Origin of the sequence: Streptomyces sp. NPDC052042, from assembly GCF_044548345.1 — a bacterium.
GTDB lineage: Bacteria > Actinomycetota > Actinomycetes > Streptomycetales > Streptomycetaceae > Streptomyces.
This window is the reverse complement of sequence record NZ_JBIUBU010000001.1, coordinates 55,796-171,138: the sequence shown is the minus strand read 5'-3', so window position 1 is coordinate 171,138 and position 115,343 is coordinate 55,796. Positions and strand designations below refer to the sequence as shown.

The window sequence follows — 115,343 nt, the reverse complement described above, 5'->3', positions numbered from 1 at the left end:
CAGCCCGCCGCGTTGCAGCTGCGGCTGTTGCAGACAGTGGTGGCTGTCGCGGCCGAGAAGAACTCCACCCTGGTGCTTCCGTTCCCGGTGGAGCTGCTCCGCTTCCTGGAGCGGGCGCAGCAGGCCGCACCGCAGGAGCCCGTGTCGCAGGTGGCGGCGCCCGTACCGCAGGAGGAGTCCGTGTCGCAGGTGACGGCGCCCGCACCGCAGCCGGCCGTCCCGCCTTCGCCGCCCCCCGCGCAGGCGCCGCGTCCCACGCCGCCGCAGCGCCCCGGCCCCGCCCATGCACAAGCGCAGGCTCAGCGCACCGCGCAGCCGCAGCCGAAGCCGAAGCCCCAGCCTAAGCCGCGTCCGCCGCAGCGGTCGCCCGCTCAGCCCGTACCACCCGCGCCCGGGTCGACGCCGACGCCCGCGGCCTCGTCCTCCGGATCCGCACGGTCGCCGCGTTCCAAGCCGCTCACCCCGCACTGAACGGGGGCCCGGCGAAGCGGGCCTCACCGGAGCGTGCCTCTCCGAGTCCGCGCTCATCGGGCCGGGACTCGTTGAGTTGACCGGGCCTGGACTTGTTGACCGGGCCTGGACTCGTTGAAGCGGGTGTCCGGCGTGTTCCCCGCGGCTGCTTTGTCGTGCCGTCCGCCGCTTGCTCGGCGGATCGGTCATACGGCATTGACCTGGGAGAACGCCACCGCGAGAACGACTGTCAGACCCCCCGCCTAGACTCGCGGGAGTCATGAGGACCGAGGTGATCGGGACGACCGGAGAGGCAGGGGGAGGGGCCGATGAGCACGACACGGCAGCAGCCGGACACCGATGTGTCCGCCGTTCGCCTCTTCGGCTGCGCGGCCGTCTTCCTGCCCGCGTCCCTGCCTCGGGACGGGCGTGTCGCCTTCTGGGATCCCGACGGCGGCCCGCTGCCGGATCCGGCTCGCGCCCGTCGTCCGGACACGTACCGCGCCGCTGATCACAGGGCGGAGCCGTACGACACCGCCCGCGAGCAGCGCCCGGACAACGGTCACGCGGGCTCGGCCGGCCAGGTGGCAGGCGTCGCGGCACCCGGCGCCGCCCCATATGGGGCAGCCGGTCAGATCACCGTCGTCCGCAGACACGGACAGCGCGGCGGAGCCCGTCGGAGCGCGGTGCCCGCCGTCCTGCTCCCCGTGTCCGAGGCGCTGCCGCTGCTGGTCCGGGCCCGGCACCACGGGGCGGCGCATCCGGCCACCCGGTGCTGGGGCGCCACCGCGCTCCAGGCGCTCAACCTGGCGGCGCGGGGCAGGCTGCTCCCCGGCCTGACGGGCGACGACCTCGATGCCTGGCGGGCCGGCCCGCGCGATGCCGAGGACATCGCCCATCTCCGGGCGATCGCCGCCGCCATGCCGCCGGAGGGATACGCGGTCCCCCTTCCGGACCGCACGCCGCTCCGGCTCCCGGACCCCGAATGGCTGCTCGGGGCATTCCTCGACGCCGTGGCCGACACCCTGCCCCGCACCCCCGCCGCCGCGTACGCGATGGGCGCGCCCTTCGCGGCCCGCGAAGCCCAGCACCTGCCCGGAGCCCGCGCCTGGGCCGTCGATGTCGCCGCCGGGGTCGACGCGGGCGTGCGGGTCTCGCTGCGCCTCGACCTGTCGGCCTACGAACTCTTCGACACGGCCGACATGGCCGACACGCGTGACACATGTGATACGCGTGACGCATGCGAGGCTCGGGGGGCCTCCGACACGGCGGGCACGCAGCACAGGTACGACGCGGGCGATGCCTACGACGCCGACGCCACATACGGCGGGGGCGGCACGCGCGACGCGGGCGGCACGCGCGACGCGGGCGCCCACCGCCGCACCCCGGACAGCCCCGCCCCTGGCGGCTCCTCCGGTGCGACGGCGGAAGCAGGCCCCGCACCCGCCCGGCCCGCCGCGCCCCAACCCGGTGCCGCGCGACGCGCCGCCGCGGCCATCGTCCAGGTCCACAGCCTGGCCGACCCCACCCATGTCGTCGACGCCGCCGCCCTGTGGCACGGCGGGGCGGGGGAGCCGTTCGGCCCGCGGGCCAGGATCGACGCCGTTCTCGCGCTGCGCCGGGCCGCGCGCGTCTGGCCGCCGCTGGAGCGGCTGCTGGAACAGCCGGTGCCCGATGCGCTGGCGCTCGACGAGGACGAGCTGTACGCACTGCTGGGCGACGCCGGGACCAGGCTGGCCGACGCCGGGTTCGCCGTCCACTGGCCCAGGGAACTCACCCGTGCGCTGACCGCCGACGCCGTCGTCCGGCCCGCCCCGGGCTCGGCCACCGACGGAACGGCGTTCTTCGACGCCGACCAGCTCTTCGCCTTCGACTGGCAGTTGGCCCTGGGCGGCGAACAGCTCACCGAACAGGAGATGGACGTCCTCGCGGAAGCCCGCCGCCCCGTGGTCCGCCTGCGCGACCGGTGGGTCGTCGTCGACCCCGCCCTCGTCCGCAAGGCGCGCAAGCGGGAACTGGGCCTGCTCGATCCGGTCGACGCCCTCGCCATCGCGCTCACCGGCAGTGCCGAGGTCGACGGCGAACAGGTCGAAGCGATGCCCGTCGGAGCCCTCGCCGCGCTCCGCACCCGCATCACCGCCGACACCACCGCCATCACCGCGCCCCCCGGCCTGGCCGCCACACTCCGCGACTACCAGCTCCACGGCCTCGCCTGGCTGGACCGGATGACCTCGCTGGGGCTCGGCGGCTGTCTCGCCGACGACATGGGCCTCGGCAAGACGATCACTCTCATCGCCCTCCATCTGCACCGCGCCCACCCCGCGCCCACCCTGGTCGTCTGCCCCGCCTCCCTCCTGGGCAACTGGCACCGGGAGATCAACCGCTTTGCCCCCGGTGTCCCTGTACGCCGCTTCCACGGAACCGGCCGCACACTCTCCGAACCCGACGGCGGCTTCGTCCTCACCACATACGGCACGATGCGTTCCAGTGCGGCCCAACTGGCCGACCACGGCTGGGGGATGATCGTCGCCGACGAGGCCCAGCACGTGAAGAACCCGCACTCCTCCACGGCGAAGGCGCTGCGCACCATCCCGGCCCCGGCCCGGGTGGCCCTCACCGGCACACCCGTCGAGAACAACCTCTCCGAGCTGTGGGCCCTGCTCGACTGGACCACTCCCGGGCTGCTGGGCCCCCTCAAGGCGTTCCGGGCCCGCCACGCCCGCACCGTCGAGAACACCGGGACGGCCGCCGGGCTCGCCGACGACCAAGCGGTCGAGCGGCTCTCCCGGCTGGTCCGGCCCTTCCTGCTGCGCCGCAGGAAGTCCGACCCGGGCATCGCGCCCGAGCTGCCGCCCAAGACGGAGACCGACCACCCCGTCTTCCTCACCCGGGAGCAGGCGACGCTCTACGAGGCCGCGGTCCGCGAGACGATGGGGGCCATCGAAGCCTCGGAGGGTATCGCCCGACGCGGCCTGATCATGAAGTTGCTGACCTCCCTCAAGCAGATCTGCAACCACCCCGCGCAGTACCTGCAGGAAGAGCCGACCCGCCTCGTCGGCCGGTCGGGAAAGCTCGCCCTGCTCGACGAACTCCTCGACACGATCCTCGCCGAGGACGGCTCCGTCCTCGTCTTCACCCAGTACGTGACGATGGCCCGGCTCCTCTCCGCCCACCTCACCGCGCGGGCGATACCCTCCCGGCTCCTGCACGGCGGCACGCCGGTGGCCGAGCGGGAACGGCTGGTGGACCACTTCCAGTCCGGCGAGGTCCCGGTCTTCCTGCTCTCCCTCAAAGCGGCGGGCACGGGGCTGAACCTCACCCGGGCCGCCCACGTCATCCACTACGACCGCTGGTGGAACCCCGCCGTCGAGGAACAGGCCACGGACCGGGCGTACCGCATCGGCCAGACACAACCGGTGCAGGTGCACCGGCTGATCGCCGAAGGCACGGTCGAGGACCGGATCGGTGAGCTGCTGAGCGCCAAGCGTGACCTGGCCGACGCCGTCCTCGGCAGCGGCGAGACCGCGCTGACCGAGCTCAGCGACCGCGACCTGGCCGACCTCGTCTCGCTCAGGAGGCCGACATGACTCCTCGCCCCGAGGCCCGCCGACCCGTCGCCGCCGATCTCCGTGCCGAGGCGCGCAGGCTCGTCGCCGCGGACACCCCTACGGAGGGCCGCCGGCCCACCGTCTCCGACCCCCGTGCCGAGGTCCGCCGGCTCGCCGCCGAGGGCCGTCGGTCCACCGGCCCCGACCCCCGCCCGGGAGCCCGCCGCCCGAGCGGCCCCGATGCCCGTACGGAGGGCCGTCGGCTCACCGTCTCCGAGCCGCGCGCCGAGGGCCGTCGGCCCAGCGGCCCCGGCACCCGCGCCGAGGTCCGCAGACCGACCGCTTCCGACACCCGGGCCGAAGCCCCCCGCGGTGCCGGTGACGTGGACCGTTCCGCCGTGCGTCCACGCCCAGGCCCGGACGATCTGCGCCGTACCTTCGAAGCGGTTCCCCCGCGCACCTCGCAGGGCGACGAACCCTTCGCGGACAGTTGGTGGGGGCGTGCCTGGGTGGACGCCCTGGAATCCCTGTCGATGGACGAGGGGCGACTGGCCCGCGGCCGTGCGTACGCCGACAGCGGCAAGGTCGCCGCCATCACCGTCACGCCCGGCCGGGTCGTCGCCTACGTCCACGGCAGCCGCCCCCGCCCCTACCGCACCGAACTGCGTCTGAGGGCGCTCACCGACCCCGACTGGGACACCTTCCTCGACGCGGTCGCCGCCCGCCCCGGCCACCTTGCCGCACTGCTCGACAAGGAGATGCCGCACTCACTGGTCGACGCGGCGGCCGAAGCCGGTGTCGTGCTGTTGCCCGCGGCCGACGACCTCGACCCCGGCTGCTCCTGCCCCGACCACGGCCGGCCCTGCAAGCACGTGTCCGCCCTCTGCTATCAGATGGCCCGGCTCCTGGACACCGACCCGTTCGTCCTCCTGCTGCTGCGTGGCCGGGGCGAACGCGAACTCCTCGAAGAGCTGGGCCATCGCAATGCCGCGCACGAGGCCCGCGAACGCCCCGCCGCGCCCACGACGCCCTCGGTGTCCGCCCGCGAAGCCCTCGCCGACCGCCCCCTCCCGACGCTTCCCGCCCCGCTCCCCGTCCCGTCGCATCCCGGACAGCCGCCCGCGTACCCGAGCCTGCCCGGCGCCCGCGACCCGCTCGCCCTCGACCACCTGGCCACGGACGCCGCCGTACGTGCGCACAAGCTCCTCGCCACCGGCGCCGACCCGCTCGCCGGACTCACCCCGTGGCAGGACGCGGTACGCCTGGCCGCGTCCCGCCCCACCGCCGGGCTCACGGCGACCACCCGCGCCCTCTACCGCGAACTGGCGTACGCCACCGGCCGTACCACCACCGACCTGGCCCGAGCCGTGGCGGCCTGGCGTCAGGGCGGGGCCGAGGGCCTGGCCGTCCTGGAAACGGCCTGGGACCCTCCGGCCGGCCCCTTCGACCGGGCCCGCCCCGCGCTCGCGGCGGCCGACTTCCCCCGCTTCCACCCCTGGCGCAACCGCCTCACGCACCCCGATGGAACACTCCAGCTCCGCTTCGGCCACGACGGCCGCTGGTACGGCTACGAGTCGGAGCCGGGAGAGGACGACTGGTGGCCCCGCGCCACGCCGGACACCGATCCGGTCGGCACGCTCCTGGCGCTCGGCGGAGGCTGACCCCCGCCACCAGGTCCGGGCTCGGTGGCGGCGTACCGGTACACCTGTGTGCATCGTCCGTGTGCGTCGTTCTCCGCCGCGTACCCGAGAACCGTCCTGGACGGGGCCGGAGCACACCGCGCACCGCCGCCCCGCCCGCCCGGCGGGGCGGCTCCGCCAGAAGGCGCCGCGGTACGCCGGGCCCGAGCCCCGCTCGCCTCCGGCGGAGCGGTTCCCCTCCCCGCGCTCAGGCGGGCAGCACGGCGTCGACGACGTCCCGGGCGAAGCCGGGCGGTGGCGGCTCGCGGCGCAGCAGTACCCGCGTCCACACCGCGCCCGCGACCAGATCCATCAGCAGCTTCGGGTCTGTGCGCTCCGGAAGCTCGCCGCGCGCGACGGCGCGGGCGAACACCGGCTGCTCGCGGGAGAAGCGGTCGGCGAAGAAGTCATGGGAGAGAGCGGCGAGTTCGCCGTCCGGCAGGCCGGTCCCGGACAGCATGGCGCGGGCGACCGCCTCGGTACGCACGTCGGTGAGCAGGGCGATGACCTGCTCGGTCAGGGCGATGAGGTCACCGCGGAGGCTGCCCGTGTCGGGAATGTCGATGTCGAGGGCCCGCGCATGGCTCAGAGCCGCCCGAAGCAGTGCCGGTTTCGACGGCCACCAGCGGTAGATCGTCGTCTTGTTGACCCCGGCGTCCTGGGCGACGGCCTCGATGGTGAGACGGGCGTAGCCGCGCTCCGCGAGCTGGCGCAAGGTGGTGTCGAAGATCGCCTCGGCGGCGCGAGGCCCCCTGCCCCGGCGGCGCGACGCGGTCGGATCAGGCATGAACACTCCCTGATAATGCAACGCAACGTTGTGTTGCATTATAGGGTGATGCCGTCATCGTGCTGCGATTCAGGTGGTTTGTCATGGCAGAGGCAGGGGTCTCGAAGGCGGTGACCTGGGGGCTGTTCGCCGCCTGGGCGGCCAATGATCTGGAGGAATTGGCCACCATGGCCGGATGGGCGCGCTCCGCCCGGCCCCGGCTCAAGGAGCGGTTCCCGAAGGTGCCCGAACGCGTCTGGGCGCGTATGGAGCTCTCGCAGCGGGAAGTGGGCGTCGCCATCGGCCTGGTGGGTGCGGTCGTGGCCGCGGCGTCGGCGGACGGTGCACGCACCGGAGGCCGGAGCCCGTTCTTCCGGGCCGCACTGGCCGGGTTCGGCCTGCACGGATTCCTCCACATGGTCCAGTCGTTGGCGTACCGGGGCTATACACCGGGTGTCGCCACGGCGCCGACCGTCGTCGTCCCGTACGCGCTCTGGGCGGCACGGAGGCTCAGGGCGGCCGGTATCGGAATGGGCGGTGCGTCCGTGTCCGCGGCGGCACCGGCGCTGCTCCCGGTGGTCGTCGCGGGCGCCCACGTCCTGGCCCGCAGGATCACACGGCCGCGCGGCTGAGGCGGCGCGTGTGCGAAGAGCCCGCCCGGCCCGCTGACGGGGTCTTGCCGACGACCTGGCCGGGCGGCCGGTACGGGGCGGCCGGCAGCGGACCGGTTGGTGGCGCCGCTCGACCGGCCGGACGCGGGCACGGCAGGCCGGGCAGTGGTAGTTCCGCGGCCCGGGTGCCGGCCGTGATGCCGGACGGGCTGTGGAAGTGGACGCCGGTGCCGTCGGCCGTGCGGGCGGTCAGCAGCACCAGATGACCGCCCTTTCTCGGAGGAGGCAGATCCGGCCGCCGGATGCCGTGGTGCACCGAGGCCAGGACGGTGCGGCCGCCGTCCAGCAGTCCGAGAATCTCCCGCGACGACAGATGGCGGTGGACCGTGGCGTCGAGGCCGTGCACCTCCCGTGCGTACTGCGCGAACGGCGCGTAGATCAGCCCCCGGATCACACCCTCCGCGTCCTGCGTGTACGCGCCGTACTCGATCGCCCCGTCGCGCAGCTCGAACAGGGACGGGGCGCCGGGGCCGAGTGCCCTGCGCAGGCAGGTCACACCGCACAGATGACCCGCCCAGCGCGCGTACTCGGCCCGCGACGAGGCCCCCGACTCCGCCCAGGCCGGGTCCGTCGCCGGATCCGCCCCGCCCTCGACGATCGGGCCGACGAGGTCCGGCGAGGCAGACGTTGCCGGGAGCGGCACTAGGTGAGGACGGGGACGGATCAGGCGGAGCAGGTCACGCGGGCATCCGATCACAGCCGTCGTCTCTCACTGGCGGTATCCGGCCAGGAAGCGGCCGATGCGGCTGATGGCCGCGTCGAGATCGTCGGCGTACGGCAGCGTGAGGATCCGGAAGTGGTCCGGCCGCGGCCAGTTGAAGCCCGTGCCTTGGACGACCTGGATCTTCTCCCGTAGCAGCAGGTCCAGGACGAACTTCTCGTCGTCGACGATCGGGTGCACCTTCGGATCGATGCGCGGGAACGCGTACAGCGCGCCCTTCGGCTTGACGCACGACACCCCGGGGATCTCGTTCAGCTTCTCCCAGGCCCGGTTGCGCTGCTCGTGCAGCCTGCTGCCGGGCGCGACCAGGTCCCGGATCGACTGTCGGCCGCCCAGTGCCGCCTGAATGGCGTACTGCGCGGGCGCGTTGGGGCACAGGCGCATGGAGGCGAGGGTGGTGAGCCCCTCCAGATAGCCGCGGGCGTGCTGCTGCGGGCCGGTGATCACCAGCCAGCCGGAGCGGAAGCCCGCCACGCGGTACGTCTTCGACAGGCCGCCGAACGTGAGGCAGAGCAGGTCGGGAGCGAGGGACGCCACGGTGTGGTGCTCGGCGTCGTCGTAGAGGATCTGGTCGTAGATCTCGTCGGCGAACACCATCAGGCCGTGCCTGCGTGCCAGATCGAGGATGCCTTCGAGGATCTCGGGCGGATAGACGGCGCCGGTCGGGTTGTTCGGGTTGATGATCACGACGGCCTTGGTGCGGTCGCTGATCTTCGACGCCAGGTCCTCCAGGTCCGGATTCCAGTCGGACGCCTCGTCACAGGTGTAGTGCACCGCCCTGCCGCCCGCGAGGGTCACGACCGCCGTCCACAACGGGTAGTCGGGGGACGGGATGAGCACCTCGTCGCCGTCCTCCAGCAGCGCCTGGACGGCCATGGAGATCAGCTCGGAGACCCCGTTGCCGAGAAAGACGTCGTCGACCCCGACGTCCGTCAGCCCCATCGCCTGGTAACGCTGCACCACCGCCCGCCGCGCGGACAGGATGCCGCGCGAGTCGGTGTAGCCGTGGGCCTGCGGAAGCATCCGGATCATGTCCTGGACGATCTCCTCCGGTGCTTCGAAGCCGAAGAGCGCGGGGTTGCCGGTGTTGAGGCGGAGCACGCTGTGCCCCGCCTCCTCCAGGGCGTTGGCGTGCTCGATGACCGGGCCCCGGATCTCGTAGCACACCTCGTCGAGCTTGCTGGACTGCCGGAATTCCATGCGTGGCCTCCCCGACCTGATTGCGGTACTTGGTTTTACCAAGCTCGGGCTTGGAAAGTCCAACAACATGTCTAGACTGCGTCGTATGCCACGTCAGCAACAGCCCGCAACGCGCCCGTCCCGACGCCGGAGTTACGACCAGTTCTGCGCCACCGCGCGCTCCCTCGATTCCGTGGGCGACCGGTGGACGCTGCTGATCGTCCGTGAACTGCTGGCGGGCCCGCGCCGATACACGGACCTTCACGCGGACCTGCCGGGGGTCAGCACGGATGTCCTCGCTTCCCGGCTCAAGGACATGGAGCAGAACGGCCTGGTCACCCGCCGTCGGCTCCCGCCGCCCGCCGCGGCCTCGGTGTACGAGTTGACGGAGCGTGGTCGCGGGCTGCTGCCCGTGCTCGCCGCGCTCGCCGAATGGGGGGCGCCCGCACTCGACGAACGGCGCCCCACCGATGCCGTGCGGGCGCACTGGTTCGCGCTGCCGCTGTTGCGCGTGCTGGACGGGACGACACATGCCGGAGTCGTCGAAGTCCGCCTGGATGAGGGGGAGTTCCATGTGCGCCTCGTCGGCCGGGACGATGCGGGGTGTGGTACGGCCGACGATGCCGGCGCGGGCGGTCCGGCGGAGTCGCCGGCCGGGGCGGCGGTGTACGGGGACGGTCCGGCCGCCCGTGCCGATGCCCGTATCGCGCTCGATGCCGACGCGTGCCTCGCGCTCGGCCGGGGCGAGTTGACCCTGGCCGAGGCGGTCAGGGGCGGGCGCGCCGAGGTGGTCGGCGACGGGCCGCTCGCCGCCGAACTCCGCGGGGAGTGAGTGGCGGGCCGTGCACGGTGCGACCTGGTGCGGTGCGAGGGATGCCGGAAGGAGGGCGGGGCGGCGGGCGGTGGACGGCGATGCGGGGACGGCGGCCCGGAGCTCGGCGCACGAGGAGGATTCGACGCATCAACGCGTGGGTAGCGTGGGGGAGTTCGAAGAACCCAGGATGCCTCCGGATCGTCGACGCGTCCGGAGTGGTCGGTGCGCCCCGGCGCGCTGATGTGCCCGGTCCGCTGATGCGCGCGAAGCGTCGCGGCTTCCGGATGTCGATGCGAGGAGTCGTACGTGAGGATCGGCGGACAGCGGGGAACGGGCGAACGGCACGGGCGCGTGGGAGCGTGGACGGGTCGGGGGCGGCTCGCCCGCGTCCTGGCCCTGACCGGCTGCGCGGCGGTGCTCGGGTTCGCACCCTCGGCGGCCGTGGCCACGCCCGGCGGCGGCGTGAGCGGCACGGTGGTCGCAAAGGGCACATCGACCGGGAAGCTGAAGGTGCAGACCCCCAACGGCCGTACGGACGTGACCTTCCGGACCATCACGGTCGAGCCGGGTGGTTCCACCGGCTGGCACACCCATCAGGGCCAGTTGATCGCCGTCGTCAAGTCCGGGACGCTGACGCGCACCCTGGCCGACTGCTCGGTCGAGGTGACGCCCGCCGGTTCGTCCTTCATCGAGCCCTCCGGCGCCCGCCACCGCCACATCGGACGCAACCTGGGGTCGGAGCCCGTGGTGTTGTGGGCGACCTATCTGCTGCCCGAGGGCAGCGAGCTCTCCGACGACGCGGAGGCGGTGGACTGCGGTACGAAGTAGTGGCGCATGCCCGCGGTCCATCGGCGATGGTCCGCGAGCGCCCCCGCCAACGTGGTCGCCGCGGCCGAGGCGGTGCTGCGCGGCCGTCCGCGGACCGCCCGGGAGCCGCTGGAGCGCGGCTTCCGGCGTATCGGGGCGCCGGATGACGTCACCGGGTGGTGGGCGCTCGACGTCCACCGGCTCGCCGAAGCGGGTCTGCGTCCGCTCGCCGACCGGGTGGCGTGCCGGGCCCGCGGCCGACTGGCCGGGCGGTCGAGGAGGCGCCCCGTCCACCGTAGGGCCGGGACCGGTGGCGCAGGCCGGGGGCGATGATGGTCGCGTGCGATGCGAAGTGATGCGATGCGACCGGGAACGGCACGATCCGGCATGATGCGATTCCAAGCGATCACCTGGGAACGGCTGGCCGAGGCGTTCGCCGCCCGTACCGACGGTCTGGAGCCGCACGACGCCGGTCACTGGCCGAGGATCGCCGTCGACGGAGCTCCGGCGGCCCGTACGGGGGAATTGGCGGAGAGGGCCGCACAGGCGCTGCGGGTCCGGGGGCGTGCGGTGCTCGTCGTGTCGACCGAGGGGTTTCTGCGACCGGCGAGCCTCCGGTACGAGTACGGCAAGGAGGACCCCGAGGCGTACTACAGCGGCTGGTTCGACGCGGGCGCGCTGTGGCGTGAGGTCTTCGGACCGCTGGAGGCGGGCGGCAGCGGGCGTGTGCTGCCCGATCTGTGGGATCCCGTGACGGACCGGGCCACACGCAGTCCGTACCGGCTGCTCCCGGAGGGAGGCGTGCTGGTGGTACACGGTCCGCTGCTGCTGGGGCACTGGTTCCCGTTCGACCTGAGTATCCACCTGAGCCTGTCGCCGGGTGCGCTGCGACGGCGTACCGAGGAGAGCGAGCGCTGGACCCTGCCCGCGTTCGCGCGGTACGAGGAGGAGGTGGCGCCCGGCGAACGCGCGGACGCGATCGTACGCGCCGACGACCCACTGCGCCCCGCCTGGACCGGTTGGCGGCGGAACGAGTAGCGGGTCGAAACCACCCGGCGACGGTGGGTCGCGTACGGCCTGGCACCGAGGCGGCACGCACGGCCTGGCACCGACGGGACGCGCATACCGACGGACGCGCATACCGACGGACGCGCATACCGACGGGACGCGCGTACGGCCTGGCGGCGGGGGATTCGTACGGCGCCGTGGTGGCGACGGGGCATGCGTACGGCCCTGTGACGACGACGCGCGCGTCACGGGTCCGGCCGTGAGGGAACGCGTCGCACCCCGGCCGCTCGGCGGTCCGCTCGCCCCGTTCGGACCGCATACCCGTTCTGCTTGCCCTGCTCGCCCCGCTCGGACCGCTTGTTCGTCACTCTCGGGCTGTCCGGCCGGGCCGGGTCGGCTCGGCTCGGCCCGTTTCACGGCCCCGGGCGTCCACCCACCGTGGTGACCGCCTCGGCCCCCGACCGGCAGCCCGCCGCCACGGCCGAGGCATCGTCCGCACCCGACAGCAGGGCCGCGAGAAGACCGCCCGTGAACGCGTCGCCCGCCCCCGTCGAGTCCACCACCCCGCATACCGGAACGGCTGGAAAGCGCCCCGTCACCGTGCCCGACACGGCCAGCAGCGCGCCACCCCCGCCGAGCGTCACCACCACCCGGGGCACCCACAGGCTCAACTCGGCCGCGGCGTCCGCGGGTTCCGGGAGGCCGGTGAGCAGGTGGGCCTCGTCCGTACTGGGCAGCAGCAGGTCCACGCCCTCCACCGCGGCCAGGAAGCGGTCCGCGCCCAGCTCCGCGAGGAAACCGGCCGAGGCCGGGTCGACGCTCACCGTGATCCGCCGCCGTCGGGCCTCCCGCAGGGCGAGCAGTGCCGTCGCCCTGCTCGTCGCGGCGAAGAGGAGGTACCCGGAGAGATGGAGGTGGCCGATGCCGTCGAGCATCGACGGCGACCAGTCGCCGGCGGAGAGGCGCAGCACCGCCCCGCTGTCGGTGAGGAAGGTCCGCTCGGCCGCGGAGTCGACGAGGACGACGACGGTGGCGGTCGGTGCCTCCTCGTCCACGGCCAGCAGGCAGCGCACCCCCGCCCGGCGCAGGGCGTCCCGGTGCCAGTCGGCGCTGTCGGCGCCGACCCGGGCCAGCAGCCGTACCTCGGAGCAGCCCGAACGCGCCGCCCAGCAAGCGACGTTGGCGCCCGCACCGCCCGGCAGGGTGCGGATCCGCGCGGAGGTGTCCGTGCCGTGGGCCAGCTTCGTCATATGCCGGGCCACCACATCGGTGACCACATCGCCGATGACGAGGAGCCCGCCGCGGAGCGATGCGCGCGCGCCGGCGTCCGGTGCTGGTGCCACCCCGTCCCCCAAGCGTTCCGGCCCGGCGCCGGTCCTCGCGCGTCGAGAGCCGCGGACCGTCTTCGCGTCTTCGGGCATGCGGTCGGTTCTCGAACGCTTCGATGCGGTGTCGTTCGCCGCGCCTTCCCGTTCGATGCCGTTCAACGCGCACCGTCGCGCGGTGCCGTGTCACGGCCGTCGGGGTGTGCCCTCGTGCTCGGCGCGAGGGCCGTCCACGCCGCCGCGATCCGGGCGGCCAGCGCCACGTTTCCGCGTACGGCCGCCAGATTGGCCTCCAGCGAGGCACCCTCGGTCCGCCGCATCAGCCGGTCCAGCAGGAAGGGGGTGACGGCCTGGCCCACGATGCCGCGCTCCCGGCACAGGTCGAGGGCCTCGGCCAGCACCCGGTCGTGGAGACCGGGATCCAGCTGGTCCCGTACGGGTACGGGGTTGGCGACGATCAGCGCGGATGCGGGGCCGTCCAGCGCGTCCTGGGCCCGCATCACCTCCGCGACCTCTTCGGGCGTCCGCACCGTCCAGTCGACCGGTTCGCCCGAGCTGTGCAGGTAGAAGCCGGGGAAGTGCTCGGTGCCGTAGCCGAGCACCCCGACCCCGAGTGTCTCCAGGCGCTGCAGGGTGGCGGGGACGTCCAGGATCGACTTCACCCCCGCGCACACCACCGTGACGCCGGTCTCTGCCAGGAGCCGCAGGTCCGCCGACTCGTCCTGGGTCCGCGTCCACTCCCGGTGCACGCCGCCGAGCCCGCCGGTGGCGAAGACGCGCAGTCCGGCGCGGGCGGCGAGGAAGGCCGTCGCGGACACGGTCGTCGCACCGCTCGCACCCGTCGCCAGGGCCGGTGCGAGATCGCGGTGCCCCAGCTTCCGCATCGCCGGGTCGGTGGCGATCCGTTCCAGCAGCCCCCTGTCCAGTCCGACGCGGGCCCGTCCGTCGAGTACGGCGATCGTGGCCGGGACCGCGCCCGAGGCCCGCACCAGTCCTTCGAGCTCTCCGGCGACCCGGAGATTGCGCGGACGCGGCAGGCCGTGGGCGATGATCGTCGATTCCAGGGCCACGACGGGGCGGTGCGTGGCGAGGGCCGCCCGTACCTCGGCGGAGAGGACGGGGGCGTAGGCAGGCGCGCTGTCCGTGGCATTGAATGACATGTCCACATCCCTGTCGCGGGTGTACCGACCTCAAACGTACGGCCGCACCGCCCTCCCCGCGCGCACGCTCTTTTCGATCCTGGAGGCCGAGAAGTTATGAAAGGGCCGCTATGGTGACCGGCCATGACCACAAATGATCAGTCTCCGGCCTCGTTCGTCGTGCATATTCCGGACGCCGAACTTGAACCCGAACCGCTCGACCCCGCGCAGATCGTCTCGGGCGATCCCGCCGTGACGGGCAAGGTCCTGTGGGAGTCGCCCGACGGCAAGCAGGTGCGCGGCATCTGGCAGATCACGCCTGGCGTGGTGACCGACACCGAGGCCGACGAACTGTTCGTGGTCGTCAGCGGTCGGGCCACCGTGGCGGTCGAGGGCGGGTCGACGCTGGAGATCGGGCCGGGCGACGTCTGCGTGCTGCGCGAGGGCGACCGCACGACGTGGACCGTGCACGAGACGCTGCGCAAGGCGTACCACATCAGCCTCTGACGCGTCGGCGAGCGCCCCGGAGGCGTCAGCGGTCAGCCGAGAAGTGCCGCTGAACGTCTCCCACGCACCGGGGACCGCTCCCGGGGGCGTCGGCGGTCGTGTCCATGACCTCAGCGCTCGGTGGCGGGCGGCTCGGGGGCTGAGGGTGTCACGGGTGCCGGGGTGCAGGGGGCCGGAGCCCCGGGCGCGTCGGGTACGTCGTGTGCGGCGGACTGCGCGAGGGACCGGCGCAGCGCCAAGGCCGCCAGCGGGAGCAGCAGGCAGGCCGCCACCGCGTTCAGCCAGCCGTAGCCGGCCCGGGCGACGATCAGTCCGGCGACGACGCCGCCGATACCCGCCGCCGCGTTCATGGTCAGATCCGAAAGCCCCTGCACGGCGGCGCGGGCGGGCTGCGGCACGGAGTCGGTGAGGAGGGCCGAACCGGCGACCAGCCCGGCCGACCAGCCCAGACCCAGCAGGAACAGCCCCGCCGCGGTGCGGCCGTGGCTGGGGCCCGCGGTACCCGCCAGGAGCGCCGCACAGCAGAGCAGTCCGATCGCCAGACCGATCACGGTCAGCCGGCCGAACCGGTCGGACAACCAGCCCATCACCGGTGAGAACGCGTACATCCCCGCGATGTGGCCGCTGATGACGAGGCCGATCAGTTGCAGTCCGGCGCCGTGATGGCCCAGGTGAACGGGTGTCATCACCATGATCGACACCATCGCGGTATGCGAGACGGCCACCGTGACCAGGGCCAGCCGCGCCTTCGCCGACGCGCGGACCGCCGTGAATCCGGCACGCAGCGACCGGCCCGCGAGGGACGCCTCGCCCTGCGGGGCCAGGGCCCGGGCGGTCAGCAGCGGGTCCGGCCGCAGCAGCGCCCCGACCAGCACCGCGGCGAGCAGGAAGATCCCGGCCGCGAAGAAGAACGGGCCCGCCTGCTCGGATATCGCCGTACCGCGGAAGACCCGCCCCACCGGGGCCGCGATGTTCGGCCCGAGGACCGAGCCGATCGTCGTGGCCCAGATGACGGTGGAGATCGCCCGCCCCCGGCGGTCCGGCTCGACCAGATCCGCGGCCGCGAACCTCGCCTGCAGATTGGCCGAGGAGCCGGCACCGAACGCGGCCATCCCCAGCAACAGCAGCGGAAAGCTCTCCACGATGGTGGCCAGCACCACGAGCGCCGCGCCGAACGCGCCGATCAGATAGGCGAGCACGAGCCCGGGGCGTCGGCCGCGTGAGGTCATCAACGCCGCCAACGGCAGCGAAAGCAGTGCGGTACCGGCCACCGAAGCCGTCGGGGCCAGACCCGCCAACGCCTCGGAACCGCCCACCTCCGAGGCCAGGACCGGTGCCAGGGCGATACCGATGGGCACGCCGAGGCCGCCGAGTATCTGGCTGGCTATCAGCACGGCGGACGTTCTGCGCCGCAGCACGGGGAGGTCGGCCTCCGACACCCGCTCGGCGGGCCGGGCGGGTCGGACGGGCCGGGCGGATGTGTCAGGAGCATCGAGGGGCTTGGTCACCGACGCAGTGTGCCAGCTCGTACGCAGGTGCGAAATGCGACTGCGGGGATACGGGTACGGGGGAGGGCGCGGCTTCTCCGGGCGGAACCATGCGGGCGGATCGGCCACTGAGGCTGTTCCGAGGAAGCCCCGCGCGCACGTGCGCTCCTCGCGCCGGAGCCGCGGACGGGCGGAGGATGCCGACCGCACCCGTCGTGGAACAGGCGGAGGACGGCGACAGCACGAGCCCGCCGGGACCGGGTCACGGGCCGATCTCCTTGTCGATAAAATGCAGCTCTTCTGTTTGTTTGCCGGGCCTCGCGGCTTAGGGTCACCCCCGGACCCGGGCTTCCGCGAAGGGCGTACGAGCATGCAGGGCACGATCGACGGTTTCAGCTACGGGGCGGTAACGCCCGTCGCGGCCTTCCTGATGGCCTGTCTCGGCGCGGCCCTCGGACTGCGCTGCATGACCCGTTCGCTGCGCACCGAGCGATCCTTCAAGGCGGGCTGGCTGGCGCTCGGTGCGACCTCGATCGGCTCCGGCATCTGGACCATGCACTTCGTCGCGATGATGGGCTTCACCATCGACGGGGTGGCCATCGGCTACGACAAACCGATCACCTTCGCCAGCCTCGCGGTCGTCATCGGCATGGTCGCGGTCGGCATCTTCGTCGTCGGGTACCGGCGTGCCACCCGCATGGCGCTGGTGACCGGCGGCACCATCACCGGGCTCGGCATGGCCACGATGCACTACCTGGGCATGGCCGGGATACGACTGGATGGGCGTTTCGAGTACAACACGCTCACCGTGGTGCTCTCCGTCGTCATCGCCGTGGTCGCCGCCACCACCGCGCTCTGGGCGGCCGTATCCGTCCAGGGCTTCCTGGGCGGCCTCGGCGCCAGCGTCGTCATGGGCGTCGCCGTGAGCGGCATGCACTACACGGGCATGGCCGCGCTCAGCGTCCATCTGCACCCCAACGCCCTGACCGGCGCCACCACCGACGGCTCGACCGTCCCCCTCCTGCCCCTGCTGGTCGGCCCCGGCTGCTTCCTGCTCCTCGCCGCGGTCGTGGTGATGTTCGACCCCCTGATGGTGATGGGCACCCCGGACTGGAACGATGCCGGGACCGGCGCCGACTCCGCCGGGGCGGCCGGAGGCCCGGCGCGGCACGTCCCGAGTTTCGGCACGTACGCCGACCCGGCCTCGTTCCACTCCCGCCCGCGCGACCCCGCACCGCCCGGGGAATGGTGACCACGGCCCTGCCGGCGTCCGCCCCGGCCCGGCCGGCCGCTCGGCACCGGGTCCGGCCCGGTCCCCTCCCAGGGCCCGCCCCCCGCCGCCGCTCCGGCCCCCGCGCGGCGGCGACCCGGCCCGGTTGTCAGTGGGGAGTCGTACCGTGGTGTCATGCGGCCCGTTTCGAAGATCGAACGTTCGGTGGCGCCTTTCGAGGTCGTCAGTCCCTATCAGCCCAACGGTGACCAGCCCGCGGCCATCGTCGAGCTGGACCGGCGCATTCGCGCGGGAGAGAAGGACGTCGTCCTGCTCGGCGCGACCGGCACCGGAAAGTCGGCGACCACCGCGTGGATGATCGAGAAACTGCAGCGCCCCACCCTCGTGATGGCGCCGAACAAGACGCTTGCGGCCCAGTTGGCGAACGAGTTCCGTGAGCTCCTGCCCAATAACGCCGTCGAGTACTTCGTCTCGTACTACGACTACTACCAGCCCGAGGCGTACGTCCCCCAGTCGGACACATACATCGAGAAGGACTCCTCGATCAACGAGGAGGTCGAGCGGCTGCGCCACTCCGCGACGAACTCGCTGCTCACCCGGCGCGACGTCGTCGTGGTCGCCTCGGTCTCCTGCATCTACGGTCTCGGTACGCCCCAGGAGTACGTGGACCGGATGGTCCCCCTCGAGGTCGGCGACGAGATCGACCGAGACGAGCTGCTGCGCCGCTTCGTCGAGGTCCAGTACAGCCGCAACGACCTCGCGTTCACCCGGGGCACGTTCCGGGTCCGCGGCGACACCATCGAGATCTTCCCGGTCTACGAGGAGCTCGCGGTCCGCATCGAGATGTTCGGCGACGAGATCGAGGCCCTCTCCACCCTCCACCCGCTCACCGGCGAGGTGATCAGCGAGGACCAGGCCCTCTACATCTTCCCCGCCAGCCACTACGTCGCCGGCCCCGAACGCATGGAGAAGGCGGTCAACGGGATCGAGCGGGAGCTGGAGGAGCGGCTCGCCGAGCTGGAGAAGCAGGGCAAGATGCTGGAGGCCCAGCGCCTGCGGATGCGTACCACGTACGACATCGAGATGCTCCGGCAGATCGGCACCTGCTCCGGCGTCGAGAACTACTCGATGCACTTCGACGACCGCTCGCCCGGAACCGCCCCCAACACCCTCCTCGACTACTTCCCCGAGGACTTCCTCCTCGTCCTCGACGAGTCGCACGTCACCGTGCCGCAGATCGGCGCCATGTACGAGGGCGACGCCTCCCGGAAGCGCACCCTCGTCGACCACGGCTTCCGGCTGCCCTCCGCGCTCGACAACCGCCCGCTGAAGTGGGAGGAATTCCTGAGCCGGATCAACCAGACCGTCTACCTCTCGGCCACCCCCGGGACGTACGAGCTGTCCCGGAGCGACGGCTTCGTGGAGCAGATCATCCGCCCCACCGGCCTCGTCGACCCCGAGGTCGTCGTCAAGCCCACCGAGGGCCAGATCGACGACCTGGTGCACGAGATCCACAAGCGCACCGAGAAGGACGAACGGGTCCTGGTCACCACCCTCACCAAGAAGATGGCCGAGGACCTCACCGACTACTTCCTGGAACTCGGTATCCAGGTCCGCTACCTCCACAGCGACGTCGACACCCTGCGCCGCGTCGAGTTGCTGCGCGAGCTGCGATCCGGCGAGTTCGACGTGCTGGTCGGCATCAACCTGCTGCGCGAGGGCCTTGACCTTCCCGAGGTGTCGCTCGTCGCCATCCTCGACGCGGACAAGCAGGGCTTCCTCCGCTCGGGTACGTCCCTGATCCAGACCATCGGACGCGCCGCCCGCAATGTCTCGGGGCAGGTCCACATGTACGCGGACACGATCACCCCGGCGATGGCCCAGGCCATCGACGAGACCAACCGCCGCCGCGAGAAGCAGATCGCCTACAACACCGAGCACGGCATCGACCCCCAGCCGCTGCGCAAGAAGATCAACGACATCGTCGCGACGATGGCCCGCGAGGAGGTCGACACCGAGCAGCTGCTCGGCACCGGCTACCGCAAGGAGAAGGGCGCCAAGGCCCCCGTTCCGTCACTGGGCGGCACGGCGGCCGGATCCCGGAAGAAGGGGGCCGCCGTGGTCACCGACCGGCCCGCCGCCGAACTCGCCGGAATCATCGAGGAGATGACGGAGCGGATGCGCGCCGCCGCCGCGGATCTGCAGTTCGAGGTGGCGGCCCGGCTGCGCGACGAGATCGGCGAGTTGAAGAAGGAGCTGCGCCAGATGCGGGAGGCGGGCCTCGCTTGAGCGCCAAGCGGTCGATGTGTTGCAGGACCGACACAAAAACGCCTCAAGCGGTCTCGTTGTCAGTGCCACTGCGTAGGGTGCTGAGAAAACCGCGCACGGATGGTTGCGGGGCAAGCCGAGAGGGGACAGCGCGTGACGGTCAATCTGACCAAGGGGCAGGGCATCAGCCTGCAGAAGAGCGACGGGGGGACCCTGACCGCGGTGCGAATGGGGCTCGGCTGGCAGGCGGCACCGCGCCGCGGCCTGTTCGGTTCGCGCACCCGGGAGATCGACCTCGACGCGTCGGCGGTGCTGTTCGCCGACAAGCAGCCGGTCGACGTGGTCTTCTTCCGCCACCTCGTCAGTGACGACGGATCGGTCACGCACACCGGGGACAACCTGGTCGGTGGCGCCGGTTCGGGAGGCGACGACGAGGCGATCCTCGTCGACCTCCAGCGCGTGCCGGTCCACATCGACCAGATCGTCTTCACGGTGAACTCCTTCACCGGCCAGACGTTCCAGGAGGTGCAGAACGCCTTCTGCCGTCTCGTGGACGAGACCAACGGGCAGGAGCTCGCCCGTTACACGCTGGACGGCGGCGGGCAGTACACCGCCCAGATCATGGCGAAGGTGCACCGCTCGGGGAACGGATGGCGGATGACCGCCGTCGGTGCCCCGGCCAACGGCCGTACCTTCCAGGACCTGATGCCGGCGATCCTGCCGCATCTGTAAGCACGGCCGGACCGGCCGGCCGGCAGAGGCACGCGCAGCTCCCGGCGGCAACGGCCGCCGGGAGCTGCACCACGTGATGCCGCTCGGTACCACACCGCACAGCGCAGCAGCAAATCGTCGAGGGGACAGGGCAATGACGGCCGAGCTGGTCCGGGGGCAGAACCACATCCTGCCCCAGACCCGACTGGAGATCCGGGTGTCGGCCGGCACGCCCGTCGTGGCCGGTGCCACGCTCGGTGACGAGAACGGCGCCGTGCGCGGCACCGAGTGGGTCGCCCACCCGGGGGCGCCCCGACTGCCGGGGCTCGAAGTGCCCCGGCAGGCCGCCGCCGGGCACCGGCTCGCCGTGGACCTCGACGCGGTTCCCGCCCAGGCGCACCGCCTCACCGTGCTGCTGGCCCTGCCCACGGGCATCGGCGGCCCGGCCCGCTTCGGCGCGGTGGCCGCACCGTTCGTCGCCGTCACGGGGCTCGACGGCGACGAGATCGCCACCTTCACCCTCACCGGGCTCGACACCGAATCGGCGGTCTCGGCCCTGGAGCTCTACCGGCGCCAGGGTGTTTGGAAGGTCCGCGCCGTCGGCCAGGGCTACGCCGGCGGCCTCGCCGACTTGCTCGCCGACCAGGGCCTGGACCGGGCGGACGAACTCGCCCGCTCGATCCAGGACAACGTCTCCGACGCGATGGCCCGTACCCCCGCACCGCCCCCGCCCCGCTCCCCGGGCGGAGACCGCGTCGGCCACGGCACGCGCCCCGCACCGGCCCCGGACGGCACCCCGCCCCCTGCCGCACCACCCGCGGCCCCCCGGACCGAGCCGCTCACCCAACCCGCCCCGCCGCCGGGCGTCACCATCAACTACACGCACCCGCGCCGTCAGACCTCCGCACCCCCGCCGCCCCCTCCCACCGCCCCGCCCGCCGAGCCCGGCGGCCCGGCCCGGCCCGTCGCGGGGGACGCCACCGGCTGGTCCATGGACGAGCGGCTCTACAACCAGATCTGGGGCATGTTCGAGGACCTGGCCCGGACCACCGCCGCGTACCGCAGCGCCACCGAATTCGCCGAGTCCCGCATGGACCAGGAACTCGAACGGACCCTGTCCGACCCGCGCAACCGGATCGGTGGCGCCGGCGACCGGGCGCGCGAGCAGGCGCGCGCCAAGCGCGACGAACTCGTCTCCCGGGCCAGGGAGGCGTTCGACCGCGACGTCGCGCAGCTCACCGCGGAGTCCGCCGTGGTGGAACCCGCGCTCCCCGCCGCGTACGCGGGATGGGACAACCCCGTCTGGCACGCCCACCGCGTCCCGATGGAGATCCCTATGGCGCTGCGGATCGGCGACCTCCATCTGCCCGAGGCCACCGGACTGCGTGTCCCGCTGCTGGTCAGGCTCCCGCTGGAGCGCGGCATCTGGGTCGACAGCGGTCGTACGGCGTCCGGGGCCGCGGCTCTGACGGACGCCGCCCAACTGCGCCGCCTGGCCATGGAGAACGCGGTCGCGCACGCGGCCCGCCTGCTGGCCGTGTACCCGGCCGACGAGTTCTCCGTGCATGTGATCGACCCCGCGGGTTCCGCGGCCGGACCGCTCGCCCCGCTGATCCGTTCCGGTGTGCTCACCGAACCGCCCGCCGCGGGACACGAGGGAGTCACCGCCGTCCTCGGCAGACTCACCCGGCGCGTCGACCTGGTGCAGATGGCGGTCCGGGCGGGCGCCGCCGACTCGCTGCCGCCGGATGTGGACACCGGCCGGCATCTGCTGATCGTCAACGACTTCCCGCACGGCTTCGACGACCGGGCCGTCAACCAACTGCGCTACCTGGCCGACGAAGGGCCCTCGGTGGGCGTCCACCTGATGATGGTCGCGGACCGCGAGGACACCGCCGCCTACGGACCGGTCCTCGATCCGCTGTGGCGCGCGCTGCTGCGGATCAGCCCGGTGGCCGACGATCACCTGGCCGATCCCTGGGTGGGGCACGCCTGGACCTACGAGCCCCTGAGGGTGCCGCCCGGCAGCCGGGTGCTCGACGACGTACTGGCCAAGGTGGCCGCGGCTCGTCGTACCCGGAGCCGCTGAGCCGGGCCGTCCCGGACGGGTCCTCTTCAGGACTGCCGCACACCATCTCTCACCTGGCCTTTTGGTCAGTCTTTACCTTGCTCTTACCGTCTCTTGGTGGTTCCTGTACTGTTTCTTGGGCGGAGGGGAGTACTCCCACACGCGACGTTCCCGTCAGTACGGACCGTGACCGGTCCCGGGGCGTCGGTCCTGGTGCGCGGTGTGTGTGCCCGGGTGGAGGAGACCTCCGGCAGCGACGACGTCGAATCAGTAGCCGTAGTGAACTGCCGGAGGTGCAGTGGACGTTTCATGGACCCTCTGGGCGCTGACCGTTTTCGGTCTGTCCGCCCTCATCGCCGTCGACTTCTTCATCGGACGCAGGCCGCATGACGTGTCGACGAAGGAGGCCGGAATCTGGACGGTCGTCTGGATCGGGCTGGCCGTTCTCTTCGGACTGGGCCTGTTGGTCTTCGGTGACGGCCGGGCGGCGGGCGAGTTCTTCGCGGGCTTCATCACGGAGAAGTCGCTCAGTGTCGACAACCTGTTCGTCTTCGTTCTGATCATGGCGAAGTTCGCGGTCCCCTCCCACCTCCAGCAGCGGGTGCTGCTCGTCGGCGTGCTGATCGCGCTGGTGCTGCGTGCGATCTTCATCGCCGCGGGTGCCGCCGTCATCACCCACTTCTCGTGGGTGTTCTACATCTTCGGAGCGTTCCTGATCTACACCGCCTGGAAGCTCGTCCAGGAGGCGCGGGCCGACGAGGAAGGGGAGGAGTTCGAGGAGAACCGCCTGCTCAAATCGATCGAGCGTCGCTTCGGGGTCGCCGACCGGTACCACGGCACCAAGCTCTTCATCCGCGACAAGGGCAAGCGAGTCCTGACACCGCTGATGGTCGTCATGCTCGCCATCGGCACCACCGATGTGCTGTTCGCCCTGGACTCCATACCCGCGATCTTCGGTCTGACCCAGGACCCGTACATCGTGTTCACGGCCAACGCCTTCGCCCTGATGGGGCTGCGGCAGCTGTACTTCCTGATCGGCGGACTGCTGAAGAAGCTGGTCCACCTCAGCTACGGGCTCTCGGTCATCCTGGGCTTCATCGGCGTGAAGCTGGTGCTGCACGCGCTGCACGAATCCGGGGCGCACGTCCCCGAGATCTCCATACCGGTCTCGCTCGGCGTCATCTGCGGGATCCTGGTGATCACCACGATCACCAGCCTGATCGCCGAACGGAGGCGCAAGCGGGCCGAGGCGGCCGTAGAACCGGAGGGGGCCGCCGGTGTGGGAGCGGGCCACGGTTCCTGAGAAGGCCCGCCCTCGGCCGCTGTCCCGAGGGGAGTGTGTCGTCCGCCATCGAGGCCGGGCAACGTCGGAGTGCCCCACCCCGTGGGAGGGGCGGGGCACTTCGGAATCGTGCGGGTTCCCGCGCGGGGCCGGTGGGTCCGGCGCGGGCCGAGGGGTGGCCGGCCGGTCGGTGTCACCAGCCGCGGGCGCGCCACTCGGGCAGCCGAGGGCGCTCGACGCCGAGCATGGTGTCATGCCCGTGGCCCGGGTAGACCCAGGTCTCGTCGGGCAGCCGGTCGAAGAGCTTGGTCTCCACATCGTGCAGCAGACTCGCGAAAGCCTTCGGGTCCCGGTGGGTATTGCCGACGCCGCCGGGGAAGAGGCAGTCCCCGGTGAACACATGGGGGGCGCCGTGCGGGTCGTCGTAGACCAGCACGATGGACCCCGGGGTGTGACCGACGAGATGACGAGCCGTCAGTTCGACTCGGCCCACCCGGATGGTGTCGTTGTCGTCCACCAGGACATCGGTCGGGACCGGGATGCCCTCGGCGTCGTACCGGCCGGCGAACGTGCGGGCGCCGGTGGCGGCGACGACCTCGGCGAGCGCCTGCCAGTGGTCGGCATGCCGGTGGGTGGTGACGACGGAGGCGATGCCGTCGTCACCGATCAGCCGCAACAGCGTCCCGGCCTCGTTGGCCGCGTCGATGAGAAGCTGCTCGCCGGTGGCCCGGCAACGCAGCAGGTAGGCGTTGTTGTTCCCCGGGCCGACGGCAACCTTGGAGACCATCAGGTCTGTCAACTCGTGTACGTCCGCAGGACCGCCGACCTTGACCGCTCCGCTGTACGTCATGCGTCTCAGCCTATAGCGGGGGCAGCGCGGGGAGCGGGCCGCCGTCGACGGTCAGCGCTGATCCGTCGCGGCGTCCGCAGAGCCAGCCGAGCAGCTCGCCGGCGGACCCGCGGACCACGACGGGGGCGCCCTCGGCGCCGCCGCCCGTGGACCAGGACCGGCCGTCGTCGGCGACCACCTCGGTGGACACGACGTCGGAGTGCCCGGCGAACCGCTCGGTGAGGAAGTCGATCTCCCGGGTGACGAACTCGTCCGGAAGGTCCTCCAGCTCGTAGCCGATGCCCAGGTCGACGTGGTGCAGTTCGACCTCGACGCGGCGGCGGAAGGGGATCCGGGAGGCCGAGTCCGTCACGCCGTTGCGCAGCGTGACCGTGCGGGACCAGTCGGCCGGGGCCGAGGCGGTGTCCGCGAAACGGGCCGCGCTGTCGGCGAGGTCGGCCAGCTGCTCGGCCTTCGGCCGGGGGGCGCCGCGCTCGATGTCCCGCTCACGGGTTTCGCTGTCTGCGTACATCGGGCGGCCCTGGAGAACATTCACGAGCGCGTCGGCGTTACGTGAGAGGTGCGCGACTACATGGCCGCGGCTCCAGCCCGGCAGGCGCGACGGCCGGGCCAGGTCCTCGTCGTTCAGTTTCCGGGTGGCACTGAGCAGCCGATCGGTCGCTTCACGTACGGCGCGCAGGTCGTGCGCGTGATCAGTCATGGGGCCGAGCGTAGCCCGGCCACTCAATCGGGTGAAGGAGCGGACGGCCGTCCATAAATCGAATGTGCGTGCTATACGCTCGGAGTCGAAAAGCTTCGTACATCGCTGTGGCGCCCCCCATACCCTGGGACAGGGGCTCAGTTCCCCCACTTCTCTCCAAGAAAGGTGCGGACCGGCGTGGTCGACCGTCTCATCGTCCGTGGCGCTCGCGAGCACAATCTCAAGAACGTCTCTCTCGACCTTCCCCGCGACTCGCTCATCGTCTTCACCGGGCTTTCCGGGTCGGGCAAGTCGTCCCTCGCATTCGACACGATCTTCGCCGAGGGCCAGCGGCGCTACGTGGAGTCCCTCTCCTCGTACGCCCGGCAGTTCCTCGGCCAGATGGACAAGCCGGACGTCGATTTCATCGAGGGCCTCTCGCCCGCCGTCTCCATCGACCAGAAGTCGACCTCGCGCAACCCGCGCTCGACGGTCGGCACCATCACCGAGGTGTACGACTACCTCCGGCTGCTGTTCGCCAGGATCGGCAAGCCGCACTGTCCCGAGTGCGGCCGCCCCATCTCCCGGCAGTCGCCGCAGGCCATCGTGGACAAGGTGCTGGGCCTTCCCGAGGGCAGCCGCTTCCAGGTGCTCTCGCCGCTGGTGCGCGAGCGCAAGGGCGAGTTCGTCGATCTCTTCGCCGATCTCCAGACCAAGGGGTACAGCAGGGCCCGGGTCGACGGCGAGACCATCCACCTCGCCGAACCTCCGAAGCTGAAGAAGCAGGAGAAGCACACCATCGAGGTGGTCGTGGACCGCCTCACGGTGAAGGAGAGCGCCAAGCGCCGGCTGACCGACTCGGTCGAGACCGCGCTCGGGCTGTCCGGCGGCATGGTCGTGCTCGACTTCGTCGACCTCCCCGAGAACGACCCCGAGCGTGAGCGGATGTACTCCGAGCACCTCTACTGCCCGTACGACGACCTCTCCTTCGAGGAGCTGGAGCCGCGCTCCTTCTCCTTCAACTCGCCCTTCGGCGCCTGCCCCGACTGCACGGGCATCGGTACGCGGATGGAGGTCGACCCCGAGCTGGTCGTCCCCGACGAGGACAGGACGCTCGACGGGGGCGCGATCCATCCCTGGTCGCACGGCCACACCAAGGAGTACTTCGGCCGCCTGATCGGCGCTCTGGCCAAGGCTCTCGGCTTCCGCACGGACATCCCCTGGGCCGGGCTGCCGCAGCGAGCGAAGAAGGCCCTCCTCTACGGTCACAAGATCCAGACCGAGGTGCGCTACCGCAATCGCTACGGACGGGAGCGCGCGTACACCACGCCCGCGTTCGAGGGGGCGGTGCAGTTCGTCAAGCGGCGGCACTCCGAGGCCGAGAGCGACTCCAGCCGGGAGCGCTTCGAGGGGTACATGCGTGAGGTGCCCTGCCCGACCTGCGGGGGCACCCGCCTCAAGCCGATCGTCCTGGCGGTGACGGTGATGGACAAGTCCATCGCCGAGGTCTCCGCGATGTCGATCAGCGACTGCGCGGACTTCCTGGGCCGGCTGACGTTGAACACCCGGGACAAGAAGATCGCCGAGCGGGTGCTGAAGGAGGTCAACGAGCGACTGCGGTTCCTGGTCGACGTGGGCCTCGACTACCTCTCGCTGAACCGCGCGGCAGGCACCCTGTCCGGCGGCGAGGCCCAGCGCATCCGGCTGGCCACCCAGATCGGCTCCGGTCTGGTCGGCGTTCTGTACGTGCTGGACGAGCCGTCCATCGGCCTGCATCAGCGGGACAACCACCGGCTGATCGAGACCCTGGTCCGCCTCCGTGACATGGGCAACACGCTCATCGTCGTCGAGCACGACGAGGACACCATCAAGGTCGCCGACTGGGTCGTCGACATCGGCCCCGGCGCGGGTGAGCACGGCGGCAAGGTGGTCCACTCCGGATCGCTGAAGGAACTGCTGCGCAACGACGAGTCGATCACCGGCCAGTATCTGAACGGCACGAAGTCGATCTCGACGCCCACCGTCCGGCGCCCCGCCGAGCCGTCCCGCAGCCTCACGGTGCACGGAGCCCGGGAGAACAATCTCCAGGACATCGACGTCTCCTTCCCGCTCGGCGTGCTCACGGCGGTCACGGGCGTCTCCGGGTCGGGGAAGTCGACGCTGGTCAACGACATCCTCTACACGCACCTGGCGCGCGAGCTGAACGGTGCCAAGTCGGTGCCCGGGCGGCACACCCGGGTCGACGGCGACGACCAGGTCGACAAGGTGGTGCACGTCGACCAGTCGCCCATCGGCCGCACGCCCCGGTCCAACCCGGCCACGTACACCGGTGTCTTCGACCACGTCCGCAAGCTGTTCGCGGAGACGATGGAGGCGAAGGTGCGCGGCTATCTGCCGGGCCGCTTCTCCTTCAATGTCAAGGGCGGCCGCTGTGAGAACTGCTCCGGCGACGGCACGATCAAGATCGAGATGAACTTCCTGCCGGACGTGTACGTCCCGTGCGAGGTCTGCCACGGAGCGCGGTACAACCGCGAGACCCTGGAGGTCCACTACAAGGGCAAGTCCATCGCCGAGGTGCTGGACATGCCGATCGAGGAGGGTCTGGAGTTCTTCGAGGCCGTCCCGACCATCGCCCGGCACCTTCGCACGCTCAACGAGGTCGGTCTGGGGTACGTACGCCTCGGCCAGTCCGCACCGACGCTCTCCGGCGGTGAGGCGCAGCGGGTCAAGCTGGCGAGCGAACTGCAGAAGCGCTCCACAGGCCGCACGGTCTACGTCCTGGACGAGCCGACCACGGGTCTGCACTTCGAGGACATCAGCAAGCTCATCAAGGTGCTGTCCGGGCTGGTCGACAAGGGCAACTCGGTGATCGTGATCGAGCACAACCTCGATGTGATCAAGACCGCGGACTGGGTCGTCGACATGGGTCCCGAGGGCGGCAGCGGCGGTGGCCGGGTGGTCGCCGAGGGGACACCGGAGCAGGTCGCCGGAATCCCGGCCAGTCACACCGGCAAGTTCCTCCAGGCCGTCCTGGACCCGGACCGGGTGAGCGAGGCCGCGGTGCCCGCCGCCCGCAAGCCGGTGCGGAAGGTCGCCGCCAAGAAGGCGGTCGCCGCGAAGGCGGCCCCGGCCAGGAAGACGGCCACGGCCCGGACGGGGGCGGGACAGACAGCCAAGTCCACCACGGCCAGGTCCGCGAAGACGGCCGCGGCGAAGAAGCCCGCGGCGAAGAAGACGACCCGCGCACGAGAGGCCTGACGGACAGCTCAGCCGACGCTTACGACCTGCTCCCCAGACGACCGCGCGCAGACGACCCGCGCGCGAGGTCTGACGGCGCGGTCACGGCCGACGGCCCCCGGCGAAGGGGACCGTCGGCCTCGTCGTCGGCTTCGGCACGGCCGCCGAGCCTCCGCAGCGGGCGGTCCCGCCGCTTCCGCGTCGTCGTGGCCGTCGTTCCCGCGGTCGGGGCGGCATCCGTGCCGGCCCCCCGGTCCCCGGCCCTGACCAGGGGAAATCCCTCCGGGGAGGCCCGCGCGTCGGTCGCTGGGTCCTCGCCGGTATCGTCGGTTCTGTCACCGATGGCGCAGATGCCCGCGTACCTCCGGTACCCCCGTGTCCCCGTCGTCGCGACCTCCGCATGATTCCGCCCCTCCGACCAGTGGAGACCGCATGCCCGGCCAGCCCGCCGCCCGCCGTACCGTGCTGAAGGGCGCCGCTCTCGTCGGCGTCGCCGGGCTGGGAGCGGCCGCCTGCTCGACCGAATCGGTGCTCGGCCACGCGGGGCCGCCGACGCCCACCGCCCCCGTCGACCTCGGCGCACCGGAGGAGATCCCGGTCGGCGGATCCAAGCTCTACCGTGAGCAGCGGGTCGTGGTGAGCTGCCCGGCGAAGGGCCAGTACAAGGCGTTCAGCGCCCAGTGCACCCATGGTGGCTGCGTGCTGGACAAGGTCGAGGAGAACGTGGGCAGCTGCCCCTGCCACGGCAGCCACTTCGACACGACGACCGGCACGGCGACGAAGGGCCCGGCGACCGCGCCGCTGCCCGCGGTGCCGGTCAGGGTCGAGGGCGGCAAGCTCGTGGCGGGCCCCGAGGCCTGACCCCGGTCGCCCCCTGCCCGCGCCCGGGCGCCGGCGGCCACCCCCGTTCCCCCACTCCCCGGCCCGGTCGGACAGCGATCGGGCCGGGTCCCGTGCACCGGGCGGGTGCTTCCCGAAACGGCCCGCACCGGGCGAAAGGCCGCGCCCGTGCCGGCCGTACTGTCACTGCCCGCAAGTAGGGTGGGACACATGGCAGACCCCTCCAGCTACCGACCCAAGCCGGGACAGATCCCCGACTCCCCGGGGGTCTACAGGTTCCGCGACGAGCACCGCCGGGTGATCTACGTCGGCAAGGCCAAGAACCTGCGCCAGCGGCTGGCCAACTACTTCCAGGACCTGGCCGCCCTCCATCCGCGTACGCGCACGATGGTCACCACGGCCGCGTCGGTGGAATGGACCGTCGTCTCCACGGAGGTCGAGGCCCTCCAGCTGGAGTACTCCTGGATCAAGGAGTACGACCCGCGGTTCAACGTCAAGTACCGCGACGACAAGAGCTACCCGTACCTCGCGGTCACGCTCGACGAGGAGTTCCCGCGCGTCCAGGTCATGCGCGGGGCCAAGAAGAAGGGCGTGCGCTACTTCGGCCCCTACGGGCACGCCTGGGCGATCCGCGAGACGGTCGACCTGATGCTCCGGGTCTTCCCCGTGCGCACCTGCTCCGCCGGGGTCTTCAAGAACGCGGCCAGGACCGGCCGCCCGTGCCTCCTCGGCTACATCGGCAAGTGCTCGGCCCCCTGCGTCGGCCGGGTCACCCCCGAGGAGCACCGCGAACTCGCGGACGGTTTCTGCGACTTCATGGCGGGCCGGACCGGCACGTACATCCGCCGCTTGGAGAAGGACATGATGGCGGCGGCCGAGGAGATGGAGTACGAACGGGCGGCACGGCTCCGCGACGACGTCGAGGCACTGAAGCGCGCCATGGAGAAGAGCGCCGTCGTTCTCGCCGACGCCACCGACGCCGACCTGATCGCGGTCGCCGAGGACGAGCTCGAAGCCGCCGTCCAGATCTTCCATGTGCGCGGAGGCCGGGTGCGCGGGCAGCGCGGCTGGGTCACCGACAGGGTGGAGAACGTCGACATCTCGGGTCTGGTCGAGCACGCCCTGCAACAGCTGTACGGCGAGGAGACGGGCGACGCCGTCCCCAAGGAGGTCCTCGTCCCGGCCCTGCCCGAGGACCCGGACGCCGTCTCCCAGTGGCTCGCCGCCCGCCGCGGCTCCCAGGTCAGCCTGCGTATCCCGCAGCGCGGCGACAAGAAGGACCTGATGGCGACGGTCCAGCGCAACGCCCAGCAGGCCCTGGCCCTGCACAAGACCAAGCGCGCCTCCGATCTGACGACCCGCTCCCGCGCCCTGGAGGAGATCGCCGAGGCCCTCGGCCTCGACTCCGCCCCGCTGCGCATCGAGTGCTACGACGTCTCGCACCTCCAGGGCGACGACGTGGTCGCGTCCATGGTCGTCTTCGAGGACGGGCTGGCCCGCAAGAGCGAGTACCGTCGGTTCCAGATCAAGGGATTCGAGGGCCAGGACGACGTCCGGTCGATGCACGAGGTGGTCGGCCGCCGCTTCAAGCGGTACCTCCAGGAGAAGGAGCGGACGGGGGAGTGGGCGGAGGCATCCGCCCCGGCGGACCCCACCACGTCCCCGAGCGGCCTCGCCCCGGACGATCCCGCCCTGACCGATCCCGCTCCGACCGATCCCGTCCCGGACGGCCTTCCGGTGGCGGCCGGGACCGGTGGTCCCCTCCCGGACGGCGGGACCGACGCGGCCGGTGAGCTCCGCGAGGACGACGGCCGTCCCAAACGGTTCGCCTACCCGCCCCAGCTCGTCGTGGTCGACGGCGGCCGGCCCCAGGTCGCGGCGGCCAGACGGGCCCTCGACGAACTGGGCATCGACGACATCGCCGTATGCGGCCTCGCCAAGCGGCTCGAAGAGGTCTGGCTGCCGGACGACGACGACCCCGTCGTCCTGCCCCGGTCGAGCGAGGGCCTCTACCTCCTCCAACGGGTGCGCGACGAGGCCCACCGGTTCGCGATCACGTACCAGCGCGCCAAGCGGGCCAAACGCATCCGCTCCGGCCCACTGGACGCCGTGGTCGGCCTCGGGGAGACCAGGAAGCAGGCGCTGATCAAGCATTTCGGCTCAGTGAAGAAACTGAGGCAGGCGACAATCGACGAGATCTGCGCGGTCCCGGGGATAGGTCGCCGGACGGCGGAGTCGGTGGCCGTCGCCCTGGCCTCGACGGCCCCGGCCGCACCTGCCGTGAACACGGCGACCGGAGAGATCATCGAAGAGAACGACGGGGGCAGTACGACATGACCGAGCACGAACACACCACCGAATCCGAACGCCGGACCGAGCACGACGGCACCGACCGAACAGACGGAGCAGGACACGTGAGCACGGGCAGCACGAACGACAACGGCGACGGGAACGCGGCCATCCCCGAGCTGGTCATCATCTCCGGGATGTCGGGCGCCGGGCGCAGTACCGCGGCCAAGTGTCTGGAGGACCTCGGCTGGTTCGTCGTCGACAACCTGCCGCCCGCCCTGATCCCCACCATGGTCGAGCTGGGCGCCCGCTCCCAGGGCAACGTGGCGCGCATCGCCGTCGTCGTCGATGTGCGGGGCCGCCGGTTCTTCGACAACCTCCGCGATTCCCTCGCCGATCTGGACGCGCGGCACGTCACCCGCCGGATCGTCTTCCTGGAGTCCTCCGACGACGCACTGGTCCGCCGGTTCGAGTCGGTCCGCCGGCCGCACCCCCTCCAGGGCGACGGGCGGATCGTCGACGGCATCGCCGCCGAGCGCGATCTGCTGCGCGAGCTGCGCGGCGACGCCGACCTGGTGATCGACACCTCCAGCCTCAACGTGCACGAGCTGCGCGCCAAGATGGACGCCCAGTTCGCCGGCGAGGAGGAGCCGGAGCTGCGCGCCACGGTGATGTCGTTCGGCTACAAGTACGGCCTTCCGGTCGACGCCGACCTGGTGGTCGACTGCCGCTTCCTGCCCAACCCGCACTGGGTCCCCGAACTGCGCCCGTTCACCGGGCTCAACGAGGAGGTCTCCGCCTACGTCTTCGACCAGCCCGGCGCCAAGGAGTTCCTCAACCAGTACACGGAACTGCTCCATCTCGTCGCCGCCGGGTACCGCCGCGAGGGCAAGCGGTACGTGACGATCGCCGTCGGCTGCACGGGCGGGAAGCACCGCTCGGTCGCCATGTCCGAGAAGCTCGCGGCCAGGCTCGCGTCCGAAGGGGTCGAGACCGTTCTGGTGCACCGGGACATGGGGCGCGAGTGACCAGCCGCAACCAGCGCCTGCGCCGGCTGCGCAGAGCCACCTCCGCGCTGTCCGGCCGCAAACGCGGTACCCAGCCCAAGGTCGTCGCGCTCGGCGGCGGCCAGGGGCTGTCCGCTTCGCTGGCGGCACTCCGCCGGATCACCGGCGACCTCACGGCGGTGGTCACCGTCGCCGACGACGGCGGCTCCAGCGGTCGGCTCCGCGAGGAGCTCGGCGTACTGCCGCCCGGCGACCTGCGCAAGGCGCTGGCCGCCCTGTGCGGTGACGACGAATGGGGCCAGACCTGGGCCCGGGTCATCCAGCACCGCTTCCAGTCCAAGGGCGACCTGCACGAGCACGCGGTCGGCAATCTGCTGATCGTCGCCCTGTGGGAACAGCTCGGCGACCATGTCCAGGCCCTGGACCTGGTCGGCAAGCTGCTCGGGGCACATGGCCGGGTGCTGCCCATGTCCGCCGTCCCGCTGGAGCTCCAGGCGTTCGTACGGGGACACGACCCGGCCCGCCCGGACGACGTGGACACCGTGCGCGGTCAGGCCACGGTGGCGCTGACCCCGGGCGAGGTGCAGTCCGTCCACGTCGTCCCGCAGGACCCGCCGGCCGTCCCCGAGGCGGTCGCCGCCGTCCTGGACGCCGACTGGGTGGTGCTCGGTCCGGGGTCCTGGTTCTCCTCCGTGATCCCGCACCTGCTCGTCCCGGAACTGCTCGAAGCACTGGTCGAGACGAAGGCCCGCAAGGTCCTCTCGCTCAATCTCGCGCCGCAACCCGGCGAAACTGATGGCTTCTCTCCGCAGCGTCATTTGGAGGTTTTGGGACGACACGCCCCTAAACTCGCCATGGACGTGGTACTGGCCGACGAAGCTGCCGTGCCCGATCGCGAGTCCCTCGTCGATGCCGCCAAGCGGCTCGGCGCAGCGGTCGAGCTGGCGCCGGTGGCCTCACCCGACGGCGTTCCGATCCATGATCCGGAGCTGTTGGCCGCCGCGTACGACCGTATTTTTCGGATGCATGGAAGGATCGGCCCATGGCGATGACGCCGGCGGTGAAGGACGAAGTCTCCAGGCTTCCCGTGACCCGGACCTGCTGCAGGAAGGCGGAGGTCTCGTCGATTCTTCGGTTCGCGGGCGGGCTGCACCTGGTGAGCGGCCGGATTGTGATCGAGGCGGAGCTGGACACCGCGATGGCCGCGCGCCGGCTGAAGCGCGACATCCTCGAGATCTTCGGTCACAGCTCGGAGCTGATCGTGATGGCCCCCGGTGGGCTTCGCCGCGGCTCCCGCTACGTCGTGCGCGTCGTGGCGGGCGGCGATCAGCTGGCCCGCCAGACCGGTCTGGTGGACGGCCGCGGCCGTCCCATCCGCGGACTGCCCCCGCAGGTGGTCTCCGGGGCCACCTGCGACGCCGAGGCCGCCTGGCGCGGGGCCTTCCTGGCGCACGGTTCGCTCACCGAACCAGGCCGCTCCTCCTCCCTGGAGGTGACATGTCCGGGACCGGAGGCGGCGCTCGCCCTGGTCGGCGCGGCGCGCAGGCTCTCCATCGCGGCGAAGGCCCGCGAGGTGCGGGGGGTGGACCGGGTCGTCGTCCGCGACGGGGATGCGATCGGCGCCCTGCTCACCCGGCTCGGCGCCCATGAGTCGGTGCTGGCCTGGGAAGAGCGGAGGATGCGCCGCGAGGTCCGCGCCACCGCCAACCGGCTCGCCAACTTCGACGACGCCAACCTGCGCCGTTCCGCGCGGGCGGCGGTCGCCGCGGGCGCCCGGGTGGGGCGCGCGCTGGAGATCCTCGGGGAGGACGTTCCCGATCATCTCGCCGCGGCCGGCCGGCTGCGCATGGAGCACAAGCAGGCGTCCCTGGAGGAGCTGGGCGCGCTCGCCGACCCGCCGCTGACCAAGGACGCGGTCGCCGGCCGCATCCGCCGACTGCTGGCGATGGCCGACAAGCGGGCCCAGGAACTGGGCATCCCCGGTACGGAGTCCACTCTCAGTGACGAACTCGCCGACGGTCTCGTGGGATGACCTGACTATCGCTTCGTGAGGTGAGCCGAAAGGCAAGAAACCGGCTGAATGCGGAACGTGCGCTACACGTACGTGTGTTGACGCTCTGTGATCGCCCGCCCGGTGAGCGGCCATGTCTCCGGAGGCCCGTACTCCTACCGAGGAGTACGGGCCTCCGCGGCTCTGCCCGGGCCCGTTCGATGTCACTCCCCGCCCCTCGGAGAGGTAGGGTCGGAGGCGGTCGGGGACATCCATATACAACTCGCCGGTTCCTAGGAATTCGGCGTACCTGACGAGGAGATCGGTTCGTGACGATCCGCGTAGGCATCAACGGCTTTGGCCGCATCGGTCGTAACTACTTCCGCGCGCTGCTGAAGCAGGGTGCGGACATTGAGATCGTGGCTGTCAACGACCTGGGTGACACTGCGACCACGGCCCACCTTCTGAAGTACGACACCATTCTGGGTCGTCTGGATGCCGAGGTCAGCCACACCGCCGACAGCATCACCGTCGACGGTCACACCATCAAAGTCCTCTCCGAGCGCAATCCTGCCGACATCCCCTGGGGCGAGCTGGGCGTCGACATCGTCGTCGAGTCGACCGGCATCTTCACCAAGAAGGCGGACGCCGAGAAGCACATCGCCGGTGGCGCCAAGAAGGTCCTCATCTCGGCTCCGGCCAAGGGCGAGGACATCACGATCGTGATGGGCGTCAACGAGGACAAGTACGACGCGGCCAACCACCACGTCATCTCCAACGCCTCCTGCACCACCAACTGCGTGGCGCCGATGGCGAAGGTCCTGGACGAGAGCTTCGGCATCGTCAAGGGCCTGATGACGACGGTCCACGCGTACACGAACGACCAGCGCATCCTGGACTTCCCGCACTCCGACCTGCGCCGCGCCCGCGCCGCCGCGCAGAACATCATCCCGACGACCACCGGCGCCGCCAAGGCGACCGCCCTGGTGCTCCCTCAGCTCAAGGGCAAGCTCGACGGTCTCGCGATGCGTGTCCCCGTCCCGACCGGTTCGGTCACCGACCTCGTGGTCACTCTGGAGCGCGAGGTGACCCGCGACGAGGTCAACGCCGCTTTCCAGAAGGCCTCCGAGGAAGGCCCGCTGAAGGGCCGGCTGTTCTACACCGAGGACCCGATCGTTTCTTCGGACATCGTGTCGGACCCGGCGTCCTGCACCTTCGACTCCCTGCTGACCATGGCGGAGGGCTCGCAGGTCAAGATCATCGGCTGGTACGACAACGAGTGGGGCTACTCCAACCGCCTCGTCGACCTGACGGTCTTCGTCGGCAGCCGTCTCTGACCGTCGAGTCGGCAGGCACCACGATGTGAGTATGGGGCCCGAACGGCGCAGCGTCGCGCCGTTCGGGCCCCGACGCACGTTCTCTCGTCCTCCCAAGGAGTCCAGCAGGAATGAAGACGATCGACGAACTCCTCTCCGAAGGGGTCACCGGCAAGCGCGTATTCGTCCGCGCCGACCTCAACGTGCCGCTGAGCGGCACCACCATCACCGACGACGGGCGCATCCGCGCCGTCGCGCCGACCGTGGAGAAGCTCGTCGCGGCCGGGGCGCGGATCGTCGTCGCCTCGCACCTGGGCCGCCCGAAGGGCGCCCCCGACCCGGCGTTCTCCCTGGCTCCCGCCGCAGCCCGGCTCGGCGAGATCATCGGCGCCGACGTGGCCTTCGCGACCGACACGGTCGGCGAGTCCGCACGGGCCGCGGTCGCCGCGCTCACCGACGGCCGCGTCGCCGTCCTGGAGAACCTCCGCTTCAATCCCGGCGAGACGTCCAAGGACGACGCCGAGCGCGGCGAGTTCGCCGACCGGCTCGCCGAACTCGCCGATGTGTATGTGGGGGACGGCTTCGGCGCCGTGCACCGCAAGCACGCCTCGGTCTTCGACCTCCCCGCCCGGCTGCCGCACGCCGCCGGCGACCTGATCGCCACCGAGGTCGGCGTCCTGAAGAAGCTCACCGAGAAGGTCGAGCGCCCGTACGCCGTCGTGCTCGGCGGGTCCAAGGTCTCCGACAAGCTCGGTGTCATCGACCACCTGCTGGAGCGCGCCGACCGTATCCTCATCGGCGGCGGCATGGCGTACACCTTCCTCAAGGCCCAGGGGCACGAGGTCGGCAGCTCCCTCCTCCAGGAGGAGCAGATCCCGGTGGTGCTGGAGTACCTGAAGCGCGCCGAGGACAAGGGCGTGGAGTTCGTGCTGCCCGTGGACGTCGTCGTCTCCGAGCAGTTCCCCGACCTCGGGGCCAAGGCCCCGACCGAGCACCGCACGGTGCCGGCGGACGCCATCCCGGCCGGTTTCATGGGCCTCGACAACGGCCCCGAGACCAACAGGCTGTACGCCTCGAAGCTCGCCGATGCGGCCACCGTCTTCTGGAACGGTCCCATGGGCGTCTTCGAGCACCCCGACTACGCCGAGGGCACCCGGGCCGTGGCCCAGGCCCTCGCCGACTCCTCGGGCTTCAGCGTGGTCGGCGGTGGCGATTCCGCCGCGGCCGTCCGCACCCTGGGCTTCGACGAAAACGCATTCGGACACATCTCGACCGGTGGCGGCGCCAGCCTCGAATATCTTGAGGGCAAGACGCTTCCCGGCCTCGCCGCTCTGGAGGACTGACCTCTCATGACCACCCGCACCCCGCTGATGGCGGGCAACTGGAAGATGAACCTCAACCACCTGGAGGCCATCGCCCACGTCCAGAAGCTCGCCTTCTCCCTGTCCGACAAGGACTACGACGCCGTCGAGGTCGCCGTCCTGACGCCCTTCACCGACCTGCGCTCCGTGCAGACCCTGGTCGACGGCGACAAGCTGCGGATCAAGTACGGCGCCCAGGACATCTCGGCGCACGACTCCGGCGCGTACACCGGTGAGATCTCCGGCCCGATGCTCGCCAAGCTGAAGTGCACCTATGTCGCCGTCGGGCACAGCGAGCGCCGCCAGTACCACGGCGAGACCGACGAGATCTGCAACGGCAAGGTGAAGGCCGCCTACAAGCACGGCCTGACCCCGATCCTCTGCGTCGGCGAGGAACTGGCCGTCCGCGAGGCGGGTGACCACGTCCCGCACACGCTCGCCCAGGTCGAGGGCGGCCTCAAGGACCTGCCCGCCGAGCAGGCCGAGTCGATCGTGATCGCGTACGAGCCGGTCTGGGCGATCGGCACCGGCAAGGTCTGCGGCGCCGACGACGCCCAGGAGGTCTGCGCGGCGATCCGCGGCCGCCTCGCCGAGCTGTACTCCCAGGACGTGGCCGACAGGATCCGCATCCAGTACGGCGGCTCCGTGAAGTCCGGGAACGTCGCCGAGATCATGGAGAAGCCCGACGTGGACGGCGCGCTGGTCGGCGGTGCCTCGCTCGACGCCGACGAGTTCGTCAAGATCGTCCGCTTCCGCGACCAGTGAGTATGCGGTAGCGCGGATCCGTCGTACCCTTGCGGGGGCCGGGAAGGGCTCAGCCACCCGGCCCCCGTTGCTCGCAATGCAGTCCACATGCAGTCCAGAGGACTCCGGAAAGTTAGGGACCAGCCGTGATTTTGGGGTTCGAGATCGCCCTGATCGTCTTCAGCCTGCTGCTGATGCTGCTGGTGCTGATGCACAAGGGAAAGGGCGGGGGTCTCTCCGACATGTTCGGCGGTGGCATGCAGTCGTCCGTGGGTGGTTCCTCGGTCGCGGAGCGCAACCTCGACCGGATCACGGTGGTTGTGGGGCTGCTCTGGTTCGCGTGCATCGTCGTGCTGGGCCTGCTGATCAAGCTGGACAGCTGACGCATCGTGGGCGAATGCCGGTGAGGGTGTAACTCCTTTCACTGGACGCGCGTTGGGCCTTACGTAGACTGGGGCATCTTCGAGCACCATCACGCAGGGGAGTTACGACCGTGGCAAGTGGCAACGCGATCCGGGGGAGCCGGGTCGGGGCGGGGCCGATGGGGGAGGCCGAGCGGGGCGAGTCCGCACCGCGTCTCCGCATCTCCTTCTGGTGCTCGAACGGGCACGAGACGCAGCCGAGCTTCGCCAGTGACGCGCAGGTACCCGAGACGTGGGACTGCCCGCGCTGTGGTTTCCCGGCCGGCCAGGACCGGGACTGCCCGCCCGATCCGCCGCGGACCGAGCCGTACAAGACGCACCTCGCGTACGTGCGCGAGCGGCGCAGCGACGCGGACGGCGAGGCCATCCTCGCCGAGGCCCTGGCGAAACTCCGGGGCGAGATCTAGCGCCGCGACCGGCACCGTCCGCCCGTCGGCCGCCGGTTACGGCACCGAACCACCGGCCGGGTACCCGAGAGGGGCCCGGCCGTAGTGCGTCCACCGGTGCCGCACCTCGTGGTCGCCTCGTCGGCCCCTGCGATCAATTAGGTTGAGGAACCGGCGGGGCATCTGCAAACACGAGAAGAAGTGGGCTGACATCCGGTATGAACACACCGAACCGAACCCGTCTCAACCAGACCCCCGAGTGGGCGGCTCTGGGCAAGCACCGTGAGCAGCTCGGGGACACCCACCTGCGGCAGCTCTTCGCCGACGATCCGCAGCGTGGCACCCGATACGCCCTTCGGGTCGGCGACCTGTACATCGACTACTCCAAGCACCTGATCGACGACACGGCGCTGCGGCTCCTGCGCGACCTCGCCGCCGCCACCGGAGTGGCGGAGCTGCGGGCCGCGATGTTCCGCGGCGAGAAGATCAACACCACCGAGGACCGCGCCGTCCTGCACACCGCGCTGCGTGCCCCGCGCGACGCGGTGATCGAGGTCGACGGCGAGAACGTGGTACCGGACGTGCACGCCGTGCTCGACAAGATGGGGGCCTTCTCCGACCGCGTCCGGTCGGGGGAGTGGACCGGTCACACCGGCAAGCGCATCAGGAACGTCGTCAACGTCGGCATCGGCGGCTCCGACCTCGGCCCCGCCATGGCCCACGAGGCGCTGCGCTCCTTCACCGACCGCTCGCTCACCGTCCGCTTCGTGTCCAACGTCGACGGCGCCGACCTCCACGAGGCGGTGTGCGATCTCGACCCCGCCGAGACGCTCTTCGTCATCGCGTCGAAGACCTTCACCACGATCGAGACCATCACCAACGCGACCTCCGCCCGCGACTGGCTGCTGACCGGTCTGAACGCCGGTCAGGAAGCGGTCGCCAAGCACTTCGTGGCGCTCTCCACCAACGCCGCGAAGGTCGCGGAGTTCGGCATCGACACCGCGAACATGTTCGAGTTCTGGGACTGGGTCGGCGGCCGCTACTCGTACGACTCCGCCATCGGCCTCTCCCTGATGATCGGGATCGGCCCGGACCGGTTCCGCGAGATGCTCGACGGCTTCCACCACATCGACGAGCACTTCCGCACCGCCCCCGCCGAGGCCAACGCCCCGCTGCTGATGGGCCTGTTGGGCGTCTGGTACGGGGCCTTCTTCGACGCCCAGTCGCATGCCGTGCTGCCGTACAGCCACTATCTGTCCAAGTTCACCGCGTACTTGCAGCAGTTGGACATGGAGTCCAACGGCAAGTCCGTGGACCGGGACGGCCGCCTTGTCGACTGGCAGACCGGACCGGTCGTCTGGGGCACCCCCGGCACCAACGGGCAGCACGCCTACTACCAGCTCATCCACCAGGGCACCAAGGTCATCCCGGCCGACTTCATCGGCTTCGCCGAGCCGGTCGAGGACCTGCCGCCCGGTCTGGCGGCCCAGCACGATCCGCTGATGGCCAACTTCTTCGCCCAGACCCAGGCACTGGCCTTCGGCAAGACGCCGGACGAGGTCCGCGCCGAGGGCGTCGCCGAGGAACTCGTGCCGCACAAGACGTTCAAGGGCAACCACCCGACGACGACCATCCTCGCCGACCGGCTGACACCGTCCGTCCTCGGCCAGCTCATCGCGCTGTACGAGCACAAGGTCTTCGTCCAGGGCGCCGTCTGGAACATCGACTCCTTCGACCAGTGGGGCGTCGAACTCGGAAAGGTCCTCGCCAAGAGGATCGGGCCGGTGCTCACCGACGGCAGCGGCGGCGAGGGGCTGGACGGCTCCACCGCGGCCCTGGTCGGGGCGTACCGTGCCCGCAGGGGGCGTTGAACCGATGAGCGAGGGGGAGCGTACGGTGCGGCTGAGGCCGCCGAACAACACCCTGGACCCGAGGGCGGTCGGCTGGTGGCGCGCCCAGTGGCTGGTGCTGACCGCGGTGCCCGTGGTGGTCCTCGTCGTGCTGGGCGTGGCCATCGAGCCGGCCCGGTTCTGGCTGCTGCTGCCGGCCGCGGTGCTCGCGGTCCTCGGCGCCGGCTGCGCCGTCCTCTTCCCCCTCTGGTGGTTTCGCACCCACCGCTGGGAGGTCACCGACGAGGCGGTGTACGTCCGGACCGGGGTCTTCCGGCAGGAGTGGCGGATCGCCCCGATGTCCCGCATCCAGACCGTCGACACCGTGCGCGGGCCGCTCGAACAGCTCTACCGGCTCGCCACCGTCACCGTGACCACCGCCTCGTCCAAGGGAGCGGTACGGATCACGGGACTGGGCCACGAGCTGGCGGCCGAACTGGCCGAGCGGCTCACCCGCATCACCCAGGACACTCCCGGGGACGCCACATGAGCGCGGAGGCGACCGCTTCATCGGCCGGAGCGGGCGACGACGACGGCAGCGGCGCCGCCCTCGACGGCACCGCGGCGGCCACGGCCGCCGACACGGGCGCGGCCACGGCCGACCCGGACTGGCGGCGGCTGGACCGGCGCACCATCCTCGTGAGCGCGCTGCTCACGGGCGGTGTGGCGGCCGGTGCCGCGGTGCCCGTCACGCTCGGGCTGGCCGGGCGGTACGGGCCGGTGACGGCGGTGGCCCTGGTGGTGGCCGGTGCCCTCGGGCTGATCGGCTGCGCCACGGCGGGCGACCTCGTGCGGTGGCGCCGCACCCGCTACCACGTCGGCACCGAACGGGTCGAACTGCACACGGGGCTGTTCATGGTCAAGAAGCGCTCACTGGCCCGTGAGCGCGTCCGCAGCGTCGACCTCACCGCACACCTCCTGCAACGGGTCCTCGGTCTGGTCACCGTCCGCATCGGCACCGGCGAACACTCCGGCAGCGACTCCACCCTGGAACTCGACCCGGTCTCCAGGGCGGAGGGCGAACGGCTCCGCCGCGAACTGCTGGAACGCGGCGCCGCGGGCGCCCCGGGCACCCATCGCGAGGGCCGTCTCGCCGTCCTCGATCCGCGTTGGATCCGCTACGCGCCGGTGTCGTTCGTCGCCCCGGCGCTCGGCGGCGCGGCGGCCGGTGCGGTGATGCAGGTCAGCGACTGGTTCGGGGCACAGGGAAAGGTCATCGACTGGGCCGGCGACCGGTTCCGGGACACCGCGCTGCCCGCAGTGATCGGGATCCTCGCCCTCGCCGTGCTGGCCGCCGGGGTCGTCGGCGCGCTCGGCCTGTGGATCGAGATGTGGTGGAACTACCGGCTGGAGCGCGAACCGGGCGGCACCCTGCGCCTCCGGCGCGGTCTGCTGACCTCCCGCTCCGTCTCCATCGAGGAACGCCGACTGCGCGGTGTCGATCTCGTCGAACCCCTCGGTGTCCGGCTGTTCGGTGCCGCCCGGGTCGACGCGATCACCACCGGACTCGCCAAGGACGGCGAGGAGCACCACCGCGCCCACGACACGCTGCTGCCCGCCGCGCCCCGTTCCGTGGCCGACGCCGTGGCCGCCGACGTCCTGCGCGAAGCGGTCCCCCCGACCGGCGCCGCGCTGACCGGTCACCCCCCGGCGGCCCGGGGGCGGCGGCTGCGCCGGGCGCTGGTCGCCGTCGCCGTGCCCGTCCTCGTCCTGGCCGTGCTGGGAGCCCTGCTGACCCCCGTCCTGCTCTGGGTGGCGCTCGGCTGCGCGGTCGTGGGGCTGCCGCTGGGGCTGTTCCTGGCCCGGGACGCCTATTGGGCACTGGGCCACATGCTCAGCGGCGACTACCTGGTGGTCCGGTCCGGCACGCTCAGACGCTCCACCGCCGCGCTGGAGCGGGCCGGCGTCATCGGCTGGACGGTCCGGCAGACGTATTTCCAGCGGCGCTCCGGGGTGCTCCGCATCACCGCGACGACGGCTGCCGGGGCGGGAGCGTACACGGCGTACGACGCGGACGCGAGCGAAGGCCTCGACTTCGCTTCCCGGGCCGTCCCCGGCCTGCTGGAGCCCTTTCTGGAGCGCACCCCGCCGACCGGCTGAGACCGCGAGGACGCGCGCCCGGCGCGGCCCGGTCCCGGTACGACCACGGCGCCCCGACCGTACGGGTACGCCCCGCGCCCGGGACACCTCCGGCCGACCGCCCCGGGCACGGCGGCGGACGGAAACGACCGCGGGCCCGGCCGCTTCGAGAAGCGAACCGGGCCCGCGGGCAGTGGAACCGACGACCGTTCAGGACGAGGCCGGCGGATACAGGGCGCGCGGCAGCCGCGAGGCCGCCGGGGCGTCCAGCAGCCAGAGCGTCCGGGCACGGCCGTACGCCCCGGCCGCCGGGGCCTGGATCTCCCCGGCGCCCGAGAGCGCGATCTCCGCGGCCTCCGCCTTGTCCTCACCCGCGGCCAGCAGCCACACCTCGCGGGCGGCCCGGATCGCGGGCAGCGTCAGCGAGACACGGGTGGGCGGCGGCTTGGGAGCGCCGTGCACACCGACGACGGTGCGTTCGGTCTCCCGTACCGCGGGCAGTTCCGGGAAGAGCGAGGCCACGTGCGTGTCCGGGCCGACGCCCAGCATGAGCACGTCGAACGTCGGCACCGGGCCGTGGTCCTCCGGACCGGCCGCGGCGGCCAGTTCGGCGGCGTAGGCGGCCGCCGCCGTGTCCGCGTCGCCGCCCCAGGGACCGTCCGACGCGGGCATGGCGTGCACCCGCGACGGATCCAGCGGCACCGCGTCCAGCAGCGCCTCACGGGCCTGAGTGACATTGCGCTCCGGGTCACCCTCCAGCAGGAACCGCTCGTCGCCCCACCACAGGTCGAGCCGCGACCAGTCGATCGCGTCCCGGGCGGGCGCCGAGGCGAGGGCGGCCAGCAGACCGTTGCCGTTGCGCCCGCCGGTGAGGACCACCGAGGCGTGACCGCGCGCGGCCTGGGCGTCGACCACCTTCGTGATCAGCCGGGCCGCGGCGGCCTGCGCCATCAGTTCCTTGTCCCGGTGCACGACCAGCTGAGGGGCACTCACTTCGACGCCGCCTTCTTGGCCGAGGACTTGGCCGGGGCCTTCTTCGTGGCGGCCTGGGCGGGGGCCGAATCCGCCGAATCCGCCGGCTCGGCCGCCTTCGCCGGCTCCGGGGCGGCGGGCTTCGGCGCCGCCGGGGCGCCGAGCTTCTCCACCCCGAACCTCACCGTCGACTCGTAGGTGTTGTCCGGGTCCAGGCGCCGCAGTTCCTCGGCGAGCAGTTCGGCGGTCTCCCGCCGCTTGAGCGCCACCGCCCGGTCCGGCTGGCCCGGCATCGAGAGCGTGGCCATCGAACCGTCCGGCCGGTCCAGGACGATGACACCCTTCCCGGTCTCCATCCGGACGGCCGTCAGGCCGGGACCGTCGGACTCGACCCGCTCGACCGGGACCTCAAGCCGGTCCGCCAGCCACATGGCGAGCAGTTCGCAGCTCGGGTTCTCCGATTCGCCCTCGACCATCGCCGAGACGATCTCGGCGTGCTGCTGGTCGAGCGCGGCGGCCAGCATCGAGCGCCACGGTGTGACGCGGGTCCAGGCCAGGTCGGTGTCGCCGGGGGCGTACGACCGGGCGCGCAGAGTGAGTTCGCCGCAGGGCTGCTCCGCCGAGTAGGCGTCCGTGATCCGGCGCTGCGCGAGGGCGCCCAGCGGGTCCTTCGCCGGTTCCGCGGGGGCGTCCTGGGGCCACCAGACCACGACCGGGGCGTCCGGCAGGAGCAGCGGCAGGACCACCGACTGGGCGTGGTTGGCGAGCTCGCCGTGCAGGCGCAGCACGACCGTCTCGCCGGTGCCCGCGTCGGAGCCGACCCGGACCTCGGCGTCGAGCCGGGCGTCCCGGCGGCTGCGCGGCGAGCGGGAGGCCCGCCTGATCACCGCGATGATCCGCGAGGGGTGCTCGCGGGAGGCGTCGCCGGCCGCCTTGAGCGCGTCGTACGCGTTCTCCTCGTCGGTGACGATGACCAGGGTCAGCACCATGCCGATGGCCGGGGTGCCGATGGCGCGCCGGGCGGACACCAACGCCTGGTTGATCTTGCTGGAGGTGGTCTCCGTGAGGTCGATCTTCATGGCCGGCGCCAGCTCCGTCCGTCTCGTGCGAGCATCTCGTCCGCCTCGGCCGGGCCCCAGGTGCCCGCCGGGTACTGCGCGGGCTTGCCGTGCTCGGCCCAGTACTCCTCGATCGGGTCGAGGATGTTCCAGGAGAGCTCGACCTCCTGGTGCCGCGGGAAGAGGTTGGCGTCGCCGAGCAGCACATCGAGGATGAGCCGTTCGTACGCCTCCGGGCTCGACTCCGTGAAGGACTCGCCGTACGCGAAGTCCATCGTGACGTCCCGGACCTCCATCGAGGTGCCGGGCACCTTGGAGCCGAACCGGACGGTCACGCCCTCGTCCGGCTGGACCCGGATGACCAGGGCGTTCCCGCCCAGCTCCTTCGTCGCGCCGGACTCGAAGGGCAGGTACGGGGCGCGCTTGAAGACGACCGCGATCTCCGTGACCCGGCGTCCGAGCCGCTTTCCGGTACGGAGGTAGAACGGCACGCCCGCCCAGCGGCGGTTGTTGATCGTCAGCTTGATCGCGGCGAAGGTGTCGGTCGTCGACCCGGGGTCGATGCCGTCCTCCTCCAGATAGCCGCGGACCTCCTCGCCGCCCTGCCAGGCGTGCGCGTACTGGCCGCGCACCGTGTGCTTGCCCAGGTCCTCCGGCAGGTCCACCGCCGCGAGCACCTTGAGCTTCTCGGCGACCAGGGCCTTCGGATGGAAGGAGCCGGGCTCCTCCATCGCGGTCAGCGCCAGGAGCTGGAGCAGGTGGTTCTGGATGACGTCACGGGCGGCGCCGATGCCGTCGTAGTAGCCGGCCCGGCCGCCGATGCCGATGTCCTCGGCCATCGTGATCTGGACGTGGTCGACGTACGACCTGTTCCAGATCGGCTCGAACATCGTGTTGGCGAACCGCAGCGCCAGGATGTTCTGGACCGTTTCCTTGCCGAGGTAGTGGTCGATCCGGAAGACCTCGTTCGGCGGGAACACGTCGTGCACGATCCGGTTGAGCTCCTGAGCGCTCCGCAGGTCGTGCCCGAAGGGCTTCTCGATGACGGCGCGCCGCCAGGAGCCCTCCTTCTGATCGGCGAGGCCGTGCTTCTTGAGCTGCTGGACGACCTTGGGGAAGAACTTCGGGGGCACGGACAGGTAGAAGGCGAAGTTGCCACCCGTGCCCTGCTCCTCGTCGAGCTCCTGGATCGTCGCCTTCAGAGTTTCGAACGCCTCGTCGTCGTCGAAGTTGCCCTGGACGAAGCGCATCCCCTGGATGAGCTGCTGCCAGACCTCTTCGCGGAACGGGGTACGGGCATGCTGCTTGACGGCGTCGTGGACCTCCTGCGCGAAGTCTTCGTCCTGCCACTCGCGGCGCGCGAAACCGACGAGCGAGAAGCCCGGCGGCAGCAGGCCGCGATTGGCCAGGTCGTAGACGGCGGGCATGAGCTTCTTACGGGACAGATCACCCGTGACGCCGAAGATCACCAGTCCCGACGGCCCCGCGATGCGCGGGAGCCGTCGGTCCTGGGGGTCACGAAGCGGGTTGGCTCCGGGAACACCAGACAAGGTGGTCAGCCCTCCGAAGGGGCGAGGCGCTTGAGTTCCGCCTCGGTCGAGTTGAGCAGGTCGATCCAGGACGTCTCGAACTTCTCGACTCCCTCGTCCTCCAGCAGCCGGACGACGTCGTCGTAGGAGATTCCGAGCTCCGCCACGGCGTCGAGCTCGGCCCGGGCCTGCTCGTAGGTTCCGGCGATGGTGTTGCCGGTGATCACGCCGTGGTCGGCGGTGGCGTCCAGGGTGGCCTCGGGCATGGTGTTCACCGTGCCGGGGGCCGTCAGTTCGTCGACGTACAGGGTGTCCTTGTACGCCGGGTCCTTGACGCCGGTCGAGGCCCAGAGCGGACGCTGCTTGTTGGCGCGCGCGCTGTCCAGGGCGGCCCAGCGCTCCGACGGCGGCGTCGATCCGTCCGCGGAGCCGAAGACCTCCTCGAACGCCTGGTAGGCGAGGCGGGCGTTGGCGAGCGCCGCCTTGCCCCTGAGCGCCGCGGCCTGAGGGGTGCCGATCGCGTCGAGCCGCTTGTCGATCTCGGTGTCCACGCGGGACACGAAGAACGAGGCCACCGAGTGGATCTTGGACAGGTCCAGGCCCGCGGCCTTCGCCTTCTCCAGGCCCGCCAGGTAGGCGTCCATGACCTCGCGGTAGCGCTCCAGCGAGAAGATCAGCGTGACGTTGACGCTGATGCCCCTGCCGATGACCTCGGTGATCGCCGGCAGGCCGGCCTTGGTCGCCGGGATCTTGATGAGCGTGTTGGGCCGGTCCACCAGCCAGGCCAGCTGCTTGGCCTCGGCGACGGTGGCGGCGGTGTGGTGGGCCAGACGCGGGTCGACCTCGATGGAGACCCGGCCGTCCTGGCCGCCCGTGGCGTCGAAGACGGGGCGCAGGATGTCCGCCGCGTCCCGCACGTCGGCCGTCGTGATCATGCGGATGGCCTCGTCGACCGTGACCTTGCGGGTGGCGAGGTCGGTGAGCTGGCGCTCGTACCCGTCACCGCCCGAGATCGCCTTCTGGAAGATCGACGGGTTGGTGGTGACGCCCACCACGTGCTGCTCGTCGATCAGCTCGGCCAGGTTGCCGGAGGTGATCCGCTTGCGCGACAGGTCGTCGAGCCAGATCGCCACGCCCTCGTCCGAGAGGCGCTTGAGTGCGTCCGTCATGGGAATTGCATCTCCTACTTGTCTTTATATACGGCGTCAGCGCGCGGCGGCGGCGAGAGATTCCCGTGCGGCGGCGGCGACGCGCTCGCCGGTGAAGCCGAACTCGCGGAAGAGGATTTTGGCGTCGGCCGAGGCACCGAAGTGCTCCAGCGACACGATCCGGCCGGCGTCCCCGACGTACCGGTGCCAGGTGAGGCCGACACCGGCCTCGACCGCGACCCTGGCCTTCACGGACGGCGGCAGGACGCTGTCCTTGTACGCCTGGTCCTGCTCCTCGAACCACTCGACCGACGGCATCGACACCACACGGGTCGGAACGCCGGCCGCCTGCAGTTCCTCGCGCGCCTCGACGGCGAGGTGCACCTCGGAGCCCGTGGCGATCAGCAGCACCTGGGCGTCGCCGCCCTCGGCCTCGAAGAGCACGTAGCCGCCCTTGGCCGCGTCCTCGTTCGCCTCGTACGTCGGTACGCCCTGGCGGGTCAGCGCCAGGCCGTGCGGGGTCCCCTTGCCGAACACCTTGGTGTGGCGGCGCAGGATCTCGCGCCAGGCGACGGCGGTCTCGTTGGCGTCGGCCGGGCGGACGATGTTCAGGCCCGGGATGGCGCGCAGCGAGGCCAGGTGCTCCACCGGCTGGTGGGTCGGGCCGTCCTCGCCCAGGCCGATCGAGTCGTGCGTCCACACGTACGTCACCGGCAGGTGCATCAGCGCGGACAGCCGCACGGCGTTGCGCATGTAGTCGGAGAACACCAGGAAGGTGCCGGCGTAGATCCGGGTGTTGCCGTGCAGCGCGATGCCGTTCATGGCCGCGGCCATGGCGTGCTCGCGGATGCCGAAGTGGATCGTGCGGCCGTACGGGTCGGCGCCCGGCAGCGGGTTGCCCGTGGGGAGGAACGACGACGTCTTGTCGATCGTCGTGTTGTTCGAGCCCGCCAGGTCGGCGGAGCCGCCCCACAGCTCGGGGAGGACCTCGCCGAGCGACTGGAGCACCTTGCCGGAGGCGGCACGGGTGGCCACGTTCTTGCCGGGCTCGAAGACCGGGAGCCTGTCCTCCCAGCCCGCGGGCAGCTCGCCGGCGGAGATCCGGTCGAACTCTGCGGCGCGCTCCGGGTTGGCGGTGCGCCACGCGGCGAGGGACTTCTCCCACTCGGCCCGGGCCTCGCGGCCGCGGTCCAGCGCCGTGCGGGTGTGCGCGATGACCTCGTCGGAGACCTCGAAGGACTTCTCCGGGTCGAAGCCGAGCACCCTCTTCGTCGCGGCGACCTCCTCCTCGCCCAGCGCCGAGCCGTGCGAGGCCTCGGTGTTCTGCGCGTTGGGGGCGGGCCAGGCGATGATCGAGCGGGCGGCGATGAAGGAGGGGCGCTCGGTCTCGGCCCGGGCGGCCTCCAGCGCCCGGTGGAGCCCCGCCGGGTCCAGGTCGCCGTTGGGCGACTGCTCGACGCGCTGGACGTGCCAGCCGTACGACTCGTAGCGCTTGAGGGTGTCCTCGGAGACCGCGGTCTGCGTGTCACCCTCGATCGAGATGTGGTTGTCGTCCCACAGCAGGACCAGGTTGCCCAGCTTCTGGTGCCCGGCCAGCGAGGACGCCTCTGCGGAGATGCCCTCCTGGAGGCAGCCGTCGCCCGCGACGACCCAGATCATGTGGTCGAACGGAGAGGTGCCGGGGACCGCCTCCGGGTCGAACAGCCCGCGCTCGTAGCGCGCGGCCATCGCCATGCCCACGGCGTTGGCGACGCCCTGGCCCAGCGGGCCCGTGGTCGTCTCCACACCGGCGGTGTGGCCGTACTCCGGGTGGCCCGGGGTCTTGGAGCCCCAGGTACGGAAGGACTTGAGGTCGTCGAGTTCCAGGCCGTACCCGGCCAGGTAGAGCTGGATGTAGAGGGTCAGGCTGCTGTGTCCGGCGGACAGCACGAACCGGTCGCGGCCGGTCCACTCCGGGTCGGCGGGGTCATGCCGCATCACCTTCTGGAAAAGGGTGTACGCGGCGGGAGCCAGGCTCATCGCTGTGCCCGGGTGGCCGTTTCCGACCTTCTGCACGGCGTCGGCGGCAAGGACGCGAGCGGTGTCCACGGCCCGCTGGTCCACTTCGGTCCACTGGAGATCTGTGGTGGTCGGCTTGGTGCTCACCCTGAGTCAGGGCTCCTCTCCACTGTCGTCAACCGGTGACTGTGACCGCACCGGGGTTGTCGAGCCTACCTGTGTCGGAACGCGTGTTTTCCGCTGCTTTCCAGGGTGCGGGCGGCCCCGCCGGTTCGCCTCCCGTATGAGCGCGGAGCCCCACTTCTGCGCCGCTCCGGTGAGCGGGGAACGGTGCTTCTGTGCCGCTCCCGCGAGCGGTTCCTCCGTGCTTCCGCGGCTGCTCTCCCGGGCGGGGAGCCGCGCGCCTGCCCGGCCGTGACGTACGGGCGGGGCCGCCTGTACGGGCACCGGCCCTGCGGGCGTGTCTCCGGCGGATCGTGTATGGGGCGTGCCGCTCCGGCGGCGTTCGTCCCGGGCCCGGACGGGGGGAGCCGACCGTTCCGCACGACCGTGTGGAGTGCGATTGCCTGCCTCCGGGCCCCTCCAACACGAGCCCACCCCCGCGAAGGACGGCATGTTCCCAACGTCTACAGTGGTCTGGTTCGTGCAAGTCTTTACCGGGCCCTCACGCCTGGAGCTTGCTGGATTTCTCTGTCAGGGGTGTGCGTGACGGCCGTCGAGTCCCGACCCGCAGGGGTCGCCTTGACTCCCAGCCCGGGGGGCCATCGCCCGTTCGGGGCCCGTGTCAAGGCATTCGTGGCGCTGACCAAGCCTCGGATCATCGAACTGCTGCTGATCACCACCGTGCCGGTGATGTTCCTGGCGGCCCAGGGCGTGCCCGATCTGTGGCTGGTGCTTGTGACCACCATCGGCGGCTACCTCTCCGCAGGTGGGGCCAACGCGCTGAACATGTACATCGACCGCGACATCGACGCGCTGATGGAGCGCACGTCGCAGCGTCCGCTGGTCACCGGCATGGTGAGCCCGCGCGAGTGCCTGGCGTTCGGGCTCGCGCTCACGGTGATCTCCACGGTCTGGTTCGGTCTGCTGGTCAACTGGCTCTCGGCCGCGCTGGCCCTCGGCGCGCTGCTGTTCTACGTCGTGGGCTACACGCTGGTGCTGAAGCGGCGTACCGCGCAGAACATCGTCTGGGGTGGCATCGCGGGCTGCATGCCGGTCCTCATCGGCTGGTCGTCCGTGACGAACTCGATGTCGTGGGCCGCGGTGATCCTCTTCGTCGTGATGTTCTTCTGGACGCCGCCGCACTACTGGCCGCTCTCGATGAAGGTGAAGGAGGACTACGCCCGCGTCGGAGTCCCGATGCTGCCGGTCGTCGCGTCCAACCGCGTGGTGGCCCGCCAGATCGTGCTCTACAGCTGGGTGATGGTCTTCGTCTCGCTGCTGCTGACCCCGCTCGGCTACACCGGCTGGTTCTACACCGCGGTGGCGCTGCTGACCGGCGGCTTCTGGCTGTGGGAGGCGCACGCCCTGCTCAACCGGGCCAAGGCGGGAGTGACGGGCGCCAAGCTCAAGGAGATGCGGCTGTTCCACTGGTCGATCACCTATGTCTCGCTGCTCTTCCTGGCCGTCGCGATCGATCCCTTCCTGCGGTAGTCCCGCTTCTTCCCGCGGTCTTCCCGCTTCGGGCAGCCCCGCTTTCCGGGCGGCCGCTCCTTCTCGGAGCGGCCCGGGAGGCGGGGCTGTCCCGTTCCACCGGTTCCGCCGAGGGGCGGGGTGCGTGGCCCACGCCACGTGCCCTTCCTGTCGCACGTCGATCTACCCGTGGGTAGCATCCTGACCATGGCAGAGACGGCTGAGAACCAGGTGGAGAGCGGCAAGCGGGCGGCCCGTGCGGAGCGCAGGGCGGCGAAGCTCGCCAAGCAGATCGGCGCCTTCTCCAAGGCGCACGGCGGTGCCGAGGGGCAGCTCGCCTACATCGGGCAGATGGGCGCCCGCATCGTTCTGGTGGGCGAGGACGGCGGCTGGGGCGATCTGGTCGCCCCTTCGTACGAGATCGCCGAGAGCGCCGCCCGTAAGGCCGGTATCACGATGCACGAGTCCTTCGACGGGGACTTCGCGGCGAAGGTCCGCACCGGCCCGTACGAGTGGACGCGGATGGCCGGAATCCAGGTGGGCGGCCCGTCCAACGCGTCCTGAACGCACGCACCCGTACGACGACGGCTCGCCCGTACGGAGCACGGCTCCCGCACGGCGACGGCCGATGCGGGCAGATGGCTCCCGTGCGACGGCTGCCGCCCGCGCGGCGGAGGGCTCCACAACGCGCCGATGCCGGACGGTCCTCGACCAGGACCGTCCGGCATCGGCGCGTTGTGACGTACCGGGGGCCACCCGCCTCACCCCGCGGCGGCCGGCTCCGGCTTCTGGGCGGCGGGGCCGGGGACCGCGGGCTCGGCCGCCGGGCGCTCGCGCAGCGCCAGCAGCACCCGTACCACCGCGATCCACACCAGGCACGAACCGAACATGTGCAGGCCGACCAGGAGTTCCGGGGTGTCCGTGAAGTACTGGACATAACCGATCACGCCCTGGCCCAGCAGCACCAGGAACAGGTCACGGGTCCGGCGCCGGGGGCCGGCCGGAGCGTTCACGGCCTTCAGCGCGAACCAGAGGGCGACGGTCAGCGCCACCACGACCCAGGCCAGATCGGCGTGCAGCTGAGAGACCATCGTCCAGTCGATCGGGATGCGGGGCACGTCGCTGGAGTCGCCCGCGTGCCGTCCGGCGCCCGTGACGACGGTGCCGACCGCGATCAGCAGCCCCGCCGCCACCGCGAGCAGCCAGGTCAGCTGGGACACCGCCTTGCCCACCAGCGGCCGGGGTGCCTCGTCGCCCTCGCCGATCCGCTGCCACATCACGACCGCGACCGTGATCAGCGTCGTGGTGAGCAGGAAGTGCGCCGCGACCGTGTACGGGTTGAGGCCGACCAGCACCACGATGCCGCCGAGCACCGCGTTGCCCATGACCACCCAGAACTGTGCCCAGCCGAGCCGGGTGAGGCTGCGCCGCCAGGGCTTGGCCGAGCGGGCCGCGATGATCGCCCAGCCGACGGCCGCGCACAGGACGTACGTCAGCAGGCGGTTGCCGAACTCGATGGCGCCGTGCAGGCCCATCTCGCTCGTCGCCGTGAGGCTGTCCTCGGTGCACTTGGGCCAGGTGGGGCAGCCGAGGCCGGAACCGGTGAGCCGTACCGCACCGCCGGTCACGACGATGAGGACCGACATCACGACGGCCGACAGGGCGGCACGGCGGACGACACGGTCCGTCGGTGTCCACCGTTCGGCGATGTAGGGAAGCGGATTCCGCACGGCTTGAGCGACTTCGGCTCGGGTCAGCTTGGGCACGCGCACCATCGTAGGCGGCGGCTTGTGCAAGCTTTCACGAGGGGGACGAATTGCGCGAGACCCCGACGGAGTGCCGTCAAGGGGTCACGTCCCGCACCCGGACCGGGGCGCTCAAACGCCCGTAACGCCCGCCCTCGCTCGCGTCGCGCACCCGGACCACGGCGCCCCGGCACCCGTCCGGCTCATTCCCAGCGGAAGAACTTCGCCGCCGCACCCAGCCCGAGCACCGCCCACGCCGCCAGCACGCCGAGGTCGCCCCACGGCATCCCGGCACCGTGCTGGAGGATGTCGCGCAGTCCGTTCGACAGGGCCGAGATCGGCAGCAGCCCGAGCACCGACTGCGCCGCGTCCGGGAACTTGTCCAGCGGCACGATCACCCCGCCGCCGACCAGCAGCAGCAGGAAGACGAGGTTGGCCGCGGCCAGTGTGGCCTCCGCCCGCAGCGTCCCGGCCATCAGCAGCCCGAGTCCGGAGAACGCGGCCGTGCCGAGCACCAGCAGCAGCACCACGGCGAGGGGGTTGCCGTGCGGCGACCAGCCCAGCGCGAACGCGATCACCGTGAGGAGCACCACTTGCAGCACCTCGGTGACCAGGACCGAAAGGGTCTTGGCGGTCATCAGCGCCCAGCGCGGCAGTGGTGAGGCGCCGAGCCGCTTGAGCACGCCGTAGCGCCGCTCGAAACCGGTGGCGATGGCCTGGCCGGTGAAGGCCGTGGACATCACGGCGAGCGCCAGGACGCCGGGCGTCAGGAAGTCCACGGACCGTCCCGCGCCGGTGTCCACGATGTCGACCGCGCTGAACAGCACCAGCAGCAGCGTCGGGATGATCACCGTCAGCAGCAGCTGCTCGCCGTTGCGGAGCAGCATCCGCGTCTCCAGTGCCGCCTGCGCGGCGATCATCCGGGAGAGCGGGGCGGCGGCCGGCCGCGGGGCGTACGTACCGGCGCTCATGCGCGCAGCTCCTTGCCGGTCAGTTCGAGGAAGACGTCCTCCAGGGTGTGCCGCTCGACGGAGATGCCGGACGGCATGACCTCGTGCTGGGCGCACCAGGAGGTGACGGTGGCCAGCAGCTGCGGGTCGATGTCGGCGGTGATGCGGTACGTGCCCGGGGTGGGCTCGGCCGCCTCCGCCCCGTCGGGCAGGGCCTTCAGCAGGGAGCCCAGGTCGAGTCCGGGGCGCCCGGTGAAACGCAGGGTGTTCTCGGCGCCGCCGCGGCAGAGCGCCTCGGGGCTGCCCTGGGCGATGACCCGGCCCGCGTCGATGACGGCGACGTCGTCGGCGAGCTCCTCGGCCTCGTCCATGAAGTGCGTGGTGAGCACGACGGACACGCCGTCGGTGCGCAGCTCGCGCACGAGGTCCCAGGTGGAGCGGCGGGCCTGCGGGTCGAGCCCGGCGGTCGGCTCGTCGAGGAAGACCAGCTCGGGGCGGCCCACCACGGCCATCGCCAGGGAGAGGCGCTGCTGCTGACCGCCGGAGAGCCGGCGGTAGGTGGTGCGGCCGCAGGTGCCCAGGCCGAGGCGTTCCACGAGCGTGTCGACGTCCAGCGGGTGGGCGTGGAGCTTCGCCATGTGCCGGAGCATCTCGTCCGCGCGCGCCCCGGAGTAGATGCCGCCGGACTGGAGCATCACGCCGATCCGCGGGCGCAGCCGGGCCGCGTCCGCGACGGGGTCGAGGCCGAGGACCCGCACCGTACCGGCGTCGGGGCGGCGGTAGCCCTCGCAGGTCTCGACGGTGGTGGTCTTGCCCGCGCCGTTGGGGCCGAGGACGGCGGTGACCGTACCGGCGCGGACGCTCAGGTCGAGGCCGTCCACCGCGGTCTTGCGGCCGTACCGCTTCACCAGCCCGCGGATCTGGACGACCGGCTCGCTCTTCATGGCCGGTAAGTCTAAGGGCTGCCCTGCGACCCCCGACGGGCGCCCGACGAGGGCCGCGGCACCTCGTCGCGGCGGCGGCACGCCCGCGGACATCCGGAGTGCGGGCGCCCCTGTGCCGTGCGGTGCGCCGCACCCGGCGCCGCGCGCTGAACCGCCACGGATGGCGGAACGGCACTGCGGCGGGCCCGGCCCCCGACGGGGTGTCGGCGTCCCGCGGGGGATGGCCGGGGGCGTGCAGAGCGCGAGGCCGCGGGGCTGGATTAGGTGACCCTAAGTGATGAAGCGCACCGTAGATCGTTTCGGACCGTGGTTGTCAGGGCCGGATTAATTACGCAACAATGGCGTTGTGAAAAACGGCGAGACCAAGCGGGAGACACCCCAGGAGGACCTCGCGACCGGTGAGCGTTCCACGCGGAACCGGGTCGCGCGTTCCATCCTGGACCACGGCCCGTCGACGGTCGCCGAGCTGGCGAAGCATCTCGGTCTCACCCAGGCCGCGGTCCGCCGCCATCTCGACGCACTCTCGTCCGACGGCGTCGTCGAAGCCCGTGAGCAGCGGGTTTACGGGGCACGGACGCGTGGCCGCCCGGCCAAGGTGTTCGCGCTGACCGACTGCGGACGGGACGCCTTCGACCAGTCCTACGACAAGCTCGCGGCGGACGCCCTGGGATGGATCGCCGAGACCTCGGGCGAGGCCGCGGTGGCCGCGTTCGCCCGGGCCAGGATCGCGGCCCAGGCCGAGGCGTACCGGGCGGCGGTCGAGGCCGCGGACCCCGGTTCGCGCACCAAGGCGTTGGCCGAGGCCCTGTCCGCCGACGGGTACGCTGCTACGGCGCGTAGCGCGCCCGGCCCGCAGCAGGGCGAGCAGTTGTGCCAGCACCACTGCCCGGTCGCTCATGTCGCCGAGCAGTACCCGCAGCTGTGCGAGGCGGAGACGGAATTCTTCTCCAGCCTTCTCGGTACGCATGTGCAGCGTCTGGCCACCATCGCCCACGGCGACGAGGTGTGCACGACGTACATTCCGCGCGGCGGCCACCGCACAGCACCGAAGACCACTCATTCAGCAACTGCAAGCAAGGCCGGGAGGAACCCCGCATGACGCTCCCCACGGAGACCACCCACCCTGAACTCGAGGGGCTGGGCAGGTACGAATACGGCTGGGCCGACTCCGACGCGGCCGGCGCCGCGGCCAAGCGCGGGCTCTCGGAGGCGGTCGTCCGCGACATCTCCGCGAAGAAGAACGAGCCCGAGTGGATGCTGAAGCTGCGCCTCAAGGGCCTCAAGCTCTTCGACAAGAAGCCCATGCCCACCTGGGGCTCCGATCTGTCGGGCATCGATTTCGACAACATCAAGTACTTCGTGCGGTCCACGGAGAAGCAGGCGGCGTCCTGGGAGGACCTGCCCGAGGACATCAAGAGCACCTACGACAAGCTCGGCATCCCGGAGGCGGAGAAGCAGCGCTTGGTCGCCGGTGTCGCCGCGCAGTACGAGTCGGAGGTCGTGTACCACCAGATCCGCGAGGACCTGGAGAAGCAGGGCGTCATCTTCCTCGACACCGACACGGCGCTGAAGGAGCACCCGGAGCTCTTCAAGGAGTACTTCGGCACCGTCATCCCGGTCGGTGACAACAAGTTCGCCTCGCTGAACACGGCCGTGTGGTCCGGCGGCTCGTTCATCTACGTGCCCAAGGGCGTCAACGTCGACATCCCGCTCCAGGCGTACTTCCGTATCAACACGGAGAACATGGGCCAGTTCGAGCGGACGCTGATCATCGTCGACGAGGACGCGTACGTCCACTACGTCGAGGGCTGCACCGCCCCGATCTACTCCTCCGACTCGCTGCACTCCGCGGTCGTCGAGATCATCGTGAAGAAGGGCGGCCGCTGCCGCTACACCACGATCCAGAACTGGTCGAACAACGTCTACAACCTGGTCACCAAGCGGGCCGTCGCCTACGAGGGCGCGACCATGGAGTGGGTCGACGGCAACATCGGCTCCAAGGTCACGATGAAGTACCCGGCCGTCTACCTGATGGGCGAGCACGCCAAGGGCGAGACCCTGTCCATCGCCTTCGCGGGCGAGGGCCAGCACCAGGACGCCGGCGCCAAGATGGTCCACATGGCGCCGAACACCTCCTCCAACATCGTCTCCAAGTCGGTGGCGCGGGGCGGCGGACGCACCTCCTACCGCGGTCTGATCGAGATCGGCGAGGGCGCCCCGGGCGCGAAGTCCAACGTGCTCTGCGACGCGCTGCTGGTCGACACGATCTCGCGCTCCGACACCTACCCGTACGTCGACGTCCGTGAGGACGACGTGTCGATGGGACACGAGGCGACCGTCTCCAAGGTCTCCGAGGACCAGCTCTTCTACCTGATGAGCCGCGGCCTGACGGAGTTCGAGGCGATGGCGATGATCGTGCGCGGCTTCGTCGAGCCGATCGCCAAGGAACTGCCGATGGAGTACGCGCTCGAACTCAACCGGCTGATCGAGCTGCAGATGGAGGGTTCGGTCGGCTGACCCGGCCCGACGACCGAATCCCCGGACACTTCACTGAGAAAGCGAGCACTACGACAGCCATGGCTGAGGCTCAGAACTCCCCCACTCTCGGCTCCGCACGAGCGGGGGGACCCCTTCCGGCGGGATCCACCACCACCGGATCCATCGCGGTGGCCGCCGAGTCGACCGTCGCCACGCGCATGAGCGCGCCGCCGTCCTACGACGTCGCGGACTTCCCGGTCCCGCACGGCCGCGAGGAGGAGTGGCGGTTCACCCCGCTGGACCGGCTCCGCGGACTGCACGACGGCACGGCGGTGGCCACCGGCGGCGGTGTCAAGGTCGCCATCGAGGCCCCCGACGGGGTCACGGTCGAGACCGTCGGCCGTGACGACTCCCGGCTCGGCCGGGCCGGTGTCCCGGTGGACCGCGTCGCCGCCCAGGCGTACTCGTCGTTCGAGCAGGCGTCCGTGGTCACGGTCCCCAAGGAGGCCGTGCTCACCGAGCCGATCCGGATCGCGGTGCACGGCGAGGGCGGCGTGGCCTTCGGCCACCAGGTCGTCGAGCTGGGCGCCTTCGCCGAGGCCGTCGTCGTCATCGACCACACCGGTGACGCGGTGCTCGCAGCCAACGTGGACTACGTCCTCGGCGACGGAGCGAAGCTCACCGTCGTCTCCGTGCAGGACTGGGACGAGACCGCGGTCCACGTCGGCCAGCACAACGCCCTGGTCGGCCGGGACGCCTCGTTCAAGTCGATCGTCGTCACCTTCGGCGGCGACCTCGTCCGCCTCCACCCGCGCGTCAGCTACGCGGGCACCGGCGGCGAGGCCGAGCTGTTCGGCCTCTACTTCACCGACAAGGGCCAGCACCAGGAGCACCGTCTCCTGGTCGACCACAACACCCCGCACTGCAAGTCCAACGCCGCCTACAAGGGCGCGCTCCAGGGCGACGACGCGCACGCGGTGTGGATCGGCGACGTGCTGATCCGGGCCGCCGCCGAGGGCACCGACACCTACGAGATGAACCGCAACCTGGTCCTCACGGACGGTGCGCGCGTCGACTCCGTGCCGAACCTGGAGATCGAGACGGGCGAGATCGTCGGCGCCGGCCACGCCTCCGCGACCGGCCGGTTCGACGACGAACAGCTCTTCTACCTGATGGCCCGCGGCATCCCCGCCGAGGAGGCCCGCCGGCTCGTCGTGCGCGGCTTCTTCGCCGAACTCGTCCAGCAGGTCGGCCTGCCGGACGTCGAGGCGCGGCTGCTCGATCGGATCGAGACCGAGCTGAAGGCGTCCGTCTGATGGGATTCGTCAGAGTATGCGCGCTCAGTGAGCTGGAAGAGGACACCCCGAAGCGGGTGGAACTCGACGGCGTTCCGATCTCCGTCGTCCGTACCGAGGGCGAGGTGTTCGCGATCAACGACATCTGCTCGCACGCGAACGTCTCGCTGTCCGAGGGAGAGGTGGAGGACTGCATGATCGAGTGCTGGCTGCACGGCTCCAGCTTCGACCTCCGCACCGGCAAGCCGTCCAGCCTTCCCGCGACGCGCCCCGTCCCCGTATACCCCGTCAAGATCCAAGGGGACGATGTGCTCGTCTCCGTCATCCAGGAGTCCTGAGTCACCCATGGCAACGCTTGAAATCCGCGACCTGCACGTCACCGTCGAGGCCGACAACGCCACGAAGGAGATCCTCAAGGGCGTCGACCTGACCGTGAAGCAGGGCGAGACCCACGCCATCATGGGCCCCAACGGGTCCGGCAAGTCCACCCTGGCGTACTCGCTCGCGGGTCACCCCAAGTACACGGTCACCAGCGGTTCGGTGACCCTGGACGGCGAGGACGTCCTGGAGATGACCGTCGACGAGCGCGCCCGTGCCGGCGTGTTCCTCGCGATGCAGTACCCCGTCGAGGTCCCCGGGGTCTCGGTCTCCAACTTCCTGCGCACCTCCGCCACCGCCGTCCGCGGCGAGGCGCCCAAGCTGCGCACCTGGGTGAAGGAGGTCAAGGAGGCCATGGAGCAGCTCCAGATCGACCCGGCCTTCGCCGAGCGCAACGTCAACGAGGGCTTCTCCGGGGGTGAGAAGAAGCGCCACGAGATCCTCCAGCTGGAGCTTCTCAAGCCGAAGGTCGCGGTCCTCGACGAGACCGACTCCGGTCTGGACGTCGACGCGCTGCGGATCGTCTCCGAGGGCGTCAACCGGGTCCGTGAGACCGGTGAGGTCGGCACGCTGCTGATCACGCACTACACCCGGATCCTCCGTTACATCAAGCCCGACTTCGTGCACGTCTTCGCCAACGGCCGGATCGCCGAGTCCGGCGGCGCCGAGCTCGCCGACAAGCTGGAGGACGAGGGCTACGAGGCATACGTGAAGGGGGGCGCTTCCGCGTGACACAGCTGCCGGGCCTCCTCGACACCGAGGCGATCCGCAAGGACTTCCCCCTGCTGGATCGCACGGTCCACGACGGGAAGAAGGTCGTCTACCTGGACAGTGCGGCGACCTCGCAGAAGCCGCGCCAGGTCATCGACGCGCTCAACGAGTACTACGAGCGGTACAACGCCAATGTGCACCGCGGCGTGTACACGATCGCGGAAGAGGCCACAGCGCTGTACGAGGGCGCCCGTGACAAGGTCGCCGCGTTCATCAACGCCCCCAGCCGCGACGAGGTGGTCTTCACCAAGAACGCCTCCGAGTCGCTGAACCTCGTGGCCAACATGCTCGGCTGGGCCGACGAACCCTACCGGGTGGACCGCGACACGGAGATCGTCACCACGGAGATGGAGCACCACTCCAACATCGTGCCCTGGCAGCTGCTCGCGCAGCGCACCGGCGCGAAGCTGAAGTGGTTCGGCATCACCGACGACGGCCGTCTCGACCTGTCCAACATCGACGAGATCATCACCGAGAAGACGAAGATCGTCACCTTCACCCTGGTGTCGAACATCCTGGGCACGGTCAACCCGGTCGAGAAGATCATCCGCCGTGCCCAGCAGGTCGGCGCGCTGGTCTGCATCGACGCCTCGCAGGCGGCCCCGCACATGGTGCTCGACGTGCAGGCGCTCCAGGCCGACTTCGTGGCCTTCACCGGTCACAAGATGGTCGGCCCGACCGGCATCGGCGTGCTCTGGGGACGGCAGGAGCTCCTGGAGGACCTGCCGCCGTTCCTCGGCGGCGGCGAGATGATCGAGACCGTGTCGATGCACTCGTCGACGTACGCCCCCGCGCCGCACAAGTTCGAGGCCGGTACGCCCCCGATCGCCCAGGCCGTCGGCCTCGGCGCGGCCGTGGACTACCTCTCGGCGATCGGCATGGAGAAGATCCACCGCCATGAGCAGGCGATCACCGAGTATGCGGTGAAGCGGCTGCTGGAGGTCCCCGACCTCCGGATCATCGGACCGGCGACGGCCGAGGACCGCGGCGCCACGATCTCCTTCACGCTCGGCGACATTCACCCGCACGACGTGGGCCAGGTGCTCGACGAGCAGGGCATCGCGGTCCGGGTCGGACACCACTGCGCACGGCCGGTCTGTCTGCGGTACGGAATTCCCGCGACGACGCGAGCGTCTTTCTATCTGTACTCCACGCCCGCCGAGGTCGACGCCCTGGTGGACGGCCTGGAGCACGTACGGAACTTTTTCGGATGAGGGACGAGCGGCTGGGGTTGACTGGTGAAGCTTGATTCCATGTACCAGGAAGTGATCCTGGACCACTACAAGCACCCCCACGGGCGCGGCCTGCGGGACGGCGATGCCGAGGTGCACCACGTCAATCCGACGTGTGGCGACGAGATCACTCTCCGGGTGAAGTACGACGGCGAGACCATCGTCGACGTGTCGTACGAGGGTCAGGGCTGCTCCATCAGCCAAGCCAGCGCGTCCGTGCTGAACGACCTGCTGGTCGGCAAGGAGCTGGGCGAGGCGCAGAAGATCCAGGAGACCTTCCTGGAGCTGATGCAGTCGAAGGGCCAGCTGGAGCCGGACGACGCGATGGAGGAGGTGCTGGAGGACGCGGTCGCGTTCGCCGGCGTCTCCAAGTACCCCGCCCGGGTGAAGTGCGCGCTGCTGAGCTGGATGGCGTGGAAGGACGCGACGGCGAAGGCGCTGTCCGAAGGGAAGACGGCATGAGCGAGAACACGGTGACATCCGAGGAGACCCCGGTGGGCAAGCCGGCCACCGAGGAGGAGGTCCGCGAGGCCCTGTACGACGTCGTCGACCCCGAGCTGGGCATCGACGTCGTCAACCTGGGGCTGATCTACGGCATCCACATCGACGACGCCAACATCGCCACCCTCGACATGACCCTGACGTCCGCGGCCTGCCCGCTGACCGATGTCATCGAGGACCAGGCGAAGTCGGCGACCGACGGAATCGTCAACGAACTGCGGATCAACTGGGTCTGGATGCCGCCGTGGGGTCCCGACAAGATCACGGACGACGGGCGCGAGCAGTTGCGCGCGCTGGGCTTCAACGTCTGATTCCCACGTCGGGCTTCAACGCCTGATCCCGCCACGTCGCGCACCCGTACGGCGTCGCGCGGTGCCGTGTCGCGCGGTGCCTCACGGGTGCCGCACGGCACCCGTGCCGATGAACGGCCCCCGGTCCGCACCGGGGGCCGTTCGCGTGGTGTGGTGGCCGAGTGCGGCGTGCGGGTCCCCCTCGACGGGGGTGTGGTCGGTGTGCACCGTAGTGGCGGTCAGCCGGGGCACGGCGTGGATGAGGGCGTGCTCGGCGGCGACGGCGATGCGGTGGGCTTCGACGACGGTCAGGCGGGGATCGACGACGATCTCGGCCTCGGCGCGCAGTTCATGGCCGATCCACCGCATCCGCACCTGCCCGGTGCCGAGCACGCCCTCGACGGCTCGCAGGGCGGTGTGGGCCCCGGTGACGAGTGCGGGGTCGACGGAGTCCATCAGACGTCCGTAGACCTCGCGGGCGGCGTCCTTGAGGACCATCAGGATGGCCAGGGCGATGAGCAGGCCGATGACGGGATCGGCGGCGCGCAGGCCGAGTGCGGCGCCGCCCGCGCCCAGCAGGACGGCCAGCGAGGTGAAACCGTCGCTCCGGGCGTGCAGGCCGTCGGCCACCAGCGCGGCGGAGCCGATGCGGCGCCCCGTGCGGATGCGGTAGCGGGCCACCCACTCGTTGCCGAGGAAGCCGATGAGGGCGGCGCCGGAGACGGCCCACAGATGGGTGACGTCGCGGGGATGGACCAGCCGGTCGACCGCCGTCCAGGCGGCCAGGACCGCGGACGCGGCGATGGTCGCGACGACGAGGACGCCGGCCAGGTCCTCCGCACGGCCGTAACCGTAGGTGTAGCGGTGGTTGGCCGCCCGCCGGCCGAGGAGGAAGGCGATCCCCAGCGGGACGGCGGTCAGTGCGTCGGCGGCGTTGTGCACGGTGTCGCCGAGCAGGGCCACCGACCCCGACAGGGCGACCACGGCGCCCTGCGCGACGGTGGTGGCGCCGAGGACGGTCAGCGAGATCCACAGCGTGCGCATGCCCGCGCGGGACGCCTCCATCGCCGCGTCGACCTTGTCGGCGGCCTCGTGGCCGTGCGGCGCGACGAGACGCACGAACCGGTGCCGCAGGTGCGCCGCGCGGGAGACACCACGATCGGGCGGGGGTCCGTCCGCACCATGCGTGTGGCGGTGGCCGTGGTCTCGGCCGCGCCCGTGCCCACGGTCCTGCTCGTGGCCGCGTCCGTACTCGTGTCCGCGGACTTGCCCGCGCCCGGGTGCGTGGCCGTTCCCGTACCCGTGGTGGTCATCCGCGTGCGTGTGCCGATTCCCCGCCATGCGGTTCACGGTGGCATACGGATCCGAATGCGGCTACAGCCGTCGTACCACCTGTGACCAGGTGCGATTGCCTCGCAACAGCACTGCGGGCGCGTCTGGGGCCCGCTGCCCCGGGCCGCCCGGGGCAGGGCGGCGGACCCGGACCACGAGGGGTGGGAGACGTCCGGCGCCGGTTCACCGTTGGCGGCCGACGGCGCGGCGCGGCCCCGGCCCCGGACGAGCCGGTCCGGGGCCGGACGGGGAGATGCCGGGTGGTGCGGGCCTCCTCGGTGGGGGAGGGACGCGCGTCGCCGGCCTCGGGTCTGGTCAGTGCGGACCGTACGCGCCGGACGTCCCGCCGTACGACGGCGTGGCCGCCGCCTCGGCCAGGGCCGGGCCCAGGTTCTCCGTGCGGATGCGCCGGTCGACGTAGAGGAGTCCGAGCACCAGCTGGGGGAAGGTCGCGGAGACGAACTGGCCGACCAGTTGCCCGAGCATCATCATCACCGAGTAGCCGCTCATGGCGAGGACGACCGAGGCGGGGTTCGGGTCCTCGCTGAGGCCGGCACTGCCGAGGACACCGGAGAAGATGCCGAGGAACGAGAACGGCATCTGGATCATGTAGTTCGCCACCGCGGCCATGGCGAAGCCCAGCAGACTGATCCCGAAGATCCGCCACCAGTCGCCGCGCACCAGCTGGGAGGAGCGCCGCAGGGCCGCCACCGGGCGCCGCCCCTCGAAGACCACCGTCGAGGGGGCCAGACTGAACTTCACCCAGATCCAGGCGGCCAGCGGGGCGGTGGCGAGGGCCCCCAGGAAGCCGAGCGCCGTCCACAGCACGATGACGTCGGAGCTGCTCGACAGGGTGATCACACTGACCGTGAAGGCGATGAGACCGGCCACCGCGAGCGCGAGAGGGATCATCAGGGCCAGGGACATGATGATGACCGTCCCGATCAGCGACGGCACCCGGGACCAGGCCCGGCGCCAGACCGCGGAGAAGGACGTCGGCCTGCCCAGCACCGCCTCCTGGAGGACGACGGGCACCGCCGCGTGGACCAGGGACGTCGCGAGCACGAAGCAGACCATGCCGATCAGCCAGATGGCGCCCAGGCCGCTCATCACCGGTATGACGTCGCCCCGTGCCGGGGTCTCGTCGGCACTGAGCGCGAGGAGCCTGTGCAGGTGGTCGCCGACCATCGCGTACGCGATCACGGCCGTCACCACCACGGCGGCCAGCGCGCCGCCGTACGCGGTCGCGCCGATCCCGAGCAACTGCTTCCAGTGGCGCCCCAGCGTGCTGAAGGCGCCCCCGAGTATGTCTGCGAGCTTCAGGGGCGCCAGTGGTATCACCCCGGGTTTCGGCGGCGGTGCCCAGCCGCCCCAGCCCGGTGGCACCCCGTAGGGCGCTCCGCCGTAGGGGGCCGAGCCGGCCCACCCCCAGTCCTGCGTCACTGCTGCTCCGTGGTGTGTGTCGTGTCCATTGCCGTCGTCCGCGGCAGTCGGGACACCGTAGCGTCCCGATGGCGCGAAGTCGTCGTGTCCGGGGAGGAGGGGCGATGCGTACACTCGTACACATGGGTTATGGACTGCTCGCCGCCGCGATCGTGGCGGAGGTCGCCGGCACGACCGCCATGAAGTACAGCGAGGGCTTCACCCGCCTCTGGCCCTCGCTGATCACGGTCGTGGGCTACGTCACCGCCTTCACGCTGCTCGCCCGCGCGTTGAAGACGCTCTCGATGGGCACCGCCTACGCGATCTGGGCCGGTATCGGCACCGCCGCGGTCGCCTCCATCGGCATGCTCTTCCTGGGGGAGTCCGGCGGCGCGGTCAAGATCGCGGGCATAGGGCTGGTCATCGCCGGAGTGGTGGTGCTGAACCTGGGCGGGGCCCACTGATGACACGCCGGTACGACCCGAGGCGGCGCGACCGCATCATCGACGCCGCGATCCGCGTGGTCGGCGCCAAGGGCATCGCGGGGCTCAGCCATCGCTCCGTCGCCGCCGAGGCCGATGTGCCGCTGGGCTCGACGACCTATCACTTCTCCTCGCTGGACGAACTGCTGATCGCGGCGCTGCGCCGGTCGAACGAGAACCTCGCCCAGCTCATGAGGGAGAGCCCGGCCCTCGCCGATCCCGCGGCCGACCTCGCCGGGGAGTTGGCCCGGCTGCTGGGCTTGTACTTCCGCGGGGGGCGGGGGAGAGCGGAGCTGGAGTACGAGCTGTACCTCGCCGCGCTGCGCAGGTCCGCGCTGCGGCCCGTCGCCGCCGAGTGGACCGACGGCATGGCCGACCTGCTCTCCGGGCGCACCGATCCGGCCACGGCGCGGGCGCTGATCGCGCTCATGGACGGGATCTGTCTGCAGGTGCTGCTCGTCGGAGGGGAGTACGACGAGGCGTACGCGCGGGAGATGCTGGGGCGCGTCGTCGGCTGACCGCCCTCCGGACCCGGTGTCCGTCGTACGGCCGCCGGTCCGTCGCCGGACCGGCCCGCGGGCCCCGGGTGCCACGGTCGGTTCCCTGAGAGACACAGGGCGGACGCCGGGGCGTCGAGGGGTCCGGCCCGGCACGGGTACGGGCTCGTCGGGGCGTGCGGCGCGGGCTTCCGGGGGTGCCGTGACCACGCGGCGAGACCGGTTGGCTCCAATCGCTCCCGCACGGTTAGGTTTCGTACATGAGCGATACGACTTCTCCCCGCACCACCGGCGCCGTCGCCGCCGGCCTCGCCACCATCGCCGGCGACGGTTCCGTTCTCGACACCTGGTTCCCCGCTCCCGAACTCGCCGACGCCCCCGGTCCGGCCGGAACCGAACGGCTCACCCCCGACCAGGCCGTCAACCTCCTCGGCGAGAGTGCCGCCAAGGCCATCGGAGTGGACGCCCGCCGCGGTGTCGAGATCGTCGCCGTGCGCACGGTCATCGCCTCGCTCGACGACAAGCCGCTCGACGCCCACGACGGGTACCTGCGCCTGCACCTCCTCTCCCACCGCCTCGTCCGGCCGCACGGCCAGAACCTGGACGGTCTCTTCGGCCTCCTCACCAACGTCGCCTGGACCTCGCTCGGCCCGGTCGCCGTGGACGACGTGGAGAAGGTACGGCTGAACGCCCGCGCCGACGGCCTGCACCTCCAGGTCACCTCGGTCGACAAGTTCCCCCGGATGACGGACTACGTCATCCCGAAGGGCGTCCGCATCGCCGACGCCGACCGGGTCAGGCTCGGCGCGCACCTGGCCCCCGGCACCACCGTGATGCACGAGGGCTTCGTCAACTTCAACGCGGGCACGCTCGGCACGTCGATGATCGAAGGCCGGATCTCCGCGGGCGTCGTGGTCGGCGACGGTTCCGACCTCGGCGGCGGTGCGTCCACCATGGGCACCCTCTCCGGCGGAGGCAAGGAGCGCATCGTCATCGGCGAGCGCTGCCTGATCGGCGCCGAGGCGGGTGTCGGGATCGCGCTCGGCGACGAGTGCGTCGTCGAGGCCGGGCTCTATGTCACGGCGGGTACGCGCATCTCGATGCCGGACGGCCAGATGGTCAAGGCCCGCGAGCTCTCCGGTGCCTCGAACATCCTCTTCCGCCGCAACTCGGTCACCGGTGCCGTCGAGGCCCGCCCGAACAACGCGGTCTGGGACGGGCTCAACGACATCCTGCACAGCCACAACTAGCGCTGCTCCCGGCAACGTCTGCCCCGTCGCGCCGCCCGGCACGCGCGCTCGCCGCGTTGGCCAAAAGCCCACGTAGCCCGGCACTAGGGCTTCCGGCCGCCTTGCGATCGCACGCACCGGACGACGCTCCTTCCGGGCAAACATTGCCGGTCATGGCTAGCGCCGCTCCCGGCACCGGTGCCGCTCCTCGTACCGGTGCGTGGAGCCGCGAGCGATTACTCGGATGCCTCCCGCAGCTCCTCGTACGCCTTCCGCAGCCCGTCGGCCGCCGCGCGCCCGGCGGGCTGCAGCGGTTCCCGGACCGGTCCGGCGTCGAGCAGTGCCTTCGCGGTGACCGTGCCGGGCAGTCCGGATGCCATCATCAGCTCGGTGAGGGGGATGGTCAGCCGGTTGAGCCGGGCGGCCTCCGCGGTGTCCCCGGCGTCGAACGCGTCCAGGACCGCCCGCAGTTGCCGCGGTGCGACGTTGGCGACCGTGCTGACATAGCCCACCGCGCCCACCGCGTACAACGGCAGGTTCAGTTCTTCGCAGCCCGAGTAGTACGCCAGCGAGGTCGCGCCGATCGTCTTCGCGGAGCCGGGCAGGTCGTAGGCGCAGTCCTTCACGGCCACGATGCGCGGGTGCTCGGCGAGCCGCAGCAGGGTCTCCGGCTCGATGCGGGTACCGGTGCGGCCGGGGATGTCGTACAGCATCACCGGCAGGCCGGTCGCGTCGGCGATGCTCCGGAAGTACGCCTCGACGGCGGCCTGCGGCGGCTTGCTGTAGTACGGCGTCACGACCAACAGCCCGTCGACGCCCGCCCGTTCGGCCTGCCGGGCGAGTGCGATCGCCTGCCGGGTGTCCGGGCCGCCGACCCCGGCGACGATCGGCACGGCATCGCCGACCGTCGCTCTGACGGCCCGCAGCAGCGCGGTCTTCTCGGTATCGGTGGTGGTCGGTGACTCACCGGTGGTGCCGCTGAGCACCAGGCCGTCGCAGCCGTCGGCGGCCAGCGTGGCGGCGTGCCTCGCGGCGGCGTCCGGATCCAGGGCGCCGGAGGCGGTGAAGGGCGTGATCATGGCGCAGAGCGCCCGGCCGAAGGGGGCCGCGTGGGTTGCCGGGGTCGTCATGCCTGAAGTGTCGGCCGGTCGGACCGTGAAGGTCCACTTAGTTCTTCTTGGGGGGAATGAGAAGAGGTGCTGAACGGTCGGAGCCGGGGAACCCGGGGGGTCCCGTAGCGCTCCGGCATCATCGAACGCCTGAGGGCTGTCCCTGGGCGACGGGCCGAGGCGGGGGCGGGTGAGTGACCGTGGGGGCGGGTACCGGGGGACGGCGGCCGGGGGCCGCCGCGCTCAGGGCACTCATGACGGCGCTGGGCCTGGGGTTCTCGGGATGCGCCGGGTTCCCCGGCCCCCGGACTGGGGGCGCCAACGTTTCCACTGGAAGGCAGTGACGTACGACTGTTCGACGAGTTGAACATGACCTCCTGGCGGACCGATCGGGCGTAGCGGCGGCCGGCCGTGCACCGGCCCGTGGAGGCCCAGGGTCAGCGTCGCGCCATGTAGAGCGTGAAGGCCCGGTGGAGCAGCTTGTTGACCGGGTAGTCCCATTCGCCGACGTACTCGGCGGCCCGGCCGCCGGTGCCGGTCTTGAAGCGCAGCAGGCCCAGCAAGTGGTCGCCCTCGTCCAGGGTGTCGGTGATGCCCCGCAGGTCGTAGACCGCCGCGCCCCGTTCGTGCGCGTCGTTCAGCATGCGCCACTGGATCGCGTTGCCGGGCTGGACCTCGCGCTTGCGAGCGGTCGAGGCGCCGTAGGAGTACCAGACGTGGTCGCCCACGGTCAGCATCGTCGCGGCGGCGAGTGTCTCGCCCTCGTGCTGGGCGAGGTAGAGCCGCATCCGGTCGGAGTCCTCGGCGCGCAGTGCGGTCCACATGCGCTGGAAGTAATCGAGCGGGCGGGGAAGGAAGCGGTCGCGCACGGCAGTCTCGCGGTACAGCTCGTAGAAGACCGCCAGATCCTCGTAGCCGCCCTCGACGACCTTGACGCCCGCCTTCTCCGCCTTCTTGATGTTGCGCCGCCACTGCTGGTTGAGGCCGCCCCGGATCTCCTCCAGCGACCGCCCGGCCAACGGCACCTGGAAGACGTACCGGGGCTGCCCGAGGGCGAAACCGTCCTGGCCGTCCTCCTCGCCCCGGCGCCAGCCCAGGGCGCGCAGCCGATCGACGAGTGCGGCGGCCCGCGGGTCGTCCGCGTCCGCCGGTACGTCGCGCAGCCGCCGGACCGCCGGGTCTGCGACGGCTTCCTTGACGGTCCCGGCATCCCAGTACCGGGCGACCACCGGCGGCCCCATGCGCACCGCGAACGCGCCCCCCGCCTTCAGATACGCCAGCATCGGCTTCAGCCACCGCCCCAGGTCGGGGTCGCGCCAGTCGATGACGGGGCCCTCCGGCAGATAGGCCAGCGTGCGCTTCGTGCGCGGGATCGGCCGGTGAAGCACGAGCGCCGCCCCGGCGAGCTGCGCACGGCCGGTGCTGTCCGGCTCGAACCAGCCGATGCTCTCCGCGCGCCAGTCGGGCTTCACCTCGCCCCACGACGGAACCTGCATGTGGCTCACGGAGGGCCGGCACGCGACGAACGCCAGATGCTCCTCGCGAGTGATCGACCTGATATGCGGGTTCATGCGGTACTCCGATCATCTTCCGGTGGTCGCGCCCGTCGGCCCAGCCGGTCCGGCCGGCCCTGCGGCCCGAGCGGTCCTCCCCGGCGCCGTCGGCCGCCGGTTCCCGTGCTCGTGCCGGTTCCCCGGTTCGGGGGCGGAGGTGGGCTCCCCGCCTTCCCGTGGCGGGGGCGTCGTTGATCTCAAGCGTGCTTGACGTAGCAGTCTGCCCGTCGGCGGCGCACCGCACGGGTGCGCCGGGTCGGGAGGACCCGTGATGAGTGTGCGCTTCGAATCCCGTCCCGGCCTTGCCCGCGATGAGGTCGGACTGGTCGAGGCGAGCACTTGGGACGTCGGCACTCCGGAGCGCCGACGGCGGACGGTCGAGGCGATCCGCGGGGCGTGGGACGGCCGGGCGTGGCCGCATCCGGGGCTGCCTTCGTGCACCGTCCATACCGGTGAGGACGGAAAGGCCCTGTTCCACTACACCCAATGGAGTGAGGAGCAGGCGTACCAGGACTTCTTCCGACACGGCGACTTCTTCCGACACGGCCGGGACGGGCGCGACGCGGACATCGCCGCCACCGTGCCGGGCATCCGGCGGCTCGGGCCGCGCGGCCTCGTGCCGTACCGGCCGCGGCGGCGGACGAGCACGGGAGGTCCGCGGGCGGCGGGGAGACGGTGGCGGAGGCGGGCGTGGCCGAGGTCTCCGAGAGCGCCCGCGTGCGTTAATTCCTGATGGGGACCCGGCAGTTGTCAAGGGCCTCCGGGGGTGCCACCGCCGTCCTTCCGGTGAACCGGGCGGCATCGGACGAAATGCGTCTACGCTTGAGCCGCCTGACCCGGTACGACCTGTACGCCCGAGGAGAATCACCAGATGTCCGCAGCGCGCCCCGTCCTGCCGCCCGTACGGCTGCACACCGAAGCCGAGCTGGCGCGGGACGCGCTCGCCGCGCCCCTGCTGGCCCGCGCCGTCCAGTTGGCGCGCTGGGCCGGCCCGGAGACCAGGGTCGGCGCCGGCGGCGAACTCGTCGAGGCGCAGTTGCCCGCGGCGGCCGAGCACCTCGGCCTCGCCGCGGACGAGGACGGCGCGGCGGAGGCCGACGAGGCGTGGCGGCTCGCGGTCGACACGGGGCTAGTCGACGTCGAGGACCCGGACGAGGACGCCGGACCGGACGCGGAGGGGACCGTGTCCGCGGGGGAGAACCTTGCGCTGATCACCAAGGGCTCGCCGCAGGACGTCCTCACGATCTGGGTCGACGGCCTGGACGCCGTCTACGCCGACGCCACCGCGCCCTTCATCGAGGACTTGGCCGATCTCGTCTCCGAAGACGGCTCGGTCGATTTCGACGCCCTGGAATGGGATCCGGAGGCCGAGGCGGACTTCCTCGACGGGGTCCTCGGCAACCTGTATCTGCTCACGGTCGGCGACGGAGCGGGTGACGGGGGTGAGGAGACGCCCCCGGTGCCGCTGCCCGCGCTCGCCGCGTCGGTGATCGTGCCGGACGACATGAGCGAACCCACCGACGACATCCTTGAGCAGGTGTCCGAGGCGATGATGCGGCTCGACGACCAGTTCCGGGTCCTCGAACCCATCGGGATCGTCGAATACCAGCCGGTGGACGAGGCACTGCTGGTCGAGGAGGGCGAGGACGGGGGCGCCGACCCGCAGGCCGATGACGAGGACGTCACCCGGTACGGCATGGTGAAGCTGACCCCGCTCGGTCTGTACGGCATCCGGGCCCGCATGCTGGAGGCCGGGGTGGACGCCCCGGCGGTCGGCGATCTCGTGGACAAGGGGGCCGACGCGCTCCTCGGCGGCATCGTCCACTACCCCGAGTCGGCGGCCCGCGCCGAGTGCGAACTGTGGCTGGCCCGTCGCGGTGCGGACGGTGCCGCGGCCGAACTCCTCGCGGCGGCACGGGGCACGGACCAGCAGGCGCCCCTGCGCAGGCTCCACTGCCAGCAGGCCCTCTCCCTGGTCGGACCGGAGGCGGAGCCCGCGGTGCGCGCGGTGCTGGACGACTCCGAACTGGGCGGCCTCGCCCGGGTCTGGCTCGTGGAACTGGGCGCGGCGGACGTACCAGCGCCGCCGGAGTCGATGATCTTCTGGCTCGCCGTCGACACCATCGCGGCCCAACTGGACGCCGAGGGCGACCTGGACGAGCTCAAGGGCCTCGTGGAGAGCCTGGCCGACCGTCACAGCGGCTTCTTCGACGAGGCGTGGCGGGTGGAGCACCCCGCGACGGCGGACGTCCTCGACGTGATGGGTCGGCTGCACGGCGACAAGAAGAAGGCCAAGGAGGCCCGTAAGGCGGCGTTCAAGGCCCGGTCGCGCGCGGGCGCCTGACGGCCCGTTGACTCGTCGGCACGTCGGCCCGCTTCGGTCGGCCGGCGCACGGCCCGGCCGGCGCGCACTCCGCGTGGTGTCGTACGGCCGTCGGCCGGAGGCCGTGGTGGCCAAGGGGCGTCGGCCGAACCGCCACTGACCGACCGGCCGCCGACCGCCCGGCCGAACGGCCACTGGCCGCCGGGTCGGCACGCCGTCGGGCCGGGCCCGTGTGTGTGCGAACCCGTTGGCCCGTGTGACTCGCGGCCCGTGTGGACCCTCCGGTCCGTACGGGCCGCCCGCGTATGTACGGAAGTTCATACGAACGCGCGTGCGTAAATCCCTCGCGTCCGCCGCGGCTTCCCCTCTAGAGTCCTGTCCGTGCCCAGGTGCGCAGGCAGGACCTACTTCCACTCTTAATGGGGAGGCCGCGGGTTCGATTCCCGCCACCGGATCTCGGTCCGGTGTAGCTCAGTGGCAAGAGCGCCATCGTCGGTTCCGCCGAACTGGATCTCTGGGCACCACGGCTGCGTCAGCGATGACGGCAGGCACCTCCCGGTGCGCAGGCTGCGGCTCCTTCCTCAACCGAAAGCGCCGCCGCCGAGTCTGATCTCGGGAGGCACAGAGCCGGGAGGGTGCCCGGTGCGAAGACGACGGATACTTCCCGGATCCGACGGTTGCGGGTTCGAGTCCCGCCCGGCTCAGGCCGGTAGCTCAACTGGGAAGAGCATCGGACAATTCCGTCGCCGCTCCTGACCTCGGGCACCCTCCCGCGCTGTGCCTTCTCCCAAGGAATTCGGGAGAATTCACATGGCACGCTTCAACATCCGCACCAAGTCCCGCAACAGCACGCCCCGTTCGTCCACCTCCCACGCCGTCTCGCCCGTGAGGTCGACCGGGCGGACCGCGCCGAACCACCAGGGCGGCCGAGGGCATCTGCGTGACAAGCGCTCCGAACTCTTCCTGCTCGCGGTCGCCAACTTCGTTTCGCAGCAGACCTTTTACGAGGACGGTGAGCAGCGCGACAACCGCTTCGCCGCACTGGTGCGGACACTCGCCGTCAATGACCCGGAGTGGACCGCCGGCCTGCTCCACTGGCTGCGCCGCGACGGGCAGATGCGTACGGCCTCGCTCGTCGGCGCCGCCGAGTACGTGAAGGCACGCCTCGACGCCGGAGCCGAGGACGGTCCGTCCAACCGGCGGGTCGTCGACTCGGTCCTGCTGCGTGCCGACGAGCCCGGAGAGTTCCTCGGATACTGGACCTCGCGCTACGGCCGTGCCGTGCCCAAGCCGGTCAAGCGCGGCATCGCCGACGCCGTCCGCCGCCTCTACGACGGCAGGTCCCTGCTGAAGTACGACACCGCGTCCAAGGGGTACCGCTTCGGGGACGTCCTGAACCTGGTGCACGCCTCGCCCGATCCGGCCAAGCCGTGGCAGGGCGAACTGTTCCGGTACGCCCTCGACCGCCGCCACCACCCGGAGACGGCCGTGGCGCCCGCCGCCGACCGCACCCTCACGGCGCACCGGGCGCTGATGGAGATCCCGGTCGCGGAGCGGCGTGCCGTGGTCACCGGTGCGGACGGCGCGGACCGGCTGGCCGTCGCGGGCATGACCTGGGAGGCCCTGGCGGGCTGGCTGCAGGGGCCGATGGACGCCGCAGCCTGGGAAGCGGTGATTCCGTCCATGGGCCCGATGGCGCTCATCCGCAATCTGCGGAACTTCGACGAGGCGGGCGTCTCGGACGAGGCCGCCGCGCAGGTGGCGGCGAGGATCAGTGACCCGGACGTGGTCGCCACCTCCCGGCAGTTCCCGTTCCGCTACCTCGCGGCGTACCAGCACGCGCCCTCGCTGCGCTGGGCGCACGCGCTGGAGAAGGCGCTCGGGCACTCGCTGGCCAACGTGCCCGGACTGCCCGGGCGGACGCTCATCCTGGTGGACCGCTCGGGCTCGATGTGGTCGCCGCTCTCGGACCGCTCGCGGCTCAACCGGGCCGATGCCGCCGCCATCTTCGGTACGGCGCTGGCGCTGCGGGCCGAGCAGGCGGACCTGGTTCAGTTCGGTACGGGCAGTGCGCGGGTGCGGTTCCGGCGTGCCGAGTCCGTGCTGAAGGTGCTGCAGCGCTTCGGGGATCTCGGGGGGACCAACACCGCGGAGGCGGTGCGCCGCCACTACCGGGAGCACGATCGGGTGCTGATCGTGACCGACGAGCAGGAGTCGTTCTCCTACCGGGCGGACGCCACGACGGCCGTGCCGCCCACCGTGCCCGTCTACACGTGGAACCTGGCCGGGTACCGGTCCGGTCACGCCCCGTCGGGCGCTGCGAACCGGCACACCTTCGGCGGGCTGTCCGACGCGGCGTTTCGCATGGTGTCGCTGCTGGAGGCGGGCCGGGACGCGCACTGGCCCTGGAGCCGCCCGGAGACGGACGGCGCCTGAGCGCGGCCGAGGGGCGCCGTTCATCCGTGGTGACCGGCGCCCCGGACATCCGTCGGACCGCCGATGGGCCGGGGCACCGCCGCCCGGGGCGCTACAGCGCCTGGGCGGCGGGTTTCACCATGCCTCGGACGGTGCGGGCCTTCACGAAGTCGCCCAGGGCCGTCATCTCCCACTCACCGGAGTACTGCCTGATCAGCTTGGCCATCATCACGCCGGTCTGCGGCTGCGCGCCGGTCAGGTCGAAACGGACCAGCTCCTCGCCGGTGACCGCGTCGATCAGGCGGCAGTACGCCTTGGCGACCTCGGTGAACTTCTGGCCGGTGAACGAGTTGACCGTGAAGATCAGCCCGGTCGCATCCGACGGGATCCGGCCGAGGTCGACGGTGATCACCTCGTCGTCCCCGGCGCCCTCGCCCGTGAGATTGTCACCGGAGTGCTTGATCGCGCCGTTCAGGATGGAGAGCTTGCCGAAGTAACAGCTGTCCAAGTGGTTGCGCTGGGGGCCGTAGGCGATCACCGAGGCGTCCAGGTCGATGTCCTTGCCACGGAAGGCGGGTTCCCAGCCGAGGCCCATCTTGATCAGGGAGAGCAGCGGACGGCCGCCCTTGACCAGGGACACCGTCTGGTTCTTCTGGAGGCTGACCCGGCCCTTGTCGAGGCTGATCCGGCCAGGGGCGGCGGGCATGGCCGGCGGGGCGGCAGGGACGGTCGGCGGGGTGGCGGGAGCCGGGGGAGCGGCGATCCGCGGGTCCATGGGAGGCGCGGCGGGCATCGCGGGCACGGTGGCCGGAGCGGGCGGCGCGCTGGGCATGGCCGCGGGTGCGGTGGGCATGGCCGCGGGGGTGGGTGCGGGCTCGTCCTCGACCGAGACACCGAAGTCGGTCGCGATGCCGGCCAGGCCGTTGGCGTAGCCCTGGCCGACCGCGCGGACCTTCCAGGCACCGTTGCGGAGATAGACCTCCATGACCACCAGCGCCGTCTCCGTGGTCAGCCGCGGCGGGGTGAACGTGGCCAGCACGCCGCCGCTGCCCGCGTCACGCACGGTCGCCGTGGGCTCGATGCCCTGGAAGGACTGCCCGGCCGCGTCCGGGCTCGCCGTGACGACGATCTTCTCGATGCCGGCCGGGATCGCGGTGGTGTCCACGAGGATCGCGTCCGGTGACGTACCGTCGCCGGAGCGGTACGTCACGCCGGGGCCGCTGGGCTGGTTGTAGAAGATGAAGTCGTCGTCGGAGCGCACCTTGCCGGAGGCGGTGAGCAGCAGGCCCGAAACGTCGAGCCGCACCGGTGCGGAGACGTCCACTGCCACGCGGGCGGTGGACAGGGGGATGTTCGAGCCGGGGGTCATAGCGGTCATGCATCGGGTAACGAACGATCCGGCTTTGCCGTTCCCTTACCTTCACCCATCTTGACGTACCCGCGCCGCCCCGTGACCAGCAGGACCGAGGCCAGCAGCGCCGCCGCACCGGTCAGCGGCAGCAGCACCCGGACGTCCACCACGGCGACCAGGCCCGCGCCGAGCGCCAGCGCCACCGCGTTCGGCGTCATCATCAGCGTGTTGGCGGTGGCGCTGGTCCGGCCCAGCAGCGCGTCCGGGGTCTCCCGCTGCACCGCCGTCATCGCGGCGATCAGCACGCACGGCAGCCCGAACCCGATGGCCGCGCTGGCCGCCAGTGCCACCGCGTCGTTCGGCAGCGCCCGCGCCCCCACCGCCACGGCGAACAGCGCCGTCCCGGCCGCCGCGAACATCCGCTCCGGAAGTCGCCGCAACAGCGGCCCGGCCAGCAGCCCGACAGCGACGGATCCGGCGCCCTGCACCGCGTACAGCGCACCCGCGTACGTGGGGGCGTGGCCGAGGACGTCGTCGATGAGGGCGTACATCGCCGCCCCGTTGAGTCCCGCGCACAGCATCGTCACCGAGCCCGTCAGCACCAGGGGCCGCAGCACGGGCGACCGCCACAGCTCCCGCTTACCGGCGTCCCCTCCGACGTCCCGCTGCTGGGACACGGCATCGCCCCCGGCCAGCTTGCGTACCGGCAGCAGCGCGCAGACCCCGGCCGCCAGCAGGAACGACGCCGCGTCCAGCAATGCCACCGCACCGCCTCCGAACTGTGCGTACAGCCCCGCCCCGGCCAGGGGCGCCAGTAGCTTCATGCCCTCGTTCGCCGTCATCCGCAGCCCGTTGAAATCGCCCAGCAGGCGGGGCTCGACGGCCCCGGCGACCAGGGCGGACTCGGCCGCGTCCATCACGACGGATCCCGCCCCGTACAGGACGAGCACGGGGAACAGGAGCCAGACCCGCTCCGCCGAGTCGACCAGGAGCAGGATGGCCAGCAGTCCCGCCATCAGCAGGTTCGACCAGACCAGCAGCGGCTTGCGGGGCAGCCGGTCGGCGATCGAGCCGAGCGCGGGCCCGAACAGCACCGGCAGCCACATCGCGAAGACGACGAGCGCTGCCAGACTGTCGGAGCCGGTGAGCGACTTCACCCAGACCCCGGCGGCCAGCCACATCGCGGACGACCCGAAACCGGAGACGACGACCGCGGTCAGGAAGAGTGCTGCCGTCCGGTCCCGCAACACCCGCATCGTCGCCGACCCCGACCCCGACCCCGACCCCGACGTTGACGTTGACCCTGACCCCGATCCCGATCCCGACTCCGGTTCCGAGCCCGGATCCGCCCCCGTCCCTGATCCGGCTCCCGACCTCGGCCTCCGCACGGCACCCGCCACGACAACCCTCCACAACCGTGCCTGTGTGACGCGTCCAGGCTGGTGACTGAGGAGGTCCCGAAGCATCGGGCAGATGCCTTATTCCGTGCCCGTCGGACCCGTCGTCAGGGCGGCGTCCGTAAGGAGAACGCCGTATCCGGCCCTCGGCGCGGAGCGCCCCGGCACGAGGGCGAGCCCCTGGGAGCCGGAGCGGAGAGCGGCGGGGCCGCGACGCGCGCACCGGCCGCGGGGCGGGCACCGCAGGGACGGGCCGCAACGGAGAAAGGGGCCGTGCCGGACCGGCGTCCGGCGCGGCCCCTTCCCGTCAGCGCGCCAGTGCCGCCTTCATCATCTTCTGGGCGACCGGGGCGGCCAGGCCGTTGCCGCTGACCTCCGAGCGGGCCGCCCCGGAGTCCTCGACGACCACGGCGACCGCGACCTCCTTGCCGGCGGCCCGGTCCTTCGCGTACGCGGTGAACCAGGCGTACGGGGTCCTGCTGTTGTCCACACCGTTCTGGGCGGTCCCCGTCTTGCCGCCGACCTCGGCCCCGGCGATCCGGGCGTTGCTGCCGGTACCCTCCTCGACCACCGTCACCATCGCGCTGCGCAACTGCTCGGCGGTGGACTTCGAAACCACCCGCTCGGTGTCGCCGTCCGCGAACTCCTGCAAGGTGTCGCCGTCGGCGTCGGTCACCTTCGACACCATGTGCGGCGCGGCCAGTTCACCGCCGTTGGCGAGCGCGGCCGACACCATGGCGATCTGCACGGGCGTCGCGGTCACCTCGAACTGCCCGATGCCCGACAGCGCCGTCTGCGCCTTGTCCATGCCGGACGGGTAGACGCTCTTGAACGCGCGTACCGGCACATCGAGCTTCTCGGTGTTGAAGCCGAACTTCTCCGCCATCGCCCGGATCTTGTCCTGGCCGAGGTCGACGGCGATCTTCCCGAAGACGTTGTTGCAGGAGTACTGGAGCGCGGTGCGCAGTGTGGCGTTCTCGCAGGGGGCGGAGGGGTTCTCGTTCTTGAGGTCCCTGCTGGTACCGGGCAGGGGGTACGGGTTCGGGCTGTCCGTGCGCTCGTCGACGGAGCGGTACAACCCGTCCTCCAGTGCCGCGGCCGCCACCACCAGCTTGAACGTGGAACCGGGCGCCAGCGGCTGCCGCAGCGCCCGGTTGACGAGCGGCTTGTCCGGGTCGTTCAGCAGCTTCTTCCAGGCGTCGCCGTCCGTCGCCCCGCTGATCGTCGACGGGTCGTAGGACGGGGTGGACACCATGGCCAGGATCCGTCCGGTCCTGGGGTCGATCGCGACCGCCGCGCCCTTGTAGCCGCCCAGCGCCTCGTACGCGGCCTTCTGTACATCGCGGTCGATCGTGGTCAGGACGTCGCCCGGGGCCGCCTGCTTGCCGGTCAACGCGTCCAGTGGGTTCTTCAGCCGGTCGTCGGTGCCGTCGAGCACGGGACCGTAGATCCCTTCCAGTTGCGTGGTACCGAACGCCTGGGAGCTGTAGCCGGTGACGGCCGAGTAGAGCGCGCCCTCGGTGTAGGTGCGCCGGTACGCGAGGTCGCCGCCCGTCGTCTTCTTCGATCCGGTGACCGGTTTCCCGGCCACGATGATGTCACCGAGCGGCTGCGCGTACTGCGCGATGGTCTTCCGCCGGTTGTGCTTGTCGTCTGCGAGTGCCCGTGCCTGATACGCCTGCACCCAGGTCGCCCGCACCAGCAGGGCGAGGACCAGGAGCAGGCAGAAGACCCCGGTCCGCCTGATCGTCGTGTTCATCCCATAGGAGGACGAGCGGGGCGCCGCGCGCCGTTCCCGGCCGCGCCGTTTCTCACCGATTCCTCATCCACAGGGTGGTCCGCACGAAGGCCGGCGCCAACACGCGGAGCGACCGCAGGCGGGGACGAAGGCGGCGGCCTCCACACATTCATCGCTGTGGCTTCTCCGGACCATGTGCCGGGCGCCGAGGTGTCTGCGGGAGATCTGGTGCCTGTTTCTATCTCGTCGGCCTGCCAGGCGTGTTCACTCCGCTGCGGCGTATTGCACGAAGCGTGCCCACGAGGTTGGGGTGAGGGCGAGGTGGGGGAGAGCGGTGTCCTTCGAGTCGCGGACGAGGATGGCTTGATCGACGGTGGCGAACTCCACGCATGCGCCGCCTTCCCCGCTGCTGTAACTGCTCTTGGACCAGGAAAGGCTGGCCTCGTCAATGGGGCGATGGTCGCTCATTGCTCTCCCAAGATCTTCTCGATCAGTACCAGGGACTCGCGGGGATTGAGTGCCTGACCTCGGATGCTGCCGTATCGCGCCGACAGCATACGTACTTCTTCCAGGTCAGTGATCAGCTTGCTGATGTTCTGTACTTCCAGATACCCCACCTGAGCCCGCCCCTTCGGAGTGAGAAGGATGAACGGACCTCCAAGGCTCGGGTGTTCATCAACATACGTCGGCATGACCTGAAGCTCCACGCTGCGTAGCCCCGCGAATTCGACCAGCTTTTCCAACTGTCGACGGTGCACCTCGTGTCCGCCGATGGGGCGTCGGAGGACGGACTCCTCGATGGTGAACGTCGTCAGCGGCGGTGGCCAGCTCGTCAGAATTTCCTGGCGCTCCATTCGAGCCAGTACGCGCTGTTCGACGATGTCATCAGGGAGGAGCGGCTGACGACTGGTGAAGACCGCACGCGCGTGATCTTCTGTTTGAAGCAGTCCAGGCATGGCAAGTGTGCTGTAGTCGTGCAGCTCGACTGCCTGCCGCTCCAGCTTCGCGTAGTCCTTGAACCACGCCGGATGCTTCACCCGGGCCCGTGCCTTCGCGCGCTTCACGTCCTCCTTCGCCGCCCGGAGCAGGCCGCCCGCATCCAGCAACTCATCGGCGGCGTCCAGGAATTCGGGCTGCGGAGTCCTGCGCCCCCGTTCCAGCGAGCGGATCAACTCCTCGCTGTAGCCGAGGCGCTCGCCCAGTTCCCGCTGGGTGAGGCCGGCGCGCTCGCGCAGCAGCCGGACCTGACGGCCGATCACGCGGAACAGGTCCGCGGCTTCCTCCGAGTCGTCGTCGCCGTCGATCGCACCGTCCCACTCCATGCTGCTGCCCGCCTTCGTTCCTCGTCGGCCCACCGCGTCCGCCCCTCCGTTACGGGGGACGACCGGTACCGGTTGCCGTACGTACCGTTACATACACGCTGAGTACAGCCGTCGTTGCTGGTCAGCGTACGGCGGCTCGACCACGCTGTGTGGCGTGACGAGTGAATCCGTACAGATCGACACCCCCCAACCGGTAGCCCCCGTACAGCAGTTCACCCAGCTGTTGAGCGCCACCCGTCGGGGGGCCCGCCTCGCGCGGCTCCTCGCCGTGGAACAGCTGGTGGCCTGGGAATGGCCGCGTGACGGTGAACGCACCGAGGCCGCCGCGCTCGTCGTCGCCGAACTGGCGGCGAACGCGGTCGTCCACGGGCGGCTCGACGGGCGGGGGTTCCGCCTCGGACTGGCCCTGCTGCCGGCCGGGCGGCTGCGGATCGAGGTCACGGATCCGCGCGGTGAACGCGGCCTTCCCGCCGTGCGCCCAGAGGATGCGGGCGAGGGCGGGCGGGGGCTGATCATTGTTGACGCGCTCGCCGCGGACTGGGGTGTCCGGCCGCACCCGCCGTCCGCGAAGACCGTCTGGGCGGAGGTCTCCGCCGTGCGGCCGTGACCGCCGACCCCCTTCCGCTTCCCGCGCCTCACTCCGTTTGCGCCTCGCTCCGCCTCCCGTGCCCCGGACGGGAGTGCAGCGGGTGCGGGCGTCGGTGCTCAGTGCTTGAGGCTTGCCATGAGGCCACGCATGTCACTGATCAAGGCCGAGTGGTATTCGGACGCCTTCGGGGCGTCCGGTTCGTCATCCCTGAGCTCTTCGCTCGAGTCCTCGTCCATGTAGTAGGAGAAGACGGAGAGGGACAGGGAAAAGACCGCACCACCCTCCAGCACGCGGAGCTCCGACGTCTCGTCGTCGACGGTCAGCAGGTATGCCCGGTCGCCGAGGTTCGGAACCGTCTCCAGCTTCGCCTCGGGTGCGACGGCCAGGTCGGTCACCCGTCTCAACGCCTCGAACTCGGGCCGGGGGTCCGTCTGCTTGTGGAGCGTCACCGTGACTTCGACCCTGTACTCGACCGACCAGCCCCGGGCAGGCTGCTCGTCCCCGTTCGGCCCCCGGAGCGGAATGTAGCACCGTGCCTGGTCGAGGGCGGGATGGTTCACGATGCGTGGTCCGGAGTCGATGGCGCTCTCCCTCGGCCCGATCGCCGCGCCGATCGACTTCAGTCTCAGGGACGGGCAGGGGTCTTCGTCCAGCCGGTACCCGTGCAGGTCCGGTTTCCGGTCGCCGAATCCGTACAGAAAGAGCGCCGAGGCGCAGAGAGCGGTGGCCACCACCGCCCCGCCCAGTGCCCACAGCCACGGTCTGCGCTCCCGGCGCCCCCCAGCCGGTTCGCTGCCGAAGCCGTCCATCACCTCACGGGAGTTCTCGGGGCCGAACTGCCCCGTCAGTTCCGGCTCGGAAATCACAGGTTCCCCCCTGGTCGCCGCCTTGTCCGTGTGAGATCACATCACGGGTTCCCGCGTTCCCGCAGGGGCTTTTGCCCTCCGCGTCCGGGCAGTTGCGGAACGGTGGCTTCCATATGCTCTGGACCGTGCAGGTCAGGCGGCAGCGCCGAGCGATCACCGTCGTGGCGCACCCTGGCGTCCAGGTGGCGGTGGTCGTCTGCCGTACGAGAGCGTTGGCGCCCGCGAGGGCCGGAGCGGTCGATTCTGCGTCCGAGGTCAAGGGACGGGGAGCAGCGCATCGCCCCCGCCCTCCGACAGCTCGATGCCGCGGGGAACGGGGGCGGGTGGAGTCGTCAGCCGTTCCGGCTCACCGGCGCGGAACCGGTGGGGTAGTTGGTGCCGGTCTCGACGGAGTTGGGGATCTCGCGGCTGCGCTGGCTGTCGCAGTACACGACGTTCCAGTGCAGGTGCGGGCCCGTCACGTTCCCGGTGGCGCCGGAGGTGCCGATCTGCTGGCCCTGGGCCACCCGGTTGCCCTTGTTGATGATCGTCGAGCTCAGGTGGGCGTACTGGGTGCACCGGTTGTTGCCGTGGTCGATCAGCGCCATGATGCCGCCGGCGCCGTTCCAGCCCTCGAAGTAGACGGTGCCCGCGGCCGAGGCCCTGATCGGGGTGCCGCTGGGGGTGGCGAAGTCGACGGCGTGCCGGTTGTAGTCGTCGTTGTGCGAGTAGCCCGAACCCGGGGTCTGGGTCACGGTGTACGCCCGGCCGGCCGGGTAGGGCAGCTTGAACGGTGCGCCGCCGCCGGAACAGGCGGGCACCACCGGATTGTTGGAGCCGGTCTCCAGGAAGCCGTCGGTGACCCAGCCGCCGCTCGACACCTTGTTCCAGACGTTGGTGGCACCGCCGATGCCCTGCACGGTGTCGCCCCGGCTGTAGCAGGTGATCGTCACCCTGCTGCCGTTGGCGAGGCTGCCGACCACCGAGGCGCCGAGGCGGGGCTCGGACCGTACGTTGAGTGGCAGGCCGTTGGGAACGGCCACCCTCACCACGGCGTCGGCCTGTGCCGATCCGACCGGGACCATGACCGCCAGTCCGGCGAGGGAGAGGGCCAGTAGGGCCCGGACGCTGCGACGCATCGGCGACTCCGAAAGTAGGGGGGCGAGAGGACAGGGCAGATCTTGTCATGCATGCGACGAACTCGATACCCGTCGGTACGACTTCGTGGCCAGTGATGGGTGAGAAGCGGCAATTAAGTTTCTTGTGTCCTGCGTCACCTGCGTTTCCGCCGTGAGAGGACGGACGCCTCGCGTGGGGCGCGATCGGTTCGTGCTCCGGGAATGGACGGGTCCGCGGTGGTGTTCGCCCCGATGCGCGGAGGAGTGTTTCGCGCCGCCCGGCCCCCGGACTCCGAGGTCCGGACCGACGACCCCAGCCCCGGACCCGGAGAGAAAGAAGAGACATGCGCGTCGAGATCTGGAGCGACATCGCCTGCCCCTGGTGCTATATAGGCAAGGCCCGTTTCGAGAAGGGCCTGGCGGGGTTCGCCCACCGCGACCAGGTCGAGGTCGTGCATCGGTCCTTCGAGCTCGACCCCTCGCACGCCAAGGGAGAGACCGTGCTGGTGGCCGACATGCTGGCGCGGAAGTACGGCCGCACCCCCGAAGAGGTGCGGGCCATGGAGGAGCACGTAGCGGACAACGCGCGGGCCGAGGGGCTCGGTTACCTCACCGAGGGCCGCGACCACGGAAACACCTTCGACATCCACCGGCTGCTCCACCTGGCCAAGGCACGGGGTCGCCAGGACGAACTGCTGAACCTCGCCTACCGGGCGAACTTCGCCGAGGAGCGTTCCGTCTACGACGCCGAGGTGCTGGTCGACCTGGCCGTCGAGGCGGGACTCGACGCGGACGAGGTGCGGGCCGTGCTCGCCGATCCGGAGGCGTATGCCGACGAGGTGCGGGCGGACGAGCGGGAGGCGTCCGAGCTGGGGGCCGGCGCGGTGCCGTTCTTCGTGCTCGACCGGCGGTACGGGATCTCCGGAGGCCAGCCCGCCGAGGTCTTCGCGCAGGCGCTGGAACAGGCGTGGAAGGACCGGCCGCTGACCGCGATCGGCGGGGACGCGGCGGCATGCGACGCCGACGGTGTCTGCGAGGTCCCGCAGGCCGGCGGTGGCGGCGCCTGAGCGCTCGGCGCGGTCGGCGGCGGCTCCCGAGGTCCCGGCGCGGCAGCCGGGCCGGCCCGCGCGGCTTCCGTACGGTCCGGCCCGGACCCGTATGCCTGGAGGTCCGGGGCCCGTGCGCGGTTCATACGGCCGTGAGCACGGCGCTGTTACGGGAGTCCCGTGACCGCCGGTGATTGACGGCCGATCACGACGGCCTCAGGCTGGACGCATGGAGACCGCTTCGTTCAGCCGTGTGGTGGAAGAGCAGTTCGCACCCGAGACCACCTATCTGAACACCGCCAGTTGCGGGCTGCTGCCCCGCCGCGCGGTGGAGGCCGTGAAGAGACTCACCGACGAACTCGCCACGGGGAGCAGGGCCGGCTCCGGGGACTTCGAGGCGGTGGAAGCGGCGCGGGCCGGCTTCGCGCGTCTCGTCGGGGTCGGTGCCGACCGGGTCGCCGTCGGCAGTTCGGTCTCCGTCCATGTCGGGCTGATCGCGGCATCGCTCCCGGCGGGCGCCGAAGTCCTGGCGCCCGAGGGGGAGTTCAGCTCCGTCGTCAGCCCGTTCGCGGTCCGCGGCGACCTGCGGATGCGCTACGTCCCGCTGGAGGCGCTGGCCGGCGCGGTGCGGCCCGGGACCGCGCTCGTCGCGTTCTCCTCCGTGCAGTCCGCCGACGGCCGGACCGCCGATCTCGACAAGGTGCGCGAGGCGGCGGCCGTCCACGGCGCCCGGACCCTGCTCGACACCACCCAGTCGGCGGGGTGGCTGCCGCTGGACGCCGGGGCGTACGACTACACCGTCACCGGCGGTTTCAAGTTCCTGCTCGCTCCGCGCGGTACGTCGTTCCTCACCGTGTCCGAGGAAGCGCAGCGCACACTCCCGGCTCTCTTCGCCGCATGGGCCGCCGCCGACGATCCCTGGAACAGCACGTACGGCCCGGTCGGGTCGCTCCCGGGCAGCGCCCGCCGCTACGACGCACCGGTGTCCTTCCTCTCGTACCACGGGGCCCGGCACTCCCTCGCGCTGCTGGGCGAGGTCGGCGCCGACGCCGTCCACGCCCGTGTCACCGGGCTCGCGGCCCGCTTCCGGGACGGGCTCGCGGGGCTGGGGCACGAGGCGGTGCCGGGGGAGTCGGCCATCGTGGCCGTGCCGGGGCTCGGCGGGCAGGTGGCCGCGCTGGCACGCGCCGGGGTGGTGGTCTCGGAGCGGGCGGGGAGCCTGCGGGCGGCCTTCCATCTGTACAACACCGAGGCCGATGTGGACCGGGCTCTGGACGTGCTCGCCCGCTGAGACCATGGGCGGCGGCCCGGCCCGGCCGGGCCCGAGTGAGTGCTCCCACGCCCGTGGCCCGGGTGGTGGGGCGGCGGGGATCAGCGACGACCGGGGCAGTCCGTGTCCCCCGCGGCCTCCCGGCAGAGGTTCTCCTCGATCCTGCCGAGCAACCGGGCCAGCTCCGCGCGTTCGGCCGGGTCCAGCCCGGCGAGGGTGAGGCCCTCCAGATCCGTCCACGCCTGCTCGACGGCGGCGTACAGCGCGCAGCTCTCCTCGGTGGCCTCGACCAGGACGGCCCGGCGGTCGTCCGGGTCGGGGGAGCGGCGGACATGTCCGGCCTGCTCCAGGCGCTGGAGCATCTTGGTGATGGTGGAGGGATCCAGGTCCATGACCTTGATCAGCTCGGACTGGCGTACCGGCCCCGTGTCCCACAGGTGCATCATCAGGAACTCCTGACCGGGGTAGAGCCCGAGCCCCTTCAGCAGCCTCCCCGCGGTGATCCGGTGCAGCCGCGCGGTCCGGGCGAAGGCGCGGCTGACGGGGCCGCCGAGTGCGGCGCTCGACGGTGCGGTGCAGGCGGATTCGGCCTTCATCGGAACTCCTCGGGGGTGGCGCCGGCACGGTCCGGTGCCAGTGGGAGTCGGGTCGGGAGCGGGGATCCGGGCGTTTCCTCCAAGAACACTACCCTCACCACGGCATTGCTTGGTCGACCAAGCAAGCCTCTCGCGCTGGTCGACGAGGCGATCGCGGATGTCCTTGTGTACGGTGCGCTGTTCATCGCCGACCCGGGCCTGCGCGCCCGTCCGGCTGGAGACCGGAGGCCCGTTCGCCCCCTGGCCCGGCGACCTTCTTCGGCGGGGGCGCCGAGGGGTGCGTCGACTGCCCGTCGCCGGAGGCTGCCCGGCCCTGAGCGCCGGACCGCGAGGGCCGCCGGGGCGCGTGCGGCCCGGCACCCCCGGCGGCCTCATGGTCGTCCGGTCCCGCTAACCCCGGCCGGACTCCGCCAACGGCGCGCTATACCACCGCCAGGAGTCGAGCCGACCGCGGCCCGGCAGTTCGGCGCGGCCGGTGGCCCAGAGCAGCACGGCCCAGCGGTCGGCGTCCTCCGGCGCGTCCGGGAACAGCCGCGCCAGGACCCGGTCGCAGAGATCGGCGGGCGGCGTCCAGGGCACGCCCAGACCCGCGGCGAGGTCGTACGCGTGCACCAGCGTCTCCACGACGCCCATGGCGGCGAAGCCTTCGGGGTCGGACACCCCGGCGGGGTGGTACGCGCGGGCCTCGGGAGAGGCCGTCCGCACCATCGCCGCGAGCAGCGCCCCGCTCGCCTCCAGCGTGCTCAGCAGTCCCACCGGTCCGCCCGATCGGTCGGCGAAGACCGCGTTCGTCGGGCCGCCCTCGCGGTCGGCGGCCCAGCGGTACGGGACGTAAGCGGACGAGGGCGTCCGCGTGCCCAACTGGGCCGCGTAGGAGAAGAGATCGTCACTCAGGTGTTCTGCGGTCTCCCAGCAGTCCCACTCCAACGACCCGGCAGGGGAACGCCAGTCGTCGAGCGGGGCGTCTTGGAGCGCGTCGACCGTGAGACGGACCGCGGTGGTCACGTCGTCAGCGGTGACCCGCGGCCGGGTATCGGCCGGTGTCGTCCGTTCTGCCGCGCTCCGCTCGACGCACAGTTCGTTGCCCTCCGGATCGGCGAGCGTCGCCCAGCCCCGCCCGTCCGGTCGGCGGAGGTCGGCGACGAGGGTGGCGCCCAGGGCGAGCAGTCGCTCCACCTCCTGGTCGCGGGTGCGGTCCTGCGGCTGGAGGTCCAGATGCAGACGGTTCTTGGTGCGCTTCGGCTCGGGCACCTGGATGAACAGCAGTCCGGCGCCCGGGGCCTCGACGAGCACCTCGGGATCACCGGGGGCGTCCCCGTCGGAGAGCGGGGCGCCGAGCACCTCGGACCAGAAGCGGGCCAGTTCGTAGGCGTCGGCACAGTCGATCGTGATGTGACGGACGAGTGAGGTCATGGCTCCACTGTTCCGGTCAACGGCCTTCACTGTCCACAGGGTTAGGGGCGGGGCGGGGGGCGCCGGACGCAGCCCCCCGCCCCGCGCTCCGGTCCGTCCGCCGCGTCATCGGCATCATCCGTTCGAGAGGGCTCCGGAGCGTCCGTCCGGGACGGCTGCGGACCTCCTTCCGAAAGGATCCGTCACAGGTTGTCCCCCCATCCGCTCTGGACCATGGTCTGGAACGCCCACTCCCCGTCCCGTCGGATCAGGATGTCGGCGTAGCGCAGGTGCTGGGTCCGGCCCTGCGCCGTCATGACCGAGTCCGAGAAGACCACGGCCAGGGAGGGGGAGACGAAGACGGGAGTCCGGGTGGACTCGAAGGTGATGTCCTGGTCTCCCGCGCCCATCACCTGTGTCATCGTCGCGACGAACTGCTCGCGGGTCCACTGCGCCGAACGGCCGTTGCCGGCCGCGTCGTCGCTCACCAGGTTGAGGGGGAACACCGCCAGGTCCGCCATGCGCTCGATGTCGCGCCGGGCGCTGCGCGCGTCGTACTCGGCGAACCAGGCGTCCAGGCTCGCGCGGTCCTCGGCCGTCGGGACGTATCCGGTGTCGGGCAGTCGGGTCACGTGGGCTCCTCGCAGGCTTCGATCGCACTCGTCAAATTTGACTACGCGTGAAGGTATACCTCCGGCGGCAGGTAGTCAAACTTGATGAGTTCCGCCGTGGCCGGGACGTGCGAGCCGGAACGCCGACGCGAGCCGGGGGCCACGCACCGCGCCGTTTCACAGCAGTCCCCGTCCCCGTCCCCGTCCCCGTGCCCGGCCGAGGACGGGGGACGCAGGCGGAGGCGGAGCCGAGGACGACGCACGGCGGACGGGGACGGGCAATCGCCCGCCCCCGTCCGCCGTGCCGGAGCGTCCTCACCTCACCGGGGTGAAGTCCCGTGCCCCGATGAACTCCGGACGCCGCGCCGGTGCCGCGAACGGTTCCTCGGCGGCGTTCTCCACGCTGTTGAAGACGATGAAGACGTTGCTGCGCGGATACGGGGTGATGTTGTCGCCGGAACCGTGCATGCAGTTGCAGTCGAACCAGGTCGCCGAACCCGTCGGGCCCGTGAAGAGCTTGATGCCGTGCCGGTCGGCCAGCGTGGTCAGCGCCTCGTCGGACGGGGTGCCGGCGTCCTGCATGCGCAGGGACTGCTTGTAGTTGTCCTCCGGGGTCGCCCCGGCGCACCCCAGGAACGACTTGTGCGAACCGGGCATGATCATCAGCCCGCCGTTGGTGTCGTGGTTCTCGGTCAGCGCGATCGACACGGAAACCGCCCGCATGCGCGGCAGACCGTCCTCGGCGTGCCAGGTCTCGAAGTCCGAGTGCCAATAGAACCCCGAGGCGCCGAAGCCCGGCTTCACATTGATCCGCGACTGGTGGACGTACACGTCCGAGCCGAGGATCTGGCGGGCCCGGCCCACCACGCGCTCGTCGGCGACCAGCCGGGCGAAGACCTCGCTGATCTTGTGGACCTCGAAGACCGAACGGACCTTCTGGGACGTCGGTTCGACGATCGAGCGCTCGTCGGCGCGCACCGCGGGGTCGGCGATCAGGCGGTCCAGTTCGGCTCGGTAGGCGGCGACCTCGTCCGGGTTGATCAACTGGTCCACGGTGAGGAAGCCGTCGCGTTCGAAGCCCTGGAGATCGCGCGCGGCGATCGGCCCCGGGGCACCGGGCGCGGACCAGACGACCGGGTCCTGTCGAGGGGTGACCATCTCGGCCGTGCCGCGCGTCGGGTAGAGGTCGAGGCGCGTGCCGGCGCGTACGGCCGTGTGTGCGTCGGTGGTCATGGGTTCAGTCCTCCTCGGTCAGCAGCGGGTAGACACCGTTCTCGTCGTGCTCCTCCCGTCCGGTGACCGGAGGGTTGAAGACGCAGACGCAGCGGAAATCGGTCTTCGGTCGCATGGTGTGGCGCTCATGGCCGTCCAGCAGGTACATCGTGCCGGGGGTGATCCAGTGCTTCTCGCCGGTCTCCTCGTTGGTGAGTTCGGCCTCACCCTCGACGCACAGGACGGCCTCGATGTGGTTCGCGTACCACATGGTCGTCTCGGTGCCCGCGTACATGGTGGTCTCGTGGAGCGAGAAGCCGACCTTCTCCTGCGCGAGCACGATGCGCTTGCTCTCCCAGGTGCCGGAAGCGGCCTTCACATGCCGGTCGGTGTTCTCGATGTCGCTGAAGGATCGGACGATCACGGTGGGTGGGTCGCCTTTCTCTGTGCGGTGTTGCTTCCTGCGGTGTTGCATCGTGCGGTGCTGCTCGGTGCGGAACTCTTCGGAGCCGGTACGGGCCGAGCCGGGCCGAACTGGGCCGAGCCGGTACGGCCCGTACCGGGCGGGAGCAGTGGTCAGGCGGTCTCGCGGATCGCGCGGGCCAGCGTGCGCAGCCCCTCGTCCAGTTCCTCGGGGGTGACGGTCAGCGGCGGCAGCAGCTTCACCACCTCGCTCTGCGGGCCGGAGGTCTCGACCAGGAGGCCCAGTTCGAAGGCGCGGGCGCAGACCGCGGCGGCGCGCGCCGGGTCGGTGAACTCCACGCCCCAGACCAGACCGCGGCCCCGGTACCGGGCCCCGAGCCGGGCGTGCTCGTCGCAGATCGCCAGGAGCGCCTGTTCGACCTGCTCGCCCCGGGCCAGGGTCTGCTTCTCCATCTCGCCGTCCGCCCAGTAGGCGTCCAGCGTGGCGGCGGCCGTGACGAAGGCCGGGTTGTTGCCGCGGAAGGTGCCGTTGTGCTCGCCCGGCCCCCAGATGTCCAGCTCCGGCTTGAACAGGCAGAGCGACATGGGCAGTCCGTACCCGCTGATGGACTTCGACAGGGTGACGATGTCGGGGACGATGCCGGCCTCCTCGAAGGAGAAGAACCCGCCCGTGCGCCCGCACCCCATCTGGATGTCGTCGACGATCAGCAGCATGTCGCGGCGGCGGCACAGGTCGGCGAGCGCCCGCAGCCACTCGGCGCGCGCCACGTTGATGCCGCCCTCGCCCTGCACCGTCTCGACGATCACGGCGGCGGGCTGGTTGAGACCCGAACCCTGGTCCTCCAGGAGCCGTTCGAACCAGAGGAAGTCGGGTACCTGGCCGTCGAGGTAGTTGTCGAACGGCATCGGGGTCCCGTGCACCAGCGGGATCCCGGCCCCGGCCCGCTTGAACGCGTTGCCGGTGACGGCCAGCGAGCCCAGTGACATGCCGTGGAACGCGTTGGTGAACGAGACGATCGACTCGCGCCCCTTCACCTTGCGGGCCAGCTTCAGTGCCGCCTCGACCGCGTTGGTGCCGGTCGGGCCGGGGAACATCACCTTGTACGGGAGGTCGCGCGGGCGCAGCACATGGCGCTGGAAGGACTCCAGGAAGGCGCGTTTCGCGGTGGTGGCCATGTCGAGGCCGTGGGTGATCCCGTCGCGCTCGATGTAGTCGATCAGCGCGCGTTTCAGCACGGGGTTGTTGTGTCCGTAGTTGAGGGATCCCGCGCCGGCGAAGAAGTCGAGGTACTCGTGGCCGTCCTCGTCGGTCAGCCGGGAGCCCTGAGCGCGGTCGAACACCGCGGGCCAGCTTCGGCAGTAGCTCCGTACCTCCGACTCCAGGGTCTCGAAGACGCTCAGCGCGGGCGGGGTGATGGTCACAGGGAGTTCTCCTGCTTGAGGGGGTGTGACGGGTGACGTCATGGGTCCAGGAGGGTGTCTCGGAAGGGGCGGCCGGAACGATGCTCGGAACGGCCGTTCGGGACGTCGTTCCGGGAAGCCGGCCAGGAGGCGCCCAGGAGGCGGCTCCGTTGATCGTGCGGAAGGTCGTTCCGGACCGCTCAGGAGGGGAACGGGCCTATGCGGTAAAGGACTTCGGGCAGATGCTTTCCCTCGGGGAACAGGTCGTCCGCGAAGAGCACTTCCCGCTCCAGGGGGACCGCGCTGCGCCGCGCGTACGAGGTGAACAGCCGGTCCGACGCCGTGTTGTCCGGGGTGACGGTCGTCTCGACCGCGGACAGTCCGCTCGCTTCGGCGACCCGCGAGGTCAGCGCGTCCAGCAGTTCCCCGGCCAGTCCTGATCCGCGATGGGAGGGATCGACGGCCACCTGCCAGACGACAAGCGTTCCGGGACGGTCCGGCCGGAGGTAGCCCGTCACGAAGGCGACGGGTTCCCCGGACGCGTCGCGGGCGACCACGGAGGTGGCGGCGAAGTCACGGCACCACAGCAGGTAGCTGTACGAGGAGTTGAGGTCCAGGACCTCGGAGTCGCGGGCGATGCGCCAGATCGCGGCCCCGTCCTCCACTCGTGGGGTGTCGATGGTGAGGAATTCACTTCGGGCATGTGCACAATCTGCTGGTGCGGCGGTCATGCAAATTGAATTTACCCAGCAAATTTCCAAATTGCATCGACGTGAGGGGTTGGGTGGAGGGATTCCCTGTGCTATCACGCGGGCGCGCACACCGGCGCGATCGGCCCGCACTTTCGTCTGTTTTGTATGCCTTTTATCCGGCATAACGGTCGCGATGTGGAGTCGGTCACAAGGCTGTAACTCTCGGACGACGCAGCCGAATTGTGAGATCGGGGGCCGGAAGGGATGGCTTGAAACTCGGGTGTTTAGGCTTGGGGAAAGCGGGCAGAAGAATGCGGGGAGCTGCCCTGGATAAAGCAGCTCCCCGCATTTATGGAATACCGAATTGACGATGCTTGTTTATGCGCTCGGCCAGGTTTCCGAGACGGCCTTTCGGGCAGCTTCGAAGTCGACCCGCCGGCCCGCGTCGGCCAGCGCCGCCCCCAGAGCCGCGAGCGAGGACCGCACCGCGCCCCGCGTCGCGTCCACACCGTAGTGATTGACCCGGATCATGTCCTTGGACAGCGCACCCCCGCCCGCGATCAGCGGCAGCGAAGGATCGGTCGCCAGCGCCCGCGCGACCAGCTCCGCCGCGTCCGTCCCCTCGGGCGCGCGCAGCGTGGTCGCGACCGGCGCCGCGTCCTTCGCCTCGTGGACGTACGGCGACAGGCCACCGCCCAGTGCCAGGGCGCCCGCGCGCGTCGCCGCGGCGGCCGAGGCGTGCCGGGCCATCAGCGCGTCCAGGCCCTCGCTCTCGATCCGGTCCACGCACGCCTCCAGGGCCAGCATCTCCAGCTGGGCGGGGGCGTGCAGCAGCGTCCTGCGGCCGCCGTCGATCCAGCGGTCCTTCCAGTCCAGGAGCGAGAGGTACGAGCGGCGCGGGGCCCGCGGGTTGGCCGCCATCCGCTCCCAGGCGCGCTCGCTCACCGACACCGCCGACACCCCGGCGGGGCCGCCCATCGCCTTCTGCGCGCCGATGACGCACAGGTCGACGCCCCACGCGTCCGGCAGCAGCGGCTCGGCGCCCACCGAGGCGACGGCGTCCAGCATGAACAGCGCCCCGTGCGCGCGGACCGCCTCGCCGATCTCCGCGACCGGATTGGTGTTGCCGGTCGCCGCCTCCGCGTGGACCAGGGAGACGAAATCGATCTCCGGGTGCTCGTCCAGCGCCCGCGCGACCTGGTCGGCGGTGACCGCGGTGTGGAACGGGACCGCCAGGTCGACGACCTCGGCGCCGCAGTCCCGCAGCCAGTTCCCGAAGGTCTGCCCGTACGGACCGGTGACGACGTTCAGCGCGGTCGAACCGGGCCGGGCGCCGCCGCGGACGCAGCCTTCGAGCGGGAGCAGTGCCTCGCCCTGCATGATGACGACGTCCTGCTCGGTGGAGAGGAGGCCGGCCACCCGCTGCTCGATGGCCGCGAAGCGCGCGGCGGTGAGCGGGGCGAGGTCGAGGAACGGGTGCGTCACGGGGGTGCTCTCTTCGGATCGGGGGCCGTGCGCGGCGGTGCCGTGAACGGATGGGGCTACCGTCGAAGCGTACCGAGGGGCCTGGAAGGGACTCGTACAGTGCTGTTCATGAGTGATCGCAGAGCAGCGAGGGTGCTGCACGTGAAGGGGCGGGTGCTCGTCGGTCCCGACGAGATCCGGGACGAACTCTGGGCCGTCGACGGGCGGATCGCCTACGAGAGGCCGGCCGGCGCGGACGAGGCGGTGACCCTCACCGGCTGGGCGCTGCCGGGACTGGTCGACGCCCACTGCCACGTCGGGCTCGACCTCCACGGCGCCGTCGACGCCACGACCAGCGAGAAGCAGGCGGTGGACGAGCGGGAGGCGGGGGCGCTGCTGCTGCGGGACGCGGGCTCGCCCGCCGACACCCGGTGGATCGACGACCGCGAGGACCTGCCGAAGATCATCAGGGCCGGGCGGCACATCGCCAGGCCGCGCCGGTACACCCGGAACTACGCCCACGAGATCGAGCCGGAGGATCTCGTCGCCCATGTCGCGCAGGAGGCGCGTCGGGGTGACGGCTGGGTCAAGCTGGTCGGTGACTGGATCGACCGCGAGGTGGGCGACCTGACCTCCTGCTGGCCCCGTGAGGCGGTCGAGGCGGCCATCGCCGAGGCGCACCGGCTGGGCGCCCGGGTCACCGCGCACTGCTTCGCCGAGGATTCGCTGCGCGATCTCGTCGAGGCCGGGATCGACTGCATCGAGCACGCCACGGGGCTCACGGAGGAGACGATCCCGCTCTTCGCCGAGCGCGGTGTCGCGATCGTCCCCACCCTGGTCAACATCGCCACCTTCCCCAGGCTCGCGGAGGGCGGCGACGCCAAGTTCCCGCGCTGGTCGGCCCATATGCGGCGGCTGCACGAGCGGCGCTACGACACCGTGCGCGCCGCGTACGACGCCGGCATCCCGGTCTTCGTCGGCACCGACGCGGGCGGGGTGCTCGCCCACGGGCTGGTGGCGGACGAGGTCGCCGAACTCGTGAAGGCGGGCATCCCGCCCCTGGAGGCGTTGTCCGCGACCACCTGGGGTGCCCGCGCGTGGCTCGGGCGGCCGGCCCTGGAGGAGGGCGCTCCCGCGGACCTGGTGGTGTACGACGAGGACCCGAGGGCGGACGTGCGGGTGCTGGCGGCGCCGCGACGCGTCGTGCTGAACGGGCGTGTGATCGGCTGATCGCGGTGGGGCGCGCGGCGTTGACGGACGGTGACCGGCCGTGCGTGGTCTCGTTGAGCACTTCTGCGTGCGCCCCTCAGCGGTCGACTTTTCGGCCATGTCCATGCGGTGGAACGGGTGAACCGGAGGAACAGGCGTACCGAGATATTCGAATAGAGACACGGAAACCCCCCTTTAGGGTGAACTCACGCCAGGCGTCTGTCGGTTCACCCTCCGTGCGCAAAGCTGTCGGGGTCGAGGTCACCGGTGCCCGTGATGTCCCCCATTGGGCGGCGCCGGTGGCTCCATGTCTCTTGTGGGGGTTCCACCATCTTGAACAGCAATACCTTCCGCCTGGCCGCCCTGGCGGTCGCCGCCGCTCCGGTCGCCTTGCTGGCCGCCTTCCCGGCGCAGGCCGCCGACGCGACCACCGCGACCGACGGCGACGGGAAGGCGAGCGCGGTCGTGCTCCGCACCGCGCTCGACGTCTCGCTCCTGAACAAGGCGGTCGAAGTACCGCTCAAGGCATCGCTCAACGAGGTGCACGCACCGGCCGACGCCAAGGAGACCGCGCTCAGCGTGCGTCTCGACGGGGTGGAGGGCGGTCGGCCGGTCAATGTGCTCAGCGCCGACGTGGCCACCGCGGACGCGACCGTGGACAAGCGGCGGGCCGAGGGCTACAGCAATGTGGTGAAGGCCCGGGTCCATCTGCCGGGACTGCCGGCGCTCGCGCTGATCGAGGTCGAGAAGGTCACGTCCAAGGCGGTCTGCGAGGTGGGCCGCAAGCCGGTCGCCGAGTCGAACGTGCTGGGCCATGTGACGGTCCTGGGCCAGCGGATCGACCTCTCCGCGGGTGGGACCACGCGCATCGAGGTACCGGCGGTGGGCGAGGTCACTCTCGACCTGTCGAAGAAGAGCACCACCTCGCGCACCGCGGCGGCGACCGCCCTGCAACTGAAGGTCTCCGTCAACCCGCTCAAGCTGAACGTCGCCGATGTGCAGGGCGAGGTCACCCTGGTCCAGGCGACCTGCGAGACCCCGAAGGACGACGGAACGGGCGGCGGAAGCGACGGCGGCGCGAGCAACGGCGGTACGAGCGGAGGTGGTTCCAGCAGCGGATCGAGTAACGGCGGTGCGAGCAACGGCGGTGCGAACGGCGGTGGTTCCAGCAGCGGGTCGAGCAACGGCGGTTCCGGGAACGGCGGTGCAGACAGCGGCGGTACGAGCGGCGGGGGCTCCGGCAACGGCGGGGCCTCCGGCAACGGGGGCGGCAGCGCCGGTTCCACGGGCGGGGGCGATGTGAAGCCCCAGACCGGCACCGGCGAGGCCCCGGACGGCTCCAACCTCGCGGAGACCGGAAGCAGTTCCACGACGCCGTACATCGCGGGCGGCGCCGCCGCACTGCTCGCGGCGGGCGCCGGAGCGACGGTCCTGGCCAGGCGCCGCGCCCGCGGCTGAAAGCGCCCGCGGGGGCAGTGAACCCGCGGCCGGACACATTCACGGCGGGGCGCGCCCGGTGCGCCCCGCCACGGTCCCGGGGCCGCGGTCCCACCGGCCCCGGGACCCGCGCGGGACGGGAGCGGGCGGCCTTTGGCCGGGAAGCGGGGCTTCCCGCCCCCGTCCCGTCGACGTACGAACGCGCGCACCAGGCATCGCGCGGCAGAAGGCGGCCGACGGGGCCCGAGCCCCATCGGCCGCCGCGGTGCTGATCAGTGGCGGGCGGGCGTCAGCGACTGCAGGGCCTGGTCGAGCGACTGGAGGAAGCGGTTGGTGGTCGCACGCCCGCGCACCGCCAGCCGCAGCCACTGCGGCCCGAGACCCGGGAACGTGTCTCCACGCCGCGCCGCGAACCCCAGCACCCGCAGGCGCTCCCGCACCTCCGCGGCCCGCTCCAGCCGGACCAGCACGAACGGGCCCTCGGCCGGTTCCGCCACCTCCACCTCGGTGAACTCCCGCAGCCCCGCCACCAGATGGGCCCGGTCCACCGCGATCCGCTCCGCCGCGGCGGCGGCCTCGGCCAGGGCGCGCGGCTCCATGCACGCCTCGGCCGCGGCCAGCGCCGGGGACGACACCGGCCACAGCGGCTGCGCCGCCTCCAGCACACGGATCGTCTCCGGGGCCGCCAGCACATAGCCGATCCTGAGGCCCGCGAGCCCCCACGTCTTGGTGAGGCTGCGCAGCACCACCAGGCCCGGCACGTCCGTCCGCCCGCACAGCGCCTCGCGCTCGCCCGGCACCGCGTCCATGAACGCCTCGTCGACCACCAACGTCCGCCCGGGACGGGCCAGTTCCTCCAGGACGGCCGCCGGGTGCAGGACCGACGTGGGATTGGTCGGATTGCCGACCACCACCAGATCCGCGTCCATGGGGACGGCCTTCGGATCCAGCCGGAAACCGTCCCCCGCCCGCAGCAGCACCCGCCGCACTTCGTGCCCGGCCGCGCGCAACGCCGCCTCGGGCTCCGTGAACTGAGGATGGACCACGACCGGGCGGCGGGCCGGCAACGCGCGTGCGAGCAGCACGAACGCCTCCGCCGCGCCCGCCGTCAGCAGAACCCGCTCGACGGGCAGTCCGTGCCGGGACGCGACCGCCTCCCGCGCCGGACGCCCGTCCGGGTAGTCGGCGAGCGACCCCAGGGCATGGGCGATCCGCTCCCTCAGCCAGGCCGGGGGAGTGTCCGCCCGTACGTTGACGGCGAGATCGGTCAGATCCCGTCCCCGTCCCCGTACCTCCGCGTCACCGTGATGCCGCAGATCGTACGTGCCCGCGCCGGTCGCGTCGGGACTTTCAGTGGGAGTGTGCATGACCGCCGTGGTGGTGGTGATGGTGGCCGTCGTCATCGGGGTGGAAGTGCGGCTGCTGTGGCAGCCCCACCTTGTCCTCGAAGCCTGGCAGCGCGATTCGGTACACGCATGAGTCGCAGTTCATCCGCAGATCGCCCTTGACCGCCTCCCCGTAGCGCTCCATGACCAGGTCGTACAACTCCTCGGCCGCACCGATGACCTCGGCGTGGCGGACGTCCTGCTCCGGATGGGCGGCAGCCCACTCCTCGGCCTGATGCCGGACCCGGTCCGGCAGGACACCCGTGAAGAGGAAGTACGGCAGAACGACTATGCGCCGGGCACCCAGCTTCACGCAACGGTCGAGACCCGACGGCACGTCCGGCGCGGCGAGCGAGACGAACGCCGTCTCCACCCCCGCGTACCCCCGGCCCTCCCAGAACAGCCGTGCAGCCTTGAACACCTCGGCGTTGGCATCCGGGTCAGTGGAACCGCGCCCCACCAGCAGCACCGTCACCTCCGAGCGGTCGGTGTCGCCCAGCACCTCGTCCACCCGGCGCTCCAGCACCTTCAGCAGCGCCGGGTGCGGGCCGAGCGGACGGCCGTAGCTGTACGAGATGCCCGGGTGGCGCTCCTTCTCGCGGGCCAGCGCCGCCGGGATGTCCCCCTTGGCGTGCCCGGCCGACACCAGCATCAGCGGCACGGCGGCGAACCGCCGGACCCCGCGCTCCACCAGCTCGGTCACGGCTTCGCCGAGCGGCGGCGGGGACAGCTCGATGAAGCCGCCCGCCACGGGCAGATCGGGGTGGCGGCGGCCCAACTCGGCCACGAAGTCGCGGAAGGCGGTTGCTCCGCCGTCGTCCCGGGTGCCGTGACCGGCGACGAGCAGGGCGGGCGGGGCGGACGGGGTGGCCTGGGCGGTCACTGGTTCTCCTGGGTGTTCGTGGGGGACGGGGGGTGGTACAGCAGGGCGTTGAGCGCGGCCGACGCGACGGCCGAACCGCCCTTCTCGGACACGTTGCTCACGGCGGGCAGGCCGCTCTCGCGCAGCGCGGCCTTCGACTCGGTCGCGCCGACGAAGCCGACCGGCAGCCCGATGACGAGGGCGGGCGCGGCATCGAGGACGAGCAGTTCCTCCAGCGCGGTGGGTGCGTTGCCGATCACCCAGATCGCGCCGGGCCCGACCCGCTCGTACGCGAGCCGGACCGCATGGGCCGAACGCGTCAGCCCCGGGCCGGATCTGGCCTCCTTGAGACGGCACACGGTCTCGCGCCGGGTGATCCCGGCCGCGACCATCTCCACGTCGGTGACCACCGGCACCCCGGCGTGCAGCGCCGCGTGCGCGGCGGTCAGCGACGCCTCGTCGCAGACCAGGTCCGTCGCGTACGCCAGGTCCGCCGAGGAGTGGATGACCCGCTCCACGACCGCCCGGGTCAGGGGCGGGAAGTGCGAGGTGTCGAGGCGGGCGCGGAGCCTGCGGTAGGACTCCTGCTCGATGGGATGGACGGCCCGTTCCCAGGGGCGGTCCATCGTGCCGGGGTGGTCCGCCGCGCGCGGGTGGCGCGTCTCGCCGGGGCGGTTCACCGCGCGCCTCCCCGGGGTGCGGAGGCCGACTGCCAGCGGTAGCCGCGGGGTGTGACCATGCGGCCCGCGATCTCCCGGGTGGCGGTGTTGCCGACGGTCACGACCGTCATCATGTCCACCGTCGCCGGGTCCAGGGCCGCGAGGGAGGTCACCCGGCTGCTCCCGTCCGGGCGGGAGGCGTTGCGCACCACACCGACCGGGGTGGCCGGATCGCGGTGCTCCGCCAGGATCGACAGCGCCTGGGGGAGCTGCCAGTCGCGGCCCCGGCTGCGCGGGTTGTAGAACGTCACGACGAGGTCGGACTCGGCCGCGGCCCGCACCCGGCGCTCGATGACCTCCCAGGGCGTGTGCAGGTCGGAGAGGCTGATCGACACATGGTCGTGGCCCAGCGGGGCACCCAGGAGCGCGGCGGCGGCCAGCGCGGCCGTCACCCCCGGCACGCCGACGACGTCGATGTCGGCACCGGCCTCGGCGAGCGCGGGCGACGCCATCGCGTACACGCCCGTGTCACCACTGCCGATCAGGGCCACCGCGCGGCCCGTGCGCGCCTCGGCGACCGCGGTGCGGGCCCGCTCCTCCTCGGCGCCCAGCCCCGACTCCAGGACCGTGGTGCCGGGCCGCAGCAGATCCCTGATCTGATCCACGTACTGGTCGAGACCGACCAGCACCGAGGCCCTTCGCAGCTCCTCCCGGGCCCGGGGCGTCAGCAGGTCGCGCGCACCCGGCCCGAGACCGACCACGGCCAGCCGCCCGCGTGGGGTCCGGCGCACCACCGCGCACGTCGCCATCGCCGCCCGCCCCTCGGACCCCGGGGGCGGCGTCGACTTCCGCTTCGGTACGAGGAGTTCGCCCCCCTCCGCGAGCGCGGCGGCCTCCGCGACCGACGGAGTCCCGACGGCGGCGAGCGGCGCGCCGGACGGGTTGGGCACCTCGATCCGGGCCAGCGCCTCGGCCGCGTACGTCCGCAGCGGAACACCGAGCCGCGCGGCGGCGGCCACGATCCCCGGCTCGTGCGCCTTCGCGTCGACCGTCACCAGCTCGGCGACGCTCAGCGGCGAGAGCCCGGCCTCGCGCAGGGCGTCGTGGATCAGCCCGGTGATCTCGTCCACCGGCGCACCCGAGGACGCGCCGACCCCGACCGCGAGCGAGGCGGGCCGCACCACGGCCTCCCGCGCCCCGAACCCCACGGTCCGGTCGGTGACATGCAGCACGGCCGTATTCGCGGTCCCCCCGTCCGTGCCCGACGCCGCGCCCGGGGCGTGCGCGTCCTTCACGTCCTGCGCGCCGGGGGCCACGTTCGGCGGCAGCGCGGGCAGCGGCCACACCGCGTCGGCCCGCAGCTCCACCGGTGCCCCGTCGAGCATCGCCCGCGACACCCCGGCCACATCGCCCTCCACCGGAAGGCCCAGCATGTCCAGGCCCGGCAGCCCGGTCGCGTCGGTCGCGGTCGTCACGACCGGGGCCGCGCCCAGCACCTCGCCGACCGCCTCGGCCAGCGCGTTCGCCCCGCCGGCGTGCCCGCCGAGCAGCGCCACCGCATGGCGGCCCGCCTCGTCGACGCAGACGACGCCGGGGTCCGCGGACTTGTCCGACAGCAGGGGCGCGAGCAGCCGCACCACGGCCCCCGTCGCCAGGAAACAGACCAACTGCTCGCACTCGGCGAACGCCCGGTGCACGGCCTCGCGCACCGGCCCCTCGTAGACCCTGGCCCGGCCGGGCCAGGCCGCGGCCAGCCGGTCGCGGGCGGCGGCACCCGCCGCCGTCGCGGAAATCAGGCCGATCACTGGATCGCTCCTTCACTTGCGCGGGCACGCGGAGAGGCCACACCCGCACGTCCGCTCGTCAGGGCCGAGGGGCGGCTGCCCCACAGCAGAAAGACCGGGTTGGTCGCGGCGAGCCGCGTCACCCCGCCCGGCAGCGGCGCCAGCCGGGAGGACTGCAGCAGCACGCCCTCGGGCTCCAGCCCGGCCCCGGCCAACGCCGCACGCACCTGCGGCACCCGGTCCAGGGCGGCCAGCGCCACCACGACCGTGCGTCGCGCACGCCGGGCGCACGCCGCCACGACAGCGGGCAGTTCGCGCCCGCCGCCACCGACGAACACCGCGTCCGGATCGGCCAGTCCGTCGAGCGCCGCCGGGGCCGGGCCGTGCACCACGTCGACGTACACCCCGTGTGCCGACGCGTTCGCCCGGATCCGGGCGACCCCGTCCGCGGCCTTCTCCACGGCGACGGCCGCCGCGCCGAGCCGCGCGCACTCCACCGCCACCGAACCCGATCCGGCGCCGACGTCCCACACCAGGTCACCGGTGCGCGGGCCCAGCCGGGCCAGCGCCAGGGCCCGCACCTCGAACTTGGTGATCATCGAGTCGCGGTGCTCGAACTCCGCCTCCTCCAGCGCCCACCGGTCCGGCCCCGCCGGCGCCCCCGCCAGGGTCCGCGCCGAGGGCGACAGCGTCCGGGCCCCGTCCAGGCACAGCACCACGCTCACCGGATCCGGCCAGTCGCGGACCAGCGCCTCGGCCGGGGTGAGGCGTTCGACGCGCTCCCGTTCCGGATCGCCGAGCGCCGTCGCCACGACCAGCGTGCGCCCCCCGGCCCCGTGGACCAGCCCGGCCGCCAGCTCCGCCGGTCCGGCGTCGGGCCCGGTCAGCACGGCCACCTTCGGATGCGCCAGACAGGCGTTCACCGCGGTCCGCGGGTCACGGCCGTGCGCGCTGACCACGACCGCGTCGTCCCACGTCAGCCCGAGCCGGGCGAACGCGACCGCGACGGACGGCGCGCCCGGCCGCACATCGAGCGCCGCCGGCCCGAACCGCTCCGCGAGCGCCCGGACGATCCCGAAGAACCCCGGGTCGCCGGAGGCCAGCACGACCACCCGCGCCCCGCCCCGGGCCAGATGCTCCGCGACCCGGTCGAGCGCGGGCGCCAGCGGGCCGAGCACGATCCGTTCGGCCCGTCCGTCGCCCTGCTCGGTGCGTCCGATGCGCGCGTTCCGCGCTGCCCGGGATGCCTGTGCAGCCCCTTCTGTCTCCGTGGCCGGTGCGGTCCGTTCAGTGCCACCGGTCTGTGCCGACCGCGCCGCGTACGCGGCACCTGCCGTCTCCGCGGCCGGGTGAGCGGCCTCCAGATGGCGCCGGGCGCCGACCACCAGCGTGGCGGCAGCCAGCGCCTCCCGGGCTTCGGGGCCGAGCGGTGCGCCCGTCCCCGTGCCGAAGACCCGGATCGGCGCGGCGCCGGTGACGTGGGCGCCGCTCACGAGCCGGACCGCTGGGCGCGCAGCTCGGCCCGCGCCGCCTTGTCGGCCTTGCGGTAGCCGTGGAAGTGCCCCGGGTGGTAGAGGTGCGAACGCGTCCCCGAGGCCGACAGCGCCGGGCCGACGAGGAAGAGGGTGTGCTTCCAGAGCTTGTGCTCCTTGACCGTCTCCTCCAGGGTCCCGACCGTGCAGCGCAGGACCAGCTCCTCCGGCCAGGTCGCCTGGTACGCGATCACGACCGGCGTCGACGTCGGATAGCCGCCCTCCAGCAGCTCCTGGGTGAGCTGGCCGGAGCGGGCCGCCGACAGGAACACCGCCATCGTGGTGCCGTGCCGCGCGAACTCCCGTACCTCCTCGCCCGGCGGCATCGGCGTCTTGCCGCCGCCGAGCCGGGTCAGGACCACGGACTGCGCGACCTCCGGGATCGTCAGCTCCCGCCGCGCGATGGCCGCGACCGCCGAGAACGACGACACCCCCGGCACGATCTCGACCGCCACGCCCAGTGCGGCGCACTGGTCGATCTGCTCCTGGGTGCCGCCCCACAGCGACGGGTCGCCGGAGTGGATGCGGGCCACCTTCAGCCCCTCGACGGCGGCACGTTCGTACACGGCGACCACCTGCTCCAGCGACATCTGCGCCGAGTCGAGGATCTCCGCGCCCTCCCGGGCGTGCTCCAGGACCTCCGCCTGCACCAGGCTCGCCGCCCAGATGACGACATCGGCGTCCGCGATGGCCCGCGCCGCCCGGAAGGTCAGCAGATCGGCGGCGCCGGGCCCGGCACCGACGAACGTCACCCGGCCTCGGGCGGGCGCCTCGGCCGTGCCCGTCGCGTGAACCGTTCCGGCCGCATCGGCCGGTTCGACTTCTTCGGCCGCGTCGACTGCTTCGGACATGGGACGGGATCCTTTCGCCAAGGGGGCATACAGGGCATGCGTGGTGGAGGGAAAAACGAGGAGGACCGGGAGAAGAAGCGGGTACGGGCGCGCGGCGGGCGCCCCGGGATGCGCCTCACGGTGTCGATCCGTCAGTGCCGCTCCCGGCAAGGTCTGCCGGGTAGCCCGCGGCGGAGGAGAACCCGCCGGAGACGCACCACGCGCACCCGGCCCGCTCCAGCCCGCCCGTGCACGGTGGCCGGGGCTGGCTTCACCCGGTCGGGGGTGGGCGTCGTGGACCGACCACCGCACCGCACCCGGGGCGCGTCACAACTTGCCGCCGCGCCCGCCGTCGCGCGGCGCGGGCGCGATCAACGTCGACAGATACGGCAACGGCCCCTCGTCCAGGTCCGCCGCGGGCCGGATCGACTCCTCGGGCAGCCCGAGCGCCGAACCCCACACCGCGTCCTCGACCCGGCCGGTCTCCCGCAGTGCGGCGGCCACTTCCGCGGCCAGCCGGCCGAACTTGTAGGCGACAACCGTCCCCGGACCTTCCAGGGCCCGCTTCAGCACCGCCGCGCCCGCCGTCACCGGCACCAGCGTCAACGGCTCGGTGCCCTCCGTCAGCACCGCGCCGCCACGGGCGGCCAGGTCCTGCATGGCCGTGATCCCGGGCACCGTCTCCACCGCCGTCCCCGGCAGCAGGGCACCGATCGTCTGAGCGAGATACGTGAACGTCGAGTACACATTGGGGTCGCCGATCGTCGCGAACGCCACGGAGCCGTGCGTGCGCAGCAGCTCCGCGACCCGCTCACCGGCCGCGTCCCACGCCGCCTCCCGGCGCGCCCGGTCGCTGCGCTCGTTGAGCGCGAACACCACACGCACGACCTTGTCCGACGCCACGTAGTGCAGCACGGTGGCCTCGGCCCGCCCCCGCTCACCGGTGTCCATCACCGGTACGACGACCACCGAGGCGTCCCGCAGCGCGTTCACGCCCTTGACAGTCACCAGCTCCGGGTCACCGGGCCCGACGCCGACGCCGATCAGCCTGCTTGCGCCCTGACCGTGGTTCATCCCTCGCACCTCTCAACGAATCGTCGGGCCGCAGCGGGCACGGAGGCCCAGTGCGTATGCAGATAGCTCGCGTGCACGCCCCGCCGTACGAACCCCTCCACGCGCCGCTCCGGCTGGTGCAGGCCCCACGCCGGCCGCGTCCCCGCGCCCGGTTCCAGGACCGTGCGGTGGAACTCGTGCCCGCGCATCCGCGTCCCGGACACCGCCAGCACGCTGTCGGAGACCGCCACCGCGTCCCGGTAGCCCAGCGTCAGCCGCTCGGACATCCGCGCCTCGGCCTCCAGGACCCCGCACATCGGCAGCCCGTCCAGCGCACGCGCCAGATACAGCAGCCCCGCGCACTCGGCGGCCACCGGAGCACCGGCCTGCGCCAGCGTGGCGACGGCCCCGCGCAGCGCCGCGTTGGCGGACAGCTCCGAGGCGTACATCTCCGGGAAGCCCCCGCCGACCACCAGCCCCCGTGTGCCCTCGGGCAGCGCCTCGTCCCGCAGCGGATCGAACGGCACCACCTCGGCCCCGGCGGCGGCGAGCAGTTCGCCGTGCTCGGCGTACGAGAACGTGAACGCGGCCCCGGCCGCCACCGCGACCCTCCGCGCACCCGATACGGGCCGGGCGACCGGCCCGCCGCACGCCTCCAGCGCCACCGCCGGGTCCCACGCCTCGCCCGGCACCCCGGGCGCGGACCGGGCCAGCGCCCACAACGCGTCCAGGTCGCAGCCCGCCCGCACCCGGTCCGCCATCGCCGCGACCGCGTCCAGCGCGTCGCGCCGCCGCTCGGCCACCGGCACCAGCCCCAGATGCCGCGACGGCACCGCCACTGGCTCCGACCGCCGCAGCACCCCCAGCACCGGCACGCCCGACTCGTCCAGCGCCTCCCGCAGCAGCGCCTCGTGGCGGGGCGAACCCACCTTGTTGAGGACCACCCCACCGATCCGCACCTCCGGATCCCAGGAGGCGAAGCCGTGCACCAGCGCGGCCACCGACCGTGACTGCGACGAGGCGTCGACGACCAGCACCACCGGCGCCCGCAGCAGCTTCGCGACGTGCGCGGTCGACGCCAGCTCACCCATCCCGGCGGCCCCGTCGTACAGCCCCATCACCCCTTCGACGACCGCCAGGTCGCAGCCGTGCGCCCCGTGCGCGAACAGCGGCGCGACCAGCTCCGGGCCGCACAGGTACGCGTCGAGGTTGCGGCCCGGCCGCCCCGTGGCCAGGGCGTGGTAGCCGGGGTCGATGTAGTCGGGCCCCACCTTGTGCGGGGACACGGCCAGACCCCGGCCCGCGAAGGCCGCCATCAGCCCCGTGGCCACGGTCGTCTTGCCGCTCCCCGACGCGGGAGCGGCGATCACCAGACGCGGAACGTTCACCAGGGCCCACTCACCGCTCGGCCGCCGCGCGTCGGCCGTTCGAGCGCCGCGCGTTCACCATTCGATGCCCCGCTGACCCTTCTGGCCGGCGTCCATCGGGTGCTTGACCTTCGACATGTCGGTCACCAGATCGGCGGCGTCCACCAGCTCCTGCGGCGCGTTGCGGCCGGTCACGACCACGTGCTGGGTACCGGGACGGCTCCGCAGCACCTCGACCACCTCGGCGGTGTCGACCCAGCCCCAGTGCATCGGGTACGCGAACTCGTCGAGCACGTACAGCCGGTACGTCTCGGCGGCCAGATCCCGCTTGACCTGCTCCCAGCCCTCGCGGGCCGCCTCCTCGTTGCTCAGCTGCCGGTCGCGCTGCACCCACGACCAGCCCTCGCCCATCTTGTGCCAGTCGACGGTGCCGCCCTGGCCGCTCGCACCGAGCACCTTCAGCGCGTTCTCCTCGCCGACCTTCCACTTCGCCGACTTGACGAACTGGAAGACGCCGATCGGCCAGCCCTGATTCCAGGCGCGCAGCGCCAGCCCGAAGGCCGCCGTCGACTTCCCCTTCCCGATGCCGGTGTGCACCACCAGCAGCGGACGATTGCGGCGCTGACGGGTGGTGAGCCCGTCGTCCGGCACGCTGACCGGCTGTCCCTTCGGCATCACGCCGCCCTCCTGTCGGTTCCACGGATGTCCTTGACCAGGCCCGTGATCGAGTCGGCCCGCAGTTCGTCGAGGGTGACGGCGACGGACCCGAGATCACGGGCCAGATCCGCCGCGAGCCCGAGCCGCACCGGCCCCGACTCGCAGTCCACGACGACGGAGGCGGTGCCCTCCGCCGCGTGCAGCCGGGCCGCCCGCGAGGCCAGCGCCACCGGCTCCGGCCCGCCGGTCGCCCGGCCGTCGGTCACCACGACCAGCAGCGGACGCCGCGACGGATCGCGCAGCCGCTCCACGCGCAGCACCTCATGGGCCTTCAGCAGTCCGGCCGCCACGGGGGTGCGCCCACCGGTCGGCAGCGCCTCCAGCCGCACCGCCGCCGCGTCCACCGACGAGGTCGGCGGCAGCGCCACCTCGGCGTCCCGGCCCCGGAAGGTGACCAGCCCGACCTTGTCCCGCCGCTGGTACGCGTCCAGCAGCAGCGACAACACCGCGCCCTTCACGGCGCCCATCCGCTGCCGGGCGGCCATCGACCCGGAGGCGTCCACCACGAACAGCACCAGGTTGCCCTCGCGCCCCTCGCGGGTGGCCTGCCGCAGATCGTCCCGCCGCACCACCAGCCCCGGCCCCGACCGCCCGCGCGCCCGCTGGTGCGGGGCCGCTGCCTGTACCGTCGCCGCCAGATGCAGCTTGGTCAGGGCGCCGTGCGGGCGTCGCGCCCCGGTGGTGCGCCCGTGCTCGGTGCGCGCCCGGGAGCGCCGCCCCGCAGCGCCCTCGCCCAGCCCCGGCACACTCAGCGCCTTCGCTCGGAACGGCTCGGCGGCCCGTGCCGGCTGCTGCTCACCGCCGCCGGGCGACCGCCCCTGCTCCTGTTCAGCGCCCGCCTGCTCGGGAACGGACGGCTCGGACGTGTCCCCGGCCTCCCCTTCGGGGCGCGGCGGCGTGTCCGGGCCGTCGCCCCGCGGGGGCCGTCCGCCGCCGTCGGGGCCGTCCGGGTCCGGGTCGTCGTCCTCGCCGCCGTGCTGCTCCAGCGCCTCGTCGAGCCGGTCCTCGTCCAGTCCCGGCGCGTCGAACGGATTGCGCCTGCGGCGGTGCGGGAGGGCGAGCAGCGCGGCCTGCCGCACGTCCTCGGCCAGTACGTCCGTACGCCCCGCCCAGGCGGCCAGCGCGGTGGCGGTCCGCGCCATCACGATGTCCGCGCGCATCCCGTCCACCTCGAACGCGGCGCAGGTCGCCGCGATCTGCCGCAAGGCCCCGTCCCCGAGCCGCACCCCGGGAAGCAGGGCCCGCGCGGCGGCGATCCTCGCCCGCAGCGCGCCCTCCTCACCGGCCCATTCGGCGGCGAAGGCGGCGGGATCCGCGTCGTAGGCCAGGCGTCGGCGCACCACCTCCACCCGCTGGTCGGTGTCCCGGGACGCGGCGACCTCGACGGTCAGCCCGAACCGGTCCAGCAACTGCGGCCGCAGCTCGCCCTCTTCGGGGTTCATGGTGCCGACCAGCAGGAACCGCGCGGCGTGCCGGACCGAGACGCCCTCGCGCTCCACGTACGAGGCACCCATGGCCGCCGCGTCCAGCAGCAGGTCCACGAGATGGTCGTGGAGCAGATTGACCTCGTCGACGTACAGGATGCCGCGATGGGCCTCGGCCAGCAGCCCCGGCTCGAACGCCTTCACGCCCTCGGAGAGCGCCCGCTCGATGTCGAGGGCGCCGACCAGCCGGTCCTCGGACGCGCCGACCGGCAGCTCCACGGTCCGCGCGGCCCGCTCCACACCGGACCCGGCCTCGTGCGGGCCGTCCGGGCACGCCGGGTCGGGCGACGCGGGGTCGCAGGAGAACCGGCAGCCGGGGACCACGTCGACCTCGGGCATCAGCGCGGCGAGCGCCCGCACGGCGGTGGACTTCGCGGTGCCCTTCTCACCGCGCACCAGCACACCGCCGACCGCGGGCGAGACCGCGTTGATGAGCAGCCCGAGCCGCAGATCGTCCTGCCCGACGAGGGCGGTGAAGGGGTACGGCGTGTTCACGATGCCTCCTTGGGCGAACGGTGTGATGTCACTGCTCCCGGGGCGGGGGAGGGAAGCCTCCGCGCGCTCACTCGTCGCCCTCCAGATCGCCTTCGAGCTCCAGGTACGTGGCCCGCAGCCGCTCCAGCGTCGCCGCGTCCGGCTCCGCCCACAGCCCGCGCTCGGCCGCCTCCAGCAGACGCTCCGAAATCCCGCGCAGCGCCCAGGGGTTGGACTTCTTCATGAAGTCGCGGTTGGTCTCGTCGAAGACGTACTCGGCCGACAGCTTCTCGTACATCCAGTCGTCGACGACCCCGGCCGTGGCGTCGTACCCGAAGAGGTAGTCCACGGTCGCGGCCATCTCGAAGGCGCCCTTGTAGCCGTGGCGCCGCATCGCCGCCATCCACCGCGGGTTCACCACCCGCGCCCGGAACACCCGGTGCGTCTCCTCGCCCAGCGTCCGGGTGCGCACCTGGTCCGGCGTGGCGCTGTCCCCGACGTACGCCTCCGGCGACGCGCCGGTCAGATGCCGCACCATGGCGACCATGCCGCCGTGGTACTGGAAGTAGTCGTCGGCGTCCACCAGGTCGTGCTCGCGGGTGTCGACGTTCTTCGCCGCCACCGCGATCCGCCGGAACGCCGTCTCCATGTCGCCGCGCGCCGCCCGCCCGTCGAGCCCGCGCCCGTACGCGTAACCGCCCCACACCGCGTACACCTCGGCCAGATCCGCGTCCGAGCGCCAGTTCCGGGCGTCGATCAGCGGCAGCAGACCCGCCCCGTACGCCCCCGGCTTCGAGCCGAAGACCCGGGCCGTGGCCCGGCGGCGGTCGCCGTGGACCGCGGTGTCCTCGTCGGCGTGCGCCCGTACGTAGTTGGACTCGGCCGGCTCGTCCAGCTCCGCCACCGCCCGCACCGCGTCGTCGATCAGGCCCACCACGTGCGGGAACGCGTCCCGGAAGAACCCGGAGATGCGCACCGTCACATCGATGCGCGGGCGCCCCAGTTCGGCGAGCGGCACCACCTCGAACCCGGTGACCCGGCGCGAGGCGTCGTCCCACACCGGGCGGCAGCCCAGCAGCGCCAGGATCTCCGCGATGTCGTCGCCCTGCGTACGCATCGCCGAGGTGCCCCACACGGTCAGGCCCACCGACTTCGGGTACGCGCCCGTGTCGGCGAGATAGCGGGCGATCAGCGAGTCCGCCAGCGACTGGCCGACCTCCCAGCTCAGCCGGGAGGGGATCGCCTTCGGGTCCACCGAGTAGAAGTTCCGGCCCGTCGGCAGCACATTGACCAGCCCGCGCGTCGGCGAGCCGGACGGGCCCGCCGGGACGAACCCGCCGTGCAGCGCCCGCAGGATGTGGCCGATCTCGTCCGTGGTCCGGGCCAGTCGGGGCACCACCTCCTCGCACGCGAAACCCAGCACGGCCACCGCCTCGGGGAGTTCGGTGCCCAGCACCTCCCGCACCAGCCCGGCCGCGTCCGCCACGTCCCAGTCGCGCTCCTCCATGCCCTCCGCGAGGCGGCGGCACAGCTTCTCCAGCAGGTCGATGGCGTCCGCGCCGGAGCGCGCCGGTCCGTCGACCAGCTCGGTCAGCTCCGCGGGCACCTTCACCGGCGCACCCGGCTCGGCCAGCAACTCCCGTTCGCTCAGCCCGAAATGAGCGGCGATCGAGGCCCGTAGGCCCGGTAGCGCGTTCGCCGTGCCGCCCCACACCTGGGACGCGCGCAGCACCGCCAGCACCAGGTTGACCCGCGCCTCGCCGACCGGACCGCCGCCCAGGATGTGCAGGCCGTCCCGGATCTGGACGTCCTTGATCTCGCACAGGTAGCCGTCGATGTGCATGACGAACGAGTCGAACGCGTCGTCGTCCGGCTGCTCCTCGACATGCAGGTCGTGGTGGAGCTCGGCGGCCTTCACCAGCGTCCAGATCTGCGCCCGCACCGTCGGTGCCTTCGCCGGGTCGAGATCGCTGACCAGCGCGTACTCGTCGAGCAGTTGCTCCAGCTTGGCCAGGTCCCCATAGGTGTCGGCACGGGCCATCGGCGGCACCAGATGGTCCACCACCGTGGCGTGCCCGCGCCGCTTGGCCTGGGTGCCCTCGCCCGGGTCGTTGACGATGAACGGGTAGACCAGCGGCAGCTCGCCCAGCACCGCGTCCGGCCCGCAGCCCGCGGACAGGCCCAGGCCCTTGCCCGGCAGCCACTCCATCGTGCCGTGCTTGCCCATGTGGACGACCGCGTCCGCGCCGAACGAGTTCTCCAGCCAGCGGTACGTCGCCATGTAGTGGTGCGACGGCGGCATGTCCGGGTCGTGGTAGATCGCGATCGGGTTCTCCCCGAAACCGCGCGGCGGCTGGATCAGCACCACCACGTTCCCGAACCGGAGCGAGGCGAGGACGATCTCGTCGCCGTCCACGTACAGCGAGCCCGGCGGCTCGCCCCAGTGCTCCAGCATCGAGTCCCGCAGCTCCGGGTCCAGCTTGCCGAACCAGGCCCGGTAGTCGGCCAGCGGTACCCGCGCGGGGGCGGCGGCGAGCTGATCCTCGGTCAGCCACTCCACATCGTGCCCACCGGCCTCGATGAGCCGGTGGATCAGCTCGTCGCCGTTGTCCGGGTAGCCGTCGACCGCGTATCCGGCGCCGCGCAGGGCGTCCAGGACCCGCACCGCCGACGCGGGCGTGTCCAGCCCCACCGCGTTGCCGACCCGGGAGTGCTTGGTGGGGTAGGCGGTGAAGACCAGGGCGATCCGCTTCTCGGCGTTCGGCTTGTGCCGCAGCGCCGCGTGCCGCACCGCGATCCCGGCGACCCGCGCGGCCCGTTCCGGGTCGGCCCGGTACACCGGCACGTCGTCAGGACCCTGTTCCTTGAAGGAGAACGGCACCGTGATCAGTCGGCCGTCGAACTCGGGGATCGCCACCTGCATCGCCGCGTCCATGGGGGACAGCGCGGCGTCCGACGCCTCCCACGCGGCGCGCGTCGAGGTCAGGCACAGGCCCTGGAGCACCGGGACGTCCAGCTCCGCGAGCGCGCCGATGTCCCACGCCTCCTCGTCGCCCCCGGCGGAGGCGTCCGAGGCGCGCGTGCCGCCCGCCGCCAGGACGGTGGCGACCAGGGCGTCGGCCCGGCCCAGCAGCTCGTACAGACCGGCGTCCGCGCCGCGCAGCGAACCGCAGTACACCGGCAGGGCGTTGGCGCCGCGCGCCTCGATCGCGTCGCACAGCACATCCACGAACGAGGTGTTCCCGGACAGTTCGTGCGCCCGGTAGAACAGCACCCCGACGGTCGGGCGGCCCTCGGTGAACCCCCGGTCGCCGCGCACGCCCCACTCCGGCATCCGCTGCGGCTCGGCGAAGCCGTGACCGGTCAGCAGCACCGTGTCGGAGAGGAAGCGGGCCAGCTCCACGAGGTTGGCCGGACCGCCCTCCACCAGGTAGCGCAGCGACTCCGCGACGACCCCGGCGGGCACGGACGACTCCGCCATCAGCTCCGCGTCCGGCACCGCCTCACCGCCCAGCAGCACGGTCGGGACACCGGATGCCCTGAGCACGGCCAGGCCGTCCTCCCAGGCGCGCTTGCCGCCGAGCAGCCGGACGACGGCGACGGAGGAGCCCTCGATCAGCGCGGGCAACTCCTCGTGGACGTCGATGCGGGTGGGGTTGCCGATCCGGTAGGGCGCGCCGGAGGCGCGGGCGGCCAGCAGGTCCGTGTCGGCGGTCGACAGCAACAGCACGGTGCTCGTGGGGGCGTTCATACGCGTGCTCCAGGTGCTCCGGGGGCGATGAAGGGAAGTTCCGACGGCGCGCCCGACTCGATGAGCCGGAGCAGCGCGTCGGTGTCTGCGTGCTCTTCGATCAGGTCGCCGAGCCGGTCGAGCTGCTCCTCGCGCAGCTCGGCGAAACAGGTGTCGGGGGCGGGGACGAAGCGGCGCCCGGCGGCGCGGGCGACCTCGGCCAGGAAACGGCGGCGGAACGTGTCGCTCTCCAGCGAGCCGTGCCAGTGGGTGCCCCACACGGCGCCGGCCCGGCAGCCGTCCAGGGCGCGGCCCCGGCCGTCGGTGAAGAACGGCTCACCACCGCGCACGTCCGCGACGCCGTGGTGGATCTCGTACCCCTCGACCGGCGCGCCCAGCGCCTCCCCGACGGGCCGGGCGAGGGTCTTCTCGCGGTCGAACCGGACGCGCAGCGGCAGCAGTCCGAGCCCGTCGACGTGCCCGGCCCGGGATTCGACCTCGTCCTCGATGTGCTCGCCGAGCACCTGGTAGCCGCCGCAGATCCCGAGTACCGGCCGGCCCTCGGCGGCGCGCCGGGCCAGGGCGTCGGCGAGCCCGCGCTCGCGCAGCCAGGCGAGTGCCCCGACGGTGCCCCGGGTGCCCGGCACGACGACCAGATCGGCGTCGGTGAGCTCCTCGGCGCGGTCCACGAAGCGGACGACGACGCCCGGTTCGGCGGCCAGCGCGTCCACGTCGGTGAAGTTCGACATCAGCGGAACGGCACACACCGCGACGCGCAGCACGTCCTCGCCGTGCGGCGGGGCCACGGCCGACTCGCGTACGGCGCCGCGCAGCGAGACCCGCAGCCCGTCCTCCTCGTCGATGCCGAGACCGTGCGCGAAGGGCAGCACCCCGTACGTCGGGCGGCCGGTGACCTCGCGCAGCATCTCCAGCCCCGGCTCCAGCAGCGACACATCGCCGCGGAACTTGTTCACGAGATAGCCCGCGACCAGCGACTGGTCCTCGGCGGAGAGCAGCGCCGTCGTACCGAAGAACGAGGCGAAGACGCCGCCGCGGTCGATGTCGCCGACCACCACCACCGGGAAGCGCGCCGCTCGGGCGATGCCCATGTTCACGATGTCCGTGCGCCGCAGATTGATCTCGGCCGGGCTGCCCGCCCCTTCGCAGATCACCGCGTCGTACGTGCTCCGCAGCCGGTCCAGGCAGTCCACGACCGTGCCGAACAGCGCCTCCTGCCGTCCGCCGTGGTAGCCGCGCGCGCTCATCTCGCCCACCGGCCTGCCCATCAGGACGACCTGGCTGGAGCGGTCCCCGCCGGGCTTGAGCAGCACCGGGTTCATCAGCGCCGTCGGCTCCACCCGGGCGGCCGCCGCCTGCATGGCCTGGGCGCGGCCGATCTCGGCACCCTCACGGGTGACGTAGGAGTTCAGCGACATGTTCTGCGCCTTGAAGGGCGCCACCTTCACGCCCCGGCGCGCGAGCCAGCGGCAGATGCCCGCCGTGACGACGCTCTTGCCGGCGTCCGAGGTGGTTCCGGCGACCAGGAGTCCGCCGCTCATGTCCGTCTCCGTCCTGCGATCAGGCGTCCCGTGAACGCGAGCCGCGCGGCCCGTGCGCCCGCGGCCGACGCGACGGCGCTCCCCGTGCCCGCGGCCGACGCGACGGCGCTCGACGCGCCCGCGAGCCGCTCGCCCGCGACACGGCGCACCACGAGGCCCGCGCCCAGCCGTCCGGCCACGCACACGCCGAGGGCCAGCAGACCCACCCGGCGCGACAGCCGCACCGCGCGCTCGATGTCCGCGGTCTCCACCGCCCGGCCGTCCGCCCCGTTGAGGACGGGGCGGTGCTCGACCCGGCCGCCGTACGCCAGCGTGCCGCCCAGCCGCACGCCCAACGCGCCCGCGAACGACGCCTCCACCGGGCCCGCGTTGGGGCTCGGGTGCTTCGTGGCGTCGGCCCGCCACGCCCGCACGGCGTCGCGCGGACGGCCGCCGGCGGCCACCGCGAGCAGCGCGGTGAGCCGGGCGCCCGGCCAGCCCACGAGGTCGTCGAGGCGGGCGGAGGCCCAGCCGTAGCGGCGGTGGCGGAGCGACCTGTGGCCGACCATCGCGTCCAGGGTGTTGACCGCCCGGAAGCCGACGAGCCCGGGCACACCGGCCAGCGCCCCCCACACCAGGGCGCCGACCACGGCGTCCGAGGTGTTCTCGGCCACGGACTCCACCACGGCGCGGGCGATCTGCGGCCCGTCGAGGGAGTGCGGGTCGCGCCCGCACAGATGCGGCAGCCGTTCCCGGGCGAGCGCGACGTCCCGCGCCTCCAGGGCGCCGCCGATGGCCCGCGCCTCCCGTCCCAGCGACGTGCCACCGACCACGGACCAGGTGGCGGCCACGGTCAGCGCGATGGAGGCGGCGGGGTGACGCCGTACGGCACGGGAGAGCAGCGCCGCGCCCCCCGCGGCGCCTCCGGCGCAGACGAGGGTGTGCAGCGCGCCCCACCCGCGGTGGTCGCGCCACAGACGGCGCTCGACGGCCGCTGCGGCCCGCCCGAAGGCGGCGACCGGGTGCCCCCTGCGGGGGTCACCGAGCAGCAGATCGCCGATCAGACCGGCCGTGGCGCCGTACGCGAACACGCGATCGGCACGCATGGCTCAACCGGCCGCGGTGCCTCGAAGGACCTTCGTACGGGAGGCTCTCGGTGAGAGCGTCACAGCGATCGACGCACGGCTGCCAGGCATGGCGACATGTCCTCACTCAGGGTCCGCGCCCTGGTTCGACGTGACCGGCGACGAGAGTCTCCTGGCTCCCGGATCCGCGGCTTCCCCCGGCCTTCCAGCTCGCTCGCGCGTGCCGTGACTTCCCGGTGTGGGGGACCGCTCCCCGGTGACAGTGGCGGGACCGCGCCGGATTCGCACCGGCTTCCTCTGCTGTCGCCGTAAATGGCTCCGGCAGTCCACCACGCTCCGCGAAGGCCCGTCAACTTGCCGTTGACCTGCGGCGGCGCAATGTGCTGAGGCCCACAACCGCACCGGCGCACCACGACGGGCCGGACGCACGGCATGCGTCCGGCCCGTCGGAGGAGCGCGGAAAGGGGAGGAGGCGGGGCTCAGACGACGATCAGATAGATCCCGTACGCGACCGCCGCGGCGCACAGCGCGAAGCAGGCGTATGCGCCCGCACGCGCCAGCGGCCGTGACGCGCCGGAGCCTCCCGAACCGCCCTCCGCCGCCGGCTGCTTGGCGAGCCCGATGATGCCCAGGGTGAAGAGACCCACCAGCGCGACGGTGACGACGAGGGACACACCGAAGACGGAGCCGAGGGCTGCCCAGTCGATTTTCATGCTGATTCCTTAGACGGTCTGCGGACGGTCCGCGCGATCGGCGAGGCCGGTACGAGGGAAGGCCGCTCGGGCTGTGGCCGGTGAACCCTGCCGGTCACGGCACTAGACGGTGGCGGGGCGCGCCGGGTCCTGGGCGGTGACCGCCGGGGCCGGGGGCACGGGTGCGGCCGGGATGACGGTCATGAGGTCCTGCGTCGAGGCGGTGGCCGCGAGGGTGGGCGGCGGGCTGACGGCGGCGATGGCCGTGGTGACGACGCCCGCGGGCTCGGCGGCGCTCTGCGGCGGGGCGACGTCGTCGTGGCCGACCGGCTTGCGCCGCGACACCAGCCAGATCGAGCCGGAGCCCGCGACCAGCAGCGCGGCGACGAGGACGATGCCCCAGGTGCCCTGCTTGGTCAGGAACTCGGCACCCGCGCCGACCAGGCCCGCGGCGGGCAGCGTCAGTCCCCAGGCGACGAACATCCGGGTGGCGGTGGACCAGCGGACCACGCCGCCCTGGCGGCCGAGCCCCGCGCCCATCACGGCGCCGGAGCAGGACTGGGTGGTGGAGAGGGAGAAACCGAGGTGCGAGGAGGCCAGGATGACCGTGGCCGCACTGGTCTGGGCGGCGAAACCCTGAGGCGGGCGGAGGTCGGTGAGGCCGGTGCCCATGGTGCGGATGATCCGCCAGCCGCCCAGGTAGGTGCCGAGCGCGATGGCCGCACCGGCGGACACGATGACCCAGACCGGAGGGTTGGCGCCGGGGCGCAGCACACCGCTCGTGATCAGGGCCAGGGTGATGATGCCCATGGTCTTCTGCGCGTCGTTGGTGCCGTGGGCGAGGGAGACCAGCCCGGCCGAGGCGATCTGACCGGCGCGGTAGCCCTTGGCGGCGGTCTTCTCCTGGGCCTCGTCGCGGATGTTCCTGCCGATCCGGTACGTCAGCCGGGTGGCCAGCAGCGCCGCCAGACCGGCGACGATCGGGGCGGCGATCGCGGGGATCAG

At 71.8% G+C, this 115,343-nt stretch carries 97 protein-coding genes, 1 tRNA gene, 1 pseudogene and 1 riboswitch (2 of these 100 running past the window's edge); of the genes and pseudogenes, 49 read left to right on the top strand and 50 right to left on the bottom strand.

The window, feature by feature from the left end:
• The 3 genes from ACIHCL_RS00760 to ACIHCL_RS00750 all read left to right on the top strand — a co-directional run.
• On the top strand, window positions 1-471 hold the end of the coding sequence (locus tag ACIHCL_RS00760) for a slipin family protein (RefSeq protein WP_399855279.1). 636 nt of this gene lie to the left of the window's left edge; 471 of the gene's 1,107 nt are visible here — the last part of the coding sequence; its start codon lies off the left edge, out of view; it ends in the stop codon at window positions 469-471.
• A gap of 308 nt (window positions 472-779) precedes the next feature.
• Entirely contained in the window at window positions 780-4,037 is a 3,258-nt protein-coding gene (locus ACIHCL_RS00755) for an SNF2-related protein (RefSeq protein ID WP_399855276.1), read from the top strand.
• A 344-nt stretch (window positions 4,038-4,381) separates the two neighbouring features.
• Window positions 4,382-5,659 carry an SWIM zinc finger family protein gene (locus ACIHCL_RS00750; RefSeq protein ID WP_399857061.1) on the top strand — a complete coding sequence of 426 codons (1,278 nt, stop codon included), beginning with the start codon at window positions 4,382-4,384 and terminating at the stop codon, window positions 5,657-5,659.
• Between the two features lie 226 nt (window positions 5,660-5,885).
• Here ACIHCL_RS00750 and ACIHCL_RS00745 read toward each other — a convergent pair whose 3' ends face one another.
• A complete protein-coding gene (locus tag ACIHCL_RS00745) occupies window positions 5,886-6,464 on the bottom strand; it encodes a TetR/AcrR family transcriptional regulator (RefSeq protein ID WP_399855274.1) in 579 nt (192 codons plus the stop codon).
• Window positions 6,465-6,547: 83 nt separating this feature from the next.
• Here ACIHCL_RS00745 and ACIHCL_RS00740 point away from each other — a divergent pair, with 83 nt between their 5' ends.
• Window positions 6,548-7,075: an HXXEE domain-containing protein gene (locus ACIHCL_RS00740; RefSeq protein WP_399855271.1), complete on the top strand. Its 528-nt coding sequence runs from the start codon at window positions 6,548-6,550 to the stop codon at window positions 7,073-7,075.
• Here the strand turns inward: ACIHCL_RS00740 and ACIHCL_RS00735 are convergent.
• Both ACIHCL_RS00735 and ACIHCL_RS00730 read right to left on the bottom strand, forming a co-directional pair.
• Complete coding sequence (locus ACIHCL_RS00735) at window positions 7,056-7,757, bottom strand: peptidase (RefSeq protein ID WP_399855269.1); 702 nt, start codon at window positions 7,755-7,757, stop codon at window positions 7,056-7,058. The genes ACIHCL_RS00740 and ACIHCL_RS00735 overlap by 20 nt on opposite strands.
• Before the next feature lie 66 nt (window positions 7,758-7,823).
• Window positions 7,824-9,035 (bottom strand): pyridoxal phosphate-dependent aminotransferase, encoded by a 1,212-nt coding sequence (locus ACIHCL_RS00730; RefSeq protein WP_399855266.1) that lies wholly within the window; start codon window positions 9,033-9,035, stop codon window positions 7,824-7,826.
• 85 nt (window positions 9,036-9,120) lie between these two features.
• Here ACIHCL_RS00730 and ACIHCL_RS00725 point away from each other — a divergent pair, with 85 nt between their 5' ends.
• From ACIHCL_RS00725 to ACIHCL_RS00710, 4 genes are all read left to right on the top strand, one after another.
• Window positions 9,121-9,846: a winged helix-turn-helix transcriptional regulator gene (locus ACIHCL_RS00725; protein ID WP_399855263.1), complete on the top strand. Its 726-nt coding sequence runs from the start codon at window positions 9,121-9,123 to the stop codon at window positions 9,844-9,846.
• 333 nt (window positions 9,847-10,179) lie between these two features.
• Window positions 10,180-10,656 carry a cupin domain-containing protein gene (locus ACIHCL_RS00720; protein WP_399857059.1) on the top strand — a complete coding sequence of 159 codons (477 nt, stop codon included), beginning with the start codon at window positions 10,180-10,182 and terminating at the stop codon, window positions 10,654-10,656.
• A 6-nt stretch (window positions 10,657-10,662) separates the two neighbouring features.
• The gene (locus ACIHCL_RS00715; RefSeq protein WP_399855261.1) at window positions 10,663-10,968 is read left to right on the top strand and encodes a hypothetical protein; all 306 of its coding nucleotides are present in this window, start codon (window positions 10,663-10,665) and stop codon (window positions 10,966-10,968) included.
• A gap of 57 nt (window positions 10,969-11,025) precedes the next feature.
• Window positions 11,026-11,673, top strand: a complete 648-nt coding sequence (locus ACIHCL_RS00710) for a uridine kinase (protein WP_399857057.1) — start codon at window positions 11,026-11,028, stop codon at window positions 11,671-11,673.
• 383 nt (window positions 11,674-12,056) lie between these two features.
• Here ACIHCL_RS00710 and ACIHCL_RS00705 read toward each other — a convergent pair whose 3' ends face one another.
• Together ACIHCL_RS00705 and ACIHCL_RS00700 are read right to left on the bottom strand one after the other, a co-directional pair.
• Window positions 12,057-12,986: a carbohydrate kinase family protein gene (locus ACIHCL_RS00705; protein WP_399855260.1), complete on the bottom strand. Its 930-nt coding sequence runs from the start codon at window positions 12,984-12,986 to the stop codon at window positions 12,057-12,059.
• Between the two features lie 140 nt (window positions 12,987-13,126).
• A complete protein-coding gene (locus tag ACIHCL_RS00700; RefSeq protein WP_399855258.1) occupies window positions 13,127-14,128 on the bottom strand; it encodes a pseudouridine-5'-phosphate glycosidase in 1,002 nt (333 codons plus the stop codon).
• Between the two features lie 123 nt (window positions 14,129-14,251).
• Between ACIHCL_RS00700 and ACIHCL_RS00695 the strand changes: the two genes are divergently transcribed.
• Window positions 14,252-14,614 (top strand): cupin domain-containing protein, encoded by a 363-nt coding sequence (locus ACIHCL_RS00695; RefSeq protein ID WP_399855254.1) that lies wholly within the window; start codon window positions 14,252-14,254, stop codon window positions 14,612-14,614.
• A gap of 110 nt (window positions 14,615-14,724) precedes the next feature.
• Here the strand turns inward: ACIHCL_RS00695 and ACIHCL_RS00690 are convergent, their stop codons facing one another.
• Window positions 14,725-16,122 (bottom strand): MFS transporter, encoded by a 1,398-nt coding sequence (locus ACIHCL_RS00690; RefSeq protein ID WP_399855252.1) that lies wholly within the window; start codon window positions 16,120-16,122, stop codon window positions 14,725-14,727.
• Between the two features lie 349 nt (window positions 16,123-16,471).
• Here ACIHCL_RS00690 and ACIHCL_RS00685 point away from each other — a divergent pair, with 349 nt between their 5' ends.
• The 5 genes from ACIHCL_RS00685 (at window position 16,472) to ACIHCL_RS00665 (ending at window position 23,682) form a co-directional block, all read left to right on the top strand.
• On the top strand, window positions 16,472-17,353 hold the full coding sequence (locus ACIHCL_RS00685) for an MHYT domain-containing protein (RefSeq protein ID WP_399855249.1): 882 nt from the start codon (window positions 16,472-16,474) through the stop codon (window positions 17,351-17,353).
• A 153-nt stretch (window positions 17,354-17,506) separates the two neighbouring features.
• Entirely contained in the window at window positions 17,507-19,621 is a 2,115-nt protein-coding gene (gene uvrB, locus ACIHCL_RS00680) for an excinuclease ABC subunit UvrB (protein WP_399855247.1), read from the top strand.
• Window positions 19,622-19,753: 132 nt separating this feature from the next.
• Window positions 19,754-20,332, top strand: a complete 579-nt coding sequence (locus ACIHCL_RS00675; protein WP_399855244.1) for a TerD family protein — start codon at window positions 19,754-19,756, stop codon at window positions 20,330-20,332.
• A gap of 133 nt (window positions 20,333-20,465) precedes the next feature.
• Window positions 20,466-22,400, top strand: coding sequence for a TerD family protein (locus ACIHCL_RS00670; RefSeq protein WP_399855241.1), 1,935 nt, complete (start codon window positions 20,466-20,468; stop codon window positions 22,398-22,400).
• 277 nt (window positions 22,401-22,677) lie between these two features.
• Window positions 22,678-23,682 (top strand): TerC family protein, encoded by a 1,005-nt coding sequence (locus tag ACIHCL_RS00665; RefSeq protein WP_399855239.1) that lies wholly within the window; start codon window positions 22,678-22,680, stop codon window positions 23,680-23,682.
• 172 nt (window positions 23,683-23,854) lie between these two features.
• Here ACIHCL_RS00665 and ACIHCL_RS00660 read toward each other — a convergent pair whose 3' ends face one another.
• Both ACIHCL_RS00660 and ACIHCL_RS00655 read right to left on the bottom strand, forming a co-directional pair.
• Entirely contained in the window at window positions 23,855-24,511 is a 657-nt protein-coding gene (locus ACIHCL_RS00660) for an MBL fold metallo-hydrolase (RefSeq protein WP_399855236.1), read from the bottom strand.
• A gap of 10 nt (window positions 24,512-24,521) precedes the next feature.
• Window positions 24,522-25,211, bottom strand: a complete 690-nt coding sequence (locus ACIHCL_RS00655) for a maleylpyruvate isomerase family mycothiol-dependent enzyme (RefSeq protein WP_399855234.1) — start codon at window positions 25,209-25,211, stop codon at window positions 24,522-24,524.
• Window positions 25,212-25,388: 177 nt separating this feature from the next.
• Here ACIHCL_RS00655 and uvrA point away from each other — a divergent pair, with 177 nt between their 5' ends.
• The 14 genes from uvrA (at window position 25,389) to ACIHCL_RS00585 (ending at window position 42,771) form a co-directional block, all read left to right on the top strand.
• On the top strand, window positions 25,389-28,448 hold the full coding sequence (gene uvrA, locus ACIHCL_RS00650) for an excinuclease ABC subunit UvrA (RefSeq protein ID WP_399855232.1): 3,060 nt from the start codon (window positions 25,389-25,391) through the stop codon (window positions 28,446-28,448).
• A gap of 411 nt (window positions 28,449-28,859) precedes the next feature.
• Window positions 28,860-29,288, top strand: coding sequence for a Rieske (2Fe-2S) protein (locus ACIHCL_RS00645; RefSeq protein WP_399855229.1), 429 nt, complete (start codon window positions 28,860-28,862; stop codon window positions 29,286-29,288).
• Window positions 29,289-29,477: 189 nt separating this feature from the next.
• Complete coding sequence (uvrC, locus tag ACIHCL_RS00640) at window positions 29,478-31,604, top strand: excinuclease ABC subunit UvrC (protein WP_399855226.1); 2,127 nt, start codon at window positions 29,478-29,480, stop codon at window positions 31,602-31,604.
• Complete coding sequence (rapZ, locus tag ACIHCL_RS00635) at window positions 31,601-32,584, top strand: RNase adapter RapZ (protein ID WP_399855223.1); 984 nt, start codon at window positions 31,601-31,603, stop codon at window positions 32,582-32,584. The genes uvrC and rapZ overlap by 4 nt, the downstream gene beginning before the upstream one ends.
• Complete coding sequence (yvcK, locus tag ACIHCL_RS00630) at window positions 32,581-33,615, top strand: uridine diphosphate-N-acetylglucosamine-binding protein YvcK (protein WP_399855220.1); 1,035 nt, start codon at window positions 32,581-32,583, stop codon at window positions 33,613-33,615. Before rapZ ends, yvcK begins: the two co-directional genes overlap by 4 nt.
• Window positions 33,606-34,595 (top strand): DNA-binding protein WhiA, encoded by a 990-nt coding sequence (gene whiA, locus ACIHCL_RS00625; protein WP_399855217.1) that lies wholly within the window; start codon window positions 33,606-33,608, stop codon window positions 34,593-34,595. Before yvcK ends, whiA begins: the two co-directional genes overlap by 10 nt.
• Before the next feature lie 287 nt (window positions 34,596-34,882).
• Window positions 34,883-35,890 (top strand): type I glyceraldehyde-3-phosphate dehydrogenase, encoded by a 1,008-nt coding sequence (gene gap / locus ACIHCL_RS00620; protein ID WP_399855214.1) that lies wholly within the window; start codon window positions 34,883-34,885, stop codon window positions 35,888-35,890.
• A gap of 110 nt (window positions 35,891-36,000) precedes the next feature.
• Window positions 36,001-37,212, top strand: coding sequence for a phosphoglycerate kinase (locus ACIHCL_RS00615; RefSeq protein ID WP_399855211.1), 1,212 nt, complete (start codon window positions 36,001-36,003; stop codon window positions 37,210-37,212).
• Between the two features lie 6 nt (window positions 37,213-37,218).
• A complete protein-coding gene (gene tpiA / locus ACIHCL_RS00610) occupies window positions 37,219-37,995 on the top strand; it encodes a triose-phosphate isomerase (RefSeq protein WP_399855209.1) in 777 nt (258 codons plus the stop codon).
• Window positions 37,996-38,120: 125 nt separating this feature from the next.
• Window positions 38,121-38,357, top strand: coding sequence for a preprotein translocase subunit SecG (gene secG / locus ACIHCL_RS00605; RefSeq protein WP_351524541.1), 237 nt, complete (start codon window positions 38,121-38,123; stop codon window positions 38,355-38,357).
• 110 nt (window positions 38,358-38,467) lie between these two features.
• Window positions 38,468-38,803 (top strand): RNA polymerase-binding protein RbpA, encoded by a 336-nt coding sequence (locus ACIHCL_RS00600; RefSeq protein WP_073788610.1) that lies wholly within the window; start codon window positions 38,468-38,470, stop codon window positions 38,801-38,803.
• 197 nt (window positions 38,804-39,000) lie between these two features.
• Entirely contained in the window at window positions 39,001-40,653 is a 1,653-nt protein-coding gene (gene pgi / locus ACIHCL_RS00595; RefSeq protein WP_399855204.1) for a glucose-6-phosphate isomerase, read from the top strand.
• 4 nt (window positions 40,654-40,657) lie between these two features.
• Window positions 40,658-41,161, top strand: a complete 504-nt coding sequence (locus ACIHCL_RS00590) for a PH domain-containing protein (protein WP_399855202.1) — start codon at window positions 40,658-40,660, stop codon at window positions 41,159-41,161.
• Window positions 41,158-42,771 carry a PH domain-containing protein gene (locus tag ACIHCL_RS00585; protein WP_399855200.1) on the top strand — a complete coding sequence of 538 codons (1,614 nt, stop codon included), beginning with the start codon at window positions 41,158-41,160 and terminating at the stop codon, window positions 42,769-42,771. The genes ACIHCL_RS00590 and ACIHCL_RS00585 overlap by 4 nt, the downstream gene beginning before the upstream one ends.
• Window positions 42,772-42,960: 189 nt before the next feature.
• On the opposite strand, the gene pgl is transcribed toward ACIHCL_RS00585, so the two are convergent.
• From pgl to tkt, 5 genes are read right to left on the bottom strand one after another with little or no spacing between them, the layout of a single operon-like run.
• Window positions 42,961-43,743 (bottom strand): 6-phosphogluconolactonase, encoded by a 783-nt coding sequence (gene pgl, locus ACIHCL_RS00580; protein ID WP_399855198.1) that lies wholly within the window; start codon window positions 43,741-43,743, stop codon window positions 42,961-42,963.
• Complete coding sequence (gene opcA / locus ACIHCL_RS00575) at window positions 43,740-44,801, bottom strand: glucose-6-phosphate dehydrogenase assembly protein OpcA (RefSeq protein WP_399855195.1); 1,062 nt, start codon at window positions 44,799-44,801, stop codon at window positions 43,740-43,742. The genes pgl and opcA overlap by 4 nt, the downstream gene beginning before the upstream one ends.
• The gene (zwf, locus tag ACIHCL_RS00570; RefSeq protein ID WP_399855192.1) at window positions 44,798-46,330 is read right to left on the bottom strand and encodes a glucose-6-phosphate dehydrogenase; all 1,533 of its coding nucleotides are present in this window, start codon (window positions 46,328-46,330) and stop codon (window positions 44,798-44,800) included. The genes opcA and zwf overlap by 4 nt, the downstream gene beginning before the upstream one ends.
• Window positions 46,331-46,335: 5 nt before the next feature.
• Window positions 46,336-47,478, bottom strand: a complete 1,143-nt coding sequence (gene tal, locus ACIHCL_RS00565; protein ID WP_399855190.1) for a transaldolase — start codon at window positions 47,476-47,478, stop codon at window positions 46,336-46,338.
• Window positions 47,479-47,514: 36 nt separating this feature from the next.
• Entirely contained in the window at window positions 47,515-49,602 is a 2,088-nt protein-coding gene (gene tkt, locus ACIHCL_RS00560; RefSeq protein ID WP_399855187.1) for a transketolase, read from the bottom strand.
• A 552-nt stretch (window positions 49,603-50,154) separates the two neighbouring features.
• Here tkt and ACIHCL_RS00555 point away from each other — a divergent pair.
• Window positions 50,155-51,108, top strand: coding sequence for a heme o synthase (locus ACIHCL_RS00555; protein ID WP_399855185.1), 954 nt, complete (start codon window positions 50,155-50,157; stop codon window positions 51,106-51,108).
• Between the two features lie 186 nt (window positions 51,109-51,294).
• Window positions 51,295-51,651, top strand: coding sequence for a hypothetical protein (locus ACIHCL_RS00550; RefSeq protein WP_399855182.1), 357 nt, complete (start codon window positions 51,295-51,297; stop codon window positions 51,649-51,651).
• A 197-nt stretch (window positions 51,652-51,848) separates the two neighbouring features.
• Here the strand turns inward: ACIHCL_RS00550 and ACIHCL_RS00545 are convergent, their stop codons facing one another.
• The 3 genes from ACIHCL_RS00545 to ACIHCL_RS00535 form a co-directional block, all read right to left on the bottom strand.
• A complete protein-coding gene (locus ACIHCL_RS00545) occupies window positions 51,849-52,862 on the bottom strand; it encodes a heme A synthase (RefSeq protein ID WP_399855179.1) in 1,014 nt (337 codons plus the stop codon).
• A gap of 173 nt (window positions 52,863-53,035) precedes the next feature.
• Window positions 53,036-53,803, bottom strand: coding sequence for an ABC transporter permease (locus ACIHCL_RS00540; RefSeq protein ID WP_399855177.1), 768 nt, complete (start codon window positions 53,801-53,803; stop codon window positions 53,036-53,038).
• The gene (locus tag ACIHCL_RS00535) at window positions 53,800-54,726 is read right to left on the bottom strand and encodes an ABC transporter ATP-binding protein (RefSeq protein WP_399855174.1); all 927 of its coding nucleotides are present in this window, start codon (window positions 54,724-54,726) and stop codon (window positions 53,800-53,802) included. Before ACIHCL_RS00535 ends, ACIHCL_RS00540 begins: the two co-directional genes overlap by 4 nt.
• A gap of 346 nt (window positions 54,727-55,072) precedes the next feature.
• Here ACIHCL_RS00535 and ACIHCL_RS00530 point away from each other — a divergent pair, with 346 nt between their 5' ends.
• The 8 genes from ACIHCL_RS00530 to ACIHCL_RS00495 are packed head-to-tail and all read left to right on the top strand — an operon-like array spanning window position 55,073 to window position 61,692.
• On the top strand, window positions 55,073-55,825 hold the full coding sequence (locus ACIHCL_RS00530; protein ID WP_399855171.1) for a helix-turn-helix transcriptional regulator: 753 nt from the start codon (window positions 55,073-55,075) through the stop codon (window positions 55,823-55,825).
• Window positions 55,822-57,243 carry a Fe-S cluster assembly protein SufB gene (sufB, locus tag ACIHCL_RS00525; protein ID WP_399855169.1) on the top strand — a complete coding sequence of 474 codons (1,422 nt, stop codon included), beginning with the start codon at window positions 55,822-55,824 and terminating at the stop codon, window positions 57,241-57,243. Before ACIHCL_RS00530 ends, sufB begins: the two co-directional genes overlap by 4 nt.
• Before the next feature lie 59 nt (window positions 57,244-57,302).
• Entirely contained in the window at window positions 57,303-58,520 is a 1,218-nt protein-coding gene (sufD, locus tag ACIHCL_RS00520) for a Fe-S cluster assembly protein SufD (protein WP_399855166.1), read from the top strand.
• Window positions 58,520-58,837, top strand: a complete 318-nt coding sequence (locus ACIHCL_RS00515; protein WP_399855163.1) for a bifunctional 3-phenylpropionate/cinnamic acid dioxygenase ferredoxin subunit — start codon at window positions 58,520-58,522, stop codon at window positions 58,835-58,837. The genes sufD and ACIHCL_RS00515 overlap by 1 nt, the downstream gene beginning before the upstream one ends.
• Window positions 58,838-58,844: 7 nt before the next feature.
• The gene (gene sufC, locus ACIHCL_RS00510; protein ID WP_399855160.1) at window positions 58,845-59,609 is read left to right on the top strand and encodes a Fe-S cluster assembly ATPase SufC; all 765 of its coding nucleotides are present in this window, start codon (window positions 58,845-58,847) and stop codon (window positions 59,607-59,609) included.
• Window positions 59,606-60,862: a cysteine desulfurase gene (locus tag ACIHCL_RS00505; RefSeq protein ID WP_399855157.1), complete on the top strand. Its 1,257-nt coding sequence runs from the start codon at window positions 59,606-59,608 to the stop codon at window positions 60,860-60,862. The genes sufC and ACIHCL_RS00505 overlap by 4 nt, the downstream gene beginning before the upstream one ends.
• 24 nt (window positions 60,863-60,886) lie before the next feature.
• Entirely contained in the window at window positions 60,887-61,342 is a 456-nt protein-coding gene (gene sufU, locus ACIHCL_RS00500; protein WP_093899506.1) for a Fe-S cluster assembly sulfur transfer protein SufU, read from the top strand.
• Window positions 61,339-61,692: a metal-sulfur cluster assembly factor gene (locus ACIHCL_RS00495; RefSeq protein WP_399855153.1), complete on the top strand. Its 354-nt coding sequence runs from the start codon at window positions 61,339-61,341 to the stop codon at window positions 61,690-61,692. Before sufU ends, ACIHCL_RS00495 begins: the two co-directional genes overlap by 4 nt.
• Before the next feature lie 81 nt (window positions 61,693-61,773).
• Here ACIHCL_RS00495 and ACIHCL_RS00490 read toward each other — a convergent pair whose 3' ends face one another.
• Window positions 61,774-63,012, bottom strand: coding sequence for a cation diffusion facilitator family transporter (locus tag ACIHCL_RS00490; RefSeq protein ID WP_399855150.1), 1,239 nt, complete (start codon window positions 63,010-63,012; stop codon window positions 61,774-61,776).
• 306 nt (window positions 63,013-63,318) lie between these two features.
• The gene (locus ACIHCL_RS00485) at window positions 63,319-64,446 is read right to left on the bottom strand and encodes a hypothetical protein (protein ID WP_399855148.1); all 1,128 of its coding nucleotides are present in this window, start codon (window positions 64,444-64,446) and stop codon (window positions 63,319-63,321) included.
• A gap of 122 nt (window positions 64,447-64,568) precedes the next feature.
• Here ACIHCL_RS00485 and ACIHCL_RS00480 point away from each other — a divergent pair, with 122 nt between their 5' ends.
• The 3 genes from ACIHCL_RS00480 (at window position 64,569) to dapD (ending at window position 66,654) form a co-directional block, all read left to right on the top strand.
• Window positions 64,569-64,889 (top strand): DMT family transporter, encoded by a 321-nt coding sequence (locus tag ACIHCL_RS00480; RefSeq protein ID WP_399857055.1) that lies wholly within the window; start codon window positions 64,569-64,571, stop codon window positions 64,887-64,889.
• Window positions 64,889-65,425, top strand: a complete 537-nt coding sequence (locus ACIHCL_RS00475; RefSeq protein ID WP_399855146.1) for a TetR/AcrR family transcriptional regulator — start codon at window positions 64,889-64,891, stop codon at window positions 65,423-65,425. Before ACIHCL_RS00480 ends, ACIHCL_RS00475 begins: the two co-directional genes overlap by 1 nt.
• 239 nt (window positions 65,426-65,664) lie before the next feature.
• A complete protein-coding gene (dapD, locus tag ACIHCL_RS00470; RefSeq protein ID WP_399855144.1) occupies window positions 65,665-66,654 on the top strand; it encodes a 2,3,4,5-tetrahydropyridine-2,6-dicarboxylate N-succinyltransferase in 990 nt (329 codons plus the stop codon).
• A gap of 215 nt (window positions 66,655-66,869) precedes the next feature.
• On the opposite strand, the gene dapA is transcribed toward dapD, so the two are convergent.
• Complete coding sequence (gene dapA / locus ACIHCL_RS00465) at window positions 66,870-67,763, bottom strand: 4-hydroxy-tetrahydrodipicolinate synthase (protein ID WP_399855141.1); 894 nt, start codon at window positions 67,761-67,763, stop codon at window positions 66,870-66,872.
• A gap of 416 nt (window positions 67,764-68,179) precedes the next feature.
• The gene (locus tag ACIHCL_RS00460; protein ID WP_399855138.1) at window positions 68,180-69,313 is read right to left on the bottom strand and encodes a lipid II:glycine glycyltransferase FemX; all 1,134 of its coding nucleotides are present in this window, start codon (window positions 69,311-69,313) and stop codon (window positions 68,180-68,182) included.
• Window positions 69,314-70,166: 853 nt separating this feature from the next.
• Here ACIHCL_RS00460 and ACIHCL_RS00455 point away from each other — a divergent pair.
• The 3 genes from ACIHCL_RS00455 (at window position 70,167) to ACIHCL_RS00445 (ending at window position 74,054) form a co-directional block, all read left to right on the top strand.
• Window positions 70,167-71,639 carry a hypothetical protein gene (locus tag ACIHCL_RS00455; protein WP_399855137.1) on the top strand — a complete coding sequence of 491 codons (1,473 nt, stop codon included), beginning with the start codon at window positions 70,167-70,169 and terminating at the stop codon, window positions 71,637-71,639.
• 364 nt (window positions 71,640-72,003) lie between these two features.
• A tRNA-Lys gene (locus ACIHCL_RS00450) sits at window positions 72,004-72,073 on the top strand.
• Window positions 72,074-72,428: 355 nt separating this feature from the next.
• Window positions 72,429-74,054, top strand: coding sequence for a TROVE domain-containing protein (locus ACIHCL_RS00445; RefSeq protein WP_399855135.1), 1,626 nt, complete (start codon window positions 72,429-72,431; stop codon window positions 74,052-74,054).
• Between the two features lie 91 nt (window positions 74,055-74,145).
• Here the strand turns inward: ACIHCL_RS00445 and ACIHCL_RS00440 are convergent, their stop codons facing one another.
• The 5 genes from ACIHCL_RS00440 to ACIHCL_RS00420 all read right to left on the bottom strand — a co-directional run bounded on the left by ACIHCL_RS00440 (window position 74,146) and on the right by ACIHCL_RS00420 (window position 79,841).
• Window positions 74,146-75,411, bottom strand: coding sequence for a TerD family protein (locus ACIHCL_RS00440; protein WP_399855133.1), 1,266 nt, complete (start codon window positions 75,409-75,411; stop codon window positions 74,146-74,148).
• Entirely contained in the window at window positions 75,408-76,640 is a 1,233-nt protein-coding gene (locus ACIHCL_RS00435; protein ID WP_399855130.1) for an MFS transporter, read from the bottom strand. Before ACIHCL_RS00435 ends, ACIHCL_RS00440 begins: the two co-directional genes overlap by 4 nt.
• Before the next feature lie 448 nt (window positions 76,641-77,088).
• Window positions 77,089-78,540: a peptidoglycan D,D-transpeptidase FtsI family protein gene (locus ACIHCL_RS00430; RefSeq protein WP_399855128.1), complete on the bottom strand. Its 1,452-nt coding sequence runs from the start codon at window positions 78,538-78,540 to the stop codon at window positions 77,089-77,091.
• Between the two features lie 243 nt (window positions 78,541-78,783).
• Window positions 78,784-78,987, bottom strand: a complete 204-nt coding sequence (locus ACIHCL_RS00425; RefSeq protein ID WP_399855125.1) for a DUF397 domain-containing protein — start codon at window positions 78,985-78,987, stop codon at window positions 78,784-78,786.
• Entirely contained in the window at window positions 78,984-79,841 is an 858-nt protein-coding gene (locus ACIHCL_RS00420) for a Scr1 family TA system antitoxin-like transcriptional regulator (RefSeq protein WP_399855123.1), read from the bottom strand. Before ACIHCL_RS00420 ends, ACIHCL_RS00425 begins: the two co-directional genes overlap by 4 nt.
• Before the next feature lie 154 nt (window positions 79,842-79,995).
• Between ACIHCL_RS00420 and ACIHCL_RS00415 the strand changes: the two genes are divergently transcribed.
• The gene (locus tag ACIHCL_RS00415) at window positions 79,996-80,448 is read left to right on the top strand and encodes an ATP-binding protein (protein ID WP_399855121.1); all 453 of its coding nucleotides are present in this window, start codon (window positions 79,996-79,998) and stop codon (window positions 80,446-80,448) included.
• Between the two features lie 98 nt (window positions 80,449-80,546).
• On the opposite strand, the gene ACIHCL_RS00410 is transcribed toward ACIHCL_RS00415, so the two are convergent.
• Both ACIHCL_RS00410 and ACIHCL_RS00405 read right to left on the bottom strand, forming a co-directional pair.
• Complete coding sequence (locus ACIHCL_RS00410) at window positions 80,547-81,296, bottom strand: hypothetical protein (protein WP_399855119.1); 750 nt, start codon at window positions 81,294-81,296, stop codon at window positions 80,547-80,549.
• A 332-nt stretch (window positions 81,297-81,628) separates the two neighbouring features.
• Window positions 81,629-82,414, bottom strand: a complete 786-nt coding sequence (locus ACIHCL_RS00405) for a peptidoglycan DD-metalloendopeptidase family protein (RefSeq protein ID WP_399855116.1) — start codon at window positions 82,412-82,414, stop codon at window positions 81,629-81,631.
• Between the two features lie 323 nt (window positions 82,415-82,737).
• Here ACIHCL_RS00405 and ACIHCL_RS00400 point away from each other — a divergent pair, with 323 nt between their 5' ends.
• Together ACIHCL_RS00400 and ACIHCL_RS00395 are read left to right on the top strand one after the other, a co-directional pair.
• Window positions 82,738-83,460, top strand: coding sequence for a DsbA family oxidoreductase (locus ACIHCL_RS00400; RefSeq protein WP_399855114.1), 723 nt, complete (start codon window positions 82,738-82,740; stop codon window positions 83,458-83,460).
• A gap of 208 nt (window positions 83,461-83,668) precedes the next feature.
• The gene (locus ACIHCL_RS00395) at window positions 83,669-84,730 is read left to right on the top strand and encodes an aminotransferase class V-fold PLP-dependent enzyme (protein ID WP_399855111.1); all 1,062 of its coding nucleotides are present in this window, start codon (window positions 83,669-83,671) and stop codon (window positions 84,728-84,730) included.
• An 80-nt stretch (window positions 84,731-84,810) separates the two neighbouring features.
• Here ACIHCL_RS00395 and ACIHCL_RS00390 read toward each other — a convergent pair whose 3' ends face one another.
• From ACIHCL_RS00390 to ACIHCL_RS00355, 8 genes are all read right to left on the bottom strand, one after another.
• Window positions 84,811-85,305, bottom strand: coding sequence for a MarR family winged helix-turn-helix transcriptional regulator (locus ACIHCL_RS00390; RefSeq protein WP_399855109.1), 495 nt, complete (start codon window positions 85,303-85,305; stop codon window positions 84,811-84,813).
• Between the two features lie 390 nt (window positions 85,306-85,695).
• Window positions 85,696-86,718, bottom strand: coding sequence for a VOC family protein (locus ACIHCL_RS00385; protein ID WP_399855107.1), 1,023 nt, complete (start codon window positions 86,716-86,718; stop codon window positions 85,696-85,698).
• Window positions 86,719-86,900: 182 nt separating this feature from the next.
• Window positions 86,901-87,329, bottom strand: a complete 429-nt coding sequence (locus ACIHCL_RS00380) for a nuclear transport factor 2 family protein (protein ID WP_399855104.1) — start codon at window positions 87,327-87,329, stop codon at window positions 86,901-86,903.
• 294 nt (window positions 87,330-87,623) lie between these two features.
• Entirely contained in the window at window positions 87,624-88,541 is a 918-nt protein-coding gene (gene thpD, locus ACIHCL_RS00375; RefSeq protein ID WP_399855102.1) for an ectoine hydroxylase, read from the bottom strand.
• A 4-nt stretch (window positions 88,542-88,545) separates the two neighbouring features.
• Window positions 88,546-88,944, bottom strand: a complete 399-nt coding sequence (locus tag ACIHCL_RS00370; protein WP_399855100.1) for an ectoine synthase — start codon at window positions 88,942-88,944, stop codon at window positions 88,546-88,548.
• Window positions 88,945-89,096: 152 nt separating this feature from the next.
• Window positions 89,097-90,365: a diaminobutyrate--2-oxoglutarate transaminase gene (ectB, locus tag ACIHCL_RS00365; RefSeq protein WP_399855099.1), complete on the bottom strand. Its 1,269-nt coding sequence runs from the start codon at window positions 90,363-90,365 to the stop codon at window positions 89,097-89,099.
• Window positions 90,366-90,544: 179 nt separating this feature from the next.
• Window positions 90,545-91,075, bottom strand: coding sequence for a diaminobutyrate acetyltransferase (gene ectA, locus ACIHCL_RS00360; protein WP_399855097.1), 531 nt, complete (start codon window positions 91,073-91,075; stop codon window positions 90,545-90,547).
• A 339-nt stretch (window positions 91,076-91,414) separates the two neighbouring features.
• Window positions 91,415-92,521 (bottom strand): pyridoxal-phosphate-dependent aminotransferase family protein, encoded by a 1,107-nt coding sequence (locus ACIHCL_RS00355; RefSeq protein WP_399855094.1) that lies wholly within the window; start codon window positions 92,519-92,521, stop codon window positions 91,415-91,417.
• A gap of 132 nt (window positions 92,522-92,653) precedes the next feature.
• On the opposite strand from ACIHCL_RS00355, the gene ACIHCL_RS00350 reads away from it, so the two are divergent.
• Window positions 92,654-93,730: an amidohydrolase family protein gene (locus ACIHCL_RS00350; protein WP_399857053.1), complete on the top strand. Its 1,077-nt coding sequence runs from the start codon at window positions 92,654-92,656 to the stop codon at window positions 93,728-93,730.
• Between the two features lie 312 nt (window positions 93,731-94,042).
• Window positions 94,043-95,167, top strand: coding sequence for an SCO1860 family LAETG-anchored protein (locus ACIHCL_RS00345; protein WP_399855091.1), 1,125 nt, complete (start codon window positions 94,043-94,045; stop codon window positions 95,165-95,167).
• 251 nt (window positions 95,168-95,418) lie between these two features.
• On the opposite strand, the pseudogene cobC reads toward ACIHCL_RS00345, so the two are convergent.
• From cobC to ACIHCL_RS00270, 15 genes and pseudogenes are all read right to left on the bottom strand, one after another.
• Window positions 95,419-96,564 (bottom strand): annotated as a pseudogene (cobC, locus tag ACIHCL_RS00340) (Rv2231c family pyridoxal phosphate-dependent protein CobC); the annotation flags it as partial.
• Window positions 96,497-97,414 carry a sirohydrochlorin chelatase gene (locus ACIHCL_RS00335; protein ID WP_399855088.1) on the bottom strand — a complete coding sequence of 306 codons (918 nt, stop codon included), beginning with the start codon at window positions 97,412-97,414 and terminating at the stop codon, window positions 96,497-96,499. The pseudogene cobC and the gene ACIHCL_RS00335, both read right to left, overlap by 68 nt.
• Entirely contained in the window at window positions 97,411-98,019 is a 609-nt protein-coding gene (locus tag ACIHCL_RS00330) for a precorrin-8X methylmutase (protein WP_399857051.1), read from the bottom strand. Before ACIHCL_RS00330 ends, ACIHCL_RS00335 begins: the two co-directional genes overlap by 4 nt.
• 50 nt (window positions 98,020-98,069) lie before the next feature.
• Complete coding sequence (gene cobJ, locus ACIHCL_RS00325; RefSeq protein ID WP_399855085.1) at window positions 98,070-99,857, bottom strand: precorrin-3B C(17)-methyltransferase; 1,788 nt, start codon at window positions 99,855-99,857, stop codon at window positions 98,070-98,072.
• Window positions 99,854-101,329, bottom strand: coding sequence for a precorrin-6y C5,15-methyltransferase (decarboxylating) subunit CbiE (cbiE, locus tag ACIHCL_RS00320; RefSeq protein ID WP_399855083.1), 1,476 nt, complete (start codon window positions 101,327-101,329; stop codon window positions 99,854-99,856). The genes cobJ and cbiE overlap by 4 nt, the downstream gene beginning before the upstream one ends.
• Window positions 101,326-102,219: a precorrin-4 C(11)-methyltransferase gene (gene cobM / locus ACIHCL_RS00315; protein ID WP_399855081.1), complete on the bottom strand. Its 894-nt coding sequence runs from the start codon at window positions 102,217-102,219 to the stop codon at window positions 101,326-101,328. Before cobM ends, cbiE begins: the two co-directional genes overlap by 4 nt.
• 306 nt (window positions 102,220-102,525) lie before the next feature.
• Window positions 102,526-103,272: a precorrin-2 C(20)-methyltransferase gene (gene cobI, locus ACIHCL_RS00310; protein WP_399855078.1), complete on the bottom strand. Its 747-nt coding sequence runs from the start codon at window positions 103,270-103,272 to the stop codon at window positions 102,526-102,528.
• Window positions 103,269-104,642, bottom strand: a complete 1,374-nt coding sequence (locus tag ACIHCL_RS00305; RefSeq protein ID WP_399857050.1) for a cobyrinate a,c-diamide synthase — start codon at window positions 104,640-104,642, stop codon at window positions 103,269-103,271. Before ACIHCL_RS00305 ends, cobI begins: the two co-directional genes overlap by 4 nt.
• A gap of 51 nt (window positions 104,643-104,693) precedes the next feature.
• Window positions 104,694-105,293, bottom strand: a complete 600-nt coding sequence (cobO, locus tag ACIHCL_RS00300) for a cob(I)yrinic acid a,c-diamide adenosyltransferase (protein ID WP_399855075.1) — start codon at window positions 105,291-105,293, stop codon at window positions 104,694-104,696.
• Window positions 105,293-107,314: a putative cobaltochelatase gene (locus tag ACIHCL_RS00295; protein ID WP_399855072.1), complete on the bottom strand. Its 2,022-nt coding sequence runs from the start codon at window positions 107,312-107,314 to the stop codon at window positions 105,293-105,295. The genes cobO and ACIHCL_RS00295 overlap by 1 nt, the downstream gene beginning before the upstream one ends.
• Window positions 107,315-107,381: 67 nt before the next feature.
• On the bottom strand, window positions 107,382-111,044 hold the full coding sequence (gene cobN, locus ACIHCL_RS00290; protein ID WP_399855071.1) for a cobaltochelatase subunit CobN: 3,663 nt from the start codon (window positions 111,042-111,044) through the stop codon (window positions 107,382-107,384).
• Window positions 111,041-112,582 carry a cobyric acid synthase gene (locus ACIHCL_RS00285; RefSeq protein WP_399855068.1) on the bottom strand — a complete coding sequence of 514 codons (1,542 nt, stop codon included), beginning with the start codon at window positions 112,580-112,582 and terminating at the stop codon, window positions 111,041-111,043. Before ACIHCL_RS00285 ends, cobN begins: the two co-directional genes overlap by 4 nt.
• Window positions 112,579-113,667, bottom strand: a complete 1,089-nt coding sequence (locus ACIHCL_RS00280) for a cobalamin biosynthesis protein (protein ID WP_399855065.1) — start codon at window positions 113,665-113,667, stop codon at window positions 112,579-112,581. The genes ACIHCL_RS00285 and ACIHCL_RS00280 overlap by 4 nt, the downstream gene beginning before the upstream one ends.
• 144 nt (window positions 113,668-113,811) lie before the next feature.
• A riboswitch (cobalamin riboswitch) is annotated at window positions 113,812-113,945 on the bottom strand.
• Window positions 113,946-114,125: 180 nt separating this feature from the next.
• Entirely contained in the window at window positions 114,126-114,359 is a 234-nt protein-coding gene (locus tag ACIHCL_RS00275; protein WP_399855062.1) for a hypothetical protein, read from the bottom strand.
• Window positions 114,360-114,461: 102 nt separating this feature from the next.
• Window positions 114,462-115,343 carry the 3' portion of an anion permease gene (locus ACIHCL_RS00270; protein ID WP_399855059.1) on the bottom strand. The gene runs 405 nt beyond the window's last position, so the window shows 882 of its 1,287 coding nt (coding positions 406-1,287); its start codon lies beyond the right edge, outside the window; its stop codon occupies window positions 114,462-114,464.

What these genes read in the sequence shown, in the direction of transcription:
- ACIHCL_RS00755 (WP_399855276.1), top strand. Translation starts at nt 780, where the DNA reads ATGAGCACGACACGGCAGCAGCCGGACACCGATGTGTCCGCCGTTCGC.
- ACIHCL_RS00745 (WP_399855274.1), bottom strand. Translation starts at nt 6,464, where the DNA reads ATGCCTGATCCGACCGCGTCGCGCCGCCGGGGCAGGGGGCCTCGCGCC.
- ACIHCL_RS00740 (WP_399855271.1), top strand. Translation starts at nt 6,548, where the DNA reads ATGGCAGAGGCAGGGGTCTCGAAGGCGGTGACCTGGGGGCTGTTCGCC.
- ACIHCL_RS00730 (WP_399855266.1), bottom strand. Translation starts at nt 9,035, where the DNA reads ATGGAATTCCGGCAGTCCAGCAAGCTCGACGAGGTGTGCTACGAGATC.
- ACIHCL_RS00725 (WP_399855263.1), top strand. Translation starts at nt 9,121, where the DNA reads ATGCCACGTCAGCAACAGCCCGCAACGCGCCCGTCCCGACGCCGGAGT.
- ACIHCL_RS00715 (WP_399855261.1), top strand. Translation starts at nt 10,663, where the DNA reads ATGCCCGCGGTCCATCGGCGATGGTCCGCGAGCGCCCCCGCCAACGTG.
- ACIHCL_RS00710 (WP_399857057.1), top strand. Translation starts at nt 11,026, where the DNA reads ATGCGATTCCAAGCGATCACCTGGGAACGGCTGGCCGAGGCGTTCGCC.
- ACIHCL_RS00700 (WP_399855258.1), bottom strand. Translation starts at nt 14,128, where the DNA reads ATGTCATTCAATGCCACGGACAGCGCGCCTGCCTACGCCCCCGTCCTC.
- ACIHCL_RS00695 (WP_399855254.1), top strand. Translation starts at nt 14,252, where the DNA reads ATGACCACAAATGATCAGTCTCCGGCCTCGTTCGTCGTGCATATTCCG.
- ACIHCL_RS00685 (WP_399855249.1), top strand. Translation starts at nt 16,472, where the DNA reads ATGCAGGGCACGATCGACGGTTTCAGCTACGGGGCGGTAACGCCCGTC.
- uvrB (WP_399855247.1), top strand. Translation starts at nt 17,507, where the DNA reads ATGCGGCCCGTTTCGAAGATCGAACGTTCGGTGGCGCCTTTCGAGGTC.
- ACIHCL_RS00670 (WP_399855241.1), top strand. Translation starts at nt 20,466, where the DNA reads ATGACGGCCGAGCTGGTCCGGGGGCAGAACCACATCCTGCCCCAGACC.
- ACIHCL_RS00660 (WP_399855236.1), bottom strand. Translation starts at nt 24,511, where the DNA reads ATGACGTACAGCGGAGCGGTCAAGGTCGGCGGTCCTGCGGACGTACAC.
- ACIHCL_RS00655 (WP_399855234.1), bottom strand. Translation starts at nt 25,211, where the DNA reads ATGACTGATCACGCGCACGACCTGCGCGCCGTACGTGAAGCGACCGAT.
- ACIHCL_RS00645 (WP_399855229.1), top strand. Translation starts at nt 28,860, where the DNA reads ATGCCCGGCCAGCCCGCCGCCCGCCGTACCGTGCTGAAGGGCGCCGCT.
- uvrC (WP_399855226.1), top strand. Translation starts at nt 29,478, where the DNA reads ATGGCAGACCCCTCCAGCTACCGACCCAAGCCGGGACAGATCCCCGAC.
- rapZ (WP_399855223.1), top strand. Translation starts at nt 31,601, where the DNA reads ATGACCGAGCACGAACACACCACCGAATCCGAACGCCGGACCGAGCAC.
- whiA (WP_399855217.1), top strand. Translation starts at nt 33,606, where the DNA reads ATGGCGATGACGCCGGCGGTGAAGGACGAAGTCTCCAGGCTTCCCGTG.
- ACIHCL_RS00615 (WP_399855211.1), top strand. Translation starts at nt 36,001, where the DNA reads ATGAAGACGATCGACGAACTCCTCTCCGAAGGGGTCACCGGCAAGCGC.
- tpiA (WP_399855209.1), top strand. Translation starts at nt 37,219, where the DNA reads ATGACCACCCGCACCCCGCTGATGGCGGGCAACTGGAAGATGAACCTC.
- pgi (WP_399855204.1), top strand. Translation starts at nt 39,001, where the DNA reads ATGAACACACCGAACCGAACCCGTCTCAACCAGACCCCCGAGTGGGCG.
- ACIHCL_RS00590 (WP_399855202.1), top strand. Translation starts at nt 40,658, where the DNA reads ATGAGCGAGGGGGAGCGTACGGTGCGGCTGAGGCCGCCGAACAACACC.
- ACIHCL_RS00585 (WP_399855200.1), top strand. Translation starts at nt 41,158, where the DNA reads ATGAGCGCGGAGGCGACCGCTTCATCGGCCGGAGCGGGCGACGACGAC.
- opcA (WP_399855195.1), bottom strand. Translation starts at nt 44,801, where the DNA reads ATGAAGATCGACCTCACGGAGACCACCTCCAGCAAGATCAACCAGGCG.
- tal (WP_399855190.1), bottom strand. Translation starts at nt 47,478, where the DNA reads ATGACGGACGCACTCAAGCGCCTCTCGGACGAGGGCGTGGCGATCTGG.
- ACIHCL_RS00550 (WP_399855182.1), top strand. Translation starts at nt 51,295, where the DNA reads ATGGCAGAGACGGCTGAGAACCAGGTGGAGAGCGGCAAGCGGGCGGCC.
- ACIHCL_RS00545 (WP_399855179.1), bottom strand. Translation starts at nt 52,862, where the DNA reads ATGGTGCGCGTGCCCAAGCTGACCCGAGCCGAAGTCGCTCAAGCCGTG.
- ACIHCL_RS00540 (WP_399855177.1), bottom strand. Translation starts at nt 53,803, where the DNA reads ATGAGCGCCGGTACGTACGCCCCGCGGCCGGCCGCCGCCCCGCTCTCC.
- ACIHCL_RS00535 (WP_399855174.1), bottom strand. Translation starts at nt 54,726, where the DNA reads ATGAAGAGCGAGCCGGTCGTCCAGATCCGCGGGCTGGTGAAGCGGTAC.
- sufB (WP_399855169.1), top strand. Translation starts at nt 55,822, where the DNA reads ATGACGCTCCCCACGGAGACCACCCACCCTGAACTCGAGGGGCTGGGC.
- sufD (WP_399855166.1), top strand. Translation starts at nt 57,303, where the DNA reads ATGGCTGAGGCTCAGAACTCCCCCACTCTCGGCTCCGCACGAGCGGGG.
- ACIHCL_RS00515 (WP_399855163.1), top strand. Translation starts at nt 58,520, where the DNA reads ATGGGATTCGTCAGAGTATGCGCGCTCAGTGAGCTGGAAGAGGACACC.
- sufC (WP_399855160.1), top strand. Translation starts at nt 58,845, where the DNA reads ATGGCAACGCTTGAAATCCGCGACCTGCACGTCACCGTCGAGGCCGAC.
- ACIHCL_RS00495 (WP_399855153.1), top strand. Translation starts at nt 61,339, where the DNA reads ATGAGCGAGAACACGGTGACATCCGAGGAGACCCCGGTGGGCAAGCCG.
- ACIHCL_RS00490 (WP_399855150.1), bottom strand. Translation starts at nt 63,012, where the DNA reads ATGGCGGGGAATCGGCACACGCACGCGGATGACCACCACGGGTACGGG.
- ACIHCL_RS00480 (WP_399857055.1), top strand. Translation starts at nt 64,569, where the DNA reads ATGGGTTATGGACTGCTCGCCGCCGCGATCGTGGCGGAGGTCGCCGGC.
- ACIHCL_RS00475 (WP_399855146.1), top strand. Translation starts at nt 64,889, where the DNA reads ATGACACGCCGGTACGACCCGAGGCGGCGCGACCGCATCATCGACGCC.
- dapD (WP_399855144.1), top strand. Translation starts at nt 65,665, where the DNA reads ATGAGCGATACGACTTCTCCCCGCACCACCGGCGCCGTCGCCGCCGGC.
- dapA (WP_399855141.1), bottom strand. Translation starts at nt 67,763, where the DNA reads ATGACGACCCCGGCAACCCACGCGGCCCCCTTCGGCCGGGCGCTCTGC.
- ACIHCL_RS00460 (WP_399855138.1), bottom strand. Translation starts at nt 69,313, where the DNA reads ATGAACCCGCATATCAGGTCGATCACTCGCGAGGAGCATCTGGCGTTC.
- ACIHCL_RS00455 (WP_399855137.1), top strand. Translation starts at nt 70,167, where the DNA reads ATGTCCGCAGCGCGCCCCGTCCTGCCGCCCGTACGGCTGCACACCGAA.
- ACIHCL_RS00445 (WP_399855135.1), top strand. Translation starts at nt 72,429, where the DNA reads ATGGCACGCTTCAACATCCGCACCAAGTCCCGCAACAGCACGCCCCGT.
- ACIHCL_RS00440 (WP_399855133.1), bottom strand. Translation starts at nt 75,411, where the DNA reads ATGACCGCTATGACCCCCGGCTCGAACATCCCCCTGTCCACCGCCCGC.
- ACIHCL_RS00435 (WP_399855130.1), bottom strand. Translation starts at nt 76,640, where the DNA reads ATGCGGGTGTTGCGGGACCGGACGGCAGCACTCTTCCTGACCGCGGTC.
- ACIHCL_RS00430 (WP_399855128.1), bottom strand. Translation starts at nt 78,540, where the DNA reads ATGAACACGACGATCAGGCGGACCGGGGTCTTCTGCCTGCTCCTGGTC.
- ACIHCL_RS00425 (WP_399855125.1), bottom strand. Translation starts at nt 78,987, where the DNA reads ATGAGCGACCATCGCCCCATTGACGAGGCCAGCCTTTCCTGGTCCAAG.
- ACIHCL_RS00420 (WP_399855123.1), bottom strand. Translation starts at nt 79,841, where the DNA reads ATGGAGTGGGACGGTGCGATCGACGGCGACGACGACTCGGAGGAAGCC.
- ACIHCL_RS00405 (WP_399855116.1), bottom strand. Translation starts at nt 82,414, where the DNA reads ATGCGTCGCAGCGTCCGGGCCCTACTGGCCCTCTCCCTCGCCGGACTG.
- ACIHCL_RS00400 (WP_399855114.1), top strand. Translation starts at nt 82,738, where the DNA reads ATGCGCGTCGAGATCTGGAGCGACATCGCCTGCCCCTGGTGCTATATA.
- ACIHCL_RS00395 (WP_399855111.1), top strand. Translation starts at nt 83,669, where the DNA reads ATGGAGACCGCTTCGTTCAGCCGTGTGGTGGAAGAGCAGTTCGCACCC.
- ACIHCL_RS00390 (WP_399855109.1), bottom strand. Translation starts at nt 85,305, where the DNA reads ATGAAGGCCGAATCCGCCTGCACCGCACCGTCGAGCGCCGCACTCGGC.
- ACIHCL_RS00385 (WP_399855107.1), bottom strand. Translation starts at nt 86,718, where the DNA reads ATGACCTCACTCGTCCGTCACATCACGATCGACTGTGCCGACGCCTAC.
- thpD (WP_399855102.1), bottom strand. Translation starts at nt 88,541, where the DNA reads ATGACCACCGACGCACACACGGCCGTACGCGCCGGCACGCGCCTCGAC.
- ectA (WP_399855097.1), bottom strand. Translation starts at nt 91,075, where the DNA reads ATGACCGCCGCACCAGCAGATTGTGCACATGCCCGAAGTGAATTCCTC.
- ACIHCL_RS00330 (WP_399857051.1), bottom strand. Translation starts at nt 98,019, where the DNA reads ATGGACCGCCCCTGGGAACGGGCCGTCCATCCCATCGAGCAGGAGTCC.
- cobM (WP_399855081.1), bottom strand. Translation starts at nt 102,219, where the DNA reads ATGTCCGAAGCAGTCGACGCGGCCGAAGAAGTCGAACCGGCCGATGCG.
- cobI (WP_399855078.1), bottom strand. Translation starts at nt 103,272, where the DNA reads ATGAACCACGGTCAGGGCGCAAGCAGGCTGATCGGCGTCGGCGTCGGG.
- cobO (WP_399855075.1), bottom strand. Translation starts at nt 105,293, where the DNA reads ATGCCGAAGGGACAGCCGGTCAGCGTGCCGGACGACGGGCTCACCACC.
- cobN (WP_399855071.1), bottom strand. Translation starts at nt 111,044, where the DNA reads ATGAACGCCCCCACGAGCACCGTGCTGTTGCTGTCGACCGCCGACACG.
- ACIHCL_RS00285 (WP_399855068.1), bottom strand. Translation starts at nt 112,582, where the DNA reads ATGAGCGGCGGACTCCTGGTCGCCGGAACCACCTCGGACGCCGGCAAG.
- ACIHCL_RS00280 (WP_399855065.1), bottom strand. Translation starts at nt 113,667, where the DNA reads ATGCGTGCCGATCGCGTGTTCGCGTACGGCGCCACGGCCGGTCTGATC.
- ACIHCL_RS00275 (WP_399855062.1), bottom strand. Translation starts at nt 114,359, where the DNA reads ATGAAAATCGACTGGGCAGCCCTCGGCTCCGTCTTCGGTGTGTCCCTC.